The sequence below is a fragment of the Roseateles toxinivorans genome, assembly GCF_004362525.1.
GTDB classification, from domain to species: domain Bacteria; phylum Pseudomonadota; class Gammaproteobacteria; order Burkholderiales; family Burkholderiaceae_C; genus Paucibacter; species Paucibacter toxinivorans.
This window is the reverse complement of record NZ_SNXS01000007.1, coordinates 55706-166282: the sequence shown is the minus strand read 5'-3', so window position 1 is coordinate 166282 and position 110577 is coordinate 55706. Positions and strand designations below refer to the sequence as shown.

Below are 110577 nucleotides of genomic sequence, written 5' to 3'. Positions count from 1 at the left end.
GACTACAGCCGGCCGCTGCAGCTGCTGGCCCGGACGCTGGCGTTCACCGATCCGGTCAGCGGGCAGGTTCGCCGCTTCGAGAGCGGGTTGAGTCTGCGCTTCTGATCCAAAAAAGCCGGGGCCTGGGGCTTGGCTTGACGCCAATCGGCCTCAAGTGCCCTGGTCCTAGAATCAATCACCCCCGCACCCGGCCCGGCCTCAACCATGGTTCCTCATCTCGTCACCGCATTGAACGGCCCCATCAACGAACTGGAGGCCCGCGTCCTGGAGTCGATGCCGGCCACCGAGCGCTGGTTCCGGCTCGAATGGATGGAGCACACGCCGCCGTTCTATACCTCGGTGGACATCCGCAACGCCGGCTTCAAGTTAGCTCCGGTCGATACCAATCTGTTCCCGGGCGGCTTCAACAACCTGACCCCCGAGATGCTGCCCTTGGCAGTGCAGGCGGCGATGGCGGCGATCGAGAAGATCTGCCCCGAGGCCAAGAACCTGTTGCTGATTCCCGAGAACCACACCCGCAATTCCTTCTACCTGACGAATGTGCGGCGGTTGATCCAGATCTTCACCCAGGCCGGGCTGAATGTGCGCCTGGGCTCGCTGGACGAGAGCGTCAAGGCCCCGACCGCCATCCAGTTGCCCGATGGCAGCGAGCTGACGGTCGAGCCGCTGGTGCGCACCCGCGGGCGCCTGGGGCTGAAGGACTTCGACCCCTGCACCATCCTGCTCAACAACGACCTGTCCACCGGCCTGCCCCAGGTGCTGGAGGGCCTGCACGAGCAATACCTGCTGCCTCCGCTGCATGCCGGCTGGGCGGTGCGGCGCAAGTCGGTGCACTTCCGCGCCTATGAGGAGGTGGCGAAGAAGTTCGCCAAGCTGCTGGGCATGGACCCCTGGCTGATCAATCCGATGTTCTCGACCACGACGGACCTGAACTTCGCCGAGGGCACCGGCCTGGACGCGCTGCAGACGCAGGCCGACGCGCTGCTGTCCAAGGTGCGGCGCAAGTACAAGGAGTACGGCATCCAGGAAAAACCCTTCATCGTCATCAAGCCCGATGCCGGCACCGAGGGCTTCGGCCTGATGACCGTGCGCGACGCCAAGGAGCTGGCCGATCTGAACCTGAAGGCCCGCGCCAAGCTGGGTGCCAGCGGCCGTGGCCTGGAGGTCAGCTCGGTGATTCTGCAGGAGGGCGTGCCGACCTACGAGCGCGTCAACGAGGCGGTGGCCGAGCCGGTGGTCTATATGATCGACCGCTATGTGGTCGGCGGCTTCTACCGCGTGCACGCCGAGCGTGGCCGTGACGAGAATCTCAACACCCCGGGCTCCAGCTATGTGCCGCTGGCCTTTGCCGAGTCGGGCCAACTGCCGCGCCTCGGAGAGAAGCCCGGCGCCAGTGCGCCGAACCGCTTTTATATGTACGGCGTGATCGCCCGGCTGGCGATGCTGGCGGCCAGCTACGAGCTGGAGACGACCGATCCCGATGCGGAGCAGTACGACTGAGGGGCCGGGTGCGATGTTGCACCGCAACATTCCGCTGCGACAACAGTTGTGATCCGTTCGGGGCCAAGCGCACAATAGCCGCTTTCCAGCCGCCGGCCATGCCACCCGTCATGGCTCCGTATTTGTGAGTTCATCTTCCCACGACAGCCGCTCGCCCTCCGTCATGGCGGCTATGACCCTGGGGGCGCTGGGCGTCGTCTATGGCGACATCGGCACCAGCCCGCTGTATGCGCTGAAGGAAGTGTTCCACGGCGGCCATGTCAGCCCCACGCACGACAACATCCTGGGCGTGCTGTCGCTGATCTTCTGGACGATGACCATCATCGTCTCGATCAAATATGTGCTGCTGATACTGCGCGCCGACAACAATGGCGAGGGCGGCCTGATTGCCATGCTGGCCCTGGCCACCAATGCCGTCAACCACAAGCCGGAGCTGCGCCGCAGCCTGATGCTGGTGGGCCTGTTCGGCACCGCCATCTTCTATGGCGATGGCGTGATCACCCCGGCGATGACGGTGCTGGGCGCGGTCGAGGGCATCGACGTCTATGCGCCGCAGTTCCACGACCTGATCTTGCCGCTGACCCTGGTCGTGCTGACCGGGCTGTTTGCGGTCCAGCGTTTCGGCACCGGCGGCATCGGCAAGGCCTTCGGGCCGGTGATGCTGGTCTGGTTCGCCGCGCTGACGGCGCTGGGGATACCGCACATTCTCGAGAACCCCCATGTGCTGGTGGCCGTCAATCCGGCCTACGCGGCAACGTTTTGCATGCAGCACAAATGGGTGGCCTTTGTCGCTCTGGGCGCCGTGGTGCTGGTGGTGACCGGTGGCGAGGCGCTCTATGCCGACCTCGGCCATTTCGGCAAGAAGCCGATACGCATTGCCTGGTACGGCATCGTCATGCCGGCCCTGGTCGTCAACTACTTCGGCCAGGGCGCGATGCTGCTGGACCATCCCGAGACGGTGAAGAACCCCTTCTTCAATATGGCGCCGGGCTGGGCCGAGATACCGTTGTTCGTGCTCGCCACCTTGGCCGCCATCGTCGCCTCGCAGGCCCTGATCACGGCGGCCTTCTCGGTCACCAAGCAGGCGATTCAGCTGGGCATACTGCCGCGCATGGCGGTGCGCCACACCTCGGAGCGCGACACCGGCCAGATCTATGTGCCCTTCGTCAACTGGGGCCTATATGTGTTCATCGTGCTGGCCGTGGTGCTGTTCGGCTCCAGCAGCAAGCTGGCCGGCGCCTACGGCATTGCCGTGACGGTGGACATGACCATCACCACAGTGATGACCTTCTTCGTCATCCGCCACGGCTGGAAGTACCCGCTGCCGCTGTGCATCCTGGCCACCGGCTTCTTCTTCATCATCGATATCGCCTTCCTGGGCTCGAACGCGCTGAAGCTGTTTGCCGGCGGCTGGTTCCCGCTGGTCATAGGCGTCGGCATGTTCACGCTGATGCTGACCTGGAAGCAGGGCCGGCGCCTGATGCGCGAGAGCCTGCAGCATGACGCGATCGATCTGAAGGGCTTTCTGGAGGCGGTGTTCATCAGCCCGCCGACGCGGGTCAGCGGCACTGCCGTGTTCCTGACCGCCGACCAGGGGCTGACCCCCAACGCGCTTCTGCACAACCTCAAGCACAACAAGGTGCTGCACGAGCAGAACCTGTTCGTCACCGTCAAGCACCATGAGGTGCCCTGGGTGCCGCTGGCTGAGCGCATAGAGGTCGAGGCCCTGGGCCAGGAGTGCTGGCAGGTGATGCTGCACTTCGGCTTCAAGGACGAGCCCGATGTGCCGCAGGCGCTGAAGCTGCTGGAAAAGCGCGGCGTGCTGCTCGAGGAGATGGAGACCAGCTACTTCCTGTCCCGCGACATCGTCATCCCGACCATGGGCAGCGGCATGGCGATGTGGCGCGAGCAGCTGTTCGCCAGCATGCACCGCAATGCCTCCGGCGTGGCCGACTTCCTGAACCTGCCGACGAATCGGATCGTGGAGCTGGGGTCAAAAGTCGAGATTTGAGTGCCAGACCTTGAGATCCATGCGCAGCATGGCCGAAAGCTCTGGCACCGACTGATTAGCGGATTTGTCTTCAGCAAATACCCTCAGTAAAAACCCACCCCACAAATCAGGGGTAGGACTATCCCCCGCTCATTAGTGAATAAATTCACACTTCGCGCACAATGAGTCCACAAGATTTGCGCGATCGCTCAGAAGGTGGGTCGCGGCTTTCGTAGCGAAGCTACCCAAACTTTTAGGGATCCCGTAATGAATCTGTTCCGCAAATCCGCCCTTGCGCTGGCGATTGCCGCCGCCGCCGGCTCCGCCTCGGCCACCGTGATCAGCTTTGACAACCTGGCCGGGCTGCAAGGCAGCTCCTTCACCAGCTATACGGAATCCGGCTTCACCGTCGATTCACTGCTGGGCAAGTGGCTGGTTGCCAAGAACTACGGCGCGCCGGTGCCCGACATCTTCTCGGGCAAGGGCTGGGGTACCGCCTCGGCCTCGATCGAGGTGACTGGCGGCATGTTCACCTTCGGCTCGGTGGATCTGTCGGCCAATCTGGGCAATGCCAACTACACCTTCGAGGGCTCGCTCGGCGGCGTTTCGCAGTTCACACAGAGCGGCGTGCGCAGCTGTGGCGGCTGCAATGGGCTGTTTGCCACCATCGGCAGCAGCTTCTCGTCGGTCGTCATCGACAGCCTGAAGATCTCCATCACCGGCTTGGGCAGCTCTTACAACGTGGACAATATCAATGTCACGGCCCAAGTGGTGCCCGAACCCGCGACCTATGGCCTGATGCTGGCCGGTCTGCTGGCCGTGGGCACGATAGCCCGCCGCCGCCGCACGTCCTGAACGGCGCCTGTCAGACAGCAAGAAAGAGGCCCGCGGGCCTCTTTTTACTTTGGGGCTTCAATTCAGCACGGTGACCGCTCCGCCATGGGCCGTCACCCGGACCACCGCGCCGGGGCCCAGCGCCTGCCAGCCCTCGCTGCCATCCTCCAGCGGCTCCGAGGCGACGATGGTTCCCTCACGGTGCTGGCGCACATAGAGCGTGGGCGGCTTGTCATCGCTGGAGAAGCGGAAGGCGTGCACCGATTCGCCGTCGGACAGCGCCGCGGCAAAGCGCAACGGCGCGTCGATGCCGTCGCGCCGCATCAGGGCCAGCGTGTCGTCCAGCACGCCCTGCACCGCCTCGGGCGCGGGCATGCCGCCATCCATGCGCTGCAGCGCGAGCAGGAACAGCAGTTCCGAGTCGGTGGCGCCGCGGCGGGCCGCGTACATCTCGTCATTGAGCAGAGCCTCCAGCGTGCGCCGTACCTGGGCATAGCCGCCGATCTGGCCGTTGTGCATGAACATATGGCGGCCGTGGCGGAAGGGGTGGCAGTTCTGCCGCGCGATAGCGGTGCCGGTGGCGGCGCGCACATGGGCGAAGAACAGGCTGGAGCGCACGCTGGAGCACAGAGCCAGCAGGTTCTCGTCCGACCAGGCCGGCATGACCTCGCGATAGATGCCCGGCTCGCTGCGCTCGCCGTACCAGCCCACACCAAAGCCGTCCCCATTGGTCACCGTCTTGGCCTGATCGGCGCGCAGTGACTGGCGCACCAGCGAGTGCTGAGGCGCGCAGACCAGCTCGTCGAGAAAGATCGGTTGACCGAGGTAGGCGACAAATCGGCACATGGGCGGGTCCTTCTCAGCCTGGGTATGCTCCAGCCTATGCGAAATTGGCTCCAAGATTTGTCTGTTTCATCGGCGGTTGCCGGTTTTGTCGCGGTATTGGTGGGTTTCACCAGTTCGGTGGCCATCGTCTTCCAGGCCGCCCAGGCGCTGGGGGCGACACCCGCACAAACCACCTCCTGGATGTGGGGCCTGGGCCTGGGCATGGGACTGACCAGCCTGGGCCTGTCGCTGTGGTACCGCCAACCGGTGCTGACCGCCTGGTCCACGCCGGGTGCGGCCCTGCTGGCCGGCACGGCCGGCGTGACCATGCCCGAGGCGATAGGCGCCTTCCTGATCTGCGCACTGCTGATCACGCTGGCCGGCGCGACCCGGGCCTTCGAGCGGGTGATGGACCGTATCCCGCTGGCCGTGGCCTCGGCCCTGCTGGCCGGCGTGCTGGCCAAGTTCGGCCTGGACGCCGTGCTCAGCACCAAGAGCGCGCCGCTGCTGGTGCTGCCCATGGCCCTGGCCTATCTGGCTGGCCGCCGCTGGTGGCCGCGCTACGCCGTGCCCACGGTGCTGGTGGTGGGCGTCATTGCCGCGGCACTGCAGGGCCGGCTGCAGATGTCGGCCGTGGTGTCGGCATCCAGCGGGGCCTGGGCGATGCCGGTGTGGACCACGCCTACATTCAGCGTCTCGGCCCTGATCGGCGTGGCCCTGCCTTTGTTCCTGGTCACCATGGCCTCGCAGAATCTGCCCGGCGTGGCCGCACAGCGCGCCTCGGGCTACCAGACGCCGGTCTCGCCGACGATCACCGTCACCGGTGTGGCCTCGCTGGTACTGGCACCGTTCGGCGGCTATGCGCTGAACCTGGCCGCCATCACCGCCGCCATCTGCATGGGCCGCGAGGCGCATGAAGACCCGGCCAAGCGCTACACGGCCTCAGTGATGGCCGGCCTGTTCTATATCGCCCTGGGCCTGGCCGGCGGTGCCGTCGTCGGCCTGCTCGCCGCCTTCCCGCGCGAGCTGGTCGCCGCGGTGGCAGGTCTTGCGCTCTTGGGCACGATTGCCGGCGGCTTGGCCACGGCCTTGAAGGTCGAGGCGCACCGCGACGCCGCCATCCTGACTTTTCTGGTCACGCTGTCGGGCCTGTCGCTGGCCGGCATAGGCTCCGCTTTCTGGGGTGTGGTCGCCGGCAGCCTGGCGCTGCTGGTGCAACACTACCGCTCACGTACATGAATCACAGGGACAACACATGAAACTGCTCTTCGTCGCCGACCCGCTGGAGTCCTTCAAGACCTACAAGGACACGACCTTTTCGATGATGCGTGAGGCCGCTCGGCGCGGCCACCAGATCTGGGCCTGCGAGCCCAAGGATCTGGTCTGGCGCCAGGGCAGCCGGGTCGTGGCCCGGGCCGCACGCGCGATCACGCTGACCGGTGACGCGCACGACTGGTTCGCGGTGGCAACGACGGCCGAGCTGGCCTTGGCCGACACCGACGCGATCGTGATGCGCAAGGATCCGCCCTTCGACAGCGAGTTCTTCTACGCCACCCACCTGCTGGGCCAGGCCGAGCGCGAGGGCGCGCGGGTGTTCAACAAGCCGGCAGCGCTGCGCGACCACCCGGAGAAGCTGGCCATCCTGGAGTTCCCGCAGTACATCACGCCCACGCTGGTGACACGCAGCGAGGAGGCGATCCGCGCCTTCCATGCCGAGCACCGTGACATCATCCTGAAGCCGCTGGACGGCATGGGCGGCATGGGCATCTTCCGTGTCGGGCCCGATGGCCTGAACCTGGGCTCCATCACCGAGACCCTGAACAAGGGCGGCGCCGAGACGGTGATGGTTCAGCGCTACCTGCCCGAGATCGTCAAGGGCGACAAGCGCGTGCTGGTGATCGGGGGGCAGGTCGTGCCCTTCTGCCTGGCGCGGATTCCGCAGGGCTCGGAGGTGCGCGGCAACCTGGCCGTCGGTGGCAAGGGCGTGGCCCAGGCTATCAGCGCGCGCGATCGCGAGATCGCCGAGGCGCTGGGGCCCATCCTGGCCGCGCGCGGCCTGCTGCTGGTCGGCCTGGACGTGATCGGCGATTGCCTGACCGAGATCAACGTCACCAGCCCGACCTGTTTCCAGGAGATCCACGACCAGACCGGCTTCGATGTGCCAAAGATGTTCATCGACGCGCTGGAGGCGGCGCTGGCCGCACGTTGATCCCGTCAGCCGCGCAGGAAGTGCAGGCCGCGGAAGCGCTGGCGAAAGGCCGTGACCTGGGGCGCCAGCGCATCGGCCAGCGCGTCTGACTCCAGCGCGCCGGCAATCAGCGCCGCCAGCCGCGGCATGTCGTCTGGGCCCATGCCCAACCGCACGATCTCGGGCACGCCCAGGCGCAGGCCGTTGACATCGCCCTTGATGGCAGCCACCTTGGCATGGGGCAGGCCGATGCCGCAGCTCAACAGCCGTGCGCGCGCCAGCCGCTTGGCGGCCGCCTGGCCACCGCCCCAGTGGCCGGCCTCGATGGCGAACTGGTGCGAGGTGGTGGCGCCGCGCTCGCGGGCGAACACCGGCAGGCCCTTGGCGATCAGCTCGCAGGCCAGCGCCTGGGCCGTTGCCTGCATCGCCAGGCCATAGTCTTTGCCGTGCTCCTTCCAGTCCAGCAGGCCCAGGGCCAGGGCGGCCGTCTTGCCGGCATCGAAATTGGCGGTCAGGCCGGGATAGGCGATTGCGTCGAGGCGCTCGGCCAGGGCCGCGTCATTGCTGACGATCAGGCCGCCCGGCGGGCCGCCCAGGCTTTTGTAGGTGCTCATCGTCATCACATGGGCGCCCTCGTGCAGCGGGTTGGCCCAGGTGCCGCCGGCAATCATGCCGCTCAGATGGGCGGCGTCGAACATCAGCCTGGCGCCGACGCTGTCGGCAATCTCGCGCACCTGGGCCACCGGATGGGCGAACAGGTTCAGGCTGCCGCCCAGCGTGATCAGCTTCGGTTTCACTTCGCGCGCCAGGGCCGCCAGCGCCGCGACATCGACGCTGTAGCCATCGGCCTGCACCGGCGCCGGCACGGTGCGCAGGCCGTAGAGGCCTGCCGCACCGGCGGCATGGTGGGTGACATGGCCGCCGATCTCGCCCGGCGGGGCGATGAGGGTGTCACCCGGCTGGCAGGTGGCCATGAAGACATAGAGATTGGCCAGTGCGCCCGAGCCCACGCGCACCTCGGCATATTGGGCCTTGAACACCTGGGCCGCCAGTTCGGCGGCGATGACCTCGATGCGCTCGATCGCCTCCAGTCCGACCTCGTACTTGTCTCCCGGATAGCCCAGCGAGGCCCGCGCACCCAGGCCGGCGGCCATCAGCGCTTCGGCGCGCGGATTCATCACGTTCGTGGCCGGGTTCAGATTGATGCCCTCGACATCGTGGATGCGGTGGTTCTCGGTCACCAGGCGGGCGATCTCGCCATCGATGCCGGCGCTGTCCAGGGCCGCGGCAGCCGCGGCGATGGCCTGCACATGGGTCTCGACCGTGGCGGGCACCCAGGGGCGCGCTTGAAGCTGGGTCATGGTGCTGTTCTCCGTGGCTGAAGCAGGGCTTGATGCTGCGGCCTGCGCGCCGCGCGCTCAAGCAAGTTATTCTTGGCCTCAGGCCTAGCAAATCTAGGCCTGAAACTCAAGCTCGCCATGGCCGTCAACCCGCCCAGTCCCCGTCTTCCGCCGTATCTGGCGCTGCGTGCCTTCGAGGCGGCGGCACGTCACCAGAGCTTTGCCCGCGCTGCCGAGGAGTTGTGCGTCACGCCGGCGGCCGTGGCGGCCCAGGTCAAGGTGCTGGAACAGTGGCTGGGCGTCAGTCTGTTCGACCGCCACAGCCAGGGGCTGAGCCTGACGCCCCAGGCGCAACGTGCGCTGCCGGCCCTGGCTGCGGCCATCGACCAGCTGGGCCAGGCGGTGCAGACCCTGCGCAGCGAGACCGGCGGCCAGCAGCTGCATGTGGCCGCCTTGCCCGCCTTGGCTCAGCTGTGGCTGACGCCGCGGCTGCCGGCCTTGCAGCAGGCGCTGCCGCGGCTGCAGCTGTCGCTGAGCGCGCTGGAGGCGCCGCCGAACTTCAGCCGCGAGGCCTACGACCTGGCGCTGTTCTATGCACCGCGCTTGAGCAAGGGCTGCCAGCGCATCGTGCTGGCCCAGGACGCGCTGCTGCCGGTCTGCAGTCCGGCGCTGCTGCGCACGGGCCCGGCCCCGGAACTGGCGGAACAGACCCTGCTGCACGACAGCGTCTGGAACACCGATTGGGCGCGCTGGCTGAAGGCCTCGAACCGCAGCGATGTGCCGGCCCGCGCCGGGCCGCGCTTCTCGCTGTACAGCATGGCCCTGCAGGCGGCGCTGGACGGGCAGGGCGTGCTGATGGGCCGCGCCAGCCTGGTGGCTGCCGCGCGGGCCGAAGGCCGGCTGGTCGCCCCCTGGGGCGACCCGGTGCCGCTGCCCGAAACCATAGATCTGCTGGTGCCCACGGCCCGCGCCGGGCAAGACCTGACCCAGGCGCTGGTGCGCGCTCTGCAACACTTGAGCGACCCTGCGCGACAAGGGTGAAACAAGGCTGTGCGAAGATCAGCGAAGAACCTTCAGGAGACCTCCAATGATCACCACCCGCGCCGCCGTGGCCTGGAAAGCCGGCTCCCCCTTGACGATAGAAAACGTCCAGCTCGACGGCCCGCGCGACGGGGAAGTGCTGGTCGAGATCAAGGCCACCGGCATCTGCCACACCGACTACTACACCTTGTCGGGCGCCGACCCGGAAGGCATCTTCCCGGCCATCCTGGGCCATGAGGGGGCTGGCGTGGTGCTCGAAGTCGGTGCCGGCGTGCCCTGGCTGAAGCCGGGCGACCATGTGATTCCGCTGTACACGCCGGAATGCCGGCAGTGCAAGTTCTGCCTGTCGCGCAAGACCAATCTGTGCCAGGCGATACGCCCGACGCAAGGCAAGGGCCTGATGCCGGACGGCACCTCGCGCTTCAGCATCGACGGCAAACCTATCTTCCACTACATGGGCACGTCCACCTTCGCCAACCACGTCGTGGTGCCAGGTATTGCCTTGGCCAAGATCCGCCCCGACGCGCCGTTCGACAAGGTCTGCTACATCGGCTGTGGCGTCACCACCGGCGTGGGCGCGGTGCTGTTCACCGCCAAGGTCGAGGCGGGTGCCAATGTGGTCGTGTTCGGCCTGGGCGGCATCGGCCTGAACGTGATCCAGGGCGCGAAGATGGTCGGTGCCGACAAGATCATCGGTGTCGACATCAACCCCAAGCGCCAGGCCTTGGCGCGCCAGTTCGGCATGACGCACTTCATCAATCCCAAGGAAGTGGAGAACGTCGTTGACGCGATCGTGCAGCTGACCGATGGCGGCGCCGACTACAGCTTCGAGTGCATAGGCAACACCCAGGTGATGCGCCAGGCGCTGGAGTGCACGCACAAGGGCTGGGGCCGCAGCATCATCATCGGCGTGGCCGAGGCCGGCGCCGAGATCAGCACCCGGCCCTTCCAGCTGGTCACCGGCCGCAAATGGGAGGGCTCGGCCTTTGGCGGCGCGCGAGGCCGCACCGATGTGCCCAAGATCGTCGACTGGTATATGGACGGGAAGCTCAATATCGACGACCTGATCACCCACAAGCTGCCGCTGGAGCGCATCAACGAGGGCTTCGATCTGATGAAGAGCGGCGAGTCGATACGGTCCGTGGTGATGTTTTGAGCGCCTTGCCCTTCGAGGCCCCCGAGCTGCTGAGCGAGCACGCCTGCTTCGGCGGCGTGCAGCGCTTCTATCGCCATCACTCGCGCGAAATCGGTTTGCCGATGCGTTTCGGCCTGTTCCTGCCGCCGCAGGCACTGGAGCTGGGCGCCAGGCCGGTGCCGTTGCTGGTGTTCCTGGCCGGGCTGACCTGTACCGAGGAGACCTTCGCGATCAAGGCCGGGGCCCAGGCGCTGGCCGCCGAGCTGGGCCTGGCGCTGTTGACGCCCGACACCAGTCCGCGTGGCGCCAATGTGGCCGGCGAGGCCGAGAGCTGGGACTTCGGCGTCGGTGCCGGCTTCTATCTGGACGCATCCGCCGAGCCCTGGTCGCGCCACTGGCGCATGGAAAGCTATCTGCTGCGCGAGCTGCTGCCCCAGGTGCAGGGCGAGTTCGGGCTCGATGCCCGCCGCACCGGCATCTTCGGCCATTCGATGGGCGGCCATGGTGCACTGACCTTGGCGTTGCGCCATCCGGGCGTGTTTGCCTCGCTGTCGGCCTTTGCGCCGATTGCCGCGCCCATGCAGTGCCCCTGGGGCCAGAAAGCGTTCATGGGCTATCTGGGTGCGGACCGCTGCAGCTGGTCACGGCATGACGCCAGCGAGCTGATGCGCAACCAGAACCGCGCCCCCTATCCGGGCGGCATCCTGATCCACCAAGGCCTAGCCGACAAGTTCCTGGCCGAGCAACTGCATCCGGAGCGGTTTGAGTCGGCCTGCCTGGCGGCGGACCAGCCCTTGACCCTGAAGCGCGAGCCCGGCTATGACCACGGCTACTACTTCATCGCCAGCTTCATGGCCCAGCATCTGCGGCATCACGCCGCGCAACTGGCCGCCGCAGGAGCCTAGGGCCTAAGGCAGACGCTGCACCCGGGCCGTCTCGTTGCTGCCTTCCAGTTCAAGGACGAAGCTGCCCAGCACGCCGCGCCGGACCTTCACCCTGGGGTCCTTCAGGTAGAGCACGACCGAGCTGTTGTCCTTCACCTGCCAGACCTGGCCATTGGCCAGCCGGATCAGGCTGTTGGGCCCCCAGCCCTCTACCAGGCCCATGATCTGGCTCTCCACCACGTCCGCCTCGCCCGGGCGCTGTGCCGGCAGACCGAAGGTGTCGGTCCTGGGCGGGGCGGCGGCCGAAATGGCTGTCGGCCTGCCCTCGGCGTCACGGGCTGCCAGCGCGTCATAGCAAAGCACGCGCTGGTCCTTGTCGGGGATCGCCCGGCAACGTTGCAGTTCGGCGTTCTGGGCCAGGGCCGGGCCGGCAATCAGGGTGAGCAGCAGGAGCGGAGTGAATTTCATGTCGAGCAGGGCTGTGGGTCAGCGCTTCTTGGTGGTGGACTTGGTGGTTTTCTTCGCCGCAGCGCCCGGCTTGGCGGGCGGATCTTCCTTCTTGTAGTCGCCCAGCGAACTCTTCACCGGGCAGACCGAAAATACCGGGCACTTCTTGCAGCCCACGGCAAGGGCAATCGGGCAAAGCACCATGGCGGTCTCCTGTTTGTGGTCGGCTCCAGCATACAGGCCCCGGCGTCAGTAGTGTGGAGGCAACTCGTCCCTCAGGCTGCGGGTGCTCGTGCCATCGCTCGGTGCGCCCTGTTGGCCCAGCCGGGCGACCTCGCGCACCAGCAGGTCGATCTGCTGCTGCTGGCGCACGATCACCTGGTTCAGCTGGTCCAGCAGGTCCTCGGTGAAGCTGGCCTTGATCTCCAGCTCGGTCAGTCTCTTGTCGGTATCTAGTGATTTGTCCATGGCCCTATTGGACGCCAGCCGCGGGCCGGCTGTGGTTTTGATCACAACAAAGCCCGAGCGGGTGCGCGACAATTGACTGGATGAGCTGCTCGGTGGGCGTAGTCCAGGAGGTCCAGACGCATAGCATCGCCCGGTCCTGGGTGGCGCGGGCCGCGTTCGGCCTGGCGCTGTTGCTGCAGGCCCTGGCGGGTGAATCGCTGGCGCTGCCGGCGCGCTCCGCAGCCGCCGAGCTGGCGCCGCAGCGCTGGGCCGGGCTGACCGAGCTGAGTTTTCGCCATCTGCGTCAGGAGCAGGGCCTGCCCAACGAGATCGCCACCGCGGTGGCCGAGGACGGCGACGGTTTTTTGTGGGTGGGCACGCTCGGCGGCCTGGCACGCTGGGACGGCTACCGCTTCAAGGTCTACAAGGCCGACGGCCGCACGGCCGGTGCGCTGCCCGACAACGTCATCCAGACCCTGCATGGCGACGCCGCCGGCCGTCTGTGGATAGGCACCAGCGCCAGTGGCCTGGTGCGCTACGACGGTCAGGAGGACCGTTTCGTGCGCTATCCCGTCGGACCGCAGGGGCTCAGCCATGTCAGCGTGCGCGCGCTGATCGATGACGGCGCAGGCGGCCTTTGGGTGGGCACCGAGGGCGGGCTGGACCATCTGGACCCCGCCACCGGCCAGATCCGGCGCCTCAGCGCCCAGGCGGGCCCCGGCCTGCAGGGTGTGCGCGCCCTGCTGCTGGATCGCAGGGGCACGCTGTGGGTGGGCACCCAGCAGGGCCTGTATCGCCGCGCGGCCGGTGCCGGCGGCTTTGTGCCGGTGGGCATGGGCACCTCCGGCGCGGGCCAGCCCGATGCGGTCAGCCTGTTCGAGGACAGCCGCGGCAGCATCTGGGTCGGCAGCTCCCAGCATGGCGCGTTTATCGTTGAGGGCTCGGGCCTGCAGGCGCTGCCGGTACAGGAGTCGTCCTCGGCCGCCGGCGATGCGCTGCGGGTGCAGCCGGTGGTGACCATCGTCGAGACGCGCCAGGGCGAGGTCTGGCTGGGCACCCTGGGTCAGGGCATTGTTTCGGTCGATCTGGCCACCCGCCTGACCCGGCGTATCCGCCATCAGGCGACCCTGCCGGTCAGCCTGCCCGACAACGCGGTGCGCGATCTCTACCGCGACCGCTCCGGCCTGATGTGGGTCGCCAGCAACCGGGGCCTGAGCCGCCACGATCCCAGCCAGGCGGCGATTCTGACCATGTTCGGCACCCCGATCTGCGACGTGCCGCTGCAATGTGGCGATGCCCTTTCGCCGGCCAGCACCGAGGTCAGCTGGATACTGCCCATGCCCGACGGGCGCATCTGGCTGGCCACGCACACCCAGGGGGTGCTGATCGTCGACCCGTCCGGTGCCCGCGTGGCGGCCCTGAGCCCCGACGCCTCGCGGCCCGATCGGGCACTCCCGCCCGATATCGTGCTGGGGCTGGAACTCAGCCCCCAAGGCCAGGTGTTCATCGCCACCAAGCGGGGCCTTTACCGCGCCAATGCCGAAGGCACCACGGTCGAGCGGGTGCGTATCCCCGGCCGCGATCCCAGAGCCTCGACCTGGGCCTTGCTGGCCGATGGTGACACGCTGTGGATAGGCGGCGAGACCGATGGCCTGTGGCGCCTGGACCTGCGCACCGGCAAGGCGGCGGCGCCGTTGCGCGATGCGGCCCAGCAGCTCACCGACCAGCGTGTGATCGTGCTCGCACGCGGACCGGCCAACCAGCTCTGGATAGGCACCCGCAACGGGCTGAACCGCTATGACACGGCCAGCGGCGTGGTGACGCGCATCAGCCCCGACCCCGAGCGTCCCCAGGGCCTGTCGGCCGGTTTCGTCACGGCCCTGTTCACCGACGCCCAGTCTCGCCTCTGGGTGGGCACCTATGGCGGCGGCGTCAACATCCTGGAGCGCCTGGTCGAGGGCGAGGCGCCGCGCTTTCGCTCGCTGGCTGCCGCCCAGGGCCTGCCCGACGACAGCGTCAATGCCCTGCTGGCCGATGCCGCCGGCCAGATCTGGGTCAGTACCGACAACGGCCTGGCCACCGTCGATCCGCGCAGCCTGGCGGTGCGCTCGCTCAAGCGTGCCGAGGGCGTGGAGTTCCTGACCTACTGGACCGGCTCGGCCGCGCGCACGGCCGAGGGCGAACTGCTGTTCGGCGGCGCTGGCGGCATGACCATCGTGCGGCCGGAGCGCCTGGCGGCCTGGACCTACCGGCCACCGGTGCGGGTGACCGATCTGCGCATCGGCGGGCAGGACATGCCGCCGGGGCGCTTCCTGGCGGCCGCAGGTCCCTCCCGGCCGGTGCTGCCGGTGTCGGCCCAGGCGAACAGCCTGGTGGTCGAGTTCGCTGCGATGGACTACTCGGCGCCGGAGCGCAATCGCTATGCCTACCGGCTCGAAGGCTTCGAATCGACCTGGGTCGAGACCGATGCCAGCCGCCGCCTGGCCGCCTATACCAATCTGCCCCCCGGCAGCTACCGGTTGCTGCTGCGCGGCTCCAATCGCGACGGCACCTGGAGCGAGACACCGCTGGCCCTGCCGGTGCGCGTGCAGCCGGCCTGGCACCAGACCCTGTGGTTCCGCGCCGCGGCCCTGCTGACGTTGCTGCTGGCCATGTTCGTGATCGTGCAGGTGCGCACGCGCTGGCTGCGCGCCCGCCAACGCGAGCTTGAGCTCAAGGTCAGCGCGCGCACGGCCGAGCTGGAACGCGTGTCCGAGGAACTGCAGGAGAAATCGCGCGTGCTGGAGCTTGCCAGCATCAGCGATCCGCTGACCGGCCTGTACAACCGCCGCTTCCTGGCCGAGCACATCGAGCCCGCCATCGCCGCCAGCCTGCGCCGCGCCCGCGACAGCCGGCCCGGCCATCCGGTGGACACCGACACCCTGTTTTTCCTGATCGACATCGACCACTTCAAGCGCGTCAATGATTTGTACGGCCATGCCGCCGGCGATGCGGTGCTGGTGCACTTCTGCCGGCGCCTGCAGGCGGTGATGCGCGCCTCCGACTATCTGGTGCGCTGGGGCGGCGAGGAGTTCCTGGCCGTGGCCCGGGACACCGACCGTGCCCGCGCCGAGGAACTGGCCGAGCGCATCCGCGCCGTTGTGGCCGACTCGCCCTTTGTGCTCGATGACGGCCGCACGCTGAACATCAGCTGCTCGATCGGATTCGCCTGCCTGCCTTTCGTCGCACCCCATCCGCTGGCCCTGTGCTGGCAGGACGTGGTCAAGCTCGCCGATATGGCCTTGCTGGGCGCCAAGCGAGCCGGGCGCAATAGCTGGGTGGGCCTTTCTGCGGCCCCGCTGGCCCAGGCCGACCTCTTGCTGGCCCTGGCCCAGGTGGATCCGCATCCCGCCCTGCGCAGTGGTGATTTGCTGGTGGTGAGCAACCGGCCTGCGCCGGTGGTGATGCGGGCGCTGTCCGAGCTGGAGGGCCTGTCCAGCCATGCCGGACGAGGCGCCGCAGCGACCGAGGTGTCGGACAGTTTTTCTTAGCCTGACACGCCGGCGCCGCGCTTCGGGGACAATCCTCCCCCATGGCAGTCCTCTCAATCACCAATGCGCATCTTGCTTTCGGCCACGTGGCCCTGCTCGATGGCGCTTCGTTCTCGCTGGAAGTTGGCGAGCGTGTCGGCCTCATCGGCCGCAATGGCACGGGCAAGTCCTCGCTGCTGAAAATCCTCGCCGGCATCGAAAAGCTCGATGACGGCCTGCTGCAGCTGCAGCAGGGCCTGACCAGCGTCTATGTGCCGCAGGAGCCCGAGCTGCGCGCCGAGGCGACGATCTTCGACGTCGTCAGCGAGGGCGTGGCCGAGGCCAAGGCCTTGCGCGAACGCTATGAGATCCACGACGAGAACGACGACCTGGCCTGGGTGCAGGAGCGCATCGAGCAGATCGGCGCCTGGAACTGGGAGCAGCGCGTCGAGGAGACCCTGCATCGGCTGGACCTGGACGGCGAGCGCGTCATCGGCACCCTGTCCGGCGGCCTGAAGAAGCGCGTGGCGCTGGCCCGGGCCCTGGTGGCCCAGCCCGATGTGCTGCTGCTGGACGAGCCGACCAACCACCTGGACCTGGACGCGATCACCTGGCTGGAAGAGCTCTTGAACAGCTTCAAGGGCTCGCTGCTCCTGATTACCCACGATCGCGCGTTTCTGGACAACGTCGCAAACCGCATCATGGAGCTGGATCGCGGCCAGCTGCGCAGCTACCCCGGCAATTTCGCCGCCTTCACCGCGGCCAAGGAATACGAGCTGCAGAACGAGGCGCTCTTCAACGCCCGTTTCGACAAGTTGCTGGCGCAGGAGGAAATCTGGATACGCAAGGGCGTCGAGGCCCGCCGCACACGCAGTGTGGCGCGCATCCAGCGCCTGGACGCGATGCGCCAGGCCCATGCCGCGCGGCGTGACGTGCAGGGCAAGGTCAAGCTGGACATCGACACCGGCGGCGCCAGCGGCAAGATCGTCGCCACCCTGGAGAACGTTTTCAAGAGCTATGGCGGCCGCACCATCGTGCGCGACTTCACCGCCACCATCCTGCGCGGCGACAAGGTCGGCCTGGTGGGGCCCAACGGCGCCGGCAAGACCACGCTGCTGAAGATGATCCTCGGCGAGCTCAAGCCCGACAGCGGCAAGGTCAGCCAAGGCACGAAGATGAGCGTGGCCTATTTCGACCAGATGCGCGACACCTTGGACCTGGATGCGACGCTGGCCGACACCATCAGCCCCGGCAGCGAGTGGATCGAGATCGGCAGCCAGAAAAAGCATGTGAAGAGCTATCTGGGCGACTTCCTGTTCTCACCGGCGCGGGCCAATTCGCCGGTCAAGAGCCTGTCGGGTGGCGAGCGCAACCGCCTGCTGCTGGCCCGTCTGTTCGCCCGTCCCGCCAATGTGCTGGTGCTGGACGAGCCGACCAATGACCTGGACATCGAGACGCTGGAGCTGCTGGAAGAGCTGCTGGACGAGTACGACGGCACCGTCTTCCTGGTCAGCCACGACCGGCGCTTTCTCGACAATGTCGTGACCAGCACCATCGTCAGCGAGGGCGATGGCCGCTGGCAGGAATACGAGGGCGGCGTCGAGGACTGGCTGCGCCAGAGCAAGCGTGCGATGGCCATACGGGCCAAGGAGCAGGCGGCGGCGCCAGCGCCTGTTGCGGCGCCCGCACCCGCTCCCGCGGTGGCCGCGCCGGCAGCCAAGGTCCGCAAGCTCAGCTACAAGGAGCAGCGCGAGCTGGATGAGTTGCCGGCCCGCATCGCCAAGCTGGAGGCCGAGCAGGCCGAACTGAACGCACAGCTGTCCGGCACCGATCTCTACAGCCAGGGCGCCGCCCGACTGGCCGAGGTGCAGGTGCGCTTTGCCAAGAGCGAGGAAGAGTTGCTGGCTGCGATGGAACGCTGGGAAGAGCTGGGTGCACGCTGAAGACCATCTGCAAGACGCCGAACAGCGCTTTCTGGCGCTGCTCGACGACAGCCTGGCTCAGGGCGGTTTTGCCCAGCTGCTGCTGAGCAAGCACCGCGGCGCCTCGCCAGATCTGCAGCGCGTCACAGTGCGCGAGGTGCAGCTGAAGGGCCAGACGGTGCTGTCCTTTCTGTACAAGCACCAGACCAGGGACATCACCAAGAACTTCCGGCCTGACGAGGGCCTGGCCCAGTTGCGCGGGCTGCTGTGGAACGAATTCCAGAACGCCCATCTGCACACGGCCGATCAGGAGATACAGCTGGCCTACAGCCGCAAGGGCAAGGCCAGCCTGCGCGTCGGCAAGGTCAGTGGCGCCGTGGTCTCCGAGGTCGGGCATGACAAGCAGAAGCACCGCTTCCTGGAACTCAACCGGCCCTTTCTGCATGAGCTGGGCGTGACCAATGCCCAGGGCGAACTGATCCCGGCGATGTCACGCAAGTGGAAGCAGATCAATAAGTTCGTCGAGGTGTTCTCGCATGCGCTGGCCGCATCAGGGCTGGCGACCGAAGGCGCGATCCATGTGGCCGACTTCGGCTCCGGCAAAGGCTATCTGACCTTTGCGATGCACGACTATCTGCGCCATGTGCTGGGCCGAGAGGCCACCGTCACCGGTGTCGAGTTGCGCGAGGACATGGTGGCGCTATGCAGCGGCGTGATCAAGCGCCTGGGCCTGCAGGGCATGGACTACCACCAGGGCGATGTGCGCAGCTACACGCCGCCGCAGGAACCGCTGGGCCGCCCCGAGGTTCCTGGCGCCCCCTCGGGGGGCCGGACGCCGGATTCCGGCGGCCCTGGGGGCCTACATGGAATGAACGTGATGATCGCGCTGCACGCCTGCGACGTGGCCACGGATTACGCCATCCACCTGGGCCTGCGGGCCGGTGCCGACATCATCATGTGCTCGCCCTGCTGCCACAAGCAGCTGCGGCCGCAGATGCAGTCGCCCGGCGTTCTGAATGGCATGCTGCGCCACGGCATCCACCTGGGCCAGCAGGCCGAGATGGTGACCGACTCGCTTCGCGCGCTGCTGCTCGACGCCTGCGGCTACGACACCCAGGTGTTCGAGTTCGTGGCGCTGGAGCACACCAGCAAGAACAAGATGATTCTGGCGGTCAAGCGCTCAACACCTGGCCCCAATGACGAGGCGGTGGCGCAGATCCGCGACATCAAGGACTTCTATGCCGTGCGCGAGCAGTGTCTGGAGACGCTGCTGCGCGCCGACGGCATCCTGCCGGCGCTGGCCTAGTCAGCAGATCCGCGGCGCCTCGCGCGGCGTCTGCACCCGGTTGAGCATCACCGGGCCCAGCAGCAACCGGCCGTCGGTGGCGCGCAGCTCCATCACCATCTGGTCGGCGGCGGCGCCGGCCTTGAAGCTCAGGTTGGCCGCGACATGCTGGACCTGGCCGGTGGCGGTGTAGCTGCCGAAGAACAGGCTCTCGCCGCTTGGCAGCACGCCGAATTCACCGCTGTAGTCGAGCTTGGGGCAGCCGCGCTGCAACACCACCTTGCTGGTGTCGAAGCTGACCAGCATGTCGGCGTCTGGTGTGGCGCTGGCGTACTGGATGGGCTTGGTGCCTTGCCTGTCTTCGGCGGCCGCGGGCGCGCCGGGGCAAATCAGCAGGGCCTGGAAGGGCGCGGTGCAGACCGAGGTGGCCTTGGCGCCGGCCAGCCAGAGGTAGTCGGAGTCGGGGCCCGTGCCGGAGCCTCCGGTGCCGGGGCCGCAGGCGCCCAGCAACAGCAGCAGGGCGGACAGCAGTAGATGGTGCAGACGCGGTATCACGACTCAGTCCTTGTCACTTGAATAGAAGTAGGCGCCGAAGCGGGCCCTGTGGGTGCGTTGCTCGGGTTGGGCCTGGGCCGCGTCTTCATCGAAGCGTGTCTGGGCTTCCTGCATCACGCGCTTGAACGCATCCCGCCAGGCCTGGGCCGACACCTTGTGCAGATGCTGTGCCGAGTCCGCCGTCAGTTGGTCAACAAAAATGGCTTGCTCGAGGAAATTGGCGCCGCCCTGCAGGTTCGCGCCAGCCGCCGCGGCGTGATCGTGCAGGTTGTCGGAGACAAGCGAGGACATCTCTTCCATGCCTTGGCGGGGCGCCAGGCCCTTGGCCAGCAGGCACACACCGGACTCGGTCTCCCCCGCCACGCCCAGACGCAGCAGTTCATCCAGCACGGCGCGCGGTCGCACATCGCTGCTGACCCTGGCCACCAAGTGGTCGAAGCCATCTGCAGCGGTGCCGCGCTCCAGTGTTCTGGGCTTGCCCTCGGCATCCAGCAGCGCCGGTTCGCTGAGCCAGCGTGCCACCACCTGGCTGACCAAGCTCAGCGGCTCGCGTGCGGCTGTTTGATCTTCCTCGGGCGCCAGCCGCGTCAGATTGCGCACATCGCGTCGGTGCACGCCCGACAGCAGGCTCACCGCGCTGTCGGTGGTGGGGCGGCCCAGGCTGTTCAGTTCGTCGTGCGCGGCCTGCAGAAACACCGGCTTCAGCGCCTGGGCGAAGGCGGTATAGGTCACGCCGTTCTTCAGCAGCAGGCGTGCCAAGGGCCGCATGACCCTGAGCACGCAGGCGAGAACGATATGGGAGCTGGACTGACTCATCCGCGCGGACCTTAACTGATTTTTTGCAGGCTTCGGGCTAGTGCCTGACCAGCAATTCGCAAACGCGATTGACCTGATGAAATTCGGTGGGATATTATCCCACAACATAAACCAGTGGAGTGAGTCATGTCTGTCAATCGTCTTTTTCTGATCAGCGCGCTGGCATCCAGCCTGGCCGCCTGTGGTGGTGGCGGAGATGCCGACCTGCCCAGCAACCCTACGCTGACGCTCAGCGGCACGGCGGCCGTGGGCCTGGCCGTGGCGAACGCGCCGCTGAAGGTCAAGTGCCAGGGCGGTAGCGGTACGGCGACCACCGGCGCCGACGGCAGCTACACCGTCAAGCTGGCCAATGGCAGTCTGCCCTGCGCCGTCGAGGTGCAACTGCCGGCCGATGGCGGCAAGCTGCACTCGGTGGTGGCCGGCACCGGCGCCAGCGCCGTGGCCAATGTGACGCCGCTGACCGAGTTGCAGGCCGCGCGCGTGACCCGCAAGGACATGGCGGCCTTCTTCGACGGCTACGACGCCGCCGCGGCCAAGCTGCTGACGCCGGTGGCGCTGAAGAATGCGCAGGTTGAGGTCACGAGCCTGTTGACCGGCACGGTGGACACCACCAAGCTGAAAGACTTCGTCGCCGACCCGCTGAAGGCCGCCACGCCGGCCAACCCGACCGGCGGCGACGCCCATGACAAGCTGCTGGACCAGCTGCGCGCCAAGCTCAGCAAGGAGAAGTTCAAGGAGATGGTGACCCTGCTGGCCTCGGGCAAGCCGCTGCCCGACCCCGCGCCCGGCCCCTTTCAACCCGTTCTCGAGGTTCAGCCCACCACGCTTTCTTTAGGCATGGGCAGCACACGCTATCTGCTGGCGTCCATCAACTACCCCGACGGCATCTTCTACATCCGCCAGCCGGTCAGTTGGAGTGTGGTCGAGGCCGACGGCGGCAAGGTCGATGCGATCAGCGGCCTCTACACCGCGCCGATGAAGCCCGGCACCTACCATGTGCGCGCCACGCGGGACGACTATCCCGCCGTGGTCAAGCTGGTGACGGTGACCGTGACCCTGCATCAGTCGTTGGAACAGACCAGCCTGTCGGGCATCACGATGGCGCGCAATCTGGTCGTGGACAACGCCTCGTCCTGGGTCAATCTGTGGGCCGATCACACGCGTGGCCAGAGCAACCCCGCACCCGCCCCGGCAGTGGACTTCGACAAGGACATGGTCGTGGCCGTGTTCACCGGCACCCGTCCGCTGGGCTGCTATGCCGTGACCATCACCCGCACCGAGCTGCTGGCCAACAAGCTGCGCGTCGAGTACCAGGAGAACACGCCGCCCAGCGACGTGGTCTGCACAACGGTGATCGCCTCGCCGGCGCATATCGTCGCCGTGCCCAGGACCACCCTGCCGGTCGAGTTCGTGGCCAATCCCTGAGCCGTCAATCGACGAACAGCGCCGCCGGGCACTCCAGCATGCCGCGTATGACCTGGATGAACTCGGCGGCGTGCTGACCATCGACGACGCGGTGATCGAACGAGGAAGACAGATTCATCATCTGCCGTCCGACCACCGCACCATTGCGCATCACCGGCCGCTCGACGATGCGGTTGACGCCGACGATGGCCACCTCCGGATGGTTGATCACGGGCGTGGACATGATGCCGCCCAGGGCGCCGAGGCTGGTCAGAGTGATCGTCGAGCCGTTCAGCTCGTCGCGCGTGGCGCGGCCGCTGCGCGCGGCCTCGGCCAGGCGGGCGATTTCGGCGGCGCAGCTCCACAAATCATGGGTCTCGGCATGGCGCAGCACCGGCACCATCAGGCCGGCCGGGGTCTGCGCCGCCACGCCCAGGTGCACCGCGCCGTAACGGGTGACGACGCCTTGCTCATCGTCCAGCCGCGCATTGATCTGCGGGAAGTCGCGTAGCCCATTGACGATGGCGCGTACCAGCAGCGGCAGCACGGTCAGCTTGCCGCGCGTGGCCGCGTGCTGGGCATTGAGCCGGGCCCGCAGCAGCTCCAGCTCGGTGACGTCAATCTCCTCGACATAGGTGAAGTGCGGGATGCGGCGCTTGGACTCGGCCATCTTCTGCGCGATCTTGCGGCGCAGGCCCACGATCTTGATCGCCTCCTCGCCGTCACGGGCGGCCAGGGGCGCAGGCCGGGCAGCTATCGGCTGCATCGGAGACGAGCTGCCGTGGCGCGCGGCATGGGCCTCCAGGTCTTCATGCATCACCCGGCCGCCGGCGCCGCTGGGCCGCACCTGCTGGATGTCAATGCCCAACTCCCAGGCGCGCCGGCGCACCGAGGGGGAGGCGATGGCGCGTTCGATCGGCGAGCGACTGGCCGGGTGCGGTGCCACGGGTTTCGCCACAGCGGCTGTGGGCGCAGGGGCGGGGGCTGGTGCCACCGGCGCGGCAGCGGGTGGCGGTGCTACGGCAACCGTATCGCCGTCAACCTCGATCCGCACCAGCTCCGATCCCACCGCCATCAGCTGGCCGGCCTCGCCACCGAGAGCCAGCACCTTGCCATGCACCGGTGACGGAATCTCCACCGTGGCCTTGTCGGTCATCACGTCGGCGACGATCTGGTCCTCGGTGATCTGATCGCCGGGCTGCACGCGCCAGGCCACCAGCTCGACTTCGACAATGCCTTCGCCGATGTCCGGCATCTTGATGATGTGAGTTCCCATCAGGCTTCCATTGCACGTTTGAAGGCGGCCGCAACGCGGGCCGGCCCGGGAAAATAGTCCCATTCCTGGGCATGGGGGTAGGGCGTGTCCCAGCCGGTGATGCGCTCGATCGGTGCCTCCAGGTGGTAGAAGCAATGCTCCTGCACCAGCGCGCTCAGCTCGGCGCCGAAACCGCTGGTGCGGGTGGCCTCGTGCAGCACCACGCAGCGCCGGGTCTTCCTGACCGAGTTGATGATGGCCGGCAGGTCCAGCGGCCAGATGCTGCGCAGGTCGATGATCTCGGCGCTGATGCCGGTCTCATTGGCCGCCGCCTCGGCGACGAAGACCATCGTGCCGTAGGTCAACACCGTCAGGTCGGTGCCGGGTCTGAACACCGAGGCCGTTTCCAGCGGCAGCGAGTAATAGCCTTCGGGCACCTGGCCCAGCGGGTGATTCGTCCAGGGCACCGACGGCCTGTCGTGGTGGCCGTCGAAGGGGCCGTTGTAAAGCCGCTTCGGCTCCAGAAAGATCACGGGGTCGTCGCACTCGATCGCCGCGATCAGCAGGCCCTTGGCGTCATAGGGGTTGCTGGGCATCACCGTGCGCAGGCCGCAGACGTGCGTGAACAGCGCCTCCGGGCTCTGGCTGTGCGTCTGGCCGCCGTAGATGCCGCCGCCGCAGGGCATGCGCAGCGTGATGGGCGCGGTGAAGTCGCCGGCCGAGCGGTAGCGCAGCCGGGCCGCCTCGGAGACGATCTGGTCCGAGGCCGGGTAGAAGTAGTCGGCGAACTGGATCTCGGCCACCGGCCGCAGGCCGTAGGCGCCCATGCCCACCGCGATGCCGACGATGCCGCCCTCGGAGATCGGCGCGTCGAACACGCGGGACTTGCCGTACTTGGCCTGCAGGCCCTCTGTGCAGCGGAACACGCCGCCGAAGTAGCCGACGTCCTGGCCGAACACGACCACGTCGCCGCTGCGCGCCAGCATCACGTCCATCGCCGAGCGCAGTGCCTGGATCATCGTCATCGCGGTGGTCTTGTCATCGCTGGCGATGGGCACCACCTCGGTTTCGCTGCGCGCGTTCATGGCCGGCCTCCGAGCTTCTGCACCTGCTGCATCTGGTCGATCAGATGGGGCGGCATGTCCTTGTAGACGTCCTCGAACATTGAGGCGATGCTGGGCACATGGCCGTGGCCCAGTGTGCCGAAGCGCTCGGCCGCCTTCAGGGCGGCGCCGACCTCGGCCTCCAGTTCCTTCTGCGTGGCCTCGTGCTGGGTATCGGACCATTCGCCCTGCAGCGTCAGGTGTTGCCGCAGCCGCGTGATCGGGTCACCGAGGGGGAACTTTGACCAGTCGTCGGCCGGCCGGTACTTGCTCGGATCGTCGGAGGTCGAATGCGGCCCGGCGCGATAGGTCACCCACTCGATCAGGGTCGGTCCCAGATTGCTTCGCGCTCGCTCGGCCGCCCATTTCGACACGGCGTAGACGGCCAGGAAGTCATTGCCATCGACGCGCAGCGAGGCAATGCCGCAACCGACGCCGCGCGCGGCGAAGGTCGTCGCCTCGCCGCCGGCAATGGCCTGGAAGGTCGAGATCGCCCACTGGTTGTTGACCACGTTCAGTATCACCGGCGCGCGGTAGACGTGGGCAAAGGTCAGCGCGGTGTGGAAGTCGGCCTCGGCCGTGGCGCCGTCGCCGATCCAGCCCGAGGCGATGCGCGTGTCGCCCTTGATCGCCGAGGCCATCGCCCAGCCCACGGCCTGGATGAACTGCGTCGCCAGATTGCCGCTGATGCTGAAGAAGCCTGCCCGCTTGATCGAATACATCACCGGCAGCTGCCGGCCCTTCAGCGGGTCGCGCTCGTTGGACAGCAGTTGGCAGATCAGCTCCACCATGTCCACATCGTCGCGGGCCAGCAGCAGGCTTTGCTGGCGGTAGGTCGGGAAGCACATATCGCCTTGATCGATGGCCAAGGCATGGGCGCTGCCGATCGCCTCTTCGCCCAGGCTCTGCATATAGAACGACATCTTCTTCTGCCGCTGCGCGATCAGCATGCGGGCGTCGAAGATGCGCGTCTTCAGCATCGCGCGAAGGCCGCGGCGCATCAGCTCGGGCGAGAGCTGCGGGTCCCAGGGGCCCATCGCCTGGCCGTTCTCGTCGAGCACGCGCACCAGGCTGTAGGCCATGTCGGCGGTGTCGCGCGGGGCGGCGTCCAGCGGCGGCTTGCGCACCTCGCCGGCGGCGGACAGGTGAAGGTAGGAAAAGTCGGTGTGGCAGCCCGGTCGCCCGGTGGGCTCGGGGACGTGCAGGCGCAGTGCCTGACGCTGCGGTAGCGGCTCGCTCATGATCGCTGACTCCGGCGCCGGCTTGTGGCCGGCTCAGTGCTGAGAGGTGCTGCGTCGCCGGGCGGGTGGCCTGTTGGCGCAGTAGGCGGCGGGGCGGCGAGCGGGGTTGCCGCCGGCTGCACTGCTTGAGGTCAAGCGTAGCGGATTTTTGAGCGCTTTGGCTTCGGTCCGAACCCTCAGGCGCGGGTCTTCAATGCCGCCCTGGTCTGTTCCAGCCGTTGCCAGAAGCGTGGCTCCTGCGAGGTGGCGAAGTTGATGCGCATCAGCGTGCCGGCCTGTCGTGTCGGGCTGAACAGCACGCCCGGCGCGGTCAGCCAGCCTTCGTCGAGCAGCGCCTGCGCCAGGCGCTCGGTGTCCATGCCCACTTCAAGCCAGCCGAACAGACCGTTGGGCGGCGTGATGAAGCGGCAGCCGGCGTCCAGCGCCATGCGCACCGAGCGCTGGCGCGCCGCCTCCAGCCGCGCCAGCACCCGCTCGGCGTGGCGGCGCAGCTGGCCCTGCTCGAGGCACAGCGCGACGGCGCGCTCCAGCAGCGGGCTGGTGGTCAGGGTGCTGATCAGCTTCACGTCGGTGAGCTTTTGCACCTTGTCGGCGCTGGCGGCCAGGTAGCCGACGCGAAAACTCGGGGTCAGGATCTTCGAGAAGCCCGACACATAGATGGTGCGGCGCAGCCCATCCAGCGCCGATAGTCGCGGCGCGTGGTTGGGTGCCAGAAAGGCATAGGTATCGTCCTCGACGATCTGGAAATTGAACTGCTCGGCCAGCTTCAGTATCTGGTGCGCCGCGGCCAGCGATAGCGTGTTGCCGGTCGGGTTGTGCAGCACCGACACCGTGACATACATGCGCGGGCTGTGCTCGGCGGCCAGGCGCTGCATCGCTTCCAGATCAGGCCCCTGCTCGCCGCGCGGCACCGGCAGCAGGCGCATGCCGGCCTGCGTCAGGCGCGCGTACTCGATCGCCCAGCCGGGATCGTCCACCAGCACCGCGTCGCCGGGGTTCAGCAGGGTGCGTGTGATCAGGTCCAGCGCGTGAGTGGCGCCGACGGTGGTGATCAGCTGCGGCGCCGTGCAGGCAATGCCCAGATCGGCCAGTCGCTGGGTCAGCGCCGCGCGCAGCCGCGGCTCCCCGGCCGGCTCGCCGTAGTGCAGTGCCAGCTGATCGGGGCCGGTGCTCTGGGTGATGACGCGGCGCATCGCGCTTTGCAGCATCGGCAGATCCAGCCAGTCGGTGGGCAGGGTGCCCAGGCCCGGCGCGGTGCGGGCATCGGCCTGGAACATGCCGCGTATCAGCGCGGTGGCGTCTATCGGCGCCAGGCGGAAGGGCTCAGGCGCCGCAGCGGCGGTCTTGCGCACGGTGCCGGTTGCGGTGGCCCGCACCACCGGTTCGCGCACGAAGAAGCCGCGCTGCTTGCGCGCCTCGACAAGGCCAGTGGCCAGCAACTGGTCATAGGCGGCGACGACGGTGTAGGGGCTGACGCCATGGCGGCGCGCGCATTCACGCACCGATGGCAGCCTGGCACCGGGCAGCAGCAAGCGCTGCTGGATGCGCTCGGTCATGCGCTGCGCCAGCTGCTGGGCCAGCGGGGTGTCGGAACTGCGCGAGAGCGTGTGGGCGGCTGTGCTCATTGGGTAACCTCTGTGCTTCGCAATGCGGTGCGAGCCCCCTTCGGAACGGCCGGGCGGGTGCTCATGGGCTTGCATGTGCCGGTCGATCAACCAGCACAGTTCGTTGAAATGTCTGGCAAAGTGTACTGGTTCTGTATTGGTTGTCGAGCATAGACTGGGCTCATGACAGCCGACGAACTGCTTGCCCTGCTGACCCTGGCCACGGCCATGAGCTTCACGCCCGGCCCCAACACGACGATGGCGGCCAGCCTGGGTGCCAACCTCGGCTGGCGCGCCGCGATGCGCTTCGTGCTGGGCGTGCCGGTCGGCTGGACGCTGCTGATGCTGGCCTGCGGCCTGGGCCTGGGTGCGCTGGTGATGGCCCTGCCGGCGGTGCGCATCGCCACCCAGGCGCTGGGCCTGGCCTATATGTTGTGGCTGGCCTGGAAGCTGTGGGGCAGCGGCGCGCTGAACAAGGCCTCGAACACGGGGCTGGACATTGGCTTCACCCAGGGCGTGCTCTTGCAGTTCGTCAACATCAAGGCCTGGATGCTCGCGCTGGCCATGACCTCGGGCTGGATCACCGTGCCGGGCCTGACCGCCGACATGCTGACGCAGCGCCTGCTGATCGTCTGCGGCGTGATGATGGTGTTCGCGCTGACCAGCAATCTGCTCTATGCGCTGACCGGCTCGCTGCTGCGCGCCTGGCTGGGGCAGGGCGGTCGCCTCTTGGTTTTCAATCGCTGCATGGCCAGCCTGCTATGCCTCACTGCCTTGTGGATGCTGCGCCTGTGAACACGATACGACTGAGCACAAGTACATGGAGTCAACCCGCCACGCAAGGCCTGCTGCTGGGCCTGCTGGGCGTCTTCATCTTCGCGCTGAGCATTCCGATGACGCGGCTGGCCAGCGGCAGCAATGCCGCGCCCCAGCTCGATCCGGTGTTCGTCGCGCTGGGGCGGGCCGCGCTGGCCGGTGCGTTGGCGGCGCTCTACCTGAGGCTCAGCGGCGCGCCGCGGCCAACCCGTGCGCAGCTGCAGCCGCTGCTGCTGACCGCCGCCGGCGTGGTGTTCGGCTGGCCGCTGTTCCTGGGCCTGGCGGTGCGCTCGGTCGACGCCGTCCATGCGTCGGTGATCTCGGGCGTGCTGCCGCTGGCCACCGCAACCCTGGGTGCGCTGATGCTGCGCCAGCGTCCTAGTCTCGGCTTCTGGGCCTGTGCCATCGCTGGTCTGGCCCTGGTGCTGGGCTTTGCCTGGTGGCGCGGCTCGGCGGGCCTGCAGTTGGCCGATGGCCTGCTGCTGCTGGCGGTGTTCAGCGCGTCGTATGGCTACGTCAGCGGCGCAAGGCTGTCGCAGCAGATGACACCGGAGCAGGTGATCTCCTGGGTGCTGGTGCTGTCGCTGCCCATCACCGTGCCGGTGGCGCTGTGGACCTGGCCGGCCCAGCCGGTCGCGCCCTCGGCCTGGGGTGGCTTTCTGTATGTGTCGGTGTTCTCGATGTGGTTGGGTTTCTTCGCCTGGTACCGGGCACTGGCCCTGGGCGGCACCGTGCGGGTCAGCCAGGTGCAGGTGATTCAGCCCTTCCTGTCCATGCTGCTGGCCGTGCCGGTGCTGGGCGAGCATCTGGACGGGATGACGGTGCTGTTTGCGGCGGCGGTGCTGCTGGTGGTCTGGCTGGGCAAGAAGATGCCCGTTGATGCGAAAGTGAAATGATGAAGACCTTGGGCATTCTGGGTGGCATGAGCTGGGAGTCCAGCGCTCACCTGTACAAGCTGCTGAACCAGGGCGTGGCCGCACGGCTGGGTGGGCTGCACAGCGCCGACCTGCTGATGCGCAGCGTCGATTTCGCGACGATAGAGGTCTTGCAGCGCAGCGGCGACTGGGCCGCCGCCGCCGCCCTGCTGGGCGCGGCCGGCGCCGGGCTGAAGGCCGGTGGCGCGCAGGGTCTGCTGATCGCCACCAACACGATGCACAAGGTGGCCGACGAGGTCGAGCGCCTGAGCGGCCTGCCGCTGATCCATATCGTCGATGCCACGGCCGATGCCTTGAAGGCCGCCGGCATACGCCGCGCCGGCCTGCTGGCCACCGCCTACACGATGGAGCAGGATTTCTACCGCGGCCGCATGGCCCAGCGCCACGGCATCGAGCTGCTGGTGCCGCCAGCCGCGCAGCGCGCCGAGGTGCATCGCATCATTTTTGAAGAGCTGTGCCGTGGCCGCATCATCGATGCTTCGCTCGGCTACTACCGCGACGCGGTGCGCCAGCTGGCCGAGCAGGGCGCCGAGGGCGTGATCCTCGGCTGCACCGAGATCTGCCTGATGCTTGATCCGGCCAAAGAAATCAGCCCGGTGCCGCTGTTCGATGGCACCGCCTTGCACGCCCAATGCGCCATTGATTGGTTGCTCGGTGGTACAACATTCCCCCCGACAGGCGCTTGAGCGCCTGCCTCACGACAAAGCGAGAGCCTTATGAGCACCGTCTGGAAACAAGCCCGCCGCGCCGCGCGCATGAACCCGTCCATCATCCGCGAGATCCTCAAGGTCACCGAGAAGCCGGGCATTCTGTCGATGGCCGGCGGACTGCCCTCGGCCGACACCTTCCCGGTCGATGCGCTGAAGGCGGCCTGCGACAAGGTCCTGAGCGAGAACGCCAAGGAGGCGCTGCAATACGCGGCCAGCGAGGGCTTCGGCCCGCTGCGCGAATGGGTGGCCAGGCGGGTGTCCAGTCTCGGCATCAACGCCGACCCGGACCAGGTGCTGATCACCAGCGGTTCGCAGCAGGGTCTGGATCTGGTCGGCAAGATACTCTGCGACGCCGGTGCGCCGGTGGCCGTTGAAACGCCCACCTACTTGGGGGCGCTGCAAGCTTTCACGCCCTACGAACCGATCTTCACGAGTCTGGCCAGCGACGACCAGGGTCCGCTGCCCGAGGCCTTTGCCAAGCTGCCGCATGACGCGCCGGGCACCCGCTTCGCCTATCTGCTGCCCAACTACCAGAACCCCACCGGCCGGGTGATGGGCCTGGAGCGCCGCGAGGCGGTGATGGCTGCGGCCAAGGCGGCCGGTGTGCCCATCGTCGAAGACAACCCCTATGGCGATCTGTGGTTCGACGAGCCGCCGCTGCCCTCGCTGACCTCGATGTGGCCCGAAGGCTCTATCTACCTGGGCTCCTTCTCCAAGGTGCTGACGCCGGGCTTCCGCCTGGGCTACATCATCGCGCCCAAGGAGTTGTACCCCAAGCTGCTGCAGGCCAAGCAGGCGGCCGACCTGCACACGCCCGGCTTCAACCAGCGCGTGGTCTACGAGGTCATCAAGAACGGTTTCCTGGACGAGCATGTGCCCAAGATCCGTGCCCGCTACAAGGCCAACCGCGACGCGATGGCCGAGGGCCTGAAGCAGCATCTGCCGCCCGGTTGCGCCTGGCAAAGCCCCAAGGGCGGCATGTTCTTCTGGATACGCCTGCCCGAAGGCATGGACGCGATGGCCCTGCTGCCGCAGGCCGTGGAGGCCAATATCGCCTTCGTGCCCGGCGCGGCCTTCTATGCCCACACCCCGGACCCCCGCACGCTGCGCCTGTCCTTTGTGACCTTGACTCCCGAGCTGATCAGTGAGGGTGTGGCCATTCTCGGCCGCGTGCTGCACGAGGCGTTGGCACTGGTGGACGAGCCGACACCATGAGTCGTCAGCGTGCCTTCATGCAGGTCGATGTCTTCACCGACCGGCCGCTGTTGGGCAATCCGCTAGCGGTCGTGATGGACGGTGAAGGGCTGAGCGACGCGAGGATGGCTGCGTTTGCCCGGTGGACCCATCTGTCGGAGACGACCTTCCTGCTGCCGCCGACCGACCCCGCCGCAGACTATCAAGTGCGAATCTTCACGCCTGGTGGCGAGCTGCCGTTTGCCGGGCATCCGACCTTGGGTACCGCGCATTGCTGGCTGGCACAGGGCGGTCAGCCTCGGCAGGCGGGCGTGATCGTCCAGCAATGCGGCGTTGGCCTGGTGCGCGTCAAGCGCGATGGCACGCGGCTGGCCTTTGCCGCACCGCCGCTGCGCCGTGGTGGCCCGGTGGCGCCCGAGCTGCATGCCCAGGTGCTGCGCACCTTGCGCCTGCCGGCCGACGAGGTACTGGACGTGGTCTGGGTGGACAACGGCCCGCACTGGATTGCGGCGCGGCTGAAGAGCGCCGAGGCGGTGCTGGCGCTGCGACCCGACTATGCGTCGATAGGCCAGCTGGAGCTGGGCGCCATCGGTCCCTATCCGGCCGGCGCACCGCAGCAATTCGAGGTGCGGGCCTTCGTGCCCGACATGGGTGTGTTCGAGGACCCGGTCTGCGGCAGCCTCAACGCCGGCATGGCGCTGTGGATGATGGAGATGGGCCATGCGGGCGCGAGCTATGTGGTCAGCCAGGGCCAGGTGCTGGGCCGCGACGGCCGCATCCATGTGCGGCGCGAGGGTGCCGACACCTGGGTGGGCGGCGACGTGACGCCATTGATCACGGGGGCCGTGACGCTGTGAGCCGGCAAGCCGAACTCGATCATCTGGTGATAGGCGCACTCACGCTGGACGAAGGCGTGGCGTGGTGCGAGGCGACCCTGGGCGTGACACCCGGGCCTGGCGGCAAGCATGGGCTGATGAGCACGCACAACCGGCTGCTGTCCATCGCCACGCCCGAGTTCCCGCGGGCCTATCTGGAGATCATCGCGATCGACCCCGAGGCACTGGACCCCGGCCGCGTGCGCTGGTTCGATCTGGACGAGGGTCGCGTGCAGCAGCAGCTGAGCCAGGGCCCGCAGCTGCTGCACTGGGTGATGCGCGTCCGTGACATCAAGAGCGCCCATGGGCAATGGCGGGCGCTGGGTCTGGATGCGGGTGAGTTGCTGCAGGCCTCGCGGCTCACGCCCCACGGCGAGCTGCGCTGGCAGATCGCCGTGCGCAGCGATGGCCGGCGCCTGCTGCAGGGCGCCTTGCCGCTGCTGATCGAATGGGGCGAGGTGCATCCCGCCGACACCATGCCGATCAGCGGTGTGCAGCTGCGTTCGCTGGGTGTCGGTTCGCTGGACGCCGAGTTCGCCCGTCGCGCCCTGGCCCATCTGGGCCTGCAGGGGCTCGGTGGCCACTCGGGAGCCGCCTCGTTTGCCGTGCAACTGGACACCCCCAAGGGCCTGGTGTCACTGCAATCTCTGAGCTGAAGGATAGACAAACATGACTGAAGCGCTATTCCGAGAAGACTCCAGCCTGCGCGAATGCGAGGCCATGGTCTTGCGCGCCGATGCGCAGGGTGTGGTGCTGGACCGCACCGTGTTCTATCCGCTCGGTGGCGGCCAGGCCGGTGACCGCGGCGAGTTGCGACTGGCCGATGGCACGGCGCTGCAGATTGCCGACACGCGCAAGGGTGCCGAGGCCGGTGAGCTGTTGCATCTGCTCGCGCCCGGGCAGGAGGATTTGCTGGTGCACTTCGCCCCCGGCACCATGGTCAAGGCGCAGATCGATTGGGAGCGCCGCTCGCGCCATATGCGCTTTCACACCGCCACCCATCTGCTGTGCGCGCTGGTGCCGCAGCCGGTCGACGGTTGCTCGATCACCGCCGACTATGCGCGGCTGGACTTCCATATGAGCGAGCCGCTGGACAAGGAGACGCTGACCCAGGGCCTGGCGCGCCTGGTGGCCGAGGCGCATCCGGTCAGCCACAGCTGGATCAGCGATGCCGAGCTGGACGCGAATCCGGGGCTGGTGCGCAGCATGAGCGTGCAGCCGCCGCGCGGCTCGGGCCGCGTGCGGGTGCTGAAGATCGAGGGTGTCGATCTTCAGCCCTGTGGCGGCACGCATGTGGCCAACACCGTCGAGATTGGGGCTGTGGTGGTGACCAAAATTGAGAAGAAGTCCGCCATGACTCGAAGAGTCGTGCTGGGCTTTGCCTGAGAGCCCACAGGCCGAGGGCCTGCAGGCAATTGCTCTTAGTTCGCGCTGTACTTCTCCGCGCGGTAGTTGTCGTGGCAGGCCTTGCAGCTCTTGCCCACTTCGCCGACGGCGACCTTGATCTGGTCCAGATTGCCCGCCTTGGCGGCGGTCTCCAGTTTGGCGACCTCGGCAATCATCTTGTCGGAGCCCTCCTTGAACTTGGCGCTCTCCTTCCAGATCTCGGCCTTGGCGCGGTTCGGTGCGCCCTTGTCCGTGCCTTCAGCAAAGCCGGCCCAGGGCAACTTGGACAGCGTGGCGACGATGTCGGCATTCTCGGCCGCGGCCTTGGCGTCGAACGGCGCACGGCCGCTGGCCATGGCTGCAATGCGGCCGAAATGGCTGGCCATCACGGTGAGGGCGCCTTGGCGGTACTTGATCGCGTCTTCGGGCTTCTGGAACTGCGCGGCCGCGGGCAGGGCGACGCAAAGGCCACAGGTCAAAGCAAGCAGAACTCTCTTCATGCGGGGTCTCCGGTGACGTGACGGATGGGGTCAGGGCTCACGGCCGACGGCCGCGCCGTGGCAGTGTACGCAGACTGGCCGTATTTTGCAGGGGCTGGACGCGGGGCGCGGTTTTGCGCCATCCTTGGCGCCTGTCGCAATCTTGTCAGGAACACCTATGCCCGCATCGCCCGAAGCCAGCACTCGCCCGGTTCGCGTCTGGGACCTGCCCACGCGGCTGTTTCACTGGAGCTTGGCGCTGTGCGTGGTGGGCTCGATCGTCAGCGCCAAGATCGGCGGCAATCTGATGGACTGGCATATGCGCTTGGGCTATGCGGCCTTCACCCTGTTGCTGTTCCGCATCCTGTGGGGCCTGGTCGGCGGGCGCTGGTCGCGCTTTGCCAGCTTCCTCTACAGCCCGCAGGCCTTGATCCGCTATCTGCGTGGCAAGCCTCTGCCGGGCGAGCATTTCGAGGTCGGCCACAGCCCTCTGGGTGCACTGTCGGTGTTCGGTCTGCTGGCGGTACTGGTCGCGCAGGTGGGCACCGGCCTGTTTGCCGATGACGAGATTGCCACCACCGGGCCCTTGATACGGTTCGTCAGCGGCGCCACCAGCAGCCTGCTGACCGGCTATCACAAGCACTGGGGGCAGTGGATCATCTACGGGCTGGTGGCCCTGCATGTGCTGGCCATCCTGTTCTATGTGTTCAAGCGCGGCAAACCCCTGGTGCGGCCGATGCTGGTGGGTGACAAGCAACTCGCTGCCGAGGTGCCGGCCAGTCGCGACGGCGCGGGTCCGCGCCTGCTGGCCCTGATCCTGCTGCTCGCCTGCGCCGGGTTGGTGGCCTGGTTGATAGCCCTGGGTGCCCAGCCGGGCCTGTAGTCTGGGCCTTGCCCTAAACTGCTGGCTGGTCCCCACTCCAATCAATGCAGCCCCCCGTCATTCAACTTCTCACGCCGGCCACGGTCGAGCACTGGGATGCCAGCCGCCAGATCCTGCGCGAGTACGCGGCCAGCCTGGGCTTTGATCTGGCCTTCCAGGGGTTCGAGGCCGAGCTGGCCGGTCTGCCCGGCGACTACGCGCCACCCGGCGGCCTGTTCCTGCTGGCCTGGGTCGATGGGGAGCTGGCCGGCTGCGGCGCCTTTCGCAATCTGCCCGATGTGGACTATGCGAATGCCTGCGAGATGAAGCGCCTCTTCGTGCGGCCGGCTTTCCGCGGCTTTGGCCTGGGGCGCCACCTGACCCAGGCGCTGATGGATGGTGCCTCTCAGGCCGGCTATTCGGAGATGCTGCTCGACACGATGGATGATATGGAGGCCGCGCGCGGTCTCTATGAAACCCTGGGCTTCGAGGAAGTGCCGCCGTTCTATTTCAACCCGCTGCCGGGTGCCCACTATCTGAAGGTCTCGCTGGCCTGATCACGCTGCCCACCATGTCCGAAGCCCTGTATCAAGTCAGCCTGGCGGTCAACGCCCGCGCCCGCCTCGGCGAATCGCCGCTGTGGCACCCCACCGAACAGCAGCTCTACTACGTCGACATCCCGGCGTGCCAGGTCTTGCGCTTCGACCCCTTGACCCAGGAACTGCAGCGCTGGGACGTGGGCAGCGAGGTCGGGTGCCTGGCGCCGCTGGAGGGAGGCGGCCTGTTGCTGGCCCAGCGCGACGGCCTGTGGCGCCTGGACACCGAAACCGGCCAGCGCACTCACATTGCTGCTGCGCCCTACGACACGGCGACGCAGCGCTTCAACGATGGCAAGGCCGATCCGCAGGGCCGCTTCTGGACCGGCACCGTTTACGAGCCACGCGAGCCGGCCCTGGCCGCGCTGTACCGCTATGCCGATGGCCAGTTCACTAGCATGGTCGGCGAGGCGGTGACGGCCAACGGACTGGGCTGGAGCCCGGATGGCCGCACGCTGTACTGGACCGACACGCGCGCCCACACCATCTGGGCCTTCGATTTCGATGGCGCCAGTGGTGGGATCACCAACCGCCGCGTTTTTGCCAGCTTTGCCAAACGGGGGGCTGAGCAGTCGCTGGACGACTACGGCGGCCGGCCCGATGGCGCGGCGGTGGACCTCGAAGGTTGTTACTGGGTGGCCATGTACGAAGGCCAGCGCCTGCTGCAGCTGTCACCTAAGGGCGAGCTGCTGCGCGAGATCGCGCTGCCGGTGCGCTGCCCGACCATGCCCTGCTTCGGTGGCGCCGACCTGCGCACCCTGTACGTGACCAGCGCCAGCGACAAACGCCCGGCCGAGGAACTGGCCGCGCAACCCTGGGCCGGCTGCGTGCTGCAACTGCGTGTCGAGACGCCGGGGCTGCCGGCGAACTTCGCGCGCCTTGCTTGATCAGGACACCGGATTTGGCGCGCTACGACGCGGTGCGGCAATGACCTGAGACGTCATTGCCGCCATTCCATCGCGGTCGCAGACTTGCCGTCAATGTCACCGAAACAGGCTTGCGCGCAGCTCGGGCTTTGGAGGATGACCGGGTTATCACGTATAATTCCGAGGCTTTGCTGCTTGCAGCCCCGAAATTCTTGCTGATCCCGAAGTGCAATGACGACCAGTGCCGCCATGAGTGATCTTGTCAAGAATGACGTAAGTGTCTTGGGGCCCAATGCGGCAGCGAAGGCGACCCCAAAAGCGGTTGCAGGCTGGGAAGATGAGACCGAGCGGCAGACTTTCAAGCCCCTGACCCGCGAAGAAGCGCAGGTTTTGCGGGCCGAGCAGCCATCGATCTCACCCTGGCGAGTGGTGGCGATGCAAGCCGCCGTGGGCGTGGTGTGTTGTCTGGTCGCGTGGCTGGCAACGGGCAAGGCCGCTGTGGTCTGGTCGGCGCTCTACGGTGTGGCGGCGGTGGTGTTGCCCAGCGCTTTGCTGGCGCGAGGAATGACGAAAAGAGCAGGCTCGGCCGTTGGTGTTGCCATCGGCTTCCTGTTCTGGGAAATGTTGAAGATTGGAGCGGCGATCGCCATGCTGGTGATCGCTGCCAAGGTGGTGCCCAACCTGAGCTGGCCAGCGCTGCTGATCACGATGGTTGTGTGCATGAAAGTGAACTGGTTCGCGCTTCTCTGGCGCGGCCGCTGATTGACGACGAGGCTCAAGACAAACATGGCAACCGAAGGCCACGCAAACGCCCCGAGCGCTGGTGAATACATCATTCACCACCTGCATCACGCGCAGAACCAGCCGCAACACGGCGTCGTTGACTTTTCCGTCATCAATCTGGACTCGGTGACATTCACAATACTGATCGGTGCGCTGGGTTGCTTCCTGCTCTGGCTGGCTGCACGCTCGGCCACCTCGGGCCGTCCGGGCCGCTTCCAGGCTGCGGTCGAAATGCTGGTCGAGATGGTCGATAACCAGGCCAAGGGCATCGTGCACAACGCCAACAGCCGCAAGCTGGTGGCTCCGCTGGCCCTGACCGTGTTTGTCTGGATCTTCCTGCTGAACGCGATGGACTTGCTGCCCGTCGACTTGCTGCCCTGGATTTGGCAGACCGTCACCGGCAATCCGCACGCCTATCTGCGCGTGGTGCCCACCGCCGATCTGTCCATCACCATGGGCTTGTCGCTGGGCGTGCTGATCGTCTGCCTGGTCTACAACGTCAAGATCAAGGGCGCCGGCGGCTGGGTGCATGAGCTGTTCTCGGCACCGTTTGGCGACAAGTGGTTCCTCTACCCCGTCAACTTCGCGATGCAGATCATCGAGTTCGTGGCCAAGACCGTGTCTCACGGCATGCGGCTGTTCGGCAATATGTACGCCGGCGAACTGATCTTCCTGCTGATCGCCCTGATGGGCGGCGCCTTTGCCTCGGTCGGCCTGGCCACTGGCATTGCGCTGTTCGTGGGTCACATCATTGCCGGCTTCGTCTGGGCAGCCTTCCACCTGATCATCATCACCTTGCAAGCCTTTGTGTTCATGATGTTGACGCTGGTGTACATCGGGCAAGCCCACGACGCCCACTGATTTTTCGAGTTCTTTCTCTCACCCTTTCTCTATCCCTCTCTAAGGAAACACCATGGAAGTCATTAGCTTTGTTGCTCTCGCCGCTGGTCTGATCATTGGTCTGGGTGCCGTTGGCGCCTGTATCGGTATCGGCATCATGGGCAGCAAGTACCTCGAAGCTGCTGCTCGCCAGCCCGAGCTGATGAACGAACTGCAAACCAAGATGTTCCTGCTGGCCGGTCTGATCGACGCCGCTTTCATTATCGGTACCGGTATCGCTCTGTGGTTCGCAACGGCCAACCCGTTCCTGGCCCAGATCGCCAACCTGCCTAAGTAAGCAAGCCGCACTGCGGCTTGGGCCTGGGCGTCTTTGGCGCCGGGCCACGAGGCTGTGATGTATCCGATCCCCATAGTTTGTGAGGCACCAACGTGAGCATTAACGCTACGCTGATCGCGCAACTGATCGTCTTCCTGATCTTGGTCGGGTTCACGATGAAGTTTGTGTGGCCGCCCATCGTGAAAGCACTGGACGAGCGCGCCGAGAAGATCGCCGCCGGCTTGTCTGCCGCCGACAAGGCCAAGGCCGAGTTGAGCAACGCCAACAAGCGCGTTGAAGAGCAGCTGTCCAGCGCCCGCAACGATGCCGCCCAACGCCTGGCCGATGCCGAGCGCCTGGCGCAATCGATTGTTGAAGAAGCCAAGTCGCGCGCCAGCGACGAAGGCGCCAAAATCATTGCCGCCGCCAAGGCCGAAGCTGAGCAAGAGTCCGTGAAGGCACGTGAAGCCCTGCGTCAGCAGGTCGCCACACTGGCCGTCAAGGGCGCTGAGCAGATCCTCAAGCGCGAAGTCAACGCCGGCGTTCACGCCGAGTTGCTGACGCGTCTGCAGACCGAGCTGTAATCACCATGGCCGAGCTTGCAACCCTTGCCCGCCCCTACGCGGAAGCACTGTTCCAGGTCGCCAGCAAAGGTGATCTGAAGCAGGTCGTCGAGCAGATTGATGCAGTGGCCGCTGTGGCGGCCGATGCTCAGCTGCGCCAGTTCGCCGACAACCCCAAGGCCACGGCCGAACAGGTGATGGAAGTGATCGCAGCGGTCGTCAAGACGCCGCTGGGTGACACCGCCAAGAACCTGCTCAGCACCGTGATCGCCAACGGCCGCCTGACCGTGTTGCCCGAAATCGCCGCGCAATTCCATGTGCTGGTGAACGAGCGCTCCGGCGTGTCGGACGCGCAAGTGTTCAGCGCCTTCGCGATCGAGCCCGCCCAGATGGGTGCGCTGGTGGCGACGCTGGAGAAGCGCTTTGGCCGCAAGCTCAATGCCACGGTTCAGATCGAACCTGAGTTGATTGGTGGCATTCGCGTGGTGGTTGGAGACGAAGTGCTCGACACCTCGGTGAAGGCGCGTCTTGAACAAATGAAGGTGGCGCTGGCGGCCTGAGGCCTTTCGGCCCTGCTGCTGCAACACCTGACCCCTCATCCAAACTGCCCCAAGCCGACGGCCCGTGCCGGAAGTGCCAAGCAGACCGGAGAAAAGCAATGCAACTGAATCCCGCAGAAATTTCCGAACTGATCAAGAGCCGCATCGAGGGCCTTGGCACTTCGACCGACATTCGCAATCAGGGCACCGTGGTTTCGGTGACCGACGGCATCGTGCGCGTGCACGGCCTGTCCGATGCGATGCAGGGCGAAATGCTCGAGTTCCCGGCGACTGCCGACGGCACGCCGACCTTCGGTCTGGCCCTGAACCTTGAGCGTGACTCGGTGGGCGCCGTGATCCTGGGCGAATACGAGCACATCTCCGAAGGCGACACGGTCAAGTGCACCGGCCGCATTCTGGAAGTGCCGGTCGGCCCCGAGCTGAAGGGCCGTGTGGTCAACGCGCTGGGCCAGCCGATCGACGGCAAGGGTCCGGTCAACGCCAAGCTGTCCGCTCCGATCGAGCGCATCGCCCCGGGCGTGATCGCCCGTAAGTCGGTGGACCAGCCGATGCAGACCGGCCTGAAGTCGATCGACTCGATGGTGCCCGTCGGCCGTGGCCAGCGCGAGCTGATCATCGGTGACCGCCAGACCGGCAAGACGGCCGTTGCCATCGACGCCATCATCAACCAGCGCGGTCAGAACATGACCTGCATCTACGTTGCGATCGGCCAGAAGGCTTCGTCGATCAAGAACGTGGTGCGTGCCCTGGAAGCCAACGGCGCGATGGAGTACACCATCGTCGTGGCCGCCTCGGCCGCCGAATCGGCCGCCATGCAATACGTGTCGGCCTATTCGGGCTGCACGATGGGCGAGTACTTCCGCGACCGCGGTGAAGACGCGCTGATCGTCTATGACGATCTGTCCAAGCAGGCCGTTGCCTACCGCCAGGTCTCGCTGCTGCTGCGCCGCCCGCCGGGCCGTGAAGCCTACCCCGGCGACGTGTTCTATCTCCACAGCCGTCTGCTGGAGCGTGCCGCTCGCGTGAATGCCGACTATGTCGAAGCGTTCACCAAGGGTGAAGTGAAGGGCAAGACCGGTTCGCTGACCGCATTGCCCATCATTGAAACCCAGGCCGGTGACGTGTCGGCCTTCGTGCCCACCAACGTGATCTCGATCACTGACGGCCAGATCTTCCTGGAAACTTCGCTGTTCAACGCCGGTATCCGCCCCGCCATCAACGCCGGTATCTCGGTGTCGCGCGTGGGTTCGTCGGCTCAGACCAAGATCATCAAGGGTCAGTCCGGCGGTATCCGTACCGACCTGGCGCAGTACCGTGAACTGGCTGCGTTCGCGCAGTTCGCCTCGGACCTGGACGAAGCCACCCGCAAGCAGCTGGACCGCGGTGCCCGCGTGACCGAACTGCTGAAGCAGGCTCAGTACTCGCCGTTGCCGATCTCGCTGATGGGCGCCACGCTGTTCGCCGTGAACAAGGGCTTCATGGACGATGTGGACGTGAAGAAGGTTCTGGCCTTCGAAGCCGGTCTGCACACGCACCTGAAGACCAGCCACGCCGCGCTGCTGAAGAAGATCGAAGACAGCAAGGCGCTGGACAAGGACGCCGAAGGCGAACTGTCGGCTGCGGTCGCTGCCTTCAAGAAGTCTTTCGCTTAATCGCCCATGAACCTGCGGGACCGAACTTCAAGCGCCAGCGCGCGGCAAGCGACGTCCCCAACTAGCTAGGAGCATTCATGGCATCAAGCAAGGAAATTCGCGGCAAGATCAAGAGCTTCGAGAACACGAAGAAGATCACCAAGGCCATGGAAATGGTCTCGGTGTCTAAGATGCGCAAGGCGCAAGACCGTGTTCGCGCAGCCCGCCCTTACAGCGAAAAGATCCGCAGCCTGGCCGCCAATCTGTCGCAGGCGACGCCCGAGTACAAGCACCCGTTCATGGTCACCAATGATGCGACGAAGCCTGCCGGTTTCATCGTCATCACGACCGACAAGGGTCTGTGCGGCGGTCTGAACACCAATGTGCTGCGCGCGGTGACGGCCAAGCTGAAGGACCTCGAATCCAAGGGCGTCAAGTCCAAGGCCGTGGCCATCGGCAACAAGGGCCTGGGCTTCCTGAACCGCATCGGCGTGCCGGTGGTGTCGCATCTGACGCAGATGGGCGATCAGCCCCATCTGGAGAAGATGATCGGCCCGGTCAAGGTCCTGCTCGACGCGTATGCGGCCGGCGAGTTGTCGGCGGTCTATCTGTGCTACACGCGCTTCATCAACACGATGAATCAGGAGCCGATGGTGCAGCAACTGCTGCCCCTGTCGTCCGATTCGATGAAGGCGGACAAGTCCGAGCACGGTTGGGACTATCTGTATGAGCCCGATGCTCAAACGGTGATCGACGCGCTGCTGCTGCGTTACGTTGAAGCGCTGATCTATCAGTCGGTGGCCGACAACATGGCGTCCGAGCATTCGGCACGCATGGTGGCGATGAAGGCTGCGACCGACAACGCAGGCAATGTGATCGGCGAACTGAAGCTGATCTACAACCGCACGCGTCAAGCAGCGATCACCAAAGAATTGTCGGAAATCGTGGCGGGTGCGGCGGCTGTTTAAGCCCGGCTCACCAGGACCAAGACTCAAGAATCTGCAAGATTGAAGGATACGAACATGTCGAACGTGCAAATGGAACAGAGCGCAGAGGGCAAGATCGTCCAATGTATCGGCGCGGTGGTGGACGTTGAGTTCCCCCGTAACGCCATGCCCCGCGTCTATGACGCGCTGAAGCTGGTCGGCTCGGACACCGGTCTGACGCTGGAAGTGCAGCAGCAGCTGGGCGACGGCGTGGTCCGTACCATTGTGATGGGCTCCTCCGACGGTCTGCGTCGCGGCCTGGCCGTGCGCAACACCGGTGCCGGCATCACCGTGCCCGTGGGTCGCGCGACCCTCGGCCGCATCATGGACGTGCTGGGCAACCCGATCGACGAGCGTGGCCCGGTTGGTCAGGAACTGACCATGCCTATCCACCGCAAGCCGCCGGCATACGATGAGCTGAGCCCGTCGACCGACCTGCTGGAAACCGGCATCAAGGTGATCGACCTGGTCTGCCCGTTCGCCAAGGGCGGCAAGGTGGGTCTGTTCGGTGGCGCCGGTGTGGGCAAGACCGTGAACATGATGGAACTCATCAACAACATCGCCAAGGCCCACAGCGGTCTGTCGGTGTTCGCTGGTGTGGGTGAGCGTACCCGTGAGGGCAACGACTTCTATCACGAGATGGCCGATTCGGGCGTCGTGAACCTCGAGAAGCTCGAAGACTCCAAGGTCGCCATGGTCTACGGCCAGATGAATGAGCCCCCGGGCAACCGTCTGCGCGTGGCCCTGACCGGTCTGACCATCGCCGAGTCCTTCCGTGACGAAGGCAAGGACGTGCTGTTCTTCGTGGACAACATCTACCGCTACACACTGGCCGGTACCGAAGTGTCCGCACTGCTGGGCCGTATGCCTTCAGCCGTGGGTTATCAGCCTACACTGGCCGAAGAAATGGGCCGTCTGCAAGAGCGCATCACCTCGACCAAGGTCGGTTCGATCACCTCGATCCAGGCCGTCTACGTCCCTGCGGATGACTTGACCGACCCGTCGCCTGCCACCACCTTCGCCCACTTGGACTCGACCGTGGTGCTGTCGCGTGACATCGCCTCGCTGGGTATCTACCCGGCCGTGGATCCGCTGGATTCGACCTCGCGTCAGCTGGACCCGAACGTCGTCGGTGAAGAGCACTACAACGTGGCCCGCGCCGTCCAGGGCACGCTGCAGCGCTACAAGGAACTGCGCGACATCATCGCGATTCTGGGCATGGACGAGTTGAGCCCGGAAGACAAGCTGGCCGTGGCCCGCGCCCGCAAGATCCAGCGCTTCCTGTCGCAGCCCTTCCACGTGGCCGAAGTGTTCACCGGCTCACCCGGCAAGTACGTGCCGCTGAAGGAAACCATCCGCGGCTTCAAGATGATTGTTGCCGGCGAATGCGACAGCTTGCCCGAGCAGGCCTTCTACATGGTCGGAACAATCGACGAAGCCTTCGAAAAGGCTAAAAAGGTCTGATGGCCGGCGCATTAGGGCCTGATGCGTCGTTACGGTGCTCAGCGGGCAGGAAGCCCGCTTCCGCGCCGCGCCTAGCCTCAGACCCTACTGCCTGCCCATCCAACCTTTTTACAAGCTAAGGAAGATTCAGATGGCAACTTTTCAAGTCGACGTCGTTTCCGCAGAAGAGTCGATCTTCTCCGGCGAAGCGAAGTTCGTCGCGCTGCCGGGCGAAAACGGCGAGCTGGGTATCCTGCCCCGCCACACGCCGCTGATCACCCGCATCAAGCCCGGCGCGGTGCGCATCCAGCGTCCTGACGGCCAGGAAGAGTTCGTGTTCGTGGCCGGCGGCATTCTGGAAGTGCAGCCCGACCACGTGACCGTGCTGGCCGACACCGCCATCCGTGGCCACGACCTGGACGAAGCTAAGGCGACCGAAGCCAAGAAGATGGCCGAGGAAGCGATGAAGAACGCCAAGAGCGACATCGACTTCGCCAAGGCACAGGGCGAGTTTGCGGCTATGGCGGCGCAGATTGCGGCGTTGAGGAAGTATCGGAAGAAATAAGGTCTTGGGGATGGAGCTTGTCGTACCCGACAAGCTCCATCCTCAACTGACTAATAGGAACCCGCCCGACGCAAGTCCGGCGGGTTTTGTCTTTTAAGTGCCAGCGAGAACCGTCATGAGCAAAGCCTTTGCACCGTCTAAGCATCAAGGCATGGACGCCATCACCATCAGCGCCCCCGATGGGGCGCGTGCTACCGTGATGCTGCAGGGCGGCCATGTGGTCGCGTGGCAGCCGGCCGGTGGGGTCGAGCAGCTCTACTGCTCGCCGACGGCGGTGTTTGCGTCCGGCAAGGCGGTGCGCGGCGGCATCCCGGTGTGCTTTCCGCAGTTCGGCCCGCGTGGCCCGCTACCCCAGCATGGCTTTGCGCGCACCCTGCCCTGGCAGCTGATGATGGCCGAGCAAGGCAAGGACGACGCGCTGTGCGTGCTGCGCCTGACCGATAGCGATGACACGCGCAAGATCTGGCCCCATGCCTTTGTGTTGGAGCTGACCGTGCGCATCTCCGGCCGCCGCATCGATCTGGAGCTGGCCTGCGAGAACACCGGCGAGCTGCCGCTGGAATTCATGGCGGCGCTGCACAGCTATCTGCGTCTGGAAGACCTGACCGATGCACGCCTGCATGGCCTGCAGGGCCTGAGCTATGAGGACATGGTGGCCGGCAAGAAGGATCAGGTCGAGACCGCCGACGCGCTGCGCGTCAGCGGCGAGGTGGACCGCGTCTATGCCCATGCCACCCGTGCCCTGATGCTGCGCGAGCCCAAGCATGCGTTGCGCATCGAGCAGGAAGAGTTCACCGATGTGGTGGTCTGGAACCCCTGGAGCGACCGCTGCGTCGCCTTGCCCGACATGCCTGATGACGACTATCACCAGATGCTGTGCGTCGAGGCCGCCCGCATCAACGTCCCGGTGCGACTGGCTCCCGGCGAGGAATGGGCCGGGCGGCAGAGCCTGAGCCTGGATATCTGATTTTGTAGCCCGGATGGAATCCGGGCTACATCAGCATCGGCTGATCGGGCAACTCGTTCGGGTTGTCTGCGCCAGCTGTCTGCGGAAAGTGCTGCTGCAGCAAGGTGCAGACGGCGTCGATCGCCTGGCTCAGGCCATCCTCGAAGCGCCCAGCCTTGAAAGCGGTCCCCATGCGCTGGGCGATCTGCTCCCAGAGCGCCGGATCGACCTGCTTGCTGAGCCCCCGATCGGCGACGATCTCGATGCGGTGCTCGGCCAGCAGCAGATAGATCAGCACGCCATTGTTCAGCTCGGTGTCCCACACGCGCAGCTTGCCGAACAGGGTCACGGCCCGGTCGCGGGCCGTGGCGCCGCGCCAGAGATAGCTCAAGGGCAGCCCGGCTTCGACCGCGATGCGCAACTCGCCGCTGTGCAGCCGCTCGCTGGCGGCCACGCGTGCCTGCAGCCGGGCCAGCGCGGCTGAGTCGAGCGCGCGGCGTGCGTCGGACTCATCGAGCCAGCGGTGTTTGAGCAGTCGGAGCCAACGGTTCATCGCCTTGCGCCTCACCAGTCGCCGGAGGCGCCGCCTCCGCCAAAGTCGCCGCCACCGCCGGACGAGAAGCCGCCGCCGCCGCCGCCGCCCCCAAACCCACCACCGCCGCCACCGCCACTGCCGCCCCAGATCACCGGCCCACTGCCGCGGCCGCGCCGTCCGGAAGAGGCACCAATGCCCAGCAGGCCCACCAGCACCAGCGAGACAATCCCGGCGGCGCCAGCCAGCAGCAGGCTCGTGCTCAACCACCAGGCCATGCCGCCGACGCCGGCGCTGGTCAGCAGCGAGCCGAGCTTTCGGCCGAACAGCCCGGTCAGCACCGCGCCGATGATGGGCACGGCGACGAAGAAGAACATCGCCAGCTCTTCCCACTGGAAGCCGTCGTTGCTCGCGGCCGCCTTGCGATCGGGCAGGGGCAGGTTCTCGCCCTTGATGCGCGCGGTCAGCATATCGAGCCCGGCGTTCAGGCCGCGGGCATAGTCGCCGGCCTTGAAGGCGGGACTGATGGCGTTCTGAATGATTTGCCGGGCGGCCAGATCGGGTATGGCGCCTTCCAGCGCCTTGGCCACCTCGATGCGCAGCTTGCGGTCGTTCTTGGCCACCACGATCAGTACGCCGTCGCCGACCTCGCGGCGGCCTATCTTCCAGGTATCGGCCACGCGCTGCGCATAGGCGGCAATGTCTTCGGGCTGGGTGCTGGCGACCAGCAGTATGACAATCTGCGGGCCGGCCTCGGCCTCGAGGGCGGCCAGGCGCGCTTCGAGCGCCTGGCTGTCCGCGGCACTGAGCGTGGCCGTCTGGTCGATCACCCGGCCGCTGAGTGCCGGGACGTCCTGCTGGGCCAGGGCCGCGCCGAGGCCCGCCGCCCAAAGCAGCAAGACCTGGCACCAGCGGCGCAGACTCAACATCGCGGCGGCAGGGCGCTGATGCTTACTTGGAGGCCGCCGCCGGCTTGTCGAAACTCACCGTCGGCGGGGCACTGATGGTTGCCTCGTTCTGCACCGTGAAGCTGGGCTTGACCTGGTAACCCATCACCATGGCGGTCAGATTGGTCGGCAGGCTGCGCACCTTGACGTTGTACTCGGCCACCGTCTTGATATAGCGGTTGCGTGCCACCGTGATGCGGTTCTCGGTGCCTTCCAGCTGCACACGCAGGTCCTGGAAGCCCTGGTTGGCCTTCAGGTTGGGATACTGCTCGCTGACCACCAGCAAACGGCTCAGCGCGCCGCTCAATTCACCCTGGGCGGCCTGGAACTTCTGGAAGGCCTCGGGGTTGTTCACCAGCTCCGGCGTGGCCTGGATGCTGGTGGCCTTGGCGCGGGCCTCGACCACCTTGGTCAGGGTTTCCTGCTCGAAGTTGGCCTCGCCCTTGACGGTGGACACGATGTTCGGGATCAGATCGGCTCGGCGCTGGTACTGGTTCAGCACCTCGGACCAGCCGGCCTTGACCTCTTCGTCCAGGCGCTGGAAGTCGTTGTAGCCGCAGCCCGACAGGCCCAGCGTGACTGCCACGGCAGCCAGGCCAACGCGCCAACGGGTGGAGAAGAGTGAAGTCATGCCTAGCCTCCTGATAGGAATTCGAATCTGCAATATGGGGCGAAGTGCGGCAAATTCAAGGCGTGCGATGCCGCAAACATCCGCGCCAAGAGCGGCCCGATAATACGGCTATGAGCGCCACCCTAAAAAACGACACCTTCCTGCGCGCGTGCCTGCGCCAGCCCACCGACTACACGCCGCTGTGGCTGATGCGCCAGGCCGGCCGCTATCTTCCCGAGTACAAGGCCAGTCGGGCCAAGGCCGGTAGCTTCATGGGGTTGGCCACCAGCCCAGCGATGGCCACCGAAGTGACCTTGCAGCCGCTGGACCGCTACCCGCTGGATGCGGCCATCCTGTTCAGCGACATCCTGACCGTGCCCGACGCGATGGGCCTGGGCCTGAGCTTCGCCCAGGGCGAGGGGCCACGTTTTGCCAAGCAGGTGCGCGACGAAGCGGCGGTGTCCGAACTCGCCGTGCCCGATATGCACAAGCTGCAGTATGTGTTCGATGCCGTCAGCTCGATCCGCAAGGCGCTTGATGGCCGCGTGCCCTTGATCGGCTTCTCGGGCAGCCCCTGGACCCTGGCCTGCTATATGGTCGAGGGTGCCGGCTCCGATGACTACCGCCATGTCAAGAGCCTGATGTATTCGCGTCCGGACCTAATGCACAAGATCCTGGCCATCAATGCCGACGCCGTGGCCGCCTATCTGAATGCGCAGATCGATGCCGGCGCCCAGGCCGTGATGGTGTTCGACAGCTGGGGCGGTGTGCTGGCCGATGGCGCCTTCCAGGAGTTCAGCCTGGCCTATTCGCGCCGCGTGCTGGCGCAGTTGAAGACCGAGCACGAGGGCCAGCGCATTCCCAGCATCCTGTTCACCAAGGGCGGGGGGCTGTGGCTGGACGAGATTGCCGACGCAGGCTCTGATGTGGTCGGTCTGGACTGGACGGTCAATCTGGCCAAGGCCCGTGCCCAGATCGGTGGCCGCGTGGCACTGCAAGGCAATCTGGATCCGAATGTGCTGTTCGCTCCGCCCGAGCGCGTGCAGGCCGAGGCCATCAAGGTCTTGGACAGCTTCGGCAACCCGCGCAATGCCGACGGCTCCTGGGCTGGCCACATCTTCAACCTGGGCCATGGCATCAGCCAGTTCACGCCGCCGGAGCATGTGTCGGCCCTGGTCGAGGCGGTACACAGCCATTCGCGCCGGCAGCGTGCAGGTGCTTGATCGGCGGCCTTGTATCCGGCTGTGAAATTTGCACTTGGGGCTTGACTTATCCCCAAAATAGGATCTCGCAGCTATGCACGAATTTGGCGCGGCGTGGCCCCGGCCGGCCATTCGAAAAGTGTGCTAAGTATTTGATTTTATGAAGGCTTTGCCAACTGCCTCGAAACTGTGCAGCGCAAGCCGACCCCCGTTGAATCAAGGACTTAGCGCGGCTGTCGGCAGCTTGTTCACAAAGTTATCCACAGCAATGGTGGATAGCTCGAAAAACCCTTCTGAATCAGGAGCTTGCCGTTGATTTCTAAGTCCAGACAGAGCTTTCCCCGCTAAGCGTTCAAAGTGGAGGCGGCGAGGCCAGCCGCTGTTACCCGCTCCGCAGCATGACGGGCCGCCGAAGTAAGCACTCAGGGTGGCACTTATCCCCAAAAAGTGCGACCGTGCCGGAACACCCTGCGGATGCTGCGATGCAGCTCAGTGTTTTCCCGGAATTGCGCCAAGTTGTTGATTTATATGGAACTGGCCGACGCGGCTCGAACGGTCACGGCGGAGGGTGTTGAGTTCGAGTTCGACCAGCAGCGGAATTGCCAGCGGTTTGCCCACAAAGTTATCCACAAGCCAGGCTGGGTATGAAAAGTCGTTTGAAATCAGCAGCTTGTCTCGTACTTGTGAATCGCAGTCTAGAAAATGGCGGTAAGCCATGGTTCGGACGAGTCGGGCCGAGGAGGACAACTTGGGGGGAAGTGAGCACTAAGGGCTTGACTTATCCCCAAAAAGCGTCGCGTCCGATAGCCCCGCCGGGACTGCTGCAATGCAGCTGAGCGTTTTCCCTGCTGCGAGCTAAGTACTTGATTTATATGAATTTCGAGATTTGCACGGAAATGGGGCAGAGCCAGTTCCATCGAGAAAAATCAAGCACTTAGCGCGGCTGTGTGCAGCTTGCCCACAAAGTTATCCACAGAAAACATGAATAGTCTGGAAGGTGTTTGAAATCATGGGCTTGGCGCATGTCCTTGAATCGACGTCGAGCTTTGCCGGCTAAATGACAACCACAGTGACCGATACCCAGGTCCGAGTCCGAGTCCGCGTCGCCGTCGACGCGCCGCAGCACAGCGGGCTCAGCGAACCGCTGGACTACCTCAGTGAGCGCCTGCTAGCGCCAGGCACCCTGGTGCAGGTGCCGCTGGGCAAGCGCGAGGTCACTGGCGTGGTCTGGCCCCATGCCGAAGGCGCGGCGGGCGCGGAGCTTGATGCCAGCCTGCTGCGCCCGGTGAGTTCGGTGCTGGACGGCCTGTTGCCGCTGTCAGCCTCCTGGTGCGAGCTGGTCAGCTTTGCGGCGCACTACTACCAGCGCAGCGTCGGCGAGGTGGCTTTGTCGGTGCTGCCGCCGCAGCTGCGCCTGCTCGATGCGGCCCAGCTGCTGGCCCGGCTGAAGCGCATGACGAAGTGGCTGGCAGCACCGCCGGAGCAGGTGCCCGAACCCATGCGGCCCGAGCTCAGTGGCGACCAGGCCGAGGCGCTGCTCCAACTGGACGCCGCGCTCGCGGCTGCGGCCCATCCCGAGACAGCGGGCCCCCCGGCGCCGGTGCTGCTGTATGGCGTCACTGGCAGCGGCAAGACGGAGGTCTATCTGCGCGCCGCCGAGCATGCCTTGGACCGCGGCCAGCAGGTGCTGGTGCTGGTGCCCGAGATCAATCTGACACCGCAGCTGGAGGCCCGCTTCAACGAGCGCTTTGCCGCCCACCGCATCGTCTCGCTGCACAGCGGCCTGACGCCGGCGAATCGGCTGCGCAACTGGATGGCCGCCCATCTGGGCCATGCCGAGCTGGTGCTGGGCACGCGGCTGGCCGTGTTCGCCAGCATGCCGCGGCTGGGCCTGATCGTCGTCGATGAGGAGCATGACCCCTCGTACAAGCAGCAGGAGGGCGCCCGCTATTCGGCACGCGACCTGGCCGTGTATCGCGCCCACCAGCTGCGCATCCCGGTGTTGCTGGGCTCGGCCACACCTTCGCTGGAGAGCTGGCAGCGGGCCGAGGAAGGCCGCTACCAGCGTTTGAGCCTGCCGCGGCGCATCGGCGGTGGCGCCCTGCCGCGGGTGCGCCTGTTCGACATGAACACGCTGCCGCGCGCCAAGGGTGTGACGACGGTGATCTCACCGCCGCTGCTGGACGCCCTGCGCGAACGGCTGGAGCGCGGCGAGCAGAGCCTGGTCTTCCTGAACCGGCGCGGTTATGCCCCGGTGCTGCATTGCACCGAGTGCGGCTGGAAAAGCGGCTGCGCCCATTGCAGCGCCTGGCGAGTGTTCCACAAGCTGGACCGCACGCTGCGCTGCCACCATTGCGGTTTCACCGAGCGGGTGCCCCGCGCCTGCCCCGATTGCGGCAACCAGGACATCGCCCCGCTGGGCCGCGGCACCGAGCGGCTGGAGGAGCAGATGGCCGAGCTGCTGCCGGGCGCGCGGGTGGCCCGCATCGACGCCGACAGCACCAAGCTGAAGGGCGCGCTGGAGACGCAGCTGAACGCCGTCCATGCCGGCGAGGTGGATGTGCTGGTCGGCACGCAGATGGTCGCCAAGGGCCATGACTTCCGGCGCATCACCCTGGTCGCCGCCGTCAATCCGGATGGCGCCCTGTTCACCAGCGACTTTCGCGCGCCCGAGCGTCTGTTCGCGCTGATGATGCAGGCGGCCGGGCGTGCCGGGCGAGATGCCGAAGCAGCCGCACGCAGCGAGATGTGGGTTCAGACCTGGCACCCGCTGCATCCGCTGTACCAGAGCCTGCGCACGCATGACTACGCGGCCTTTGCCACAAGCCAGCTGGCCGAGCGTCGCATGGCCGGTCTGCCGCCGTTTGCCCATCTGGCCCTGCTGCGCGCCGATGCGCGCACGCCCGAGCTGGCCAAGGCCTTTCTGCAGGCCGCCGCCGACTGGGCGGCCGCCATGCCCGAGGCCAGGCAGGTCACGCTGTATCCGCCTGTGCCCATGAGCGTGGCCCGGGTGGCCAATGTCGAGCGCATGCAGATGCTGGTCGAGGCCGCCTCGCGGGGCGCCCTGCAGCGTCTGCTGTGGCACTGGCTCCCCGAGCTGCATGCGCTCAAGCGCGAGCACAAGGGCGTGCTGCGCTGGGCTGTCGATGTGGATCCGTTGGCGATCTGACGGTGCGACACTGAGCGCCATGAACATCCTCATCACCGCACTACTGTGCCTGCACCTGCTTGCCGCCGCCCTATGGGTCGGTGGCATGGCGACGATTCAGCTGTGCGTGCGCCCCGCGGCGCTGCAGACCCTCGAGGCGCCGCCCCTGCGCCTGAGCCTGATGGCCGCCACCCTGCAGCGCTTCTTCGCCCTGGTGCTGGGCGCCATCGTCGTGCTGTTGCTCAGTGGCCTGGCGATGTGGCAGCTGAGCCCCGGCTCCATGCACTGGAGCGTGCATGCGATGGCGGGTTTGGGCCTGCTGATGATGGGCCTGTTCGGCCATATCCGCTGGGCCCTGTTTCCGCGGCTGCAGCAGGCCTGCGCAGCGCAGACCTGGCCGGTGGCGGCCGCCGTTTTGAACAAGATCCGGCAGCTGGTGGCCATCAATCTGGGCCTGGGCTGCCTGGTGTTTGTCGTCGCCATCGTCGGCCGGACACTGTAGCCGTCCGGCCGAGTGTCCGGAGCAGTGTCCGCGGACACCGCAATGAACGGACATGCAGCGCCAAGTCCTTGATTCATAAGGCGTGAGTCGCGAGTCGCGGCCTGGCACGGGCATTGCAATGGAAGGTGGGAGCCGCGCTGTCGCGGCCAACAAGAACCCACCTCCATGATTCGTGACACCTCTGCCCAAGACCGCGTGATCGCCTCCGCCTCGCCGGGGCGCCGCCGCCTGCTGCTGGCCGGCATCGCTGTCGGCCTGGTCGCGCTGCTGGCCTTTGCCTGGCCCGCACTGCAGCGCCAGTTCTCCGCCAATGCCTCGGTCAGCGAGTCGCGACTGGGCTTTGCCGTGGTCGAGCTGGGCCCCTTCGTGCGTGACATTGCCGGCGAGGGCAAGGTCGTGGCCGCCAACAGCCCGACCCTGTATGCCGCCAACGCCGGCACCGTGACGCTGCGCGTCCATGCCGGCGACGCGGTCAAGAAGGGTCAGGTCTTGGCTGAGCTGGAAAGCCTGGAGCTCAACGCCCGGCTGGCCCAGGAACGGTCGAACGCCGACGCGATGCGGGCCGAGGTCCTGCGTGCCCAGGTCGAGGCCCGCCAGCAGCGCGCCGCCCTGCAAAGCGCCTACGAGAACGCCGGCATTGATCTGAAAACCGCGCAGAACGATCTGGCCCGTCAGACCAAGGCCTTCGAGGCCGGCGCCGCCGCCGGCATGCAGGTGGATCATGCACGCGATACGCTGGAGAAGGCCCGCGTCACCCTGGCCCATGCCGAGGCCGGCCGCGGCCTGAAGGACGACAGCCTGAAGTTCGACGTGCAGGCCAGGCAGGCGGCGTTGGACCGCCAGCTGCTGCAGGTGCAGGACCTGCAGCGCCAGGTCGCCGAGCTGGCGATACGCTCGCCGGTCGATGGCCAGGTTGGCCAGCTGTTCGTGGCCGAGCGGGCCAGTGTGGCCAAGGACGCCAAGCTGCTGTCGGTCATCGACCTGTCCGCGCTGGAGGTGCAGATGCAGGTGGCCGAGAGCTATGCCCGCGATCTCGCCATAGGCATGCCCGGCGAGATTGCCGGCAATGGCCGCTCCTGGCGCGGCCTGGTCAGCTCGGTCTCGCCCGAGGTCGTCAACAACGAGGTCGCGGCGCGGCTGCGCTTCGACGGCCAGCAGCCTGAGCAGCTGCGCCAGAACCAGCGCCTGTCGGTGCGCGTGCTGCTCGATCAGCGAGACAAGGTCTTGACCCTGCGCCGCGGCAGTTTTGCCGACGAGGGCGGTGGTGCGTTCGCCTACGTCGTGCGTGATGGCATGGCCGAGAAGACGCCGGTGCGGCTGGGCCAGCGCAGCCTGGACAAGATCGAAGTGCTGTCCGGCCTGAAGCCGGGCGACAAGGTCGTGATCTCGGGCGCCGATGCGTTTCAGGGTGCGGCGCGTGCGGCGATCAGCAATTGAGTGAGAGAGGAATCGATATGTTGAAGATGACTGCCCTATCCAAGGTCTACCGCACCGAGATGGTCGAGACCTATGCCCTGCGCGATTTCAATCTGCAGGTGAAGCAGGGCGAGTTCGTCGCCGTCACCGGCCCGTCCGGCTCCGGCAAGACGACCTTTCTGACCATCGCCGGCCTGCTCGAAGCCCACACCGGCGGCCGCTACGAGCTCGACGGCGTCGAGGTCAGCGGCCTTGGCGACGACGCCCGCTCGCGCATCCGCAACGAGAAGATCGGCTTCATCTTCCAGGCCTTTAATCTGATCCCTGATCTGAATGTGCTCGACAACATCGAGGTGCCGCTGCGCTACCGCGGCATGAAGGCGGCCGAGCGCCAGCGCCGTGCCCGCCAGGCGCTGGAGCGCGTGGGTCTGGCCGCCCGCGAGCGCCACTATCCGGCCGAGCTGTCCGGCGGTCAGCAGCAGCGGGTGGCGATTGCCCGCGCGCTGGCCGGCGAGCCGCGTCTGCTGCTGGCCGACGAGCCCACCGGCAACCTCGACAGCCAGATGGCGCGCAGCGTGATGGAGCTGCTGGAAGAGCTGCACCGCGACGGCGCCACCATCGTCATGGTCACCCACGACCCGCAGCTGGCCGCCCGCGCCCAGCGCAACGTCCATGTGATCGACGGTCAGGTTGTTGATGTGGCCGCCGAGCTGCATCTGGATCCCAGCCTGTTCCGCACGGCGGTGGTTGAATGAGACTGAGCCGCGCCTGCCTGCTGGCGGCCGCGCTGTGCGCACCGCTGCTGGCCTCCGCCGAGGACCTGCTGGAGGTCTATGCACAGGCCCGCGCCAGCGATCCCGTGCTCGCCATCGCCGCCTCGCTGCGCGGTGAGCAGAGCGAGCGGGTCACCCAGGCCCGCGCCGCGCTGCTGCCGCAATGGTCGCTGGGCGCGGCCGAGCTGCGCGGCCCGCAGGATGGCCGCGAGCACCAGCTGAGCAGCAGTCTGAGCCAGGTCTTGCTGGACCTGGGCCGCCTGCGCCAGTGGGATGCCGCGCAGAGCCTGCTCTCGGCTGAGGAGGCCCGGCTGCGCGCCGCCGAGCAGGCGCTGTGCGCCCGTGTGGCCGGTGCCTATTTCGGCGTGCTGTCGGCCCAGGCCAGCCTGGCCACAGCACAGGCCAATGAGGATGCCTTTGCCCAGCAGGTCGGCCAGTCGCAGTCCCGCTTCGAATCGGGCATCTCGGCCGCCGTTGATGTCGAGCAGGCCCGCACCTATCACGCGCTGTCGCAGGGCGCCACCTTGCAGGCCCGTGAGGCGCTGGCCGATGCCCGCGAGGCGCTGGCCCAGATCACCGGCCGCGCGCCTGGCGTTCTCAAGCCCCTGGCCGCCGAACTGCAGGCGCTGCCGCCCGAGCCGCCGGCTGCCGAGGCCTGGGTGCAGCAGGCGCTGCTGGCCAATCCTCAGCTGCAGGCCAGCCGCCACGGGCTGACCGCCAGCGAGCAGCGCATTGAGGCCGCCCGCGCCGCCCACCTGCCCACCTTGAGCCTGGGCCTGGACAGCCAGCGTCGCGGCGGCTCGGCCGTGGCGCCGCAGGACGCCGGCCGCGCCAACACCACGCTGGGCCTGCGCCTGAGCATTCCGCTTTTTGCCGGTGGCGCGACCGAGTCGCTGAAGCGTCAGGCCGTCCATCAGCGTGATGCCGCCCGCGAGGGCCTGGAGAGCGCACGCCGCGCGCTGGTGCGTGAGACGCAAGGCCAGTACCAGGCGGTGATGTCGGGCGTGGCGCTGATGCGCAGCACCCGTGCGGCCGTCGACGCCGCCACCCGCGCGCTCGCCTCCACCCGCACAGGCCAGGCGCTGGGCACGCGCACGATGACCGATCTGCTGCTGGCCATCCAGAGCCAGACCGCAGCCCAGAACGCCCACGAACAGGCGCGCCATCGCTATGTGCTCGCCAAGCTCTTGCTGCAGCAGGCTGCGGGCGCCCTGGGCGAGGCCGAGCTGTCGGCGGTCAATCTCTTGCTGAAGGACTCATGATGCTGAGCTACTACCTTGAACTGGCCCTGCGCAGCTGCCGCTCGGCCCGCGGCCTGACCGCGTTGATGGTGCTGACCATCGCCATGGGCGTGGCCGCCTGCATGACCACGCTGACGGTGTTTCATGTGCTGTCGGGCGACCCGATTCCGCACAAGAGCGGCAAGCTCTTCAATGTTCAGCTGGATGCCGAGCAGATGCGCGACTACCGGCCCGGCGAGGAGCCGACCTTCCAGCTCACACGCTTCGACGCCGAGGCCCTGCTTCGCGCGGCGCGTGGCGCCCGTCAGGTGATGATGACCGGCGGCATGGTGGCGGTTGATCCGGCGGCTTCTGCGGGCGGCAATGCACGACCCTTCATCACCGGCTCGCGCTACGCCAGCGCCGACTTCTTTGCCATGTTCGACGTGCCATTCCAGTTCGGCAGTGGCTGGAGCGCCGCCGATGACCAGGCGCAGGCCCGCGTGGCGGTGATCTCGGCCGAGCTCAATGAGCAGCTGTTCGGCGGTGCCGACAGCCGCGGCAAGACCGTACGCCTGGGCGACAAGGACCTGCGCGTGATCGGCGTGATGAAACCTTGGCGGCCGGCGCCGCACTACTTCGATCTGACCCTGGGCGCCTACAGCAAGGCCGCCGAGGTCTATGTGCCGTTCACCACCGCCATGGCGCTGCGGCTCAATGCTTCCGGCAATGTCAATTGCTGGGGCGATGGCAATGTCACCGATGTGCGCGCGCTCAACGCGCTGTGCTCATGGGTGCAGTACTGGGTCGAACTCGATGGTCCCGAGCAGGAGCGCAGCTACCGCGACTACCTGGTCAACTACTCTGACCAGCAGCGTGCCGCCGGCCGCTTCGAGCGGCCCAGCAATGTGCGGCTGCGCAACGTGATGGACTGGCTGTTCTTCAGCAAGGTCGTGCCCAGCGACATCCGCCTGCAGCTCTGGCTGGCTTTCGGCTTCCTGCTTGTCTGTCTGACCAATGCCGTCGGTCTGCTGCTGGCCAAGGCCCTGCGCCGCTCCAGCGAGATCGGTGTGCGCCGGGCCTTGGGGGCCTCGCGCCGCGCCATCTTCAGCCAATTCCTGGTCGAGGCCGGCGGCCTGGGCCTGGCCGGGGGGCTGCTGGGCCTGCTGCTGACCTGCGCCGGCCTCTGGGCCGTGCGCCAGGGCCCCAGTGCCTATGCCCAACTGGCCCAGCTCGATCTGACCATGCTGGCCACCACCCTGCTGCTTGCCCTGGCCGCCAGCCTGCTGGCCGGGCTGCTGCCCGCCTGGCGGGCCTGCCAGGTGATGCCTGCCTTGCAACTCAAGAGCAACTGATTGGAAATTAGCATGGACATCCGCCCAATCCTCTCCACGCTGAAGCGCCACAAGATCGCCGCGGGCCTGATCGTGCTGCAGATCGCGCTGACCTGTGCCATCGTAAGCAACGCGCTGTTCCTGATCAGCCAGCGGGTGAGCAGCATCAATGCGCCCACAGGCATGGCCGAGCAGGAGTTGCTGGTGCTGCAGGTCTCCGGCCTGGTACGGGTCGAGAATCCCGAGGTGCAAACCCGTGTCGATCTGCAGGCGCTGCGCGGCCTGGCCGGCGTGAAGAGCGTGGCCCTGATCAACCAGATGCCGTTCGGCGACAACTCCAACACCAGCGGTGTGCGGCTGACGCCGCAGCGCGCCGGGCGCGCCACCGGCGTTGGCGCCTACAACTCCGGCGAGGGCTGGCTGGCCACTTTGGGCCTGCGCCTGGTCGAGGGCCGCGACTTTGAGCCGGCCGAGTATGCCGAGGCGGCCACCGTGTTCAAGGACGACGAGGAGCCCAAGGTGCCGGCCGTGATCATCAACAAGGGTCTGGCCGAACACCTGTTCCCGGGCCGCTCGGCCGTCGGCCAGGAGGTCTATATCTACGGCTCGCAGCCGCAGCGGGTGGTGGGCGTGCTGGAAACCCTGCCGGCCATACGTCCCAACGGCGACGGCGATGATCGCCTGTACACGATGATGTTGCCGATCCAGTCGAGCTACCGCGGCGGCAGCTATGTGCTGCGCGTGCCGCCCGAGCAGCGCGATGCGGTGCTGAAGACGGCCGTGGCGGCGCTGGAGCAGGCCAGCGGCGGCGTCAAGCGCATCGTGCGCGAGCAGCGTCGGTTCGAGGACATGCGCCGCAAGTACTACCGCCAGGATGTCTCGATGCTCTGGCTGCTGGGCGGCGTCTGCCTGGCGCTGTTGGTCGTGACCGCGTTCGGCATCGTCGGCCTGGCCAGCTTCTGGGTGCAGCAGCGCACGCGCATGATAGGCACGCGCCGCGCTCTGGGCGCCACGCGGGGTCAGATCTTGCGCTACTTCCAGGCCGAGAACTTCCTGCTCTCCAGCCTGGGCATTGCACTGGGCATGCTGGGTGCCTACGGCCTGAGCCTGGCGCTGATGCAGCATTACGAGCTGCCGCGCCTGCCCTGGATCTATCTGCCCATCGGCGCCATCGTGCTTTGGGCGCTGGGCCAATTGGCGGTTTGGGCGCCGGCCCGCCGCGCGGCGGCCCTGCCGCCGGTGGCCGCATTGAGGAGTTGATGTGCCGGGGTCTGCTCACGCTACATTTGCCCGATGCGGACCGTACTGATTGTTGACGACAACCCCGGCGTAGGCGAGGCCCTTTCGCTGCTGCTGTCGCTGCGCGACATCCACGCGCTGTATGCGGCGAGTCCCGCCGAGGGGCTGGAGCTGCTGGCCCGGCATCCGGTCAGTCTGGTCATCCAGGACATGAATTTCACCGCCGACACCACCTCGGGCGAGGAGGGCATCGCGCTGTTTCGATCGCTGCGAGAGCGCCACCCCGACCTGCCGGTGATTCTGCTCACCGCATGGACGCGGCTGGAAAGCGCGGTCGAGCTGGTCAAGGCCGGCGCAGCCGACTATCTGGCCAAGCCCTGGAACGACAGCAAGCTGCTGGCCACGGTGGAGAATCTGCTGGAGCTGGCCGAATCGACCCACGAGGTAGTGCGCCTACGCCAGGCGCAGCGGGCGCGGCGCGAGGCACTGGCCGCGCGCTACGAGCTTGATGGCCTGGTCTATGCCTCGGATGCGATGCTGCGCACCCTGGAACTGGCCTGTCAGGTGGCGCGGTCCGAGGTACCGGTGCTGATCAGCGGGCCCAATGGCAGCGGCAAGGAGCGCATTGCCGCCATCGTCCATGCCAACTCGGGGGCGCGCAGCGGGCCTTTTGTGGCCGTCAACTGCGGCGCGCTGCCCGGCGAGCTGATCGAGGCCGAGCTGTTCGGCAGCGAGAGCGGCGCCTACACCGGCTCGAACAGGGCCCGCGAGGGCCGCTTCGAGGCGGCCGATGGCGGCACCCTGTTCCTCGACGAGATCGGCACCCTGCCGCTGGCCGGCCAGGTCAAGCTGCTGCGCGTGCTGGAGACCGGCCGCTTCGAGCGACTGGGCTCCAGCCGCACGCGCCAGACGCGGGCGCGCATCGTCAGCGCCACCAATGCCGACCTGAAGGCCATGGTGCGCGAGGGCAGCTTCCGCGAAGACCTGTTCTACCGGCTGAACGTGATCGAGGTCGCGCTGCCGGCGCTGGCCGAGCGGCTGGATGATGTGCTGCCGCTGGCCGAGTATTTTCTGGCCGGCAGCGCGCGCCTGAGCGACGCCGCCCGCGAGGCCCTGCTCGCTCACCGCTGGCCGGGCAATGTGCGCGAGCTGAAGAATGTGATGGCCCGCGCGGCTCTGCTGGCCGGCGACGAGGCGATCACGCCCGCGCTGCTGGGCCTGCCCGCAGCCGTGCCTGTCGTCGCCCGCAGCCTGGACGAACCCAGCCGCGAGACCGTGCTGGCGGCGCTGGCGCGGGCGGACGGCGTGGTCAGCCGAGCCGCGCAGTCGCTGGGTCTGTCGCGCCAGGCACTGTACCGGCGCATGGAGCGTTACGGTCTGGCCCAGGCCTGATTCAGGCGATGAACACGCTGTACTGGCGCCTGGCCCTGCTGCTGTTGGCTGCGGCGCTGGCCGGTGGGCTGATTCATGGAGGCCTCACTGTCTGGCCTCTGCCGCAGCTGCTGGCCTCGCTGCCTGGCCTCGGCTGGCAGGCGCCGACGGTGTGGAGCCTGCAGGCGGCCCTGCTGACCGCGGCCCTGCTGCTGCCGCTGCTGCTGTGGACGGCCGCCCTGGTGATGGCGCCGCTGGGCCGCCTGCTGCGTGCGCTGGAGGGCTCGGTGCTGAGCTACCGCGACGGCGACTACAGCATGTCGATCGCGCCCCAGCAGGCCGGCGAACTGAGCCGGCTGGTGCGCCTGCACAGCGAACTGGGCCATGCGCTGCGCGAACAGCGCCAGCACCTCGCCCAGCGCGAGCTGCTGCTCGACACCGTGGTGCAGAACACGCCTGTCGCGCTGCTGCTGACCGACGCGCAAGATCGCGTGGCGATTGCCAACCTCGCCGCACGCCAGTTGCTGGGCGATGGCCGCAGCCTGGTCGGCGCCGACTTCAACGAGCTGCTGGCCCAGGCGCCGGAGGCCATGCAGCGCGCGCTGGCCGCCGGCGACGACTGCCTGTTCAGTCTGACCCTGGATGGCGCCGAGGAGACCTTCCATCTGTCGCAGCGCAGCTTCCGGCTGCAGGGCCGGCCACACCGGCTGCACCTGATTCGCCGCATGACGCGCGAGCTGTCGCGTCAGGAGGTGGCGACCTGGAAGCGGGTGATACGGGTGATCAGCCACGAGCTGAACAACTCGCTGGCACCGATTTCCTCGCTGGCCCACAGCGGCGCCGAGCTGATCAGGCGCGGCGATGCCGAGCGCGCCGGCCGCGTGTTTGCCAGCATCGGTGAGCGTGCCGCCCATCTGCATGGTTTTCTGGACGGCTATGCCCGCTTTGCCAAGCTGCCCGCGCCCAGGCCGGCGCCGGTGGACTGGCCGGCGTTTCTGGACGGCCTGGCCGCCCATTGCGAGTTCCGGCTGCTGGGTGAGGTGCCCGCCGGACCGGCCCGCTTCGATGCGGCGCAGATCGAGCAGGCGCTGATCAATCTGCTGAAGAACGCCCGCGAGGCGACTGCTGGCCCGCAAGAGGTGACGCTGACGGTGAACCTGAGCCGCCCGGAGTTGCGTTTCGAGGTCGCCGACCGCGGCCCCGGCATGAGCGAGGCGGTGCTGGCCCAGGCGCTGCTGCCCTTCTACTCGACCAAGCGCTCCGGCACCGGCCTGGGCCTGGCGCTGGCGCGCGAGATCGTCGAGGCCCATGGCGGACGCATTGCGCTGGCCAACCGGCCCGGCGGCGGGCTGCAGGTCAGCCTGAGCCTGCCGGTGTCCGACAGTCCCTAGACCAGGGCCTGAATCGAGCTGCGCAGGGCCTGCCACAGCGGTCGGGCGAGCACCCAGTCGCCCTGGTCGGCCCGCGTCTCCAGAGCGCGAGCCAGGGCGGCAGCCTCGCCGTGCCCCAGGCTCTCCAGCACACTCTTCAGGCTGTGGGCCAGGCGCCGCAGAGCCTGGGAATCGCCGTGTTCGCAGGCCAGATCTCCGGTCCTCACATCGTGTACGAACTGCTGCAGGCAGCTGGCGCGGAAGGCCTCGTACAGCGCCGTATTGCCGCCGAAGTGGCTTTCCACAACCGTGGGCGTCTGCACCATGGCTGCGACCGCGCCGGCCGGCCAGTCCGGCATTGCCTCCAGCACGCAGGCTTCCAGATCCATGATCGAGCAGGGCTTGGCCAGCATGCGCCAGACATCCAGCGCCTGGAGCTGCAACCGCACCGCCGGCAGCAGGCCGGCGCTGAATACCGCCAGCCGCGCCGCGCCGCGCAACGCCGGCTCGCGCTGCAACTGCGCCAGCAGGTCGAGACCGGAGCGATCGGGCAGCATCAGATCGGTGATCAGCAGCGCCACCGGCGCGCGCGCCAACTCGGCCAGCGCGTCGGCGACGCTGTCGCAGGTCAGCAGCGTGATGGGCAGCTCCTCCAATGCCAGCTGCACGAAGCGCTGCAGCGAGGGGTCGTCCTCGACCAGCAGCACGCGCGGCAGCGGCATGCTCAGGCACCCGCCTGCTTCAGGGCCAGTTCGAGCAGCGGTGGCAGGTCGGTCACCAGACGCGGCTTGTGCACCACCGCCACGCCGGCCAAGGCAAAGGCATAGGGCGCGCGTTGCGCCTCGTCCAGCGAAGTGACGACGATCAGCCGGCTGTGCGCGAACTGCGGCTGCGAGCGCAGGCTGGTGATCAGGGTGGCGCCGTCGATACCGGGCAGCAGGATGTCGACGATCAGCACCTGTGGCTGCAATTGGCCGTACATCGCCAGGCCGACGATGCCGTCGTTGGCCAGGTGCAGCTCGACAGCGGGGAAATGCTGCTTGAGCAGCAAGGTGGTCAGGTTTTGGTAGTGGACCGAGTCCTCGATCAACAGTACCCGCTGGGGCGCAGCCCTGCCGTGGGGGCGCGGCGTGGCAATTTCACGCGCGGCGGCGTGCGGCACCGAATGTTGGTTCAGCCAGGCCTGCACCGAGGCCCGGGCGATACGGCGGTGACCGCCCGGCGTTTTCCAGGCGGACAGCTCACCGCGGTCCACCATCAGCTGGACCGAGCGCACGGCCAGGCCCAGCATCCGGGCCACTTCCATGGTGCTGTAGTCATCGCCGACGGCAGAGCCGGCTGGTGTGTTGTGATCGGGCATATGCGCAATTTTGCCGAATTTTCAGCCCGTTTGAAGCGGCAAATATGATTTGTTGAAATGATATATATGATAATTCAGCCAAGCGCCCGGTATTCCGGGTTGCACCGGAGCCCCGATGATGAAGAAGATTGTGGTGGTCGATGACCACGCCGACATCCGCCGCCTGATACGCATGACCCTGGAGTTCGAGGATTACGAGGTGCATGAGGCGGCCGATGGCGAATCGGCGCTGCGGCTGACGCGCGAGCTGCGCCCGGACCTGCTGCTGTTGGACGTGATGATGCCCGGCGCGCTCGATGGCCTGCAGGTCTGCGCGGCGATCCGCGCCGACGCCGATCTGAGTCATGTGCATGTGATGTTGCTCAGTGCCCGGGGCCAGGCCCGCGACCGCGAAGCCGGCATGCAGGCAGGTGCCCATGCCTATCTCGTCAAGCCGTTCAGCCCCTTGCAGCTGATCGACCAGATTGCGGCCCAGTGGGCCGCAGGATGAGGCCCCGCATCATGCAGCTTGAGCCGTCGTCCCCCGCCCTTGCGGTCGAGAGCAATCGCTTCGACGATGCCGCTTCCGAGCAGATGGAATGCATCATTGCCGACCTGGGTCGCATGTACCAGGAGCGCAACGAGGCGCTGCGCGAGGTCGAGCGGGCCCATCACGATGCGCTGCTGCGCCTGTCGCTGGCGGCCGACTTCCGCGATGACGACACCGGCGTTCACATCATGCGCATTGCCTTCCTGGCCGAGGCCCTGGCGCTGCGGCTGGGCGAGCCGGCTCGGTTTGCCCGGATGCTGCGCAAGGCTGCGCCGATGCACGATATCGGCAAGATCGGTGTGCCCGACTATGTGCTGAAGAAGCCCGGCAGCTACACCGCCGCCGAGCGCGCGGTGATGAATCAGCATCCGGAGATGGGTGCCAAGATCCTCGGCAAGTCGCGCATACCGCTGTTCCAGCTCGCTGCCGAGGTGGCGATGACGCACCACGAGTGCTGGGATGGTGGCGGCTACCCCAAGGGGCTGGTCGGCGCCGAGATTCCGCTCAGCGGCCGCATCGTCGCCGTGGTCGACTTCTTCGATGCACTGACGATGGACCGCTGCTACCGCAAGGCCTTCGACGACGAGGTGGCACTGACGATGCTGCTGGAGCAGCGCGGCGTCGCGTTCGATCCGCGGGTGGTTGATGTGTTCGTCGAGCACCTGCCGGAGATGGTTGCGATACGCGAGCGCATCAATCAACAACGCCCCAGCTTCGAATCGCTGGTTGACCGGACCTGACACCCATGAAGAACTGGAACAAGAAGCACTGCCTGAGCCTGCTGGCCGCCCTTTGGCTGACCCAGGTCTCGATCCAGGCGCAGGCCGGCCCGGTGGCCGAGCGGGTGCGTGCCAGCGCCACGCTGAAGGTCTGCATCTGGCCCGACTACTACGGCGTCACCTTTCGTCACCCGCGCACCCAGCAGCTCGGCGGCATCGACATCGAGCTCTCGGCCGACCTGGCCCGTGACCTCAAGGTCAAGCTGCAGTACGTGGAGTCCTCGTTCACGCGCCTGATCGGCGATCTGAAGACCGAGCGCTGCGATGTGGCCATGTTCGCCGTCGGCGTGCTGCCGCAGCGTGCGGCCCAGCTGAGCTTCAGCCAGCCCTATCTGCAGAGCGACATCTATGGCGTCACCACCCGCTCCAGCCGCACGGTGCGTCAGTGGAGTGACATCGACCAGCCCGGGGTCGTCGTCGGCGTGCAGGCCGGCACCTTCATGGAGCCGGTGATGACGCAAAACCTGAAGGCCGCCACCGTGGCCGTGGTGCGCCCGCCGGCCACGCGCGAGCGCGAGCTGGAGGGTGGCCGCATCGACGTCTTCATGACCGACTACCCCTACAGCCGGCGTCTGCTGGACAACGCCGACTGGGCCAAGCTGATCGCGCCGCCACAGCCCTTTTTCGTGTTGCCCTATGCCTATGCGGTGAAGCAGGGCGATGCCGAGTGGTTGGGCCAGATCGATGACTTCGTCGCCCGCATCAAGCGCGATGGCCGGCTGCTGGCCGCGGCCAAGCGCAACGGCCTGGCCGAGATCGTCGTCAACTGATGAACCGTCGCGACACCGGGGCCTTCGGCTGGTACAGCATGCTGACGCTGGTCGCGGCGCTGGCGCTGGCCTGCGCCGTGCTGGCGGCAGTTGTCACCTTCGTCTGGTTGGAGCGACGCGAGGCCCTGGAGTCGGCCCGGGAACGCAGCGAATTGCTGGCACGGGTGCTGGAAGACCACGTGACCCGCACCGTCGACGCGGCCGGCACAGCCATGGGCACGCTCGCCGAAGCGGTGGCCCTGCAGCCGGAGCTCAATGCCGCTCGCTTGCAGCCCCAGCTGGCCCATGCCCTGGTGGGCATGCCCTTTCTGCGTGGCGTAGCGCTGCTGAACCTGCGAGGTGAGGTGCTGGCCAGTTCGGCGCCGTCCGAAGTCGGTCTGGTTGTCGATATGGGCGGCCTGGGACCGATTCCCGCGGCCGGCACGGAGCGGCTGCAGGCCCTGTTGCCCGGGCGTGGCCTGCGCGACCTGAGCCGGCCACGGCCGGCGGCGATGGCACGCAACGTCCATGTCCTGCCCTTGCTGCGCCACCTCAGCATGCCCGATGGCCGCCCCCTGCTGCTGCTCGGCCTGATCAATCCCGATGCCCTGGCCAACTATCAGCAGACCGTGCTATCCGGACTCGAGGGCGCGGCCTTGCTGACCGGCTATGACGCCCAGTTGCTGACGGCGACCGAGGCCTTGAACCTGCCCGCAGGAGACCGGCTTCGCGAGCATCCGGTGTTCCTCGACTGGCTGCCCGACCGCGAGCATGGTGTCTACGAGGGCCGGGGCGCCATGCCCGGTGCTCAGGTGGTGGCGTTCCGGGTCTCGCGCACCCGGCCGCTGGTGGTCATCGTCGAGCAGGACCGTGCCGTGGTGCTGGCTCGGCTGAACGGTGTGCTCGGCGGTGTGGTGATCGCTGGAGTGGCGGCCCTGCTGGTGATTGCTGCCGCCACCGCCGTGATACGGCGCAGCCTGCGTGCCCGCGAACGCAGCAGCGCGCAGCTGGACGCCGCGCATGAGCAGGTGGCCCTGCGCGAGCGCGAGCTCAGCGTGCTGATGAAGAGCGTGCAGGAGCTGATCTTTCGTGCCGACACTGCTGGCGCCATCAGCTTCGTCAACGCCCGCTGGAGTGCTATCAGCGCCGACGGAGCGGACCACGCCCTGGGCCGCAAGCTTCAAGACCTGGTGGACCCGGCCGACCGAGCCGCCGTGGCCGGCTTGTTCAACATCGGCGATGGCCGAGGGGTGCGCCAGGCCGAGGCCTCGGTGCCCGGCCGTGATGGCGAGCCGCGGCGTTTCGACTTTGCCGTCGTGCCCTTGCGCAGCCAGGGCCAGATCGTTGGTTTCGCCGGCAGCGCCGTCGATGTGACCGAGCGCTTCGTCGCCCGCCAGCGCCTGCAACACCAACTGGCCTTCACCGGCCTGCTGCTGGAGATGAGTCCGCTGCCGGTGTCGATGTTCGATGCCCAGCTGAAGTATGTGACTGTCAACCAGGCCTGGGAGGAGTTCACCGGCCGTGACCGGGCCGAGGTGATAGGCAGGCAGGTGGGCTATTTCACCCCCCGGGACGAGGCGGCCCAGCATGAACCGCAGGATGCCAGGCTGCTGCGCGACGGCGGCCGCGTGCGCTACGAGACCCAGGTCCGGCACCGCGACGGTTCACGCCGCGACATGCTGATCACCAAGGTCGCCGTGCCCGATGAGCAGGGTGGTATCGCCGGCATCCTGTGCACCCTGATGGACGTCAGCGAGTTCCGCGACGCCGAGCGCGCTACCCGCGAGGCCCGCGATGTGGCGGAGGAGGCCTCGCGTGCCAAGTCCGAGTTCATCGCCAACATCAGCCATGAGCTGCGCACGCCGCTGCAGACGATTCTCGGCTTCTCGGAACTGGGCCTGGTGCGCGGCCGCGATCAACCCAAGCTGGCAGGAATGTTCGGTGACATCCATGCCTCCGGCCAGCGCATGCTGGCCCTGGTCAATGACCTGCTGGATGTGGCCAAGATCGAGAGCCCGGTGGGCACCTTCGATCTGGAGCGCTGCGATCTGCGCGGTCTGCTGCAGGAGACCCTGCGCGAGCTGGACCCCCTGCTTGCCCGCAAGCGCCTGCGCCCCAGGCTGACCCTGCCCGGCTGGCCGCTCAGTGCCCGAGTGGACCCGCTGCGCTTCCAGCAGGTGCTGCGCAACGTGCTGGCCAATGCGATCAAGTTCTCGCCCGAGGATGGGCCGCTGGAACTGACCGGGGAGCTGACCGCGGACGGCGAGATCCACCTCAGCATCGCCGACCGCGGCCCTGGCATTCCCGAGGCCGAGGTGGGCAAGATCTTCGAAGCCTTTGTGCAATCCAGCCAGACCAAGGACGGCTCCGGCGGCACCGGCCTGGGCCTGGCGATTTGTCGCAAGATCGTCGAGATCCACGGCGGGCGCATCCATGCGGAGAACCGCCCCGGCGGCGGCGCCGTGTTCCATGTCTTCGTGCCCGCCAAGGTGTCGGGCGACACCCAGATCGATGAGTCGATGTGAGTGGCCCTGGTCTCAGGGCCGCACGCCCAAGCCCCAGGCCAGCAGGGTGAAGCTGACGAAGGCCAGCACCGTGCTGGCCATGATGATGCGGGCCACGCGGCCGTTGTCGGCGCCATAGCGCTCGGCCAGCAGCGAGACGTTGCTGGCGCTGGGCAGGGCGGCGGCCAAGGTCAGCACCAGCAGCTGGGCGCTGCTGATCGGCGTGCCCAGCACATGGGCGGCGGCGCCCAGCAGAAACACCAACAGCGGATGCAGGAACAGCTTGATCAGCGCCACCGGCAGATAGAGCTTGACCGGCGTTCGCGTGTGCGCATGCTGGCCGGCCCGCCACAGCACGGCGCCGATGGTGAACAGGGCCACCGGCGAGGCCGCATCGGCCAGCATCTTGACCACCGTGTCGACAGGCCCGGGCAGGCGCAGACCGCTGATCGAGGCCAGTGCACCGAGCGCAATCGACCAGGGCAGGGGGTTGGACAAGGCGCCGCGCACCGCCTGCAGCGCCGCCTTGCCTGTCGAGCCGCTGCCGCCCTCGCTCATCGCCTCGTGGCCGCGGGCCAGCGCGATGCACAACGAGCTGGTCACGAACAAATCGGCCAAGATGGTGCAGATCACCGGGCCGGCCGCCGACGGCCCCAGCAGCGCCACCAGCAGCGGCACGCCCATGAAGCCGGTGTTGGGAAAGGCGGCGACCAGGGCGCCGAAGGCGGCGTCCTTCAGCTGCACGCGTGGCGACAGCGTCACGGCGACGGTGAAGAACACGATCAGCAGCGCTGCGGCCAGATAGACCGTCAGCACCACCGGGTTCAGCAGCTCCAGCACCGGGGTGTTCATGCCGAAGCGAAACAGCATGCAGGGCAGGGCGAAGAACAGCACGAAGCCGTTCAGTCCCGGGATCGCGCTCTCGGCCAGCACCCCCTTCTTGGCGGCCAGGTAGCCGCACAGGATCAGCGCGAAAAAGGGCACGGTGACGGACAGGATCGCTTGCATCGTGGGCCAAGTATCCCAGGGCCGCCTTGAAAGCCGCTGAACGGACGACTGCAAATCGCCCACCGTCATTCGGACCCGGCAACTCTCCACTCGTCGCATGCGATGGGAGCCTGCCCAGGTCGATACCGTAAGCTGCAGGCTGCACAAAACATTGGGAGTGCGCATGTCATCGTCTCGTTTCGCGCCGGTCGGGCGTTTCTTTGGTCGCCTGTGGTGGCTGCTGGACGCCAGCCGGCGCACTCTGCTCAACCTGCTGTTCCTGGCCCTGCTGGGCCTGCTGATCTATGGCCTGGTCAGCCGCGGCCCGGCCAGGCTGGAGGAGAAGACCGCCCTGGTGCTGAATCTCGGTGGCACCGTCGTCGAGCAGTACAGCGGCAATGCGCGCGACAACCTGCTGAACCAGGCCAAGGGCCAGGAAACCAACGAAACCCAGCTGCGCGATGTGCTGGCCGGCCTTGAGGCCGCGGCCAAGGACGACAAGATCAGCAGCCTGGTGCTGGCGCTGGATGACTTCCAGGGCGCCGGCCTGAGCACGCTGCGCGAGCTTGCCGGCGCGATTGCCCGCTTCAAGGCCAGCGGCAAGCCGGTGCTGGCCTGGGGCTCGTCCTATGACCAGCGCAGCTACTTCCTGGCCGCCCAGGCCAACGAGGTCTGGCTGCATCCGATGGGCATGCTGATGATCGAGGGCTTCGGCCGGCCTCGCACCTACTACCGCGAGGCGCTGGACAAGCTGGGCCTGAGCGCCAATGTGCTGCGCGTCGGCAGCTTCAAGAACTTCGGCGAGGTCTATTCGGCCAACGGCCCGTCCAAGGAGACCACCGAGTCAGACCGCTATCTGTACGACGCGCTGTGGAAGACCTATACCGACGAGGTCGAGCGTGCCCGCAAGCTGCCCGAGGGCAGCATCATGAAGGGCATCAACAGCCTGCCCGAGCAACTCGCCGCTGTGGGCGGTGACGCCGCCAAGCTGGCCTTGAATGCCAAGCTGGTCGATGCGCTGAAGACGCGCGACGAGATGCGCACCCTGCTCAGCGAGCGCGGCGCCAAGGATGAGGTCAACAAGACCTTCCGTCAAATCAATCTGGGCGCCTACCTGAGCCATGTGAAACCCAAATTCACAGGCGATGCGGTCGGCGTGGTCATCGCCCAGGGCGGCATCAGCGACGGCGTGGCGCCCTCGGGCGCGATCGGCGGTCGCTCCACCGCCGAGCTGATACGCAAGGCGCGCGACGACGACAAGATCAAGGCCATCGTGCTGCGGGTCGACTCCCCTGGCGGCAGCGCCTTCGGCTCGGAGCTGGTGCGCCGCGAGCTGGAGCTGACGCGGGCGGCCGGCAAGCCTGTCGTGGTGTCCATGGGCAATGTGGCGGCCTCCGGGGGCTACTGGATCTCGATGGCCGCCGACGAGGTGATCGCCAGCCCGGCCACCATCACCGGCTCGATCGGTGTGTTCGCGATGCTGCCCTCGGCCGACAAGGCGCTGGACAAACTGGGCGTGCACACCGGCGGCTACACCACCACCTGGCTGGCCGGTGTCTATGACCCGCGCCGCGCGCTGGACCCGCGCTTTGCCTCGCTGGTGCAGAGCAGCATCGAACACATCTATGCCGACTTCACCGGCAAGGCCGCCCAGGCGCGCAAGACCACGCCGGAAAAGATCAACGAGGTCGCCCAGGGCCGCGTCTGGACCGGCGTCCAGGCCAAGGAGCGGGGCCTGGTCGATACGCTGGGCAGCTATGGCGACGCGCTGAAGTCGGCCGCCACCCGCGGCAAGCTGGCCGATGGCTACCGCGTCGTCTATATCGAGCGCGAGCGCGGCCGCGTCGAACGCCTGCTCGACATGCTGGGCGGCGCGGCCGCCGATGTGGTGGTCGGGCAGATCGAGCACAAGCTCGGCGGCGTCGGCGTGCCGGCGGCATTGACCCGCGAGGTGCAGAAGGACTTCGCCTGGCTGGGCGAGCTGGGCGAGGGCCGCAAGGCCTTCGGCGCGGTGGCGCACTGCTTCTGCGCAGCGCCCTGAGCCTGCCGTTCATGACATCGTTCGGGCCGTTCACCCGCGGCGCGGCCCCCTGGCCCGGGGGCTGCCTACACTGCGGGCTATGCACCCGTCCGACCCCCTGCCCACCGCCGCCGAGCCGGCACTGAATCGCTTCCAGCGCTGGTACTTCGGCTGGGCCGAAAGCTATTACCGGACGCTGCCGGTTGAGCAGCAGGAGCAGGCCCGTGCCATCGACCTGTTCCTGTACAGCCGCCGCGGCCTTGGCGCCTGGCTCGGCGCCCTGGGCGCGGCCACCGGCTGCACGCTAGGGCTGTGGGCGGCCAGCGTGCCGCCGGGCTGGGCCCTGGCCATCAGCCTGCTGCTGGTGTTCGTGTTGATGGTGGGCACCGGTGCGGCCTTTCTGCTGCCATTGCAGCTGCCCTCGCTGTGGCGGCTGTTGCGTGCCGGCGTCCGCCTGGTGACGGTGTTCGGCCTGCTGGGCGTGGGGCTGTTCGTGCTGTCGCAGCTGGCGGGGCCGCAGCCCCAGGCGCTGGGCCCGCTGATGCTGCGCGCCGCGCTGCTGGTGCTGCCGGTGGTGGCAGGCCTGTGTCTGGCCGGCGGCACGGCCTTCCTGGTGGTCACCCTGGTGCGCCGTGAACAGTTGCAGAAGGCCCTGGGCATGGCCTTGCTGCAGCAGGAGCGCGACGCCGCCGCCCGCGAGGCGGCCGAGGCCAAGCTCAAGCTCCTGCAGGCCCAGGTGCAGCCGCATTTCATATTCAACACCCTGTCGGCGGTGCAACACTGGGTGGATACCGGCGACGCCCGCGCCAGCCCGCTGCTGCGCGCGCTGACCGCTTTTCTGCGCAGCAGCGCCGAGCTGCTGGAGCGGCCGCTGGTGCCGCTGGGCGAGGAGCTGGAGCTGGCGCGAAGCTATCTGCAGATCATGAGCGCACGGCTGGGCGAGCGGCTGCGCTTCGAGCTGGACATCGACGCTGATTGCCTGCAGCTGCAGCTGCCGCCGGGCCTGCTGCTGACCCTGGTGGAGAATGCGCTGGAGCACGGCATAGGACCGAATCTGAGCGGTGGCCTGCTGCGCGTTCAAGCGGTTCGCCTCGCCGACGGCGCCTTCGAGTTGCGGGTGAGTGACGATGGCGTCGGCCTGCAGCCCGGCTGGCAGCCTGGCATCGGCCTGACCAACTGCCGCCAGCGCCTGCGCCACCAGTTAGGCGAGCGCGCCGATCTGAGTCTGGTCGCGCTGCAGCCGGGCACGCAGGCATGCCTGCGCATAGCGGGAGACCCTCGATGATCCCGTTCGGCAAGATCGACTGGTCGCAGCTCTGGTATCCGGGGCCCACGCGGCGCTTCACCCAGGCGGAGATCCGGCGGGCCGGCGGTGATGTGCCCAGCGCCACGCTGTCTATGGCGCTGATGCTCAATGCCGCCATGCTGGGTTTCCTGCTGCTGCAGGCGGCACCGCCGCAGCTGGCCGGCGTGCTGAGCGCCTGTCTGATCGGCCTGGTCGTGTCGGCCCTCGACCTGGGCAACATCATCTGGCGCAGCCCGTCGCGGCGTGTGATGACCCTGTGCTCGCTGGCCTATGCCCTGATCTGGTCCGTCGCGGCGATTGCGGCCAAGCGCACCGTGGCCGATCCGGAGCAACGGCTGTGGACGATGGAGCTGCTGCTGGGAGGCATTTGCATGGCGACCGTCGGCTTTCTGTTCGTCGCCCTCTACCGCGCCCACCAGATCGAGCTGCGCCTGCGCGAACTCGACGAGCGCGAGCGCGCCGAGGAACTGACCCGGCAACTGGCCGATGCGCAGATCCAGCCGCACTTCCTGTTCAACTCGCTGGCCTCGCTGCAGCACTGGGTGCAGACCCAGGACGAGCGTGCCGGCCCGCTGCTGGCCTCGCTGACCGGATATCTGCGCGCCACCCTGCCGCTGTTCAACCGCCGCCAGCTGCGGGTCGACGAGGAGCTGGCAGCGGTGCAGCACTATCTGGAGGTGATGCAGGCGCGGCTCGGGGCGCGCCTTAGCTGGCAGATCGAGGTCGAGGAGGCGGTGCGGGCCTTGAGCCTGCCGCCGGCCCTGCTGCTGACCCTGGTGGAAAATGCCGTCGAGCATGGCGTGCAGGCTGCGCTGCAGGGCGCTAGCGTTCGGGTGCTGGGCCGCGTCGAGGGGGGCCGGGCGCTGATCGAGGTGCGTGACACTGGACCTGGGCTGGCGCCCGGTGCCGCCGAGGGCACCGGCCTGGGCAACAGCCGCGAGCGCCTGCGACGGGCCTATGGCGATACCGCCCGGCTGAGCCTGGCCAATGCTGTCGAGGGCGGCTGCGTCGCCCGCCTTGAAATCCCTTTGGTAGCGAACAGACCATGAACGAGACCGTGACGGCCCTGGTGGCCGATGACGAAGAGGCGCCCCGCGAGCAATTGCTGCTGGCCCTGCAGACCGCCTGGCCCGAGCTGCGCATCCTGGCCCGTGCCGTCAATGGTGCGGATGCCTGGGATGCCTGGCTGGAGCACGAGCCGCAGGTCTGCTTCCTGGACGTGCGCATGCCCGGCCTGTCGGGCATCGAGGTGGCGCAGCGCATCGCCGGGCGTGCCCATGTGGTCTTCGTCACCGCCCATGGCGACCATGCGCTGGATGCCTTCAACACCGGCGCGGTGGACTATGTGCTCAAACCGGTGGACGGCGCCCGTCTGGCGCAGGCGGTGCGGCGGGTGCGCGCGCGCTTGATGGCAAATGCTAACCAGGCGCCGCCGGATCTTGCCCGCCTGCTGCAGCAGCTGGGCGTGCAGGCCCGCAGGCCGGCGCCGCTGGAGGTGATTCAGGCTGGCGTGGGTCGCGAGGTGCGGCTGATACGTGTCGAGGAAGTGCTGTACTTCGAGTCGGACACGCGCTACACGCGGGTGGTGCATGCCGACGGCGACGCGCTGATACGCACGCCGCTCAAAGAGCTGCTGACCCAGCTGGACCCCGAGCGCTTCTGGCAGATCCACCGCTCGGTGGTCGTCAACCAGCGCTGCATCGCCTCGGCGCTGCGCATCGACGAGGGCAGCATGGTGATCACCCTGCGCGGCCGCGACGAGCGGCTGCCGGTGTCGCGGCACTTCCAGGGGCTGTTCCGCGCGCAGTGATCAGGTGGTTAGCGCCCCCGGCCTGCCGGCCTCGACGACATAGCGCTTCTCGACCCTGACCGGGCTCTGTGCATCCATGGCCTCGTCCACCGTGCGCAGCTCGGCCGTCAGCCGCTGCTTGTTCAGGTCAAACAGGGTGTAACCGCGCTGGTCGCTGCGCGCATAGCGCAGGTGGGCGTTCCAGGGCAGCGCGCTCTGCACCTTGTCATTGGCCAGACCGTGGCTGCTGATCGAGGTGCCGCAGAACTCGGTGGCGATGGTCGCTGACTTGGCATCATCGAAGTCCAGTTTCAGGTCGGCCACATAGTTGGCATGCACGTCGCCGCCCAGCACGACCGGGTTGCCGGCCTTGGCAGCCAGCATATCGCCCAGCAGGCGCTGGCGGGCCAGCGGATAGCCGTCCCAGGCCTCGGTCCAGTACTGGCCGCTGGTGGTGGCCGGATCGGTCCAGCTGTAACGTGCCATCAGCGTTTGCTGGCCAAGCAGGTTCCAGGGGCGGCTGGCGTCCCAGCTCTGGGCCAGCCAGCGTTCCTGGGCGCCGCCCAGCAGGCTTCGGCGCGGGTCCCTGAGCGCTTCGCAATCTTTCAGATAGACGGTGTTGGAGCCGGCGCGGCCCGGCTTGGGACAGGCTTGCGGATCGCGCCACTGGCGGTCGTCCAGGGTGATCAGGCGCGCCAGGCTGCCCCAGTCGTAGCGCTCATGGATGCGCGTCTCGGTGCCGCGCGGGCGGGCTGACTTCGGAAAGGGCAGGTGCTCCCAGTAGGCCTGGGTGGCGGCGGCACGGCGCAGCTCGAAGTTCGGCTCAAGGTCCTGCGCGCGGCCGGGCGTGTAGTCGTTGGCGATCTCGTGATCATCCCAGGTGATGATCCAGGGCGCCCGGGCGTGCATAGCCCGCAGATGCGGGTCGCTCTTGTACTGGGCATGGCGGGCGCGGTAGTCGTCCAGGCTGCGCGCAGCACCGCCGCTGTGGCGGCGGGTGGCGCCGGCCGGGGCCGAGCTGGCGGCGTATTCGTAGATGTAGTCGCCCAGGAACAGCACCAGGTCCAGCTCCTGCGTGGCCATATCGCGCCAGGCGGCGTATTCGCCGTGATCCCAGCGCTGGCAGGAGGCGGTGGCAAAGCGCAGCGGCTCGGCGGCATCCGGTGCCGGCGCGGTGCGGGTGCGGCCGGTGGCGCTGCGCCCGCCCATGGCCGTGAAGCGGTACCAGTACCAGCGGCCCGGGCTCAGACCGGCGGGTTCGGCATGAACGCTGTGCGCCCAGGCCGCTTCGGCGGTGTCCGTACCCTTGGCGACAATCTGCTTGAAGCCCTCGTCCGCCGCCAGCTCCCACTGCACGGCCACCTGCTCGGGCAGGTCGGTGCCGATCAGCCGCGTCCACAAGACCATGCCGCCCGGTCGCGGGCAGCCGGAGGCAACGCCCAGCGGGAAGCGATCCATATCGGCGGCGCAGGCGTGGCGGATGAAGGCGGGCGCGGCGCCCAGGGCGAGCGCGGTCTGGAGTAGCTGGCGGCGGGTGGCGTTCATGTTCCTAGCGTAGCCCGGATGCAATCCGGGGCCAAGATCCCGGATTGCATCCGGGCTACGGTGAAATCTCCTACCACATCGCGCCGCCTGAGGCTTCGCTATCATGCGCGGCCCTTCAGGAAGACCATGGCCAACACACCCCACTCACTCAACCCCGCCCAGATGGAGGCGGTGCACTACCTCGGCGGCCCCTGCCTGGTGCTGGCCGGTGCAGGCTCGGGCAAGACCGGCGTGATCACGCACAAGATCGCGCGGCTGCTGCAGGCCGGCTATGCGGCCAAGAACATCGCCGCCATCACCTTCACCAACAAGGCCTCGCAGGAGATGCGCGAGCGGGCCAAGAACCTGGTCGGCGCGCGGGCGGCCAAGGACCTGGCGATCAGCACCTTCCACTCGCTGGGCGTGCGCATCCTGCGCGAGGACGGCGTGCATCTGGGGCTGAAGGAGAAGTTTTCCATTCTCGACAGCGATGACGTGCTGAACGTCTTGAAGGACGCCGGCGGCAGCACCGACATCGCCCAGGCCAAGCGCTGGCAATGGACGATCAGCCTGTGGAAGAACCAGGGGCTCAACGCCGAACGCGCGGCAAGAATAGCCGCCGATGACGACGAGCGCGTGGCCGTGCGCGTGATGAAGCTGTACGAGGACCGGCTCGCGGCCTTCCAGGCAGTGGACTTCGACGACCTGATCAGCCTGCCGCTGCACCTGCTGACCACCAATGCCGAGGCCCGCGGCAAATGGCAGGATACCTTGCGCTATGTGCTGTTGGACGAATACCAGGACACCAATGCCGTGCAGTACGAGCTGCTGCGGGCCCTGGTGGACAACCCCGATGAGCGCAAGCGCGGCATGTTCACCGCCGTGGGCGACGACGACCAGAGCATTTACGGCTGGCGCGGCGCGACGATCGAGAACCTGAAGCGCCTGCCCACCGAGTGGCCGAACCTGAAGGTGATTCCGCTGGAGCAGAACTACCGCTCGACCAGCTCGATACTGCGCGCGGCCAACAACGTCATCGCCAGCAACCCGAAGATCTTCGAGAAGAAGCTGTGGAGCGAGTTCGGCGACGGTGAACCGGTGGCGGTGCTGGAGTGCGACGGCGAGGAGCACGAGGCCGAGCGCGCGGTGGCCCGCATCCAGGCCCAGCGGGCCCAGGGCGGCCAGGTGCAGTACAGCGACTTCGCCATCCTCTACCGCGCGAATCACCAGGCGCGTATCTTCGAGCAGGCGCTGCGCCGGGCGGAGATTCCGTACAAGGTGTCGGGCGGTCAGAGCTTCTTCGACCGCGCCGAGATCAAGGACCTGTGCGGCTGGCTGCGCCTGCTGGTCAACCAGGACGACGACCCGGCTTTTCTGCGCTCGGTGACCACTCCGAAGCGCGGCATCGGCCATCAGACGCTGGGCGCATTAGGCGAGTTCGCCGGCAAGTGGAAGCTCAGCATGTACGAGGCGTTGTTCGCCGAGTCGCTGGGCACGGCGCTGAATGCGCGGGCGATAGGCTCGCTGCACGAGTTCGGTCGCTATGTGAATGACCTCGAGTACCGCGCCCGCCACACTTCGGGGGCCGAGGATGCCCGCGTGTTGCTGCTGGAATGGCTGAAGGACATAGGCTACGAGCAGCATCTCTACGATGGCGAGGACAGCGAGAAGGTCGCAGCCGCCAAGTGGAAGAATGTGCTCGACTTCGTCGACTGGATGGCCAAGCGCTGCGGCGGCCAGATCACCCAGGACAGTGGCACCTTCGAGAGTCCGAAGCAGACGGTGCTCGAGGTGGCGCAGACCATCAGCGTCATCATCTCCCTGGCCGAACGCGGCGACGACCAGGATCAGGTCACCCTGTCCACCTTGCACGCATCCAAGGGCCTGGAGTGGCCGCACGTGGTGCTGGCCGGCGTCAACGAGGGCCTGCTGCCGTTCAAGAGTGAAGACGAGGATATGACGCCAGAGCGCCTGGAGGAAGAGCGCCGGCTGATGTATGTGGGCATCACCCGCGCCCGCACCACCTTGGCCGTGAGCGTGCTGCGCCGGCGCAAGAAGGGCCGCGACACGGTGCAGGGCATTCCCAGCCGCTTTGTGCTGGAGATGAAGCTGCACGAGGCCAGCACCCGGGAAGACCCGCGCGAGAAGCTGAAGCGCCTGCGTGCCGAGATGGTGCAGAAGCTGGCCGACAAGGCGGCGCAGGCTCCTGCTCTCTGAAACAGGTCAGTTCATCTCGACCTTGCTCAGGTTGTCGTCCGAGTTGCGGTCTATGCGCATGTTGTACGGGTCGACGCCCACCCACTTCGGCTCCTGATCCAGCACCAGTGTGAACTGCTGCTTGCCGGATTTCAATGCGCGGCGTTCCAGCATCAGCACCGAGGCCTTGCCGAAGCCTGGTCTGCCCGGCTCGGCGGTGAACACGCCAATCTCGAAGCCCTCGGCCAGCGGTGCCTCGGTCTCCTTGCCTTTGCCGTCTGCATAGAGTTTCTTGGCCTCGACGCTGAAGCTCACTTCGTATTTGCCGTCGGCACGCTTCTTCGCCTTCGCATCTGTCGCCTTCAGGTCGTAGAGCGTGATCTTCTCGAACAGGTCGGTGATCAGCTGCTCATGCTGGGGGCCGGCCTCGGTGCGCAGGATGCGCAGGAAGTCGGTCGAGGCCGGGTAGGGCGCGGACTTGAACGCGTACTGCACCAACAGCTTCTGCAGCGCGCGGTTCACGGCCGCCTCGCCGATCACCTCCTTGAGCCAGTACATTGTCAGCGCACCCTTGCGGTAATGCACATAGCCCTGGTTCTCGACGCGGGCCAGCGGCAGCTCCTCCACCGTTTCGGCACTGCGCAGGCGCAGATAGCGGTCCAGCTCCAGCTTCAGGAATTTGCGCAGCTGATCGCGGCCGTAGAGCTTCTCCATCACCAGCAGGGCCGAGTACTGGGCGAAGGACTCCGACAGCAGGGTCATGCCCTGCTTGTCGGCGCCCACCACCTGGTGCGCCCACCACTGATGGCCGATCTCGTGGGCGGTGACATAGGTCACCAGGTCGATGTTCTCGTCGCTCTTGCTCTCGTCAAAGTCCTGGATGAAGCCTATCGCCTCCGAATAGGGCACGGTGTTGGCGAAGGCCTGGGCAAAGCGCTCGTAGGCCGGAAACTCCAGGATGCGCGCCTGGCGGAACTGGTAGGGCGAGAAGGACTGGTTGAACAGGTCCAGTGAGGTCTTCATCGCCGCCAGCATGCGCGGCGCATTGCCGGCATGGGCTGGGTGGAAGTAGACGCTCAGCTCGACCGGCTTGCCGTCCTTGGCCGTCCAGGGCTCCTTCAGGATCTCGTAGCGCGCCGACTGCAGCGAGAAGAAGTTGTGGATCGGCGCCTCGGTCTTGGTCACCAGGGTGCGGCGACCGTTGGCGATGGTGTCGCTGACCGTGTAGCCCGGTGCCAGCGGGGTCTGGTCGGCATCGGTGCTGAGCGTGATGTCGGCCGTCACCCAGTCGCTGTCATGGCGCAGATAGTGGTGGGTGTTGGCGGCCTCGTCTTCCAGCCTGGCCACGCGCAGCTCGGCCGGCAGGCCGTGCTTGCGGCGCTTGCTGCGGTCCTGCAGAAAGATCTGGCGGTTCACGCCCAACACCGGCGTCAGCGCGAAGTTGTTGAGGAATGTGCCGTTGGCGACGATCTGCGTCAGCGGCTGGCCGTTGACGAAGCCGGGCTCCGCCAGCTCCGTCTTGAAGGCGAGCCTGCGCTGCTCGCCCGCCTGCATCGGCTTGGCCAGCGCGTAGATGCGGTAGCCGAAGGTCTTGTACTCCTTCTGCAGAGTGGCGCCCTCGAGCTGCAGCAGCTGCTGCTTCAGATCGGGGTCCAGCCGCACGTGCACGGCATCGAGTGGCTTGCCGCTGCGGTTCTCGAGCAGATAGCTGCCCTCGGCCACGGCGCGTATCTGCTTCGGGAACAGATCGACCTTCAAGGTCACATGGGTGATTGTCGGCTGGGGCAGATCCTCGTAGGCGAGCAGGGCCTTCTCGGCATCGGCCTGCCATTGTTCCCGATCGGGCTGGGTCACATAGCGGTTGAGGATGTTGGTGTTGTAGTAGATCCAGACGCCGCTGCCTATCCAGGCCAGGGTGCTCAAGCCCAGCAGGGCGCCGGGCACGCCCTTCAACCGGGCGGGCAGACGGGCCAGTCGGGGGCGCAGCTCGGTGGCCGCGCCACGGCGCCACATCAGATGCGTCAGCACCAGCAGCATGGCCGCGAAGGCCAGCCAGTAGCCCTGATGCCAGGCCCGGCCTATCCAGAAATGGCCCATGCCGTTCATGTCGGACAGCGGCACGGCGGCCGTCTCGGCGTAGTTGTAGAGCTTGTGCTCGAAGCCCATCGCAGCCAGGCTGGTGCCGATCACCGAATAGACCAGCATCAGCGCCCAGCCGACGAATTTGTGCGGCACCAGGGCCTGGGCGAACACAGCCAGCACGCCCAGCAGAAAGGCGGTGATCAGGCTGGGCAGCAGGAACCACAGCAGATAGGCCTGCGGCTCGATGTGGGTGTAGCCGTGAAAGAGCTGGAACAGCACGCCGGTCAGCGTGCCGACCAGCAGGGTGGCCAAGAGCACCAGGGTGATGGCCAGCACCTTGGGTACCAAAAACGCCCAACTCGGCGCGGCGGTGGCATCGACGATCTCGTGGATGCGGCGCTCGCGGTCGCGCCAGACCAGCTCGCCGGCATAGTAGACGGCGATGATGGTCGGGATGATGTTGAAGCTGCCGAGCAGCGCCTCGACCACGGCACGCGTCACCGGCAGGTAGTGCACGCCGCGGGTCTCGCCGGTCAGGCTCAGGCCGGCCACAGCATTGAAGATGCCCAGGGCCAGCAGCACGAAGAAGGCCGGGCTGCGGAACACAAAGGCCATGTCGAAGCGGGTCAGGGCCATGAACTGCAGCCATCGCGCGTGGCCGCTGGCCGTTGCGTCGGCCAATGGCTTCAGAGCCGGAGCCGGATCGGCGGCCGGCTTCTTCTTCGGCTTGGCCGACTCGGCCTTGCTGCCCTTGACTTCGAAGCGGAACAGGCCATAGGCCAGCGCGAACAGCGCCGCGCCTATGGCCAGCCAGAGCAGGCGGTTCCATAGCAGCACGCCGGCCAGCGCCGGCAGCAGGGTGTTGCGGTCGGCGGCGGTCCAGTACTTGGTGATGCGGGTCAGCGCGCCAACGCCGAACGGGTCGGCCATGGCCGAGAGCGTGTCCAGCCGCGGCTCGTTGAGCAGCCCGCGGCTGAGGGCGAACAGCACGACGAAGGCCACCACGCCGACGTACGTCCACATCATCGAGCGGGTGGCAGTGGCCAGGGCGAAGAAGCCGGCGCTCATCACCAGCAGGGTCGGCAGGCCGAACACCAGCAGTGCCCAGGCGTAGTGGTAGAGCACCATGGGACCGACCTTCTCGGCATCGAGCCAGGGCATCCAGGAGCCGATGATCATGGCCAGCGGCACCGCGCAGGTGACCAGGAAGGCGACCGCGAAGGCGCCGATGAAGCGCCCGACCAGATAGTCGAACTTGCCTATCTGCGTGGCACGCAGGATCGGTGCGAAGCCGGTCTCGTCATCGCGTATCACGACGTTGGCGACGAAGGCGGTGACGATGAAGATCGCCAGGAAATTCATCACCCCGACGGTCTGCAGGATGGCGTAGGGCGCGTTGACGTTGACATTGCCCTTGGCGCCGATCTGGATGTCCTCGATCGTGACGGCACCAAAGGTCAGCAGGAAGAACAGCAGGAAGGCGACCGCGAACAGTGGCGAGCGCAGCTGGTAGCGCGCCTCGAAGGCGGCGATTTGGGTGAGCATGGCCTGATCCCCTTCAGGCTGCAGCAGCTGCTGTACTGCGGCGCGACTGCACCAGCGTGGCGAAGTACAGGTCTTCGAGGCCGCCCTCGACCGGCTCGAAGCCTGCCGCCGGCACGGTGTCGGCCAGCACATGGATGACGGTCTGGCCGCCGCGCAGGCGGTTCGAGATCACATTCATTTCGGCCTGGTAGCTGCCTAGGCGGGCCGACTCGATGGCGCGGCGCCAGACCCGGCCCTGCAGTTCTCGGGTCAGGTCTTGCGGGGCCCCGGTCTGCACGATGCGGCCCTGGTTGATGATAGCCATCCTCGGGCACAGATCGGCCACGTCATCGACGATATGGGTCGAGAGGATGACGACCACGTTCTCGCCGATCTCGGCCAGCAGGTTGTTGAAGCGGTTGCGCTCCTCGGGGTCCAGGCCGGCGGTGGGCTCGTCGACGATGATCAGCTGCGGCTTGCCGATCAGCGCCTGGGCCACGCCGAAGCGCTGGCGCATGCCTCCCGAGTAGCCGGCCACGGCCTTCTTGCGCACTTCCCAGAGGTTGACCTGGGTGAGCAGGGTTTCCACGGTGTCGCGGCGCTCGCCCTTGCCGGCAATGCCCTTGAGCACGGCCAGATGATCCAGCAGGTCATAGGCCGAGACGCGCGGATAGACGCCAAAGTCCTGCGGCAGATAGCCCAGCGTGGCGCGCAGCCGCTCGGGCTGCTTGATGACATCGATGTCACCGAACTGGATGCTGCCGGCGCTGGGGGTCTGCAGCGTGGCGATGCAGCGCATCAGGGTGGATTTGCCGGCGCCGTTGGGGCCCAGCAGGCCGAACATGCCCTTGGGAATGTCGAGGGTGGCGTTGTCCAGCGCCTTCGTGCCGTTGGCATAGACATGGGTCAGGCCTGTGAGCTTGAGCATGGTGGAGGTCCTCCGGTGTTTTTCTGAAGTGGCCGAGTTTCTTTGGCAAAGGCGTCGAGCGCGAGCGGCTTGCGAGAGACGGCACCATTGTGCGAATGGGCTGCACGATAGGGCGCATGAGCGGCTGTCGGTGTAATCGGCAATTGAGTCCCGGCGATGACCTGCCCAGAATCGGGCATGCCTATCTCCTACCGACTGCTGGCCCCGCTGACGGCGCTCTGCGCGCTGATCGCAATCCTGTCCCAGAGCGGCCTGTGGCTGCCGCGCGAATGGGGCTATGTCGCCAAGCCGCTGACCACGCTGCTGATCATCGCCCATGCGATGCAGCGCGGGCGGGCCACACCGCAGCTGCGCCGCTGGGTACTGGCCGGGCTGTGGTTCTCGCTGGTCGGCGACATCGCGCTGATGTGGCCCAAGGAGGGCTTTCTGCCGGGGCTGGTGGCCTTTCTGATCGCCCATCTCTGCTATCTGTGGGCCTTCACGCGGCTGCAAGGCCTTGCAGCCTGGCCCTGGCCATTTGTGTTCTATGCCTTGCTTGCCGGCGGCATCCTCAGCGGCCTGTGGTCCGGTGTGCCGGAGGCGCTGCGCGTGCCGGTGCTGGCCTATGTGCTGTGTCTGAGCGCCATGGGTGCCCAGGCGGCGGTGGTTGGCTGGCGTGCACGCGGCACCGCAGAGGCGCGCCGCCATGCCGTGCTGGCCCTGGGCGGCCTGTTGTTCGTGATCTCGGACGCGTTTCTGGCCACCAACAAATTCGCCGGGCCGCTGCCGCTGGCCAGCGTCTGGGTGCTGAGCACCTACTGGGCTGCGCAGTGGTGCATCGCGTCCGGGCTGGCACGCTCGCGATCCGCTTCCTAGGGATTGACGCGGCGTTTGGTCGGATCAGGATGAGACATCTGCGACCCCGGAGTGCCCTGATGAAAACCCTGCCCATGCTCGCCGCTGCTGTGCTGTTGTCTGGGGCTGCCCAGGCCGCCACTGTCTATACCCAGGACTTCGAGTCCGGCGCGGACGCCGCCTGGAGCGGCGCGGGGTTTGTGGCGGGAACGGCCGGCCTGGGCAGTTTCGGATTTGGTGCCCAGCATCTGTTCAATGCGACGCAGTCGGCCAGCCTGCTGAGCCTGTCGTCGCTGGCGTTCCACACCACGCTGACGCTCAGCTTCGATCTGGCGCTGTGGGACAGCGTTGATGGCAATCCCGGCAGCTTCCCCTACGGCGACATGATCGTCGTGATGGTGGACGGCAACCCTGTCATCAGCCAGCTGTTCGGCAACTACGGCACGCCGAACGGGCTTTCACTGGGCCCGGGCACGGTGATCGTCGAGAACAACGCGGATCGCGGCAATAACGCTGGCTTTGTGGACAGCGCCCGGGCGGTGTCCCTGACGCTGGCGCACAGCGGCGCCTCGGCGGTCATCAGCTTTGCCTTCCCGAACTCGCAGGGCGGCGGCGACGAGGCCATCGGCATCGACAATGTGGCGGTCGCCATCAATGCCGTCCCTGAACCATCGACCTATGCCTTGATGGGCCTGGGCCTGTTGGGGGTGGCGGGCTGGGCGCGGCGGCGCGGCTGAAGTTGATCCTGGCCGGCCGAAGTACCGCCCCAGTCAGTCGAGGGCATTACATCCCTTTGAACAGGTGGGTGTAGCTGCGGCTCACTTCCAGCTTCTCGTTCAGGCCCTTGATGCCGACCATCTGGCGGCCGCGCAGGTCGCGGGTCACACCGGCAATCGCCTTGGTGTTGACCAGGGTCGAGCGGTGGATCTGCCAGAACTGCTCCGGGTCCAGCTCATCGACCAGTTCCTTGATCGGCTTGCGTATCAGGGCCTCGATGGTGGCGGTCTGCACCCGGGTGTATTTCTCGTCGGAGATGAAAAACAGCACATCGTCGACCGGAATCATCTGTATGGCCTGGCCGACGGTGGCCTGTATCCACTTCAGCGGCTGAGTGCCGGTCGGCTTCAGCTGCTGTGACAAGCGGTGCAGCAATTGCTGCAGCTGGGGCGGCGGCGCATCGGTGGTGGCGGTGTCGGCGCCGTTTTGATGGTCATGGCGCTGGGCCAGACGCTTGCGGATGCGCTCCACGGTGATGGTCAGGCGCTCCCGCTCGGCGGGCTTCAGCACATAGTCCACCACCCCCTGCTCGAAGGCCTCGATGGCGTACTGGTCATAGGCGGTGATGAAGACGATCTCGCAGTCCGGCCAGTCGCCGCCTTCGTTCTGCTCGTTGTCCGGCAACTGCGCGATCTCGCGGGCCGCCTCGACGCCTGTCATGCCGGGCATGCGGATGTCCAGGAACACCAGGTCAGGCTTGTGCTCGGCCACCAGCTGCACGGCCTCGATGCCGTTCTTGGCCTCGGCAACGATCTGCAGCTCGGGCCAGACCTCGGCCAGGCGGGCGCGCAGCTGCTCGCGCATCAGGCGTTCGTCGTCGGCAAGCACGGCGCGCGGGGCGGAATTGGATTGGAGTACGTCGTTCATGGCCGAATCGTAGCGGTATTCGTGGCCCGGATGCCGATCCGGGTCAGCGCTTGACCCGATTCCGCCGCGCCAGCCAGATCAGCGGCAGCAGCAGTATCAGCACCGGTGACAACGCCAGCGCGCCCACGCCCACCAGGGCCAGCACCCCCAGTCCGAGGCCCAGGGCCAGCATCAGCAGCGGCAGGGCCAGGCCAAGAATCAGCGACAGAGGCACCACCACCACGATGACCACGGCGGCGATGGCAATCCCCATCGCGCCCATCAGCAGGTGGCCGGGGTGCAGTTCGGTGACGGGCAGGTCCCAGCCGTTGATGGTCACATTCATGTCCGGCATGGTGAACAGATTGACGGTGACCAGCAGGCCGAAGGCCAGGGTCAGCAGCCCCATCACGATGGCGGCGCCGAAGATGAACTTGAGCAGTGATTTCATGCAAACACTCCTTCTCTGGCGCTGTAAGGCACGCTGATGCTGACCACCGTGCCGGACGGCGAGTTTTCGGTCACCGCCAAGGTGGCCTTGTTGCCATAGAGCAGTTGCAGGCGCTCGCGGATATTGGCCAGGCCCACGCCGGTGCCGGCGGTGGCGGCCTTGCCAAAGCCCAGGCCGGTGTCGGCCACGGTGACGCAGAGCTTGCCGTGCACGATCTCGGCCTTGACGGTCAGGGTGCCGCCCTCGGCCTTGGGCTCCAGGCCATGTTTGATCGCGTTCTCGACCAGACTCTGGATCATCATCGGCGGGAACTCGGCCGAGAGCAGGCCCTCGGGCACCTGGATGTCGGTCATCAACCGCTCTTCCATGCGCACCTTGAGGATCTCAAGATACGGCTTGATCACAGCCAGCTCGCGGCCCAGGTCGCGCACGCCGGTGGCATTGGCCTCGCGCATCGTCGGCATCGAGGCGCGCAGCAGGGCGATCAAGTTCTTCTGCATGATCGAGGCGCGTGGCGGGTCGGTCTCGATCAGATGATCGATGGAGGCCAGCGTGTTGAACAGGAAGTGCGGCTCGACCTGGGCCTGCATGGCCGCCATCCGCGCCTCGACGACCTGGCGTTTCAGCGACTCGGCCTCGGCCGTCTCGGTGGCCTGGGCGGCCTTGACCTCGGCCTGGATGCGGCCCTTGTAGGTGACCTTGATGATCACCGAGCCCAGAATCAGCAGCAGGGACAGCTGCATCAGGAAGTCGCCGAAGCGCACCACCCGCACCCGGCGGCGGGTACCAGGCTCGGCGGCCTGCATCTCCTCGAAGCTGCGCTGCTTCTCTTCAAGCGCCTGCTGGGCCTGCTCGATGGCCTGCTGCTTGTCGTCCAGCGCCTCCTGAACGGCTTGGCGTGCCTCTTCGACGGCCTCCTTGATCGCCTCCCGGTCGGGCGAGCTGGGCAGGTCGATGCGTATTGACGGCAGCTTGGAGGCCTCGGATGCCGCACCCTCGGGGGCGCTGGCGGCGCCGCGCGGCAGCACGCGGATGCCTCGCTCGTCTATGGTCACGTCGTAGTGAACGGACGGGCTGCTGGGCTTGGCGGCCTTTTCCGGCTTCGCGGCTTTCTCGATCTTGGCCGGTTTCTGTGGTTTGGCCGCCTTGACGGGTACTTCCTCGACCTGCTCGTCGATGCGCCAGGTGAACGGTGGCAGGTCTTGCAGGATGCTCGATGCGATCAGCAGCAGCAGCGACAGCAGTACAAAGCGCGTCCAGGTGATGCTGACCAGCCAGCTGGCATAGACATGGAAGCCGCGCATCACATTGCTGGCGAAGCGCTGCCAACCGTGAACCGGGGCTGGCTTGGAGGGGTACTGCGCGTTCATCGGAGCGGGGCCTTGTTCATTGCAATCCGGGGACTGGTTTCATCAGGACTGGTTTGCACTGTACCGGCAGGGGGGGCAGGGGCACGACGGCCAGGCGATGTAGTGCCCAGGTCGGGGAACAGGCTGCACGAATGGCAGACAGTCGGTGCGGGCGCTGGCGCCCGATGTCACGAATTTGTCATTTCTGCGGCAAATCCGGGTCGCGAAGGGCCTCGACCTGAATCAGCAGTCGGACCTTGTCTCCGACAAAGGGCAGACCGAAGGTGGCGCCAAACTCGCTGCGCAGCAGCGTGGCCTCGAAGTCGCCGCCGCAGACCTCGGTCTTCAGCCGCTCATCTTGGCGGCAGGCAAAGCGCAGCGCCTTCAGGGCCAGCGGCTGGCTGATGCCGCGCAAGGTGAACTCGCCTCGCACCTCATCCACGCGACCGTCGCTGTAGGCAAACCGGCTGGCCACGAACCAGGCCTGGGGGTGGCCGCTGCTGTCAAGCAGATCGGGCTGGCGCAGCCGGGCGTCGAGCACCTTCAGGCCGGTGTCCACCGTGGCGGTGTCAACGCTCAGGCCGACCTCGCCACGCTGGGCGGCGGCGTCCAGGGTCACAAGCCCGTTCAGCATGGCAAAACGTCCACGCAGGGTGGACGTCTTGAAGTGCGAGACCTCGAACTGCACGGTGCTGTGCAGCGGGTCGAGCCGGTAGGTCACCGGCTGGGCCGCGAGCGCGCAGGGCCAGACCAGGCAGAACAGCAGCCGGGCCGGCCCGCGCGTCATCGAACTTACTGTTGGCGAACGGCTTCGACCTGGATCACCAGGCGCACGGCGTCCGGGAAGCCCCAGTTCAGGCCGTAGTTGATGCCGTACTGGCTGCGGATGATGGTGGTCTCGAAGTCGCCGCCGCAGACCTCGCGCTTGAACATCGGGTTCTGGTAGCAATTGAAGTTGGTGGCCTTCAGCGTCACCGGCAGGGTCTTGTCGCGCAGTGTCAGGGTGCCGGCCACTTCGGTGACCTTGTCGCCGTTGAACGTGAACTTGTCGCCGACGAACTTGGCGGTCGGGAACTTGGCCGACGAGAAGAAATCGTCGCTCTGCAGATGCTTGTCCATGGGCGCGACGCCGGTGTTGACGGCCATCATGTCCAGCGTCAGCTCGACCTTGCCGGTCTTGGCTGCGCGGTCCAGCTGCACGGTGCCTTCCTTCTTGTCGAAGCGGCCGCGATTCGTCGAAGTGCCGAAGTGCGAGATCTCGTAGCCGACGAAGGTGTGCGTCGGGTCTATCGTGTAGTTGACGGTCTCGGCTTGGGCCAGGGTGGCCAGGCTCAGCAGGGCGGCAGCGATCAGGGTCTTGTTCATGGGTGATTCTCGTTGCAGAAGGGTTGGGATGGAAAAGGGATCAGAGCGGTGCCAGGCCGTTCAGGGTCAGCTTGAACTTGACCTGCACGTCGTTGGCGACCATCGAGGTGTCGGACCATTCGCCCTCGCCGATCTTGAATTCGAGGCGCTTGATGGCGAAGGCGCCGGTGGCGGTGCTGACGGCACCGGCCTGGGCGATCGTCACCGGCACGGTGATGTCGCGGGTCTGGCCCTTGATGCTCAGCTTGCCGGTCACGTCAAACTTGCCCGGGCCGCTGGCCTTGATGGCGCTGCTCTGGAAGCTGGCCTGCGGGATCTTCTTGGCATCGAACCAGGCCGCCTTGGCCAGCTCGGCGTCGAACTCGGGGGCGCCCAGGGTGGCGCTGGCGATGTCGATCGTGAAGGCGACCTTGCCGGTCTCGGGCTTCTTCGGGTCGAAGGCGATCTGGGCATCGAAGCGCTTGAACTTGCCGTCCACCGGCACGCCCATCTGCTTGCTGGTGAAGCTGACGTCGCTTTGCGCGGGCACCAGCACGGCGGGCTTGGCCTGGGCCCAGGCGGCTCCGGCCAGGGCCAGCAGCAGGGTGCTGCCGAACAGCAGTTTGGAGTTCAGTGAAGTCATGATGGTCTCTGTATGGGTGGGTTCCAGCCGCGGCCGGGCAGCATGCGCTTGAGCAACCCGTCGCGATCGATGAACTGGTGTTTCAGCGCCGCGGCAATGTGCAGCAGCACCAGGGCGGCCAGGCCCTTGGCCAGAATGCCGTGCAGCGGCTTGATGGTCTCGGCCAGCGCCTTGTCCACGCCCATCAGATCGGGCAGTGGCAGCAGGCCGAACCAGACGATGGGGAAGCCCGCCGCCGAGCTGTAGGCCCATCCGGACAGCGGCACCGCGAAGAACAGCAGATAGAGCAGGCCGTGGGTGAGGTGCGCGGCCTTGTTCTGCCAGGCCGGGGCGGGCAGGTCGGCCGGCGGGCGGTGCGTCAGGCGCCAAAGCAGACGCAGGGCAGACAGGGTCAGGATCGTCACGCCGGCCCATTTGTGCCAGTTGTAGAGCTTGAGCCGACCCGGCGAGAAGGGCAGCTCCACCATGTACAGGCCGACGCCGAGCGAGATCACGATGGCCACGGCCAGCAGCCAGTGAAAGGCCATGGCGACCGGCGTGTAGCGCGTTGACTGGGTGGAGATGGTGTTCATCGGGCTGGGGTTCTGATTCGGTGACTGAAGTGTCGGCCGGCGCCACGCTTTGGCGGTTCACCCTGCTTGACCCCTGGGTTCACATGATTTGAACGATGGGCTCCGACCGGCACCCGTGCCGGTGGTTCCGCTGCCCGCGAAAGAAAGAGTTACCGCCCGTAGCGGCGCATCAGCGCAGCGCGGCGCGAGGGCTGCAGGTTGGCGCGACTCACGTCGCCGCCATAGTGCGCCAGCAGGCGCTTGTCCATCACCGCAAACCACAGCGGTGGCAGATAGGCCAGCAACAGCATCGCCGCGTAGCCAGAGGGCAGTTGCGGACTTTGCTCGAAGTGCCGCAGGGCCTGGTAGCGCCGGCCCGGGTGGGCATGGTGGTCGCTGTGGCGCTGCAACTGGTACAGGAACAGATTCGAAACCACATGGCTGGAGTTCCACGAATGCTCGGGCGCGCAGCGCACCGGCCGGCCCCGCGGATCGAGCTCGCGCAGCAGGCCGTAGTGCTCGATGTAGTTCACCACCTCCAGCAAGGAGGCGCCGTAAAAAGCCTGTATCAGCAAAAAGGGCAGCACGCCCCAGCCCAGCCAGAGGCACAGGCCGCCGAAGAGAAGCACCGTCATGCTCCAGGCCTGCAGGCATTCATTGCGCCAGTGCCAGGCGGCCAGGCCCCTGGCGCGTAGCTTGGTCGCTTCCAGCGCCCAGGCCGAGGCCACGCTGCCGATCAGGGTGCGCGGCAGAAAGGCCCAGAAGCTCTCGCCCATGCGGGAGCTGGCCGGGTCCTGCGGCGTGGCCACATGGAGATGGTGGCCGCGGTTGTGCTCGACATAGAAGTGCCCATAGGCCACCGGCGCCAGCGCGATGCGCGACAACCAGCGCTCCCAGCGCGGCAGCTTGTGGCCCAGCTCGTGGGCGGTGTTGATGCCCACGCCGTTGATGCCACCGACGCTGAGTATCAGCCCGGCCCAGCCGATGAGGGTCAGGTCGTGCGTGGCGGCGATCCAGGCGCCGTGCACCGTCAGCGCGAACTGGAAGGGAATGAAGGCCACGACGATGGCCCGATACCAGAAGTCACGCTCCAGGCCGGCCATGGCCTCGGCGGGCGGGTTGCTGGCATCGGCGCCGAGCAGCAGGTCCAGCAGCGGGATCAGGATGTACATCACCGCGCTGCTGACCCACAGCCAGTATTCCTGGCCCGTGGTCTGGTACTGGATCAGGTTCAGCCACACCAGGCCCGGAAAGGCCGGCGACAGCAGCCACCACCGGCGCTTGCCATCACGCCAGGGGCGTGCGGGCAGGCGGGGTGGGGCGGCGGTGTTCATCCGCAGATGCTGATCCCGCTCCGGCTCCCGGTCAAGCCAGGGTTACCACTTCATCTCGCCCTTGTTGACCTTGGCGCCGATGTCCAGCGCAATGCCCAGACCCGCCTGGGGATAGGCGGCCTGCAGCGTCGCGATCAGCGCGGCGGCGTTGGCGGCCTTGGGCAGCTCGGCCTCGAAGCGCTGCAGATAGGCCCGGGTGTAGCTCACCGTCGAGGCGTCCTGCGCTGTGCCTGGCAACATATGGCCGGGCACTACGATGGCGGGCTGCAACGCGGCAATGCCGTCCAGCTTGGCGACCCAGGCGGCGCGCTCCGCCACTGTCTGCGTGTCAGCCGTCCAGGCATGCAGGCCGCCGAACACATTGACGCCGCCGACCACCGCCTTGATCGACGGGATCCACACATAGCTGCGATGGGCCAGCCTGTCGTCCAGGCCACGCACTTCCAGCGTGCGGCCTTCCAGCTGCAGGGTGTTGCCGGTCATCAGCTCGGGCAGCACCGGCTTGCGCGGGGCATTTGCGCCCAGACGCGGGCCCCAGACCTGCAGCTTGGTCGGCAGCGAGGCCTCGATCTTCTTCAGCGTCGGCGCGGTGGTGACGATCTTCGCCTCCGGGAATTCCTGGCGCAGCACTTCGAGGCCGAAGTAGTAGTCCGGGTCGGCGGCGCTGACGTAAATGGTGCTCAGCTTCTTGCCGCTGTCCAGCACGGCGGCAGCCACGCGCAGCGCGTCGGCGCGGGTAAAGCCGGCGTCCAGCAGGATCGCCTCCTTGGCGCCGGTGACCAGCACCGAGTTGACATGGAAGCTGGCCGGGCCGTGGTTGATGACCTTCAGCTCCAGCGGCGCCGGGGCGGCCGCGGTCTGCGCATCGGCGGCGACCATGGCGGTGGCGAGGGCGGCGGTGAGGCCGATTTGCTTGAAGAGGCGGGGCAGGTGGTTCATGGTGGTACCAGTCGTGTTGCGATGGACTGAACTTTATTTGTGCCGACTTGATTGATAAACAGCAGCATACGAGACTGTTTGTTGCATAAATCGAGCATATTAGAGGCCATGGACCAGCTAAAAGGAATGCAGGTATTCGTCGAGGTGGTCGATCGCGGCAGCCTGACCGCGGCCGCCGAAGCGCTGGACATGTCCCGTGCGATGACCTCCCGCCATCTGGAGGCGCTGGAGCAATGGCTGGGCGCGCGACTGCTGCAGCGCAGCACCCGCCGCTTAAGCCTGACCGACGCCGGCGCCGAGGCCCTGCCGCGCTGCCGCCAGATGGTGGAGCTGGCCGAGGAAACGCGCCAGGTGGCCGGCGCCCGGCACCAGACTGTCAGCGGCCGGCTGCGCGTCACCGCCAGCATGTCGTTCGCCCAGCAGCACATCGCCCCGGCGGTGGCCGAGTTCCTGGCCCTGCATCCGCAGACCGGCATCGAACTGCTTGCCTCGGAGCATGCGGTGAACCTGGTCGAAGACCGCATCGATCTGGCCCTGCGCATCAGCAACCAGCTCGACCCGGCCCTGATCGCCCGGCGACTGACGGTGTGCCGTTCGGTGGTCTGCGCGGCACCAAGCTATCTGGCGGCCCGGGGCACGCCGGCCGAACCGACGGAGCTGTCAGCGCATGCCTGCGTCGGCCACGCCCGCTTCGGCAGCGATCAGTGGCTTCTGCAGCGCGGCACCGAGCGCATCAGCGTGCCGCTGGCCCCGCCGCGCCTGCGTGCCAACGAGGCGATGGTGCTGCTGCAGGCCCTGCTGGCCGGCGCCGGCATCGGCCTGCAGCCCACCTATCTGGCCGGCCCGCTGCTCGCCAGCGGTGCCCTGGTGCGCGTGCTGCCCGACTGGGAGCCGGAGCAGCTGGGCGTACACGCCGTCTACACCAGCCGGCGCCACCAGCCGCTGCTGCTGCGGACGTTTGTGGACTTTCTGGCGGCGCGGCTTGATGCCGACACGCCCTACTGGGACGTCAAGCCGCCACTTTGACGCCCTGCCCCCGCCACTGCCCCATCAGCGCCGCCCACTTGGCGCGAGCCGCGACCAGGTGGCGCTCCTTCACGTGGCCGTAGCCGCGGATGTCTTCCGGAATGCGGGCGATGTCGCAGGCCAGGGCCAGCTTGTCGATGTTCAGACCCTGCAGCACCTCCTCGATGCTGGCGCGGTACTCGGCGATCAAGGCGCGTTCCATCTTGCGTTCTTCGGTGTAGCCGAACACGTCGAAGGCGGTGCCGCGCAGGCCCTTCAGCTTGGCGAGCAGGCCGAAGGCGCTGCGTATCCAGGGGCCGAAGGGCTGCTTGATCAATTCGCCCTTGTCGTTCTTCTTGGCCGTCAGCGGGGGTGCCAGGTGGTGCACCAGCTTGTAATCGCCTTCGAACATGCCGGCGACCTTATCGGTGAAGCTCTTGTCGGTGTGCAGGCGGGCAACCTCGTACTCGTCCTTGTAGGCCATCAGCTTGAACAGGTAGCGGGCCACGGCCTCGCTGAGCTTGGTGCTGTTGTGACCGCCTGTGCCCAGCTTCGCTTCGGCGGCTTTCACCTTGTCGACGAAGGCCGTGTACTGCGCGGCGTAGGCGGCGTCCTGGTAGTCGGTCAGGAAGGCTGTGCGCTTGGCAATCATCTCGGCCAGGCCAGGCTTCTTGACGAATTCGATCACCTGCGCGGCCTTGAACAGGGCCTGCACGGCGCCCAGGTCATGGGCGCAGCGACGGCCCCACTCAAACGCCGACTTGTTGTTGGCGACCTGCACGCCGTTCAGCTCGATGGCGCGCATCAGCGCGGCATGGCTCAGCGGCACCCGGCCCTTTTGCCAGGCGTAGCCCAGCATCAGCGGGTTGGTGTAGATCGAGTCGCCGACCAGTTGCACCGCCACCTGCTCGGCGTCGAACGAGCCGATCAGCTCCTTGCTCGCCGCTGCGGCAATCGCCGCATCGCAGTTGCCGCCCGGGAACTGCCAATCCGGGTTCTTGACAAAGGCGGCCGTCGGCGTGCCGTGGCTGTTCAGCGCAACAAAGGTGCGGCCTGGCTGCATCACCGCCAGGGTGTACTTGTTGGCCGAGACAATCGGGTCGCAGCCGATCACCAGATCGGCCTTGGCCGTGTCCACCTTGGTGGTGAAGATGGCATCCGGCCGGTTCGCGATCTGGATGTGGCTCCAGGTCGCGCCGCCCTTTTGCGCCAGGCCGCCGGCGTCCTGCGTGACCACGCCCTTGCCTTCGAGGTGGGCGGCCATGCCCAGCAACTGGCCGATGGTGATCACGCCGGTGCCGCCGACACCGCCGACGACGATGCCCCAGGCCTGCTCGCACAGCGGCAGCGCGGGCTCTGGAATTGCCGGCAAGGCGCTCAGGTCGCCCTTGGCTTCCTTCTTCGCCTTCTTCAGTGCGCCGCCCTCGACGGTGATGAAGCTCGGGCAGAAGCCCTTCACGCAGGAGTAGTCCTTGTTGCAGGTGTTCTGGTTGATGCGGCGCTTGCGGCCGAACTCGGTCTCGACCGGCTCGACGCTGAGGCAGTTGCTCTGCACCGAGCAGTCGCCGCAGCCTTCGCAGACCAACTCGTTGATGATGACGGTTTTGTCCGGCGTCTTCATCGTGCCGCGCTTGCGGCGGCGGCGCTTCTCGGTGGCGCAGGTCTGGTCGTAGATGATGGCGGTCGTGCCCTTGATCTCACGGAACTCGCGCTGGATCGCGTCCAAGGTGTCGCGGTGGTGCACGGTCACGCCCGGTTCCAGCGCCACGCCCTCGTACTTCTGGGGCTCGTCGGTCACGATCACCAGCTTCATCACGCCCTCGGCGGTGAGGCTCTTCATGATCTGCAGCACCGTGTGGCCCTCGGCCCGCTCGCCGACTTTCTGGCCGCCGGTCATCGCCACCGCGTCGTTGTAGAGCACCTTGTAGGTGATGTTCACACCGGCGGCGATGCTCTGGCGAATCGCCAGCAGGCCGCTGTGGAAGTAGGTGCCGTCACCGAGGTTGGAGAACACATGGGTGTCGGTCGTGAACGGCGCCTGGCCGACCCAGGCCACGCCCTCGCCACCCATCTGGCTGAAGGTGATGGTGCTGCGGTCCATCCAGGTGGCCATGTAGTGGCAGCCGATGCCGCCCAGGGCGCGCGAACCCTCGGGCACGCGGGTGCTGGTGTTGTGCGGGCAGCCGCTGCAGAACCAGGGGGCGCGCTCGCCGGTGTCGGTCTTCAGCTCGATCAGGGCGCGCTCCTTGGCATCAATCACCGCCAGGCGCTCGTCCATGCGGTTGACGATGTCGCGGTCCACGCCCAGCTTCTTCAGCCGCTTGGCAATCGCCTTGGCGATGATGGCCGGCGTCAGGTCGGCCTTGGGGCGCAGCAGCCAGTTCTCGCTCGGGTTGGGCAGGCCCCATTCACCGCTTTCATTGCCACCGGCCTCGTCGAACTTGCCCAGCACGTTCGGGCGCACATCGGCGCGCCAGTTGTAGAGCTGTTCCTTCAGCTGGTACTCGATGACCTGGCGCTTCTCCTCGACCACCAGCACCTCTTGCAGGCCCTGGCAGAAGTCACGGGTGATCGTCGCTTCCAGCGGCCAGACCACATTGACCTTGTGCAGGCGAATGCCAAGGCGGTTGCAGGTGTCGTCATCCAGGCCCAGATCGGCCAGCGCCTGGCGCGTGTCGTTGAAGGCCTTGCCGGTGGCGATGATGCCGAAGCGATCGTTCGCGGTGGCGATGACGTTGTGGTTCAGCTTGTTGGCGCGCACATAGGCCAGGGCCGCATACCACTTGTAATCCATCAAGCGCGCTTCCTGCTCCAGCGGCGCATCGGGCCAGCGGATGTGCAGGCCGCCGGGTGGCATCTGGAAGTCTTCGGGGAGGATGATCTTGACGCGGTCCGGATCGACCGACACCGAGGCCGAGGACTCCACCACTTCCTGAATCGTCTTCATGCCCGACCAGACGCCCGAGAAGCGGCTCATCGCGATCGCGTGCAGGCCCATGTCCAGGATGTCCTGCACATTCGACGGGAAGAACACCGGCAGGCCGCAGGCCTTGAAGATGTGGTCGCTCTGGTGCGGCGCGGTGCTGCTCTTGGAGACATGGTCGTCGGCGGCGATGGCGATCACGCCGCCATGCTTGGCCGTGCCGGCCATGTTCGCGTGCTTGAACACATCGCAGGTGCGGTCAACACCCGGCCCCTTGCCGTACCAGATGCCGAACACGCCGTCGAACTTCTTCGACTGCGGAAACAGATCCAGCTGCTGCGAGCCCCACACGGCGGTGGCGCCCAGCTCCTCGTTGACGCCGGGCTGGAACACGATGTTGTGCGCGTCCAGATGCTTCTTGGCCGCGACCAGGGCCTGGTCATAGCCGCCCAGCGGCGAGCCGCGATAGCCGCTGATGAAGCCGCCGGTGTTCAGCCCGGCCAGCTTGTCGCGCTGCTGCTGCAGCATCGGCAAGCGCACCAGCGCCTGCACCCCGCTCATGAAGGCGCGGCCCGAGTCGAGGCTGTACTTGTCGTCCAGCGTGACCAGTTCCAGCGCGCGGCGGACGGATTCGGGCAGGGGTGCATTCATCGATGAGGCTCCAGAGAGTGAGCAGACGGGGCAGATCGGGCAGAGGACACGGGCCTGGCTTGTGACCGGGGCGCGGCTTCAGACGAAGAAAAAGGCGGTGCCGCGAGTGTAGGCAAAGGCCTGCGCGGGGTGCTTTCTTTCTGTGGCTGCAAAATGGGGTCTGGCGCAAGAATCTTGCTCAATAACCACTTTGGAGTGACGATTGGCATCCAGAACCCCCAAAACCGGGCAAACCACTAGAAGTTTGACGGGCGCCAAGCCACGCGCTGATGCGCAGGCCGCCGCCGATGAGGCCAGTCTGCCTGAAACGCTGGACCGTTACCACATCGCCATCCTGCACGAGCTGCAGCTCGACGCCCGCCTGTCCAACGCCGAGCTGGCCGCCCGCATCGGCCTGTCGGCCGCGCCGACCTGGCGGCGCGTCAAATGGCTGGAGGAGCAGGGCTATATCACCGGCTACCGCGCCGAGATCGACCGCCGCAAGGTGGGGCTGGGCGTGCTCGCCTTCGTGCGGCTGGACGCCGACCGCAACACCGGCGCCGCGACCAAGGAGTTGGAGGAAGCGATCCGCCGGCTGCCCGAGGTGATCTCCTGCCACTACATCTCCGGGGCGGGCACCTTCGAGTTACAGGTCCTGGCCACCGATCTGGACGCGTTCTCGCGCTTCTCTATCGACACCCTGCTGCATCTGCCGAATGTGAAGGACATTCACACCAGCTTCTCGCTGGGCGAGGTGAAGGCGGGGGCGGCGATGCCGCTTTCGCATCTGGTGCCCAGGTAGCAGAGAGAGACCTTGGAGCCCACGGCCTGCCGTCCTACACCAGCATGCGACGCCGGCCGATTCCGTGCCTGCCGGGTCTCGGATACCTTGAGATTTAGCGGCCATGTAGCCGCTCCAATCTCAGGAGATCCCATGAACCGCTCGACTATTCCCTACGCATTTGCTGCATTGATCATTGCCATCTCAAGCACTGGCTGCTCGAGCATGAGCAGGAACACGGTGACCGGTGCAGGCATTGGCGGCGTCGCGGGCGCCGTGATCACGGGCGGCAGCCCGACCGGCGCGGCCGTTGGTGCCGTCGTTGGCGGTGTGATCGGCAATGAAATCGACAAGAAGAAGTAAAGGGTCCAGACCTGGCCGTAGGCCCCGCCCTACAAAAAGTCTGGCTGCGGACTGATGGAGTCCGGGCCGATGCGAGGCCATAAATAGAACACAGGCAGCAGGAATCCAACCGTCCGCAGCAGTCTGTTTCTTTCATCCACGTTCATTCAAGGAGGCTCCCTATGAGCAGCAATCCCGTCATTTCCTCTGACAAGGTCGAAGGCACCTCGGTATACAACGCCAACGGCGACAAGCTGGGTTCGATCGACGACCTGATGATTGACAAGCGCACCGGCCTGGTGCGCTATGCGGCGCTGGAGTTTGGCGGCTTCCTGGGCATGGGCACCGACCGCTATCCCATCCCTTGGAGCATGCTGAAGTACGACACCACGCTCGATGGCTATGTCGTGCCGCTGGGCGCGGATCAGCTCGAGAAGGCGCCGCGCTATGAGTCCAGCAACGAGCCGGTCTATTCCGACGATTACGGCCGCAAGGTCTATGACTACTACGGCGTCGGCTGGTAGGACTCATTTCTGAGGCATTACAGCCTTCCGAGCTATAGCAGCTCGGTGCTCTGACAGACCTGCCCGTATTCGCCCTGCAGATTGGCCAGGGCGACGCGGTGCAGGTCTTCGGCATTGCGCGGGCGGCCATCGAGGTCGGGGCGGTCAAAGCAGTAGCAGGCATCGGCGACGACCTGGCAGTCAAAGCCCAGGCAGCCGGCGCTGCGCACCGTGGCCTCGACCGACATATTCGTGCTGACGCCGACGAACACCAGGCGGCGAATGCCGCGCTGGTGCAGCCAGCGCTCCAGACCCGTGTGGGCGAAGGCGTCGGTGACATGCTTGTCCACCACATGCTCGCTAGGCAGCGGTGCCAGGAGCGCCTGGAACTCGGCGCCGGCCTGGCCGGGCCAGAAGGGCGAGCCCGGCGTGCGCGACAGGTGGCGCACATGCACCACGGGCTGCCCGCGCTCGCGCCAGGCGGTCAGCAACTCGGCGATGCGGGCCTCGGCCTCGGGGTTGTTGCGCGGGCTGGTCGCCGCGGCCATGCCTTGCTGCATGTCGATGAGTATCAGTGCGGTGGTGTCGTTCGAGGTGTTCGTCATGGCATGGGCCTGGCGCATCCGGTCCGCTCGGGCGGTGAAAGCCCAGCATTGTGCTTGTGCCCTCACCCTACCCCTTCATTCGGGGGGGGGCGCCCGCGCGTTGACCGATGGCAATGCACAGACGCCGGCCCGATGCCTATACTTTAGCTGGGTGCAAGCGCGGCTGGCGCTGACCTCCTTTGCTGACGATCAACGCAGGAGAAACCCATGTCCATTGCCCGCTGCACGCTGGCCGCGCTGACCCTGGCGGCCACTCTGCCCGCTTCGGCCGCGACCTACGGTCTGGTCGCCGACTGGAATGGTGGCCCCAATCCCAATGGCGCCTGGTCCTTCCTGAGCGGCAGCACCCTGCTGCCCTACTGGGCCTCGATGGCGCCGCTCAGCGGCAGCGCGGGCTACGCGCCCTCGCCCAACACTGGCGCCTTCCTCCCGGTGTTCTGGCAGCCGGGTGGCAGTGGGACGGACATCGCGGTCCACTCCTACGACGGTTTCAACGGGGCGGGGGGCTCCGGCGAGGCGGTGCTGAGCTGGACCTCGCCGATCACCGGTACCATCGATCTCAGCGGCTATTTCTACTACGGCCAGCCTTCGCTGCAGCGCAGCAATGATGTCACCGTCATGCTGGGCGCCAGCACGCTGCTGTCGACCGCAGTGTCCTTCGCCCAGCATCAGGACTACGCCAACCGCTACAGCTTCGCGCTGGACGACCTGGCGGTGACGGCGGGCCAGACGCTGAGCATCAGCTTTTACCGCAGCGCGGGCTACTCGCCGGGCACGGTGACGATGATGGACATCACCGTGGTGGCGGAGCCGGTGCCCGAGCCTGCGACCTATGCGCTGATGCTGGGCGGGTTGGCCCTGGTCGGCTGGCTTGGGCGGCGCCGCCTCATTTGAGGCGGGAGCGCCGGCGCCAGAGCTTCTCCAGCTCCACCGCCACTCCCACCACCGCCGCGGCGGCGATGCAGATGCCCAGCTCCCCCAGGCTGAGCGCCTGGGTCTTGAAGATGGCCTGCAGCACCGGCACGTAGATGATGGCCAGTTGCAGCGCGAAGGTGAACAGCACGGCGCCCAGCAGCGGCAGATTGCTGCGCAGGCCGATGCGCCACAGTGGCAGGTGCTCGGAGCGTATGGCCAGCACGTGGGCCATCTGCGCCAGGGTCAGCACGGTGAAGACCATGGTCTGCCAGTGCGCGTGGCCGCTGGCGATGGCCCAGTGCTGCACGCCCAGGCACAGGGCGGCAATCAATAGGCCGAAGCCGAGGATGTGCTGCCACATGCCTTGGGCGAACAGGCTCTCGGCGGGTGGGCGCGGCGGGCGCTGCATCAGGCCGGGCTCGGCCGGTTCGGCGGCCAGGGCCAGGCCGGGCAGGCCGTCGGTGACGAGATTGACCCACAGGATGTGGATCGGCAGCAGCGGTATCGGCAGCAGGAACAGCGGCGCCAGGAAAATGGTCCAGACCTCGCCCGAGTTGCCGGTCATCGCATAGCGCACGAACTTGCGGATGTTGTCGTAGATGCGCCGACCTTCGCGCACCGCGCCGACGATGCTGGCGAAGTTGTCGTCCAGCAGCACCAGGCTGGCGGACTCGCGGGCCACGTCGGTGCCGCCGCGGCCCATGGCCACGCCGATGTCGGCGCGCTTCAGCGCCGGTGCGTCATTGACGCCATCACCGGTCATCGCAACGAACTGGCCGCCGGCCTGCAGCGCCTCGACGATGCGAATCTTCTGCGCCGGGTCGACGCGGGCATAGACGCGCACCTGCAGCACCTGCGCCCGCAGGGCGGCCTCGTCCATCGCAGCCAGCTGTTGGCCGGTCAGCACAGTGGCGTTCGCATCGCTCACGATGCCGAGCCGGTGCGCGATGGCCACGGCCGTGGCCGGATGGTCGCCGGTGATCATCACCGGCGTGATGCCGGCGCTGATGCAATCGCGCACGGCGGCCTTGGCCTCGGGGCGGGGCGGGTCGATCAGGGCGATCAGGCCCAGCCAGTGCAGCTCGCTTTCCACCGCGGCTATCGAGTTGGTGTCGGGCAACTGCGGGTGATCGCGACGCGCCAGGCCCAACACTCGCAGGCCCTGGGCGGCCAGCGCTTCGGCCGCTGCGAGCAGCGCGGTGGCGTCCAGCGGCTGCGGGCCCTGCGGCGTCCACTGCGCGGTGCAGCAGGGCAGCAGCGACTCGGGCGCGCCCTTGGTGTAGGCCACGAAGTGCTCTCCGCTGCGATGGAAGGTGGTCATGCGCTTGCGCTCGGAGTCGAAGGGCTGTTCCTGCACGCGCGGGGCCTCGGCATCGAGCCGGGTCTTGTCCAGTTTTGCCGACAGGGCGGCCAGCACCAGGGCGGTTTCTGTCGGGTCGCCGGTCCATTCATCCGGATTGGCCTCGGCCGGGCGGGCGTCATTGCACAGCGCCGCGGCGCGCAGCGTTTCCGCCTGCATCGGCGTGACGGCTGCATCGCCGGGCACCCAGCGCTCGTCCTGGGCCAGTACCAGCTCGGCATGCATGCGGTTCTGCGTCAGCGTGCCGGTCTTGTCGGAGCAGATGGTGCTGACGGAGCCAAGGGTCTCCACCGCCGGCAGGCGGCGCACCAGCACCTGCACCGCCACCATGCGCCGCGCGCCCAGGGCCAGAAGCACGGTGACGACGGCGGGCAGCGCCTCCGGAATGGCCGCCACTGCCAGGCTGATGGCGGTGAGCAGCATCAGCAGCGGCGGCTCGCCGCGCAGCAAGCCCACGCCGAAGATCAGCGCGCAGATCATGAGCACGCCAATGCTCAGTCGCTTGCCGAAGGCGGCCAGGCGCTGCTGTAGCGGGGTGCTGCGATCGGCGCCGTCGAGCAGCCTGGCTACCTTGCCCAGCTCGGTGTGCATGCCGGTGGCCACCACCAGGCCGCGGCCCCGGCCGCGCGTGGCCGTGGTGCCCTTGAAGGCCATATTGAGGCGGTCGCCCAGCGCCTGGGCTGCGGCCTCGCCGGCGGGCAGCGGCGCGACGGCTTTGGGGGCGGTGACCGATTCGCCGGTCAGCGCCGATTCATCCAGATGCAGTTGTGCAATCTCGAACAGGCGCAGATCGGCCGGCACCTGGTTGCCGGCCTCCAGCAACACCACATCGCCCGGCACCAGGGTGCTCGCTGCGACCAGTTGCGGCTGACCGTCGCGCAGCACGGTGGCCTGGGCTGCGGCAAGCTGCTGCAGCGCCGCCATGGCCTGGTCGGCGCGCCAGCTCTGCACAAAGCCGATGCCGGCGTTGAGCAGCACGATGACCAGGATCACCAGTGTGTCGGTCAGGTCGCCGATCAGCCCCGAAATCACGGCTGCGGCCAGCAGCACCAGCACCATGAAGTCCTTGAACTGCTCGACCAGCAGGGTCCAGGGGCCGGGTCTTGCCTTGGCCTGAAGCTCGTTGGGGCCGTGCTGCCCGGCCCGCTGCAGCGCCTCGGCATGGGGCAGGCCCAGGCCCAGGTCAACGCCATGCTGGGCGGCGATGTGCTGGGCCTCGAGTTCGTGCCAGGGTGTTGCGGGTGGGTGACTGTTCATGCAGGACTTGTCGGCAGGAAGCCGACTTGCCGTGGCCATGATGCGACGACCTTGCGGCCTCTGGCTTGATCGTTCGCAAGGCGCGCGGCCCGATCGCGGCGAAGAATGGTCGTTCCAATGGACAGGAGCGCGCCATGACCTTGATGAGAGCAGCCGTATTTGTGGAGCCCGGCCGTATCGTGCTGGAGGATAAGCCGATACCGGATGTCGGGCCGCTGGACGCGCTGATGCGCGTGACCACGACCACGATCTGCGGCACCGATGTGCACATCCTGAAGGGCGAATACCCGGTAGCCCGGGGCCTGACGATAGGCCACGAGCCTGTGGGCGTGATCGAGAAGCTGGGCAGCGCCGTCACCGGCTATCGCGAGGGGCAGCGCGTGATCGCGGGGGCCATCACGCCCAGCGGCTGGAGCAACGCCTGCCTGTGCGGCGCCTGCTCGCAGGACGGCGCCGGCACCGCCCATGGCTGGAAGCCCATGGGCGGCTGGAAGTTCGGCAACACCATCGATGGCTGCCAGGCCGAGTACGTACTGGTGCCGGATGCGATGGTCAATCTGGCACCGGTGCCCGATGCGCTGAGCGACGAGCAGGTGCTGATGTGCCCCGACATCATGTCCACCGGCTTCAGCGGCGCCGAGCGAGCGGAGATACGCATTGGCGATGTGGTGGCGGTGTTCGCCCAGGGCCCGATCGGCCTGTGCGCAACGGCCGGGGCCAAGCTCAGTGGCGCCGCGGTGGTGATCGCTGTGGACCGGCTGGCCGGCCGCCTGCAGACGGCGGCGCAGATGGGCGCCGATCATGTGATCGACGCCAGCCAATGCGACCCGGTCGAGGAGATTCTGCGGCTGACCGGCGGGCGCGGCGTTGACGTGGCGATCGAGGCGCTGGGCACGCAGCAGACCTTCGAGGCCTGCCTGCGCGTGCTGCGGCCGGGCGGCACGCTGTCCAGCCTCGGCGTGTACTCGACCGACCTGCACATCCCGCTCGGCGCTTTTGCCGCCGGCTTGGGCGACCATCGCATCATCACCACGCTGTGCCCGGGCGGCAAGGAGCGCATGCGAAGGCTGATGTCTGTGATCGAGAGCGGTCGCATCGATCTCGGCGCGATGGTCACGCACCGCTACAAGCTGGACGATATCGAGGCCGCCTATGATCTGTTCAGCCACCAGCGCGATGGTGTGCTGAAAGTGGCCATCACGCCCTGAGCGGCGGCGCAAGGCATCGCCTATCGCCCTCGCATGCCGGTTACCGCACCGGCGTGCCGGACCGTGCTCGGCGCACCGTTTTGGACGCCCGTTGCTCGATACACTGGACCGAACTCCCCACACCCCGAGAGATCGATCCATGCAAATCGCAGCACGCTTGTCCCTGCTGGCCCTGGCCGCCAGCACCGCGCTTCTTGGCGCCCCGGCCTCTGCCCAGGGCGCCAATCCGGCGGCCGAGGTCGAACGCATCCTCGCCAGCCCGGCATTCAAGGCCGCCGCCGCGACCATAGACAAGGAGCATGGCCGCATCGTCGAAGACGGCATCAAGCTGACCGAGATTCCGGCGCCGCCATTCAAGGAAGAAGTGCGCGCCAAGGCCTTCGAGCAGATGCTCAAGGCCGTGGGCCTGGCGGACGTGAAGATCGACGAGGAAGGCAATGTGCTGGGCCTGCGCAAGGGCACGCGCGGCGACGGCAAGTTCGTCGTCGTCTCTGCCCACCTGGACACCGTGTTTCCGCCCGGCACCGATGTGACCGTGAAGCGCCAGGGCACCAAGCTCTATGCGCCCGGCGTCGGCGACGACACGATGAGCCTGTCGGTGCTGTTGGGTTTTGTGCGCGCGATGCAGGCCGCCGGCATCAAGACGCGTGACGACATCCTGTTCGTCGGCACCGTCGGCGAAGAGGGTCCGGGCGATCTACGCGGCGTGCGCCATCTGTTCACCAAGGGCGCCTACAAGGACAAGATCAAGAGCTTCTTCTCGGTCGAGTCCGGCGGCGTGAACATGATCACCAATGGCGGTGTCGGCTCCAAGCGCTACCGCGTCACCTTCAACGGCCCCGGCGGCCACAGCTTCGGCGCCTTCGGTCTGGTCAATCCGATGTTTGCCCAGGGCCAGGCGGCGGTGGAGTTCTCGCGCATCCAGGTGCCGGCCACGCCGAAGACGACCTACAGCATCGGCCTGATCGGTGGCGGCACCTCGGTCAACTCGATCCCGGTCAGCAGCTGGATGGAGGTGGACATGCGCTCGGAGTCGGTGCCCGAGCTGAAGCGCGTCGAAGACCGCATGCTGAAGATCATGCAGGAGGCCGCCGACGGCGAGAACTTCGCCCGTTCGATCAAGGAGGGCAAGATCACCGTCGAAGCCAAGCTGATCGGCGACCGCCCGGCCGGCAACACCGACGCCAAGTCCGAGCTGGTGCAGTACGCCAAGGCGGCGATCGAGGCCGGCGGCTACAAGGTCGGCTACCAGTGGAGTTCGACCGACTCGAACATGCCGATGAACCTGGGCATCCCGGCCATCACCATAGGCCGCGGCGCGCCGGACAAGAGCGGCCGCGCCCACTCGCTGGACGAGTGGATCGATGTCGAGAAGGAGCCCATGGTCAAGGCCATTCAGACCTCCTTGAGCATCGTGCTGGCCGTCACGGGCATGGAGTGATGCCGGCATGCTGAGGCGTCGCCTCCTTGCGCTGACGGCGGCCCTGCTGCCGGTGGCGGCGCTTGCCCAGGCACCGCCGCGCATCCGCATGTTCGAGCTGTACAAGCCCGACCTGAGCTTCTCCGATCTGGCCAAAAAATTGGCCGGCAAGCCGGTCACCATCCAGGGCTTTATGGCGCCGCACCTGAAGGTCGAGTCTGACTTCTTCGTGCTGTCGAACACGCCGGTCGAGACCTGCCCCTTCTGCGCGTCCGAGGACCAGTGGATAGACACCATCATCTTCGTGCGCATGAAGAAGCGCCAGGAGGCGGTGCGGCCTGGCGAGTTGATACAGGTCGTGGGCCGGCTGGAGATAGGCCCGCAGACCGACGCGGCCACCGGCTTCGTCAGCCGCGTGCGCCTGACCGACGCCAGCTACCAGCGGCCATGATGCTGGCTGCCCATTCGGTCAGCGCCAGCTTCGCCGATGCCGGCGGTGTGGCCATCCAGGCGCTGCAGGACGTCAGCGCAAGCTTTGCGCCGGGGCAGCTGACTGCCGTCGTCGGCCCCTCGGGCTCGGGCAAGACGACGCTGCTGCATGCGCTGGCCGGCATTGTCGTGCCGCAGCAGGGCCGCATCCTGTTTGGCGAGGTCGAGCTGAACCGCCTGAGCGAGGGCCGGCGCGATGCCTGGCGCCTGGCCCATTGCGGCATGGTGTTCCAGGACTTCCGGCTGATTGATGAACTCGACGCGCTGGCCAATGTGCTGCTGCCGGCGCAGTTCAGCCGCCTGCATCTGCCGACCACGCTGCGCCAGCGCGGCATGGAGTTGCTGGCGCGCTTCGAGCTGCCGCAGCGCGCCGGGCCGGTGGCGCGACTGTCCCGCGGCGAACAGCAACGTGTGGCCTTGGCACGCGCGCTGCTGCTGGACCCACCCATCCTGCTGGCCGACGAGCCCACCGCAAGCCTCGACGCCGACAACGGCCAGCGCATTGCCGCGGCGCTGCAGGACATCGCCCGGCAGGGCAAGACCGTGGTCACCGTCACCCATGACGAGCGGCTGTCCGCGCGGGCCGATCAGGTTTTGACGATGAAGTCGGGGCGGGTCTTGTCGTGAGCATGAATCCCTGGCCGGTGATACGCGCCGCGCTGAGCCGCTACCGCTACAGCGCGCTGGCCTTCGTGCTGCTGGTCGCGGCCGGTGTGAGCCTGGCCGTGGCCATCGTGTCGCAGGAGCGAGCGCTGCGCTCGGGCAGTGCCAAGGCCGCCGATAGGTTCGACCTGATCGTCGCCGCACCGGGCAGCCGCACCGATGCGCTGCTGACCGCCATGTTCCTGCGTCCCGGCGGCAGCCAGCTGCTCAGCCCCGAGCTGAGCGCCAAGCTGCTCAACGAAACGCGTGCCGCCTTCGTCTCGCCGCTGGCTTTTGGCGACAGCCATCGCGGCCAGGCGGTGGTTGGCGTGACGGCTGCGCTGGTCGAGCATCTGTCGGGTGGATTGGCCGAGGGCCGTGGGTTCGCGACCCGCGACGAAGTTGTCGTCGGCGCCGCCTCGCCGCTGCAACTCGGCGAGCGCTTCCATCCGGCCCATGGCGTGCATCACGGCGGCGAGGCGCAGGGCGGCGACGATGCGCTGGACGCTCACGAAGCGCTGCTGACCGTCGTCGGCCGCATGCGGCCCACCGGCTCGCCCTGGGATCGCGCGGTGCTGGCACCGGTCGAGCAGGTCTGGGCGATGCACAAGCTGCCCAGCGGCCATGCGCCCGATTCGCCCCAGCTGGGCCCGCCGTTCGATGCCGCCCACACGCCGGGCATTCCGGCCGCCGTGCTGCACACGCCCAAGCTGGCCCAGGCCTACCAGCTGCGCAGCGCCTACACCGGCCGTGAGTCCATGGCCTTCTTCCCGGCCGAGGCGCTGCTGCAGCTCTATGCCGTGCTGGGCGATATGCGCCAGCTGATGAGCCTGCTGGCCCTGGTCACGCAGGCGCTGGTGCTGTTGGCCATCATCGCCAGCGTGCTGATACTGTTCCGGCTGCTGATGCCGCAGTTCGTTACCCTGCGCGCGCTCGGCGCGCCGCGCCGCTATGTGTTCGCCATCGCCTGGGGCTTCACCGCCAGTCTGATGGTCGCAGGCGTTGCCCTGGGGCTGGCGGGGGGCTATGCGCTGTCGTTTGCCGTCAGCGCGGCGCTGGCGCGCAACACCGGGGTGGCCCTGCAGCCGGCGCTGGGCGAGGCCGAGCTGCTGATGGCGCTGGCGATGCTGGTGATCGGCCTGCTGTTGGCCACGCTGCCGGCCTGGCGCCTGCAGTCCGTGCCGCTGGCCCAGGCGATGAAGGACTACTGAGCAAGCCGGCTCAATCGCTGCCAACTGGCTGCGGGCCGCCCGTCCGTGGCAACCGCATCTCGAAGTGCGTGCCCTGGCCCGGCGAACTCTCCGCCTTGATGCTGCCGCCCAGCAGTCCGGTGACCAGGTTGTAGACGATGTAGAGCCCCAGCCCGCTGCCACCCTGGCCCAGACGGGTGGTGTAAAACGGATCGAAGACGTGCCTGAGCACGTCCTCGGCCATGCCGCAGCCATCGTCTTCGATACGGAGCACGACCTGGTCACCGTCCGGCTCCGCGACGACCCGGACGGTGCCCGGGCGGGTGGCGCTGAAGGCATGGAGCAGGGCGTTGCCCAGTAGATTGACCAGGACCTGTTCCAGCGCGTCGGGGAAGCTGTCCATCCGGATGTTGGAGGGCACCTCGATCTGCACCCTGTGCGGGCCTCCGGCCTCAAGCGCCGGCAGGTGCTGCCGCGCCCGCTCGACCAGGCCCAGCAAGGCGAAGTCCTGGCGCTTGGCGCTTTCGGGCCCGGCGGCCACCAGCTTGAAGTCGGCGATCAGCTTGGCGGCGCGGGCGGCCTCTCGCTCTATCATTTCGCCGGCCTCGCTCAGCCTGGTGGTCCAGGCCGCGACCTCGGAGCGGCGGGCACTGCCCGCCAGCAGTCGCTCGCCGCAGCGCACGACATCCGCCTTGAGCGTCGAGGCCACGACCAGCACATTGCCGATAGGGGTGTTCAGCTCGTGGGCCATGCCGGTCACCAGGCTGCCCAGGGCGGCCAGTTTCTCCGCATGCAGCAGCTGGGCCATGGTCTGCTCGAGTTCGCGGCTGCGGGCCTCGACACGGGCCTCGAGCTGGTGGTTCAAGTCCTCCAGCGCCTGCTGGGCGCGCTTCATCTCCGTCACGTCGCGGCTCAGCACCAGTCGCGCAGGTCGGCCCCCGAAGTCCAGCGAGTGCGTGGAAATCTCGACCAGGATGCGGCTGCCATCGCGTCGCAGATGGGTGTGCAGGCCGGCGTTGTGCAGGCCCTCCGCCGGTCTTGCCACCCGATTGAGCAGGGCGGCACGGTCTTCGCTGGGACGCATGTCGGCGATCGTCATGGACAGGAACTCGGCCTCGCTGTAGCCGTAGTGCACGACCGCCGCCGTGTTGACGGCCAGAAAGGCCAGGGTCTCGTCATCGAACACCCACATCGGCTGGGGGTTGCTGTAGAACAGCTCGCGGTAGCGGGCCTCGCTGTTGCGCAGCGCGTCCTCCGTCTGCTTGCGCTCGGTGATGTCGATGCGCACACCCATCATCCGCGTCGGCTTGCCGTGCTCGTCGCGATCCAGCACCTGACCGGTGACGCTGACCCAGCGGTAGCTGCCGTCGGCATGACGCAGCCGCGCCTCGTAGTGGTAGGGCACATCGCTGCCGGCAAGCACGGCGGCGATGCGCTCGACCACGGCCTGCTTGTCCTGCGGGTGCAGGCGCTCCAGCCACTCGTTGCGCGTGCCGAAGTCCGTCAGCGGCGGATCTCCCATCATCGTGAAGTAGGTCGGCGTGGCATACCACTGGGTGGCCTGGCGGGTGTCCCAGTCCCATACGCCTATGGTCGCTGCATCGGTCGCCAGCGACAGCCGCAGTGCGGTCTCGCTGGCTTCGTGCTCGGCCCGCCGGCTGGCCGCCCAGGCGCGGTCGAGAAAGACGCCCATCACGATCACGGCGACGCAGGCGGCGGCCCAAGCGGCGATGGCCACGGTGGCCAGCCAGCGCCAGGGCGCCAGCACCAGATCGAGCGACTGGCCGGCCACGACGGCCAGTTCCGGTTGCACCGACAGGGCGCGGTAGGCAAAGAGGCGCGGGCGGCCGTCAACGACGCTGGCCCGCTGCAGGCTGCCGTTGCTGGCGCCCTTCATCCAGAGGCGGAACATCGGGGCATCGCCGAAGGTCTTGCCCATGCTGGCAGGATCGAAGGGACTGCGCATCATCAGCGTGCCGTCCTTTCGGAACAGCGTCACCGAGCCGCCGTCGCCCACTTCAAGGCCTCGCCAGAGGCTGTCGAAATAGGGTGGCTCGATCGCCGCGACGATCAGCCGCTCGATGCTGCCATCACTGCGTCTCAGCGGTCGGGTGGCGGGTATCAGCCAGGTGCCGGTGGTCCGGCTGAGGATGGGTGCACCGAGCTGAAAACCGGCGTCCGGTCGCGTACGGTAGGCCTGGACATAGGCACGCTGGGACAGATCGACGCCGATATTGCCGGTGTCCGAATCAAAGGCGATGCGGCCCTGAGCGTCGAGCACCCACATCGCGCGAAGAAAGGGCAGATCCTTGAGCTGCTCGCGCAACACGGTGCGCGCCGAAGCCTCATTGAGGCCGCCCGAGGCCTCGAGCTGCGTCAGCCGGTTGGCCGCCAGTTGCAGCTGCTGATCGACCGTCTGAACGGTGCGTGAGGTCTGCTCCTCGATCACCTGGGCCAGCGAGGCCGTCAAGCGCTCGCCGGACGCGATCGCCTGGCCACGCAGATAGGCCAGGGAGCTCGCCAGCAATGCGCCGGACACCAGCACCACCGCGGCAGCGAACAGGATCAGCGTGCGCCGCATGGGGCGCCGCGCCGGTGGCGTATGCCACGGCCTGGACGGGGATGCGGGGGGCGCTGAGGGCATGGGCCACTGTAGCCCAGCCGCCGCTGGCCGCCCAGGGCCAGGGAAAAAAGCCGGCTCCCTGCGGAGCGAGCCGTCGACCTGGCAGCCGTCAGCGGCGCGCTACGGTTCGACCGTTCAGGTAGATCGCATGGGCCGACGCGCGCTGCTCGGCTCGCCAACGCACCCCCTCGTCCACCGAGGAACGGCAGACGTGTACATACGCGAGCAACAGGCCGCCGACCGCAGCGACGGCGGCGGCCACGATGCAGTGCTGGGCGATCGAGGGAAGGGCGGCTGGGCGCAAGGCGTTCATGGGTGTGTTCCGTTCGGGTTCCGACCGGGCCCGTTGGCCGAAGTGTGCGAGGCGCAGGTTGGGGCCTCGCTTCATCGGTGTATCAGTTGTTGCAGCGCAGGCCCTGTGCGGGCCCGCACAGCTTCACGCCTGCTTGCGGGCGCGACGGCGTGCCACGAAGCCCAGCACGCCCAGGCCGGCGAACATCAGGGCATAGGTCTCGGGTTCGGGCACGGCACCGACCTGCACATTCATCGTCGTGCTGGCCAGCATCGACGTGTTGTTCCAGGCCTGCAGCGTGACGCTGTACAGCCCTGCCATATTCACGTCGAAGGGACCGCCGGGCGTGCTGGCGAACAGCACGTTCTGCGAGTTCTGGAAGCCGTTGAAAGGCGCGGCGGCGATGGCGTTGTCGGCCCAATGTGCGGCCGGGTCCACCCAGGAGTAGCTGACGCCGGCGCTGGGGTCATGGTCTATGCCCAGCAGATACGTCACGCCACTGAGGCTGCCGCTGTTGACAGAGAACTCATAGCTCCACATCGCCTTGGGCGCGCCGCTGCAGGTCAGGCAGGCGCCCAGCTCGGCCATATAGGTGCCGCTGGAGCCGTCTATCGTCTGGAGGGTCTGGCGGTTCTTTGCGCGCAGGGCGACTTCGACACCGCTGTCGGTGTCCATCGTCCAGTTGCCGTTGACGTTGCCGGTGCCGAAATAGACGCCCGGTGCGGCCACATCGCCGTAGGAGGCCAGGGCCATCGCGCTGGTCGAGGCCAGGGCCATGGTGGCCAGGGCGGCGGCCAGGGGAAGGGTACGCTTGAGTTGCATAGGGAACTCTCATGGTTGGGGCCGGGGCCGAAACATTCGGCTTGCCAGGGCAACGCTGCCCAGAACACCTTGGGCATTCCAGACGGCTCAGGCTAGGGCCTGAGGCCGCCGCTGTCGGTGCGCTGGCGCACCTAGCGGGCTGTTCGGGTGACGGCCTGGCAATGCTGTCAATGACAGCATTGAATACAATGCCTTACAGCCGAGAAAAGCCGGGAGAGTCAGCATGGCCACACTCACCATTCGCGATCTTGACGAGGTGCTCAAGCAGCGCCTGCGCATCCGAGCCGCGCACCGCAACCGCTCGATGGAAGAAGAGGCGCGTCAGATCCTGCGCGCAGCCTTGATCGAATCGCCTGCGCCAACAGCAGACCTGGCACGGCGCATCCGCGCCCGGTTTGCGGGCCTGGGGGACGTCAATCTGCCGCTTGAGGCACGAGAGCCCGTGCGACCGCCTCCAGACTTTGGCGGAGCCGCGATACCGACGGCCATGCGGCGCGCCAAGCCGGCAGGCAAGTAGCACCGATGGCGACCCTGCTCGACACCAACGTACTGTCCGAGTTGCTGCGCGCCCAGCCCGACGAGGCGGTGCTGGCCTGGTTTGCACGGCAACCGACCGACAGCCTGTTCATCAGCGATGTGACGCAGGCCGAGATGTTGCTGGGCGCCCGATTGTTGCCCGCCGGCAAGCGCCGCACGCAGCTGCAGCTGGCGCTGGACGGCCTGTTCGGCGAAGACTTTGCCGGACGCATATTGCCGTTCGATGGCGCCGCCGCCGCGCTCTATGCCGAGGTCGTGGCGGCGCGACGCAGCGCCGGCCGACCGATCTCGCAGTTCGACGCGCAGATTGCCGCCATCGCCCTGAGCCAACGCGCCACGTTGGCCACGCGCAATGTCAGCGACTTTGACGGTGTTGGCCTGACGCTCAGCAATCCCTGGGAAGTGGGTTGAACCGAAGCCGTCTCGTGCATCAGGCGGCAAGGATTGCCTGCTGCAAGCGTCATAGCCGGGGTGTTTCGTGCTCCCCAACTGGCAGCGCGATCATCGCTCCTTCGCCTTTTTCCCTGCTGCAGATTGTCTAGCTGAGTCCGTTACTTCTCACGCAAAAGGGAGGTGGCGATCGCCCGGGCGCTGGCGATGGAGCCGGCCGTGCTGCTGTGCGACCAGCTCACCAGCGCGCTGGACCCGGAGCTGGCCGGCGAGGTGCTGCGCGTCGTCGAGAGCCTGGCCGAGTAGGGCATGACCTTGCTGATGGTCACCCACGAGATGAGCTTTGCGCGCAAGGCCTCGGACCGCGTGATCTGCATGCACCAGGGCCGCGTGCATGAGATGGGGCCGCCGGCCGAGGTGACGGCAAAGCGCTTGGTCTCGCGCAGACTGGGCCTAGACGCCGGGCGATGGCTGCACGCCAGCCACAGCGTGTGCGAGGCCAGTCCTCGTCGCGCGCCAAAACACTGCTTCGGTGTGCGCATGGCCACGCCTCACTTTCGGCGCATCAGCCTCGGCAGCAGCTTTAGCGCCGAGAGCAGGCCGAACACCAGGGCCGCGTATTGCAGCCCAGTCACCAGAGCCAGCACGACGCCGGGGAAGCTGGGCATCAGCCGGGCGATGTCGACCAACTGTTGCGGGCCGGCCTCGGTCGCGAACATCCAGCCCAGCACCACGATGGCCCCCGCGCAGCCGGCCATGAAGGCCAGCAGTGCCCAGTCCCTGAGCCTGGCCTTGCCGGCACGGCAGGCGGCCAGACTCTGCTTGAGCAGGTCGTCGGTGCCGGCCAGGTCGTTGATGACCCAGAAGCCGTCATTGCGATAGAAGGGCACGAGATTGAAGGCAATCGCCATCAGGCTGAGCCAGAACACCTTCATCACGCCGATGTCGCTGCCGGCC

General features: G+C 67.0%; 105 protein-coding genes and 1 pseudogene (2 of these 106 only partly in view). 67 read left to right on the top strand and 39 right to left on the bottom strand.

Translation table 11 applies throughout. The features are described from left to right. From DES47_RS22655 to DES47_RS22640, 4 genes are all read left to right on the top strand, one after another. Positions 1–105, top strand: the 3' portion of a protein-coding gene (locus tag DES47_RS22655; protein WP_133703040.1) for a pseudouridine synthase. It extends 789 nt beyond the left edge of the window; only the last 105 of its 894 coding nucleotides appear in the window; the start codon falls outside the window, past its left edge; its stop codon occupies positions 103–105. Positions 106–204: 99 nt separating this feature from the next. Next, positions 205–1500 (top strand): glutamate--cysteine ligase, encoded by a 1296-nt coding sequence (gene gshA / locus DES47_RS22650; RefSeq protein ID WP_133703039.1) that lies wholly within the window; start codon positions 205–207, stop codon positions 1498–1500. Between the two features lie 163 nt (positions 1501–1663). Further along, positions 1664–3511: a potassium transporter Kup gene (locus DES47_RS22645; protein ID WP_133703038.1), complete on the top strand. Its 1848-nt coding sequence runs from the start codon at positions 1664–1666 to the stop codon at positions 3509–3511. A 246-nt stretch (positions 3512–3757) separates the two neighbouring features. Next, positions 3758–4345 (top strand): PEP-CTERM sorting domain-containing protein, encoded by a 588-nt coding sequence (locus tag DES47_RS22640; RefSeq protein WP_133703037.1) that lies wholly within the window; start codon positions 3758–3760, stop codon positions 4343–4345. 57 nt (positions 4346–4402) lie between these two features. Here DES47_RS22640 and DES47_RS22635 read toward each other — a convergent pair whose 3' ends face one another. Further along, positions 4403–5170: a class II glutamine amidotransferase gene (locus DES47_RS22635; RefSeq protein ID WP_133703036.1), complete on the bottom strand. Its 768-nt coding sequence runs from the start codon at positions 5168–5170 to the stop codon at positions 4403–4405. Between the two features lie 36 nt (positions 5171–5206). Here DES47_RS22635 and DES47_RS22630 point away from each other — a divergent pair, with 36 nt between their 5' ends. Continuing rightward, positions 5207–6388: a benzoate/H(+) symporter BenE family transporter gene (locus DES47_RS22630; protein WP_133703035.1), complete on the top strand. Its 1182-nt coding sequence runs from the start codon at positions 5207–5209 to the stop codon at positions 6386–6388. A gap of 16 nt (positions 6389–6404) precedes the next feature. Continuing rightward, entirely contained in the window at positions 6405–7358 is a 954-nt protein-coding gene (gene gshB, locus DES47_RS22625) for a glutathione synthase (RefSeq protein WP_133703034.1), read from the top strand. 5 nt (positions 7359–7363) lie between these two features. Here gshB and DES47_RS22620 read toward each other — a convergent pair whose 3' ends face one another. Next, complete coding sequence (locus DES47_RS22620) at positions 7364–8698, bottom strand: serine hydroxymethyltransferase (protein WP_133703033.1); 1335 nt, start codon at positions 8696–8698, stop codon at positions 7364–7366. A 117-nt stretch (positions 8699–8815) separates the two neighbouring features. Between DES47_RS22620 and DES47_RS22615 the strand changes: the two genes are divergently transcribed. Genes DES47_RS22615 through fghA form a run of 3 tightly spaced genes read left to right on the top strand, consistent with a single transcriptional unit; the run spans position 8816 to position 11758 of the window. Continuing rightward, positions 8816–9718: a LysR substrate-binding domain-containing protein gene (locus tag DES47_RS22615; protein WP_133703032.1), complete on the top strand. Its 903-nt coding sequence runs from the start codon at positions 8816–8818 to the stop codon at positions 9716–9718. Between the two features lie 49 nt (positions 9719–9767). Further along, positions 9768–10874 carry an S-(hydroxymethyl)glutathione dehydrogenase/class III alcohol dehydrogenase gene (locus DES47_RS22610; protein WP_133703070.1) on the top strand — a complete coding sequence of 369 codons (1107 nt, stop codon included), beginning with the start codon at positions 9768–9770 and terminating at the stop codon, positions 10872–10874. Between the two features lie 5 nt (positions 10875–10879). Beyond that, positions 10880–11758, top strand: coding sequence for an S-formylglutathione hydrolase (fghA, locus tag DES47_RS22605; RefSeq protein WP_133703069.1), 879 nt, complete (start codon positions 10880–10882; stop codon positions 11756–11758). Between the two features lie 3 nt (positions 11759–11761). On the opposite strand, the gene DES47_RS22600 is transcribed toward fghA, so the two are convergent. The 3 genes from DES47_RS22600 to DES47_RS22595 are packed head-to-tail and all read right to left on the bottom strand — an operon-like array spanning position 11762 to position 12652. Beyond that, positions 11762–12205: a hypothetical protein gene (locus DES47_RS22600; RefSeq protein WP_133703031.1), complete on the bottom strand. Its 444-nt coding sequence runs from the start codon at positions 12203–12205 to the stop codon at positions 11762–11764. Between the two features lie 18 nt (positions 12206–12223). Then, positions 12224–12388, bottom strand: coding sequence for a hypothetical protein (locus DES47_RS28820; RefSeq protein ID WP_166652118.1), 165 nt, complete (start codon positions 12386–12388; stop codon positions 12224–12226). 45 nt (positions 12389–12433) lie between these two features. Then, positions 12434–12652, bottom strand: a complete 219-nt coding sequence (locus DES47_RS22595; protein ID WP_133703030.1) for a SlyX family protein — start codon at positions 12650–12652, stop codon at positions 12434–12436. Positions 12653–12732: 80 nt separating this feature from the next. Between DES47_RS22595 and DES47_RS22590 the strand changes: the two genes are divergently transcribed. The 3 genes from DES47_RS22590 to DES47_RS22580 are packed head-to-tail and all read left to right on the top strand — an operon-like array spanning position 12733 to position 19368. After that, positions 12733–16161, top strand: a complete 3429-nt coding sequence (locus DES47_RS22590; protein ID WP_133703029.1) for a ligand-binding sensor domain-containing diguanylate cyclase — start codon at positions 12733–12735, stop codon at positions 16159–16161. A gap of 41 nt (positions 16162–16202) precedes the next feature. Beyond that, on the top strand, positions 16203–18083 hold the full coding sequence (locus DES47_RS22585; protein ID WP_133703028.1) for an ATP-binding cassette domain-containing protein: 1881 nt from the start codon (positions 16203–16205) through the stop codon (positions 18081–18083). Further along, on the top strand, positions 18073–19368 hold the full coding sequence (locus DES47_RS22580) for a class I SAM-dependent methyltransferase (RefSeq protein ID WP_133703027.1): 1296 nt from the start codon (positions 18073–18075) through the stop codon (positions 19366–19368). The genes DES47_RS22585 and DES47_RS22580 overlap by 11 nt, the downstream gene beginning before the upstream one ends. Here the strand turns inward: DES47_RS22580 and DES47_RS22575 are convergent, their stop codons facing one another. Both DES47_RS22575 and DES47_RS22570 read right to left on the bottom strand, forming a co-directional pair. Next, complete coding sequence (locus tag DES47_RS22575; RefSeq protein WP_133703026.1) at positions 19369–19902, bottom strand: hypothetical protein; 534 nt, start codon at positions 19900–19902, stop codon at positions 19369–19371. It lies immediately after the preceding gene. A gap of 3 nt (positions 19903–19905) precedes the next feature. Then, positions 19906–20718: a DUF6502 family protein gene (locus DES47_RS22570; protein WP_133703025.1), complete on the bottom strand. Its 813-nt coding sequence runs from the start codon at positions 20716–20718 to the stop codon at positions 19906–19908. 126 nt (positions 20719–20844) lie between these two features. On the opposite strand from DES47_RS22570, the gene DES47_RS22565 reads away from it, so the two are divergent. Further along, the gene (locus DES47_RS22565) at positions 20845–22143 is read left to right on the top strand and encodes a protease complex subunit PrcB family protein (protein ID WP_133703024.1); all 1299 of its coding nucleotides are present in this window, start codon (positions 20845–20847) and stop codon (positions 22141–22143) included. Positions 22144–22147: 4 nt separating this feature from the next. Here the strand turns inward: DES47_RS22565 and DES47_RS22560 are convergent, their stop codons facing one another. From DES47_RS22560 to DES47_RS22545, 4 genes are all read right to left on the bottom strand, one after another. Then, the gene (locus DES47_RS22560) at positions 22148–23398 is read right to left on the bottom strand and encodes a dihydrolipoamide acetyltransferase family protein (protein ID WP_133703023.1); all 1251 of its coding nucleotides are present in this window, start codon (positions 23396–23398) and stop codon (positions 22148–22150) included. Beyond that, complete coding sequence (locus DES47_RS22555; RefSeq protein ID WP_208115092.1) at positions 23398–24402, bottom strand: alpha-ketoacid dehydrogenase subunit beta; 1005 nt, start codon at positions 24400–24402, stop codon at positions 23398–23400. Before DES47_RS22555 ends, DES47_RS22560 begins: the two co-directional genes overlap by 1 nt. 56 nt (positions 24403–24458) lie before the next feature. Beyond that, positions 24459–25721 (bottom strand): 3-methyl-2-oxobutanoate dehydrogenase (2-methylpropanoyl-transferring) subunit alpha, encoded by a 1263-nt coding sequence (locus tag DES47_RS22550; protein WP_133703021.1) that lies wholly within the window; start codon positions 25719–25721, stop codon positions 24459–24461. A 176-nt stretch (positions 25722–25897) separates the two neighbouring features. Continuing rightward, positions 25898–27346, bottom strand: a complete 1449-nt coding sequence (locus DES47_RS22545; RefSeq protein ID WP_133703020.1) for an aminotransferase-like domain-containing protein — start codon at positions 27344–27346, stop codon at positions 25898–25900. Between the two features lie 162 nt (positions 27347–27508). Between DES47_RS22545 and DES47_RS22540 the strand changes: the two genes are divergently transcribed. From DES47_RS22540 to DES47_RS22510, 7 genes are read left to right on the top strand one after another with little or no spacing between them, the layout of a single operon-like run. After that, the gene (locus DES47_RS22540; RefSeq protein WP_133703019.1) at positions 27509–28120 is read left to right on the top strand and encodes a LysE family translocator; all 612 of its coding nucleotides are present in this window, start codon (positions 27509–27511) and stop codon (positions 28118–28120) included. Continuing rightward, a complete protein-coding gene (locus tag DES47_RS22535; protein ID WP_243748429.1) occupies positions 28117–29037 on the top strand; it encodes a DMT family transporter in 921 nt (306 codons plus the stop codon). Before DES47_RS22540 ends, DES47_RS22535 begins: the two co-directional genes overlap by 4 nt. Continuing rightward, a complete protein-coding gene (locus DES47_RS22530; RefSeq protein ID WP_341800639.1) occupies positions 29034–29762 on the top strand; it encodes an aspartate/glutamate racemase family protein in 729 nt (242 codons plus the stop codon). Before DES47_RS22535 ends, DES47_RS22530 begins: the two co-directional genes overlap by 4 nt. Positions 29763–29792: 30 nt before the next feature. Then, positions 29793–31001 (top strand): aminotransferase-like domain-containing protein, encoded by a 1209-nt coding sequence (locus DES47_RS22525; protein ID WP_133703017.1) that lies wholly within the window; start codon positions 29793–29795, stop codon positions 30999–31001. Next, positions 30998–31837, top strand: a complete 840-nt coding sequence (locus DES47_RS22520; protein WP_133703016.1) for a PhzF family phenazine biosynthesis protein — start codon at positions 30998–31000, stop codon at positions 31835–31837. Before DES47_RS22525 ends, DES47_RS22520 begins: the two co-directional genes overlap by 4 nt. After that, positions 31834–32511 carry a VOC family protein gene (locus DES47_RS22515; protein WP_133703015.1) on the top strand — a complete coding sequence of 226 codons (678 nt, stop codon included), beginning with the start codon at positions 31834–31836 and terminating at the stop codon, positions 32509–32511. Before DES47_RS22520 ends, DES47_RS22515 begins: the two co-directional genes overlap by 4 nt. Before the next feature lie 13 nt (positions 32512–32524). Continuing rightward, on the top strand, positions 32525–33241 hold the full coding sequence (locus tag DES47_RS22510; RefSeq protein WP_133703014.1) for an alanyl-tRNA editing protein: 717 nt from the start codon (positions 32525–32527) through the stop codon (positions 33239–33241). A gap of 35 nt (positions 33242–33276) precedes the next feature. Here the strand turns inward: DES47_RS22510 and DES47_RS22505 are convergent, their stop codons facing one another. Further along, the gene (locus tag DES47_RS22505; RefSeq protein WP_133703013.1) at positions 33277–33741 is read right to left on the bottom strand and encodes a c-type cytochrome; all 465 of its coding nucleotides are present in this window, start codon (positions 33739–33741) and stop codon (positions 33277–33279) included. 157 nt (positions 33742–33898) lie between these two features. Between DES47_RS22505 and DES47_RS22500 the strand changes: the two genes are divergently transcribed. The 3 genes from DES47_RS22500 to DES47_RS22490 are packed head-to-tail and all read left to right on the top strand — an operon-like array spanning position 33899 to position 36065. Then, positions 33899–34603 carry a cytochrome b/b6 domain-containing protein gene (locus DES47_RS22500; RefSeq protein ID WP_133703012.1) on the top strand — a complete coding sequence of 235 codons (705 nt, stop codon included), beginning with the start codon at positions 33899–33901 and terminating at the stop codon, positions 34601–34603. A gap of 44 nt (positions 34604–34647) precedes the next feature. Continuing rightward, positions 34648–35139 (top strand): GNAT family N-acetyltransferase, encoded by a 492-nt coding sequence (locus tag DES47_RS22495; protein ID WP_133703011.1) that lies wholly within the window; start codon positions 34648–34650, stop codon positions 35137–35139. Positions 35140–35153: 14 nt separating this feature from the next. Beyond that, on the top strand, positions 35154–36065 hold the full coding sequence (locus DES47_RS22490; protein WP_133703010.1) for an SMP-30/gluconolactonase/LRE family protein: 912 nt from the start codon (positions 35154–35156) through the stop codon (positions 36063–36065). 53 nt (positions 36066–36118) lie between these two features. On the opposite strand, the gene DES47_RS29035 is transcribed toward DES47_RS22490, so the two are convergent. Then, on the bottom strand, positions 36119–36295 hold the full coding sequence (locus DES47_RS29035) for a hypothetical protein (RefSeq protein WP_208115088.1): 177 nt from the start codon (positions 36293–36295) through the stop codon (positions 36119–36121). Between DES47_RS29035 and DES47_RS22485 the strand changes: the two genes are divergently transcribed. The 10 genes from DES47_RS22485 (at position 36294) to DES47_RS22440 (ending at position 44698) form a co-directional block, all read left to right on the top strand. Beyond that, entirely contained in the window at positions 36294–36806 is a 513-nt protein-coding gene (locus tag DES47_RS22485) for an ATP synthase subunit I (protein ID WP_133703009.1), read from the top strand. The two genes, DES47_RS29035 and DES47_RS22485, sit on opposite strands and share 2 nt — an antisense overlap. 24 nt (positions 36807–36830) lie before the next feature. Then, entirely contained in the window at positions 36831–37688 is an 858-nt protein-coding gene (atpB, locus tag DES47_RS22480) for a F0F1 ATP synthase subunit A (RefSeq protein WP_133703008.1), read from the top strand. Between the two features lie 52 nt (positions 37689–37740). After that, positions 37741–38004 (top strand): F0F1 ATP synthase subunit C, encoded by a 264-nt coding sequence (gene atpE / locus DES47_RS22475; protein ID WP_133703007.1) that lies wholly within the window; start codon positions 37741–37743, stop codon positions 38002–38004. Positions 38005–38096: 92 nt separating this feature from the next. After that, positions 38097–38567: a F0F1 ATP synthase subunit B gene (locus DES47_RS22470; RefSeq protein ID WP_133703006.1), complete on the top strand. Its 471-nt coding sequence runs from the start codon at positions 38097–38099 to the stop codon at positions 38565–38567. A 5-nt stretch (positions 38568–38572) separates the two neighbouring features. Further along, positions 38573–39106 carry a F0F1 ATP synthase subunit delta gene (locus DES47_RS22465; RefSeq protein WP_133703005.1) on the top strand — a complete coding sequence of 178 codons (534 nt, stop codon included), beginning with the start codon at positions 38573–38575 and terminating at the stop codon, positions 39104–39106. A 98-nt stretch (positions 39107–39204) separates the two neighbouring features. After that, entirely contained in the window at positions 39205–40758 is a 1554-nt protein-coding gene (atpA, locus tag DES47_RS22460; RefSeq protein ID WP_133703004.1) for a F0F1 ATP synthase subunit alpha, read from the top strand. 77 nt (positions 40759–40835) lie between these two features. Continuing rightward, entirely contained in the window at positions 40836–41705 is an 870-nt protein-coding gene (atpG, locus tag DES47_RS22455; RefSeq protein WP_133703003.1) for a F0F1 ATP synthase subunit gamma, read from the top strand. A gap of 54 nt (positions 41706–41759) precedes the next feature. Next, the gene (gene atpD, locus DES47_RS22450) at positions 41760–43187 is read left to right on the top strand and encodes a F0F1 ATP synthase subunit beta (protein ID WP_208115087.1); all 1428 of its coding nucleotides are present in this window, start codon (positions 41760–41762) and stop codon (positions 43185–43187) included. Between the two features lie 130 nt (positions 43188–43317). Then, positions 43318–43731: a F0F1 ATP synthase subunit epsilon gene (locus DES47_RS22445; protein ID WP_133703002.1), complete on the top strand. Its 414-nt coding sequence runs from the start codon at positions 43318–43320 to the stop codon at positions 43729–43731. A gap of 151 nt (positions 43732–43882) precedes the next feature. Continuing rightward, positions 43883–44698 carry a D-hexose-6-phosphate mutarotase gene (locus DES47_RS22440; RefSeq protein WP_243748428.1) on the top strand — a complete coding sequence of 272 codons (816 nt, stop codon included), beginning with the start codon at positions 43883–43885 and terminating at the stop codon, positions 44696–44698. Positions 44699–44723: 25 nt separating this feature from the next. Here the strand turns inward: DES47_RS22440 and DES47_RS22435 are convergent, their stop codons facing one another. Genes DES47_RS22435 through DES47_RS22425 form a run of 3 tightly spaced genes read right to left on the bottom strand, consistent with a single transcriptional unit; the run spans position 44724 to position 46787 of the window. Further along, complete coding sequence (locus DES47_RS22435) at positions 44724–45230, bottom strand: TPM domain-containing protein (RefSeq protein ID WP_133703000.1); 507 nt, start codon at positions 45228–45230, stop codon at positions 44724–44726. Between the two features lie 11 nt (positions 45231–45241). After that, positions 45242–46138 (bottom strand): TPM domain-containing protein, encoded by an 897-nt coding sequence (locus tag DES47_RS22430; RefSeq protein ID WP_133702999.1) that lies wholly within the window; start codon positions 46136–46138, stop codon positions 45242–45244. 22 nt (positions 46139–46160) lie between these two features. Then, positions 46161–46787, bottom strand: a complete 627-nt coding sequence (locus DES47_RS22425; protein WP_133702998.1) for a LemA family protein — start codon at positions 46785–46787, stop codon at positions 46161–46163. Positions 46788–46897: 110 nt separating this feature from the next. Between DES47_RS22425 and hemE the strand changes: the two genes are divergently transcribed. Further along, entirely contained in the window at positions 46898–47989 is a 1092-nt protein-coding gene (hemE, locus tag DES47_RS22420) for a uroporphyrinogen decarboxylase (RefSeq protein WP_133702997.1), read from the top strand. A 468-nt stretch (positions 47990–48457) separates the two neighbouring features. Here hemE and DES47_RS22415 read toward each other — a convergent pair whose 3' ends face one another. Further along, positions 48458–48685, bottom strand: coding sequence for a hypothetical protein (locus DES47_RS22415; RefSeq protein ID WP_133702996.1), 228 nt, complete (start codon positions 48683–48685; stop codon positions 48458–48460). Between the two features lie 340 nt (positions 48686–49025). On the opposite strand from DES47_RS22415, the gene DES47_RS22410 reads away from it, so the two are divergent. The 9 genes from DES47_RS22410 (at position 49026) to DES47_RS22370 (ending at position 60362) form a co-directional block, all read left to right on the top strand. Continuing rightward, entirely contained in the window at positions 49026–51137 is a 2112-nt protein-coding gene (locus DES47_RS22410; protein ID WP_133702995.1) for a primosomal protein N', read from the top strand. 19 nt (positions 51138–51156) lie between these two features. Further along, complete coding sequence (locus DES47_RS22405) at positions 51157–51618, top strand: CopD family protein (protein ID WP_133702994.1); 462 nt, start codon at positions 51157–51159, stop codon at positions 51616–51618. A 165-nt stretch (positions 51619–51783) separates the two neighbouring features. Further along, entirely contained in the window at positions 51784–53055 is a 1272-nt protein-coding gene (locus DES47_RS22400; RefSeq protein WP_133702993.1) for an efflux RND transporter periplasmic adaptor subunit, read from the top strand. Positions 53056–53072: 17 nt separating this feature from the next. After that, positions 53073–53789 (top strand): ABC transporter ATP-binding protein, encoded by a 717-nt coding sequence (locus tag DES47_RS22395; RefSeq protein ID WP_133702992.1) that lies wholly within the window; start codon positions 53073–53075, stop codon positions 53787–53789. Beyond that, the gene (locus DES47_RS22390) at positions 53786–55069 is read left to right on the top strand and encodes a TolC family outer membrane protein (RefSeq protein ID WP_133702991.1); all 1284 of its coding nucleotides are present in this window, start codon (positions 53786–53788) and stop codon (positions 55067–55069) included. Before DES47_RS22395 ends, DES47_RS22390 begins: the two co-directional genes overlap by 4 nt. Beyond that, positions 55066–56382, top strand: coding sequence for an ABC transporter permease (locus tag DES47_RS22385; protein ID WP_208115086.1), 1317 nt, complete (start codon positions 55066–55068; stop codon positions 56380–56382). Before DES47_RS22390 ends, DES47_RS22385 begins: the two co-directional genes overlap by 4 nt. 12 nt (positions 56383–56394) lie before the next feature. Continuing rightward, positions 56395–57621: an ABC transporter permease gene (locus DES47_RS22380; RefSeq protein WP_133702990.1), complete on the top strand. Its 1227-nt coding sequence runs from the start codon at positions 56395–56397 to the stop codon at positions 57619–57621. 33 nt (positions 57622–57654) lie between these two features. After that, a complete protein-coding gene (locus DES47_RS22375; RefSeq protein WP_133702989.1) occupies positions 57655–58992 on the top strand; it encodes a sigma-54-dependent transcriptional regulator in 1338 nt (445 codons plus the stop codon). Between the two features lie 8 nt (positions 58993–59000). Further along, entirely contained in the window at positions 59001–60362 is a 1362-nt protein-coding gene (locus DES47_RS22370) for a sensor histidine kinase (RefSeq protein ID WP_208115085.1), read from the top strand. Here DES47_RS22370 and DES47_RS22365 read toward each other — a convergent pair. Together DES47_RS22365 and DES47_RS22360 are read right to left on the bottom strand one after the other, a co-directional pair. Continuing rightward, entirely contained in the window at positions 60359–61063 is a 705-nt protein-coding gene (locus DES47_RS22365) for a response regulator (RefSeq protein ID WP_133702987.1), read from the bottom strand. The two genes, DES47_RS22370 and DES47_RS22365, sit on opposite strands and share 4 nt — an antisense overlap. A gap of 2 nt (positions 61064–61065) precedes the next feature. Beyond that, positions 61066–61701 (bottom strand): helix-turn-helix domain-containing protein, encoded by a 636-nt coding sequence (locus tag DES47_RS22360; protein ID WP_133702986.1) that lies wholly within the window; start codon positions 61699–61701, stop codon positions 61066–61068. A gap of 118 nt (positions 61702–61819) precedes the next feature. Here DES47_RS22360 and DES47_RS22355 point away from each other — a divergent pair, with 118 nt between their 5' ends. From DES47_RS22355 to DES47_RS22340, 4 genes are read left to right on the top strand one after another with little or no spacing between them, the layout of a single operon-like run. Beyond that, entirely contained in the window at positions 61820–62191 is a 372-nt protein-coding gene (locus DES47_RS22355) for a response regulator transcription factor (protein WP_133703065.1), read from the top strand. Between the two features lie 11 nt (positions 62192–62202). Next, a complete protein-coding gene (locus DES47_RS22350) occupies positions 62203–62970 on the top strand; it encodes an HD-GYP domain-containing protein (RefSeq protein WP_243748427.1) in 768 nt (255 codons plus the stop codon). Between the two features lie 5 nt (positions 62971–62975). Then, positions 62976–63779 (top strand): ABC transporter substrate-binding protein, encoded by an 804-nt coding sequence (locus DES47_RS22345; protein WP_133702985.1) that lies wholly within the window; start codon positions 62976–62978, stop codon positions 63777–63779. Beyond that, the gene (locus DES47_RS22340; RefSeq protein WP_243748426.1) at positions 63779–66283 is read left to right on the top strand and encodes a cache domain-containing sensor histidine kinase; all 2505 of its coding nucleotides are present in this window, start codon (positions 63779–63781) and stop codon (positions 66281–66283) included. The genes DES47_RS22345 and DES47_RS22340 overlap by 1 nt, the downstream gene beginning before the upstream one ends. Before the next feature lie 12 nt (positions 66284–66295). On the opposite strand, the gene DES47_RS22335 is transcribed toward DES47_RS22340, so the two are convergent. Further along, positions 66296–67270 (bottom strand): AEC family transporter, encoded by a 975-nt coding sequence (locus DES47_RS22335; RefSeq protein ID WP_133702984.1) that lies wholly within the window; start codon positions 67268–67270, stop codon positions 66296–66298. 163 nt (positions 67271–67433) lie between these two features. Between DES47_RS22335 and sppA the strand changes: the two genes are divergently transcribed. The 4 genes from sppA to DES47_RS22315 all read left to right on the top strand — a co-directional run bounded on the left by sppA (position 67434) and on the right by DES47_RS22315 (position 72385). Next, positions 67434–69290 (top strand): signal peptide peptidase SppA, encoded by a 1857-nt coding sequence (sppA, locus tag DES47_RS22330; RefSeq protein WP_133702983.1) that lies wholly within the window; start codon positions 67434–67436, stop codon positions 69288–69290. A gap of 79 nt (positions 69291–69369) precedes the next feature. Beyond that, the gene (locus tag DES47_RS22325; RefSeq protein WP_133702982.1) at positions 69370–70554 is read left to right on the top strand and encodes a sensor histidine kinase; all 1185 of its coding nucleotides are present in this window, start codon (positions 69370–69372) and stop codon (positions 70552–70554) included. Beyond that, complete coding sequence (locus DES47_RS22320) at positions 70551–71624, top strand: sensor histidine kinase (RefSeq protein ID WP_166652125.1); 1074 nt, start codon at positions 70551–70553, stop codon at positions 71622–71624. Before DES47_RS22325 ends, DES47_RS22320 begins: the two co-directional genes overlap by 4 nt. Further along, positions 71621–72385, top strand: a complete 765-nt coding sequence (locus DES47_RS22315; protein ID WP_133702980.1) for a LytR/AlgR family response regulator transcription factor — start codon at positions 71621–71623, stop codon at positions 72383–72385. The genes DES47_RS22320 and DES47_RS22315 overlap by 4 nt, the downstream gene beginning before the upstream one ends. Here the strand turns inward: DES47_RS22315 and DES47_RS22310 are convergent, their stop codons facing one another. Beyond that, positions 72386–73909 (bottom strand): alkaline phosphatase D family protein, encoded by a 1524-nt coding sequence (locus DES47_RS22310; RefSeq protein WP_133702979.1) that lies wholly within the window; start codon positions 73907–73909, stop codon positions 72386–72388. Between the two features lie 126 nt (positions 73910–74035). Here DES47_RS22310 and DES47_RS22305 point away from each other — a divergent pair, with 126 nt between their 5' ends. Continuing rightward, a complete protein-coding gene (locus tag DES47_RS22305) occupies positions 74036–76105 on the top strand; it encodes an ATP-dependent helicase (protein ID WP_133702978.1) in 2070 nt (689 codons plus the stop codon). A gap of 6 nt (positions 76106–76111) precedes the next feature. Here DES47_RS22305 and DES47_RS22300 read toward each other — a convergent pair whose 3' ends face one another. Together DES47_RS22300 and DES47_RS22295 are read right to left on the bottom strand one after the other, a co-directional pair. After that, positions 76112–79711 (bottom strand): ABC transporter permease/M1 family aminopeptidase, encoded by a 3600-nt coding sequence (locus DES47_RS22300; RefSeq protein WP_133702977.1) that lies wholly within the window; start codon positions 79709–79711, stop codon positions 76112–76114. A 13-nt stretch (positions 79712–79724) separates the two neighbouring features. Further along, positions 79725–80618, bottom strand: a complete 894-nt coding sequence (locus DES47_RS22295; RefSeq protein WP_133702976.1) for an ABC transporter ATP-binding protein — start codon at positions 80616–80618, stop codon at positions 79725–79727. 177 nt (positions 80619–80795) lie between these two features. On the opposite strand from DES47_RS22295, the gene DES47_RS22290 reads away from it, so the two are divergent. Both DES47_RS22290 and DES47_RS22285 read left to right on the top strand, forming a co-directional pair. Beyond that, positions 80796–81473, top strand: coding sequence for a lysoplasmalogenase (locus DES47_RS22290; RefSeq protein ID WP_166652124.1), 678 nt, complete (start codon positions 80796–80798; stop codon positions 81471–81473). 59 nt (positions 81474–81532) lie between these two features. After that, positions 81533–82189 carry a PEP-CTERM sorting domain-containing protein gene (locus DES47_RS22285; RefSeq protein WP_133702974.1) on the top strand — a complete coding sequence of 219 codons (657 nt, stop codon included), beginning with the start codon at positions 81533–81535 and terminating at the stop codon, positions 82187–82189. 46 nt (positions 82190–82235) lie between these two features. Here DES47_RS22285 and DES47_RS22280 read toward each other — a convergent pair whose 3' ends face one another. From DES47_RS22280 to DES47_RS22240, 9 genes are all read right to left on the bottom strand, one after another. Next, the gene (locus tag DES47_RS22280; protein ID WP_133702973.1) at positions 82236–83096 is read right to left on the bottom strand and encodes a LytR/AlgR family response regulator transcription factor; all 861 of its coding nucleotides are present in this window, start codon (positions 83094–83096) and stop codon (positions 82236–82238) included. A 43-nt stretch (positions 83097–83139) separates the two neighbouring features. Further along, entirely contained in the window at positions 83140–83526 is a 387-nt protein-coding gene (locus DES47_RS22275) for a hypothetical protein (protein WP_133702972.1), read from the bottom strand. Next, entirely contained in the window at positions 83523–84896 is a 1374-nt protein-coding gene (locus tag DES47_RS22270) for a sensor histidine kinase (protein WP_133702971.1), read from the bottom strand. The genes DES47_RS22275 and DES47_RS22270 overlap by 4 nt, the downstream gene beginning before the upstream one ends. Positions 84897–85074: 178 nt before the next feature. Continuing rightward, positions 85075–85662: a YceI family protein gene (locus tag DES47_RS22265; RefSeq protein WP_133702970.1), complete on the bottom strand. Its 588-nt coding sequence runs from the start codon at positions 85660–85662 to the stop codon at positions 85075–85077. A gap of 5 nt (positions 85663–85667) precedes the next feature. Then, the gene (locus tag DES47_RS22260) at positions 85668–86240 is read right to left on the bottom strand and encodes a YceI family protein (RefSeq protein WP_133702969.1); all 573 of its coding nucleotides are present in this window, start codon (positions 86238–86240) and stop codon (positions 85668–85670) included. Positions 86241–86280: 40 nt separating this feature from the next. Then, positions 86281–86862: a YceI family protein gene (locus tag DES47_RS22255; protein WP_133702968.1), complete on the bottom strand. Its 582-nt coding sequence runs from the start codon at positions 86860–86862 to the stop codon at positions 86281–86283. Next, positions 86859–87434: a cytochrome b gene (locus DES47_RS22250; RefSeq protein ID WP_133702967.1), complete on the bottom strand. Its 576-nt coding sequence runs from the start codon at positions 87432–87434 to the stop codon at positions 86859–86861. The genes DES47_RS22255 and DES47_RS22250 overlap by 4 nt, the downstream gene beginning before the upstream one ends. 149 nt (positions 87435–87583) lie before the next feature. Further along, positions 87584–88747: an alkane 1-monooxygenase gene (locus DES47_RS22245; protein ID WP_133702966.1), complete on the bottom strand. Its 1164-nt coding sequence runs from the start codon at positions 88745–88747 to the stop codon at positions 87584–87586. A gap of 42 nt (positions 88748–88789) precedes the next feature. After that, a complete protein-coding gene (locus DES47_RS22240) occupies positions 88790–89626 on the bottom strand; it encodes an MBL fold metallo-hydrolase (protein ID WP_133703062.1) in 837 nt (278 codons plus the stop codon). A gap of 168 nt (positions 89627–89794) precedes the next feature. On the opposite strand from DES47_RS22240, the gene DES47_RS22235 reads away from it, so the two are divergent. After that, the gene (locus DES47_RS22235) at positions 89795–90712 is read left to right on the top strand and encodes a LysR family transcriptional regulator (protein ID WP_133702965.1); all 918 of its coding nucleotides are present in this window, start codon (positions 89795–89797) and stop codon (positions 90710–90712) included. On the opposite strand, the gene DES47_RS22230 is transcribed toward DES47_RS22235, so the two are convergent. Then, the gene (locus DES47_RS22230) at positions 90696–94265 is read right to left on the bottom strand and encodes an indolepyruvate ferredoxin oxidoreductase family protein (RefSeq protein ID WP_133702964.1); all 3570 of its coding nucleotides are present in this window, start codon (positions 94263–94265) and stop codon (positions 90696–90698) included. The genes DES47_RS22235 and DES47_RS22230 overlap by 17 nt on opposite strands. 298 nt (positions 94266–94563) lie before the next feature. On the opposite strand from DES47_RS22230, the gene DES47_RS22225 reads away from it, so the two are divergent. The 3 genes from DES47_RS22225 (at position 94564) to DES47_RS22215 (ending at position 95891) form a co-directional block, all read left to right on the top strand. Then, on the top strand, positions 94564–95046 hold the full coding sequence (locus DES47_RS22225; RefSeq protein ID WP_243748431.1) for an Lrp/AsnC family transcriptional regulator: 483 nt from the start codon (positions 94564–94566) through the stop codon (positions 95044–95046). Between the two features lie 132 nt (positions 95047–95178). Then, positions 95179–95388 carry a YMGG-like glycine zipper-containing protein gene (locus DES47_RS22220; protein ID WP_133702962.1) on the top strand — a complete coding sequence of 70 codons (210 nt, stop codon included), beginning with the start codon at positions 95179–95181 and terminating at the stop codon, positions 95386–95388. A gap of 161 nt (positions 95389–95549) precedes the next feature. Then, entirely contained in the window at positions 95550–95891 is a 342-nt protein-coding gene (locus DES47_RS22215; protein ID WP_133702961.1) for a PRC-barrel domain-containing protein, read from the top strand. 32 nt (positions 95892–95923) lie between these two features. Here DES47_RS22215 and DES47_RS22210 read toward each other — a convergent pair whose 3' ends face one another. Further along, positions 95924–96475 (bottom strand): cysteine hydrolase family protein, encoded by a 552-nt coding sequence (locus DES47_RS22210; RefSeq protein ID WP_133702960.1) that lies wholly within the window; start codon positions 96473–96475, stop codon positions 95924–95926. Between the two features lie 207 nt (positions 96476–96682). Here DES47_RS22210 and DES47_RS22205 point away from each other — a divergent pair, with 207 nt between their 5' ends. Further along, positions 96683–97369 (top strand): PEP-CTERM sorting domain-containing protein, encoded by a 687-nt coding sequence (locus tag DES47_RS22205; protein ID WP_133702959.1) that lies wholly within the window; start codon positions 96683–96685, stop codon positions 97367–97369. Here the strand turns inward: DES47_RS22205 and DES47_RS22200 are convergent. Beyond that, a complete protein-coding gene (locus DES47_RS22200) occupies positions 97362–100007 on the bottom strand; it encodes a cation-translocating P-type ATPase (RefSeq protein WP_133702958.1) in 2646 nt (881 codons plus the stop codon). The two genes, DES47_RS22205 and DES47_RS22200, sit on opposite strands and share 8 nt — an antisense overlap. A gap of 134 nt (positions 100008–100141) precedes the next feature. Here DES47_RS22200 and DES47_RS22195 point away from each other — a divergent pair, with 134 nt between their 5' ends. The 5 genes from DES47_RS22195 (at position 100142) to DES47_RS22175 (ending at position 104977) form a co-directional block, all read left to right on the top strand. Further along, positions 100142–101215, top strand: a complete 1074-nt coding sequence (locus DES47_RS22195) for an NAD(P)-dependent alcohol dehydrogenase (protein ID WP_133702957.1) — start codon at positions 100142–100144, stop codon at positions 101213–101215. 139 nt (positions 101216–101354) lie between these two features. Continuing rightward, positions 101355–102656, top strand: coding sequence for a M20/M25/M40 family metallo-hydrolase (locus DES47_RS22190; protein ID WP_133702956.1), 1302 nt, complete (start codon positions 101355–101357; stop codon positions 102654–102656). A gap of 7 nt (positions 102657–102663) precedes the next feature. Beyond that, the gene (locus DES47_RS22185; protein ID WP_133702955.1) at positions 102664–103086 is read left to right on the top strand and encodes a hypothetical protein; all 423 of its coding nucleotides are present in this window, start codon (positions 102664–102666) and stop codon (positions 103084–103086) included. Then, complete coding sequence (locus tag DES47_RS22180) at positions 103083–103751, top strand: ABC transporter ATP-binding protein (RefSeq protein WP_133702954.1); 669 nt, start codon at positions 103083–103085, stop codon at positions 103749–103751. The genes DES47_RS22185 and DES47_RS22180 overlap by 4 nt, the downstream gene beginning before the upstream one ends. Positions 103752–103753: 2 nt before the next feature. Next, a complete protein-coding gene (locus DES47_RS22175) occupies positions 103754–104977 on the top strand; it encodes an FtsX-like permease family protein (RefSeq protein ID WP_341800640.1) in 1224 nt (407 codons plus the stop codon). Between the two features lie 10 nt (positions 104978–104987). Here DES47_RS22175 and DES47_RS22170 read toward each other — a convergent pair whose 3' ends face one another. The 3 genes from DES47_RS22170 to DES47_RS22160 all read right to left on the bottom strand — a co-directional run bounded on the left by DES47_RS22170 (position 104988) and on the right by DES47_RS22160 (position 108693). Then, entirely contained in the window at positions 104988–107537 is a 2550-nt protein-coding gene (locus DES47_RS22170; protein WP_166652123.1) for a PAS domain S-box protein, read from the bottom strand. A 151-nt stretch (positions 107538–107688) separates the two neighbouring features. After that, complete coding sequence (locus DES47_RS22165; RefSeq protein WP_133702951.1) at positions 107689–107892, bottom strand: hypothetical protein; 204 nt, start codon at positions 107890–107892, stop codon at positions 107689–107691. 123 nt (positions 107893–108015) lie between these two features. Continuing rightward, a complete protein-coding gene (locus tag DES47_RS22160; RefSeq protein WP_243748425.1) occupies positions 108016–108693 on the bottom strand; it encodes an FxDxF family PEP-CTERM protein in 678 nt (225 codons plus the stop codon). A gap of 223 nt (positions 108694–108916) precedes the next feature. Here DES47_RS22160 and DES47_RS22155 point away from each other — a divergent pair, with 223 nt between their 5' ends. From DES47_RS22155 to DES47_RS22145, 3 genes and pseudogenes are all read left to right on the top strand, one after another. Further along, positions 108917–109210: a FitA-like ribbon-helix-helix domain-containing protein gene (locus DES47_RS22155; protein ID WP_133702950.1), complete on the top strand. Its 294-nt coding sequence runs from the start codon at positions 108917–108919 to the stop codon at positions 109208–109210. 5 nt (positions 109211–109215) lie between these two features. Beyond that, positions 109216–109641, top strand: a complete 426-nt coding sequence (locus DES47_RS22150; RefSeq protein WP_133702949.1) for a type II toxin-antitoxin system VapC family toxin — start codon at positions 109216–109218, stop codon at positions 109639–109641. A 150-nt stretch (positions 109642–109791) separates the two neighbouring features. Next, positions 109792–110040 (top strand): annotated as a pseudogene (locus DES47_RS22145) (amino acid ABC transporter ATP-binding protein); the annotation flags it as partial. Between the two features lie 131 nt (positions 110041–110171). Here the strand turns inward: DES47_RS22145 and DES47_RS22140 are convergent. Then, positions 110172–110577, bottom strand: the 3' portion of a protein-coding gene (locus DES47_RS22140; RefSeq protein ID WP_133702948.1) for a hypothetical protein. Its footprint extends 719 nt past the window's final position; only the last 406 of its 1125 coding nucleotides appear in the window; its start codon lies beyond the right edge, outside the window; the stop codon is at positions 110172–110174.

What these genes read in the sequence shown, in the direction of transcription:
- DES47_RS22215 (WP_133702961.1), top strand. Translation starts at nt 95,550, where the DNA reads ATGAGCAGCAATCCCGTCATTTCCTCTGACAAGGTCGAAGGCACCTCG.
- DES47_RS22185 (WP_133702955.1), top strand. Translation starts at nt 102,664, where the DNA reads ATGCTGAGGCGTCGCCTCCTTGCGCTGACGGCGGCCCTGCTGCCGGTG.
- DES47_RS22240 (WP_133703062.1), bottom strand. Translation starts at nt 89,626, where the DNA reads ATGGTCGCCGCCGATGCGCAGACCGCGGCCGCCCCGGCGCCGCTGGAG.
- DES47_RS22310 (WP_133702979.1), bottom strand. Translation starts at nt 73,909, where the DNA reads ATGAACGCCACCCGCCGCCAGCTACTCCAGACCGCGCTCGCCCTGGGC.
- DES47_RS22615 (WP_133703032.1), top strand. Translation starts at nt 8,816, where the DNA reads ATGGCCGTCAACCCGCCCAGTCCCCGTCTTCCGCCGTATCTGGCGCTG.
- DES47_RS22190 (WP_133702956.1), top strand. Translation starts at nt 101,355, where the DNA reads ATGCAAATCGCAGCACGCTTGTCCCTGCTGGCCCTGGCCGCCAGCACC.
- DES47_RS22405 (WP_133702994.1), top strand. Translation starts at nt 51,157, where the DNA reads ATGAACATCCTCATCACCGCACTACTGTGCCTGCACCTGCTTGCCGCC.
- DES47_RS22595 (WP_133703030.1), bottom strand. Translation starts at nt 12,652, where the DNA reads ATGGACAAATCACTAGATACCGACAAGAGACTGACCGAGCTGGAGATC.
- DES47_RS22485 (WP_133703009.1), top strand. Translation starts at nt 36,294, where the DNA reads ATGAGTGATCTTGTCAAGAATGACGTAAGTGTCTTGGGGCCCAATGCG.
- DES47_RS22315 (WP_133702980.1), top strand. Translation starts at nt 71,621, where the DNA reads ATGAACGAGACCGTGACGGCCCTGGTGGCCGATGACGAAGAGGCGCCC.
- DES47_RS22425 (WP_133702998.1), bottom strand. Translation starts at nt 46,787, where the DNA reads ATGACTTCACTCTTCTCCACCCGTTGGCGCGTTGGCCTGGCTGCCGTG.
- DES47_RS22165 (WP_133702951.1), bottom strand. Translation starts at nt 107,892, where the DNA reads ATGAACGCCTTGCGCCCAGCCGCCCTTCCCTCGATCGCCCAGCACTGC.
- DES47_RS22630 (WP_133703035.1), top strand. Translation starts at nt 5,207, where the DNA reads ATGCGAAATTGGCTCCAAGATTTGTCTGTTTCATCGGCGGTTGCCGGT.
- atpG (WP_133703003.1), top strand. Translation starts at nt 40,836, where the DNA reads ATGGCATCAAGCAAGGAAATTCGCGGCAAGATCAAGAGCTTCGAGAAC.
- DES47_RS22590 (WP_133703029.1), top strand. Translation starts at nt 12,733, where the DNA reads ATGAGCTGCTCGGTGGGCGTAGTCCAGGAGGTCCAGACGCATAGCATC.
- DES47_RS22525 (WP_133703017.1), top strand. Translation starts at nt 29,793, where the DNA reads ATGAGCACCGTCTGGAAACAAGCCCGCCGCGCCGCGCGCATGAACCCG.
- DES47_RS22385 (WP_208115086.1), top strand. Translation starts at nt 55,066, where the DNA reads ATGATGCTGAGCTACTACCTTGAACTGGCCCTGCGCAGCTGCCGCTCG.
- DES47_RS22345 (WP_133702985.1), top strand. Translation starts at nt 62,976, where the DNA reads ATGAAGAACTGGAACAAGAAGCACTGCCTGAGCCTGCTGGCCGCCCTT.
- DES47_RS22180 (WP_133702954.1), top strand. Translation starts at nt 103,083, where the DNA reads ATGATGCTGGCTGCCCATTCGGTCAGCGCCAGCTTCGCCGATGCCGGC.
- DES47_RS29035 (WP_208115088.1), bottom strand. Translation starts at nt 36,295, where the DNA reads ATGGCGGCACTGGTCGTCATTGCACTTCGGGATCAGCAAGAATTTCGG.
- DES47_RS22150 (WP_133702949.1), top strand. Translation starts at nt 109,216, where the DNA reads ATGGCGACCCTGCTCGACACCAACGTACTGTCCGAGTTGCTGCGCGCC.
- DES47_RS22500 (WP_133703012.1), top strand. Translation starts at nt 33,899, where the DNA reads ATGCCCGCATCGCCCGAAGCCAGCACTCGCCCGGTTCGCGTCTGGGAC.
- DES47_RS22440 (WP_243748428.1), top strand. Translation starts at nt 43,883, where the DNA reads ATGGACGCCATCACCATCAGCGCCCCCGATGGGGCGCGTGCTACCGTG.
- DES47_RS22210 (WP_133702960.1), bottom strand. Translation starts at nt 96,475, where the DNA reads ATGACGAACACCTCGAACGACACCACCGCACTGATACTCATCGACATG.
- DES47_RS22265 (WP_133702970.1), bottom strand. Translation starts at nt 85,662, where the DNA reads ATGACGCGCGGGCCGGCCCGGCTGCTGTTCTGCCTGGTCTGGCCCTGC.
- DES47_RS22490 (WP_133703010.1), top strand. Translation starts at nt 35,154, where the DNA reads ATGTCCGAAGCCCTGTATCAAGTCAGCCTGGCGGTCAACGCCCGCGCC.
- DES47_RS22380 (WP_133702990.1), top strand. Translation starts at nt 56,395, where the DNA reads ATGGACATCCGCCCAATCCTCTCCACGCTGAAGCGCCACAAGATCGCC.
- atpB (WP_133703008.1), top strand. Translation starts at nt 36,831, where the DNA reads ATGGCAACCGAAGGCCACGCAAACGCCCCGAGCGCTGGTGAATACATC.
- atpD (WP_208115087.1), top strand. Translation starts at nt 41,760, where the DNA reads ATGTCGAACGTGCAAATGGAACAGAGCGCAGAGGGCAAGATCGTCCAA.
- DES47_RS22640 (WP_133703037.1), top strand. Translation starts at nt 3,758, where the DNA reads ATGAATCTGTTCCGCAAATCCGCCCTTGCGCTGGCGATTGCCGCCGCC.
- DES47_RS22335 (WP_133702984.1), bottom strand. Translation starts at nt 67,270, where the DNA reads ATGCAAGCGATCCTGTCCGTCACCGTGCCCTTTTTCGCGCTGATCCTG.
- DES47_RS22205 (WP_133702959.1), top strand. Translation starts at nt 96,683, where the DNA reads ATGTCCATTGCCCGCTGCACGCTGGCCGCGCTGACCCTGGCGGCCACT.
- DES47_RS22520 (WP_133703016.1), top strand. Translation starts at nt 30,998, where the DNA reads ATGAGTCGTCAGCGTGCCTTCATGCAGGTCGATGTCTTCACCGACCGG.
- DES47_RS22245 (WP_133702966.1), bottom strand. Translation starts at nt 88,747, where the DNA reads ATGAACACCGCCGCCCCACCCCGCCTGCCCGCACGCCCCTGGCGTGAT.
- DES47_RS22255 (WP_133702968.1), bottom strand. Translation starts at nt 86,862, where the DNA reads ATGACTTCACTGAACTCCAAACTGCTGTTCGGCAGCACCCTGCTGCTG.
- DES47_RS22195 (WP_133702957.1), top strand. Translation starts at nt 100,142, where the DNA reads ATGACCTTGATGAGAGCAGCCGTATTTGTGGAGCCCGGCCGTATCGTG.
- DES47_RS22495 (WP_133703011.1), top strand. Translation starts at nt 34,648, where the DNA reads ATGCAGCCCCCCGTCATTCAACTTCTCACGCCGGCCACGGTCGAGCAC.
- DES47_RS28820 (WP_166652118.1), bottom strand. Translation starts at nt 12,388, where the DNA reads ATGGTGCTTTGCCCGATTGCCCTTGCCGTGGGCTGCAAGAAGTGCCCG.
- DES47_RS22370 (WP_208115085.1), top strand. Translation starts at nt 59,001, where the DNA reads ATGAACACGCTGTACTGGCGCCTGGCCCTGCTGCTGTTGGCTGCGGCG.
- DES47_RS22585 (WP_133703028.1), top strand. Translation starts at nt 16,203, where the DNA reads ATGGCAGTCCTCTCAATCACCAATGCGCATCTTGCTTTCGGCCACGTG.
- DES47_RS22545 (WP_133703020.1), bottom strand. Translation starts at nt 27,346, where the DNA reads ATGAGCACAGCCGCCCACACGCTCTCGCGCAGTTCCGACACCCCGCTG.
- DES47_RS22220 (WP_133702962.1), top strand. Translation starts at nt 95,179, where the DNA reads ATGAACCGCTCGACTATTCCCTACGCATTTGCTGCATTGATCATTGCC.
- DES47_RS22600 (WP_133703031.1), bottom strand. Translation starts at nt 12,205, where the DNA reads ATGAAATTCACTCCGCTCCTGCTGCTCACCCTGATTGCCGGCCCGGCC.
- DES47_RS22300 (WP_133702977.1), bottom strand. Translation starts at nt 79,711, where the DNA reads ATGCTCACCCAAATCGCCGCCTTCGAGGCGCGCTACCAGCTGCGCTCG.
- DES47_RS22275 (WP_133702972.1), bottom strand. Translation starts at nt 83,526, where the DNA reads ATGAAATCACTGCTCAAGTTCATCTTCGGCGCCGCCATCGTGATGGGG.
- gshB (WP_133703034.1), top strand. Translation starts at nt 6,405, where the DNA reads ATGAAACTGCTCTTCGTCGCCGACCCGCTGGAGTCCTTCAAGACCTAC.
- DES47_RS22280 (WP_133702973.1), bottom strand. Translation starts at nt 83,096, where the DNA reads ATGAACGACGTACTCCAATCCAATTCCGCCCCGCGCGCCGTGCTTGCC.
- DES47_RS22645 (WP_133703038.1), top strand. Translation starts at nt 1,664, where the DNA reads ATGGCGGCTATGACCCTGGGGGCGCTGGGCGTCGTCTATGGCGACATC.
- DES47_RS22430 (WP_133702999.1), bottom strand. Translation starts at nt 46,138, where the DNA reads ATGTTGAGTCTGCGCCGCTGGTGCCAGGTCTTGCTGCTTTGGGCGGCG.
- DES47_RS22530 (WP_341800639.1), top strand. Translation starts at nt 29,034, where the DNA reads ATGATGAAGACCTTGGGCATTCTGGGTGGCATGAGCTGGGAGTCCAGC.
- DES47_RS22350 (WP_243748427.1), top strand. Translation starts at nt 62,203, where the DNA reads ATGCAGCTTGAGCCGTCGTCCCCCGCCCTTGCGGTCGAGAGCAATCGC.
- atpA (WP_133703004.1), top strand. Translation starts at nt 39,205, where the DNA reads ATGCAACTGAATCCCGCAGAAATTTCCGAACTGATCAAGAGCCGCATC.
- DES47_RS22550 (WP_133703021.1), bottom strand. Translation starts at nt 25,721, where the DNA reads ATGAGCGAGCCGCTACCGCAGCGTCAGGCACTGCGCCTGCACGTCCCC.
- DES47_RS22355 (WP_133703065.1), top strand. Translation starts at nt 61,820, where the DNA reads ATGAAGAAGATTGTGGTGGTCGATGACCACGCCGACATCCGCCGCCTG.
- gshA (WP_133703039.1), top strand. Translation starts at nt 205, where the DNA reads ATGGTTCCTCATCTCGTCACCGCATTGAACGGCCCCATCAACGAACTG.
- DES47_RS22635 (WP_133703036.1), bottom strand. Translation starts at nt 5,170, where the DNA reads ATGTGCCGATTTGTCGCCTACCTCGGTCAACCGATCTTTCTCGACGAG.
- DES47_RS22320 (WP_166652125.1), top strand. Translation starts at nt 70,551, where the DNA reads ATGATCCCGTTCGGCAAGATCGACTGGTCGCAGCTCTGGTATCCGGGG.
- DES47_RS22400 (WP_133702993.1), top strand. Translation starts at nt 51,784, where the DNA reads ATGATTCGTGACACCTCTGCCCAAGACCGCGTGATCGCCTCCGCCTCG.
- DES47_RS22305 (WP_133702978.1), top strand. Translation starts at nt 74,036, where the DNA reads ATGGCCAACACACCCCACTCACTCAACCCCGCCCAGATGGAGGCGGTG.
- DES47_RS22560 (WP_133703023.1), bottom strand. Translation starts at nt 23,398, where the DNA reads ATGGGAACTCACATCATCAAGATGCCGGACATCGGCGAAGGCATTGTC.
- DES47_RS22505 (WP_133703013.1), bottom strand. Translation starts at nt 33,741, where the DNA reads ATGAAGAGAGTTCTGCTTGCTTTGACCTGTGGCCTTTGCGTCGCCCTG.
- DES47_RS22540 (WP_133703019.1), top strand. Translation starts at nt 27,509, where the DNA reads ATGACAGCCGACGAACTGCTTGCCCTGCTGACCCTGGCCACGGCCATG.
- DES47_RS22260 (WP_133702969.1), bottom strand. Translation starts at nt 86,240, where the DNA reads ATGAACAAGACCCTGATCGCTGCCGCCCTGCTGAGCCTGGCCACCCTG.
- DES47_RS22340 (WP_243748426.1), top strand. Translation starts at nt 63,779, where the DNA reads ATGAACCGTCGCGACACCGGGGCCTTCGGCTGGTACAGCATGCTGACG.
- DES47_RS22200 (WP_133702958.1), bottom strand. Translation starts at nt 100,007, where the DNA reads ATGAACAGTCACCCACCCGCAACACCCTGGCACGAACTCGAGGCCCAG.
- DES47_RS22290 (WP_166652124.1), top strand. Translation starts at nt 80,796, where the DNA reads ATGCCTATCTCCTACCGACTGCTGGCCCCGCTGACGGCGCTCTGCGCG.
- DES47_RS22555 (WP_208115092.1), bottom strand. Translation starts at nt 24,402, where the DNA reads ATGACGATGATCCAGGCACTGCGCTCGGCGATGGACGTGATGCTGGCG.
- DES47_RS22170 (WP_166652123.1), bottom strand. Translation starts at nt 107,537, where the DNA reads ATGCGGCGCACGCTGATCCTGTTCGCTGCCGCGGTGGTGCTGGTGTCC.
- DES47_RS22435 (WP_133703000.1), bottom strand. Translation starts at nt 45,230, where the DNA reads ATGAACCGTTGGCTCCGACTGCTCAAACACCGCTGGCTCGATGAGTCC.
- DES47_RS22270 (WP_133702971.1), bottom strand. Translation starts at nt 84,896, where the DNA reads ATGAACGCGCAGTACCCCTCCAAGCCAGCCCCGGTTCACGGTTGGCAG.
- DES47_RS22410 (WP_133702995.1), top strand. Translation starts at nt 49,026, where the DNA reads ATGACAACCACAGTGACCGATACCCAGGTCCGAGTCCGAGTCCGCGTC.
- DES47_RS22160 (WP_243748425.1), bottom strand. Translation starts at nt 108,693, where the DNA reads ATGCAACTCAAGCGTACCCTTCCCCTGGCCGCCGCCCTGGCCACCATG.
- DES47_RS22230 (WP_133702964.1), bottom strand. Translation starts at nt 94,265, where the DNA reads ATGAATGCACCCCTGCCCGAATCCGTCCGCCGCGCGCTGGAACTGGTC.
- DES47_RS22285 (WP_133702974.1), top strand. Translation starts at nt 81,533, where the DNA reads ATGAAAACCCTGCCCATGCTCGCCGCTGCTGTGCTGTTGTCTGGGGCT.
- DES47_RS22375 (WP_133702989.1), top strand. Translation starts at nt 57,655, where the DNA reads ATGCGGACCGTACTGATTGTTGACGACAACCCCGGCGTAGGCGAGGCC.
- DES47_RS22565 (WP_133703024.1), top strand. Translation starts at nt 20,845, where the DNA reads ATGTCTGTCAATCGTCTTTTTCTGATCAGCGCGCTGGCATCCAGCCTG.
- DES47_RS22390 (WP_133702991.1), top strand. Translation starts at nt 53,786, where the DNA reads ATGAGACTGAGCCGCGCCTGCCTGCTGGCGGCCGCGCTGTGCGCACCG.
- DES47_RS22360 (WP_133702986.1), bottom strand. Translation starts at nt 61,701, where the DNA reads ATGCCCGATCACAACACACCAGCCGGCTCTGCCGTCGGCGATGACTAC.
- DES47_RS22570 (WP_133703025.1), bottom strand. Translation starts at nt 20,718, where the DNA reads ATGAGTCAGTCCAGCTCCCATATCGTTCTCGCCTGCGTGCTCAGGGTC.
- DES47_RS22445 (WP_133703002.1), top strand. Translation starts at nt 43,318, where the DNA reads ATGGCAACTTTTCAAGTCGACGTCGTTTCCGCAGAAGAGTCGATCTTC.
- DES47_RS22155 (WP_133702950.1), top strand. Translation starts at nt 108,917, where the DNA reads ATGGCCACACTCACCATTCGCGATCTTGACGAGGTGCTCAAGCAGCGC.
- DES47_RS22510 (WP_133703014.1), top strand. Translation starts at nt 32,525, where the DNA reads ATGACTGAAGCGCTATTCCGAGAAGACTCCAGCCTGCGCGAATGCGAG.
- DES47_RS22250 (WP_133702967.1), bottom strand. Translation starts at nt 87,434, where the DNA reads ATGAACACCATCTCCACCCAGTCAACGCGCTACACGCCGGTCGCCATG.
- DES47_RS22365 (WP_133702987.1), bottom strand. Translation starts at nt 61,063, where the DNA reads ATGCCGCTGCCGCGCGTGCTGCTGGTCGAGGACGACCCCTCGCTGCAG.
- DES47_RS22395 (WP_133702992.1), top strand. Translation starts at nt 53,073, where the DNA reads ATGTTGAAGATGACTGCCCTATCCAAGGTCTACCGCACCGAGATGGTC.
- DES47_RS22295 (WP_133702976.1), bottom strand. Translation starts at nt 80,618, where the DNA reads ATGCTCAAGCTCACAGGCCTGACCCATGTCTATGCCAACGGCACGAAG.
- DES47_RS22235 (WP_133702965.1), top strand. Translation starts at nt 89,795, where the DNA reads ATGGACCAGCTAAAAGGAATGCAGGTATTCGTCGAGGTGGTCGATCGC.
- DES47_RS22175 (WP_341800640.1), top strand. Translation starts at nt 103,754, where the DNA reads ATGAATCCCTGGCCGGTGATACGCGCCGCGCTGAGCCGCTACCGCTAC.
- DES47_RS22415 (WP_133702996.1), bottom strand. Translation starts at nt 48,685, where the DNA reads ATGGCTTACCGCCATTTTCTAGACTGCGATTCACAAGTACGAGACAAG.
- DES47_RS22465 (WP_133703005.1), top strand. Translation starts at nt 38,573, where the DNA reads ATGGCCGAGCTTGCAACCCTTGCCCGCCCCTACGCGGAAGCACTGTTC.
- DES47_RS22325 (WP_133702982.1), top strand. Translation starts at nt 69,370, where the DNA reads ATGCACCCGTCCGACCCCCTGCCCACCGCCGCCGAGCCGGCACTGAAT.
- hemE (WP_133702997.1), top strand. Translation starts at nt 46,898, where the DNA reads ATGAGCGCCACCCTAAAAAACGACACCTTCCTGCGCGCGTGCCTGCGC.
- DES47_RS22620 (WP_133703033.1), bottom strand. Translation starts at nt 8,698, where the DNA reads ATGACCCAGCTTCAAGCGCGCCCCTGGGTGCCCGCCACGGTCGAGACC.
- sppA (WP_133702983.1), top strand. Translation starts at nt 67,434, where the DNA reads ATGTCATCGTCTCGTTTCGCGCCGGTCGGGCGTTTCTTTGGTCGCCTG.
- atpE (WP_133703007.1), top strand. Translation starts at nt 37,741, where the DNA reads ATGGAAGTCATTAGCTTTGTTGCTCTCGCCGCTGGTCTGATCATTGGT.